We start from the raw sequence: 114,690 nt of genomic DNA on the forward strand, positions 1-114,690 counted from the left end.
CCGTATTTTCTTTTTCAGCTGTTTGTGATGCCGCTTCAGGCCTGTCTGATCGGCATCGGTCATGTGAAAACGGCGTTTTATCATAATGTATGGAGCAGCATTGTGGGTCTTTCGATGATGTATGTGCTTGGTTCTATGCCGAATCTGCAAATGCTCGGCATTATACTTGGCATGAATACCGGCATGATTCTTCTGACAAGTTTACATTACGCGACGATCTGCAAAGACCTCGGTGTCTCCGTGTTCCTGACCGGCGGCGGAAGAACAGCACCCCGGATCGAGAGCTGAAAAGACTGATACATTTCAGTAAGGAGGGGCAAGCTATCCGAAACGCGTGAAAGGAAGATCTTATGCATAAAAACCGTCTTATTGCATGCGCAGTCCTTTTGATTGCTGCCGCTCTCTGGATGCCTGAAGCAAAAGCCTCATCAGAAAAACAGGCAGTTCCCGCCGTGTTTCTGATGAAGACGATTGAAGGAGACGAGATATCGGTCCCGAATAAAGGGCAGAAAACCATTTTGCATTTTTGGACATCGTGGTGTCCGCCGTGTAAAAAAGAACTGCCGCAGTTTCAAACGTATTATGAACAGCATCAATCCGATGATGTAAGTCTTGTAACGGTAAATCTCATGAATGCTGAGCAAAACAAAGAGGCCGTTCAAAACTTTGTCAATCAGCACCATCTCACATTCCCGGTCGTTCTTGACTCTAAGGGCGAGCTTATGAAGGAATACGGGATCATGACGATTCCCACGTCATTTCTGCTGAATGAAAAAGGAGAAATCGAAAAAAAGATCATCGGTCCGATGACCGCTTCACAATTAAAAGAATGGTCTGAGAAATAAAAAGGAGCGGGAGGATTACCTCCCGCTCCTTTTTTTCATATCATGAACAGCTGAAGGGATTATAATGATAATTATTATCAAAAAGAAATTAAAACAATTATAATTGAAATCTTTCGCCGGCGTGCTATAATAAAGAAAAACACCGCGATAGTACTGTGAAAATGCTGCCTGTAAGGCGGCAGTTTTGCTTTTATCAGGGAAATGAAGATGATTTGCGTTCTCAATTAGAGAGGAGAATTCATAATGAATGAACAAGTGGTGACTCAAACCCATTCACAACAGCAGACTCAAGAAGAGCGGTCCGGAAAAAAGTGGCTCCAGCATGCGGAACTCATTGCGGCTCTCGTATCGGGCGCCCTTATTCTTGCGGCCTGGTTTTTCACCGAAGCAAAAGGCCTGTCCGTTACTTTGTATATCCTGGCCTTTGTGATCGGCGGATTTGCAAAAGCGAAAGAAGGAATTGAAGATACGCTGGAGACGAAGGCTTTAAATGTTGAACTTCTGATGATTTTTGCGGCTGTCGGCTCTGCCCTTATCGGGTATTGGGCGGAAGGCGCTGTTCTTATCTTTATTTTTTCGTTAAGCGGCGCGCTGGAAACGTATACGATGAATAAAAGCAGCCATGATTTAACCTCCTTGATGAAACTGGAACCGGAGGAAGCGACCCTGCTTAAAGACGGACAGGAAAAGCGGGTGCCGGCCGCTGAACTCAAGATCGGCGACATGATCGTCATTAAGCCGGGCGAACGCGTAGCGGCAGACGGGATCATCGAGTCAGGCGCGACGAGTCTTGATGAATCGGCGTTGACGGGTGAATCGATGCCGGCGGAAAAAACAGCCGGAGATTCTGTGTTTACAGGAACGGTAAACGGAAACGGTTCTTTAACGGTCCGAGTTACGAAAACAAATGAGCAGTCTCTATTCAGAAAAATCATCCGGCTGGTAGAATCTGCTCAAAACAGCGTGTCACCGGCTCAGGCATTTATTGAGCGTTTCGAAAGTGTCTATGTAAAAGGCGTGCTTTTAGCCGTGGCTTTGCTTTTATTCGTTCCTCATTTTGCTTTAGGCTGGAGCTGGAGTGAAACCTTTTACCGGGCGATGGTGTTTATGGTGGTCGCCTCCCCGTGCGCTCTTGTCGCTTCCATTATGCCCGCTGCGCTTTCTCTTATTTCAAATGGAGCCCGCAACGGATTATTGGTTAAAGGAAGTGTGTTTTTAGAGCAGCTGGGAAGCGTCCGGATGATTGCTTTTGACAAAACCGGCACGGTCACAAAGGGACAGCCGGAAGTTGCTGCATTCCAAGCGGCGGAACATGTGAATGAGGATGAGGATGAGGTCATGCAAGCGGTGTATGCCATTGAAAAGCAATCAAGCCACCCGCTCGCAAAGGCGATAGCTGCATTTGCCGAAAGCCGGGGCGCTGTGCCTGCAGGCCATACATCGATTGACGAGACGTCCGGATTCGGTGTTCAGGCCGATATAGAAGGCGCTAAATGGATGATCGGAAAAGCTGGATTTGCAGGGAAAGAGGATGCAGACGCTTTTTTGAAAACATCGGGAAATGAGTTAAAAGATAAAGGCTGTACGCTGGTTTTTGTTAAGAAAGATGACAGGATAGCGGGCTGTTTTGCGTTAAAGGATCAAATCCGGCCAGAAGCAAAAGCCGTAATGGCTGAGCTTGAATCACTCGGGATTAAAACGGCCATGCTTACCGGAGATCAGCCTGAAACAGCGGCTGCCATCGCAAAAGAGGCTGGCATGACGACGGTTGTTGCCGATTGTCTGCCTGACCAAAAGGCAGAGGAAGTGAAGAAACTGAAAGAAACGTACGGCACAATCGCCATGGTCGGAGACGGCATTAATGACGCGCCCGCTCTGAAAACCGCTGACGTCGGTATTGCGATGGGAGGGGGAACGGACGTGGCTTTAGAGACGGCTGACTTGGTTCTGATGAAAAATGATCTTCATAAGCTTGTGAAAATGTGCAGGCTCTCACGGAAAATGAACCGGATTATTAAGCAGAACATCGTTTTTTCGCTCTCGGTCATCTGCCTGTTGATCTGCGCCAACTTCCTGCAGGTGATGGAACTGCCGTTTGGCGTTATCGGGCATGAAGGAAGCACGATTCTGGTCATACTGAACGGACTCAGGTTATTAAAATAAACAAAACAGCCGCACATCGGGCGGCTGTTTTTTTAAATGTTCGTTCACAGCATAAACGCCGGAAAACTGATAGAATGAATAAAGAGCCACTTTGGTAAGGAGGAAAAACAAAAAATGAACAGATTACAACGTGTTTCAGATTGGCTGAAAAAAGAAGGACACGATGCGGCGTTTATACATACAAAGGAAAACGTATTTTATTTAACTGATTTTTATACGGATCCGCATGAGCGGTTAATGGGATTGTTCCTGTTTCAAGAACAGGAGCCGTTTTTCGTCTGCCCGGGAATGGAAGCCGGACAAGCCCGCAGCGCCGGGTGGGAGTATGAAATTATCGGCTACGGCGATCACGAAGACCCGTGGGAGCTGATCAAAGCCGAGCTTACAAAACGAAATGTGCGCCTTGATTCCATCGCGGTTGAAAAGGATTCGATCTCGCTTTCACGTTCAGAACAACTCAAACATGCTTCAGGGGGCGCCGCGTTCGCTTCGGCAGAAGAAACGCTCAACCAATTCCGTCTCGTAAAAGATGAGAAAGAAATCAGCATTCTCAGGGAAGCGGCAAAACTTGCGGATTTCGGAGTTGAAGTCGGTGTCGCAGCGCTTAAAGAGGGCGTGAGTGAAACTGAAGTGCTGGCGCAGATTGAGTTTGAGCTGAAGAAAAAAGGCGTGCAGGGCATGTCGTTTTCAACGATGGTGCTGTTCGGAGAAAAATCAGGCCAGCCTCATGGCAATCCGGGTACAGACCGTCTGAAAAAAGGCGATTTCGTTCTGTTTGACCTGGGTGTTATTCTTGACGGCTACTGCTCAGACATTACGAGAACATTCGCATACCAATCAATCAGCCCGAAACAGGAAGAGATTTACGAAACGGTGCTTAAAGCTGAAAAGGCGGCGCTTCAATTAAGCAAACCCGGTGTGAGAATCGGCGATCTTGATTTAAAAGCCCGCGGCATTATTGAAAAAGCCGGATACGGAGACTATTTCCCCCACCGCCTCGGCCACGGACTCGGGATTTCGGTTCATGAATATCCATCAATGAGCAGCGCGAACGACACGCTCCTCAAAGAAGGTATGGTGTACACGATAGAACCGGGGATTTACGTGCCGGATGTAGGCGGCGTGCGCATTGAAGACGATGTGTTTGTCACAAAAGACGGCGCCGAAGCATTAACGCAATATCCGAAAGAATTAATGATCCTGAAATAGAAAGCTTTGTGATAAAAAAGGACGGTTCTGGAACGCAGCGTCCTTTTTTATCAACTTGTTAAATGAAAAAGTCATCAAAATGCTGAAATGGTTTGATATCATGCTTTTCCCGCAGCGGCCGCATAGCAAGATAACTGCCGCCGAGTATGGCCAGACACAAACCGATTAAGCAAAGAATCCCCATCACTGTTATTCTCCTTTCAAATGAATAGGCTGTATTTGTTTTTAGCTTACTGTATGAAACGCATTCCAGATCAAGGAAAAAAAGAAAGGGGGGACGCCATGGCTACGATCAGAGACATTGCCGGCGCTGCCGGGGTTTCTGTTACAACAGTATCAAGAGTATTAAACGATCATCCTTATGTAAGCGAAGACAAAAGAGAAAGAGTGAAAAAAGCGGTACAATCGCTCGGCTATACGCGCAACATCCATGCCGTGCATTTATCCAAAGGCTTTTCCGATATGATCGGCGTTGTGCTGCCGTCGGTGAATCTTCCGTATTTTGCAGACCTTGTCGCCGGTATTGCCGAGGCTGCCGAAGCGTCAGGCGTGCATCTTTCTTTATACCAGACGGATTATCAGCAGCAAAGAGAACGCTTTGCTTTATCGCAATTACAGGAGCGCCAGGTGGACGGCCTCATTATCTGCTCCAAAGCAATTTCCGATGAGCAGCTGCTTACCGTGAAAGAACCCATTATTCTCTGCCAGCACACTGATGCCACTGAGCTGTCCTCAATCAGTAATCCGCATGGGGAAGCATTTCGGCACGGCCTGGATTATCTGATAGAAAAGGGACACCGAAAAATAGCGATCAGCCTGGCCAGAAAAAAGGAAAAAACAGTCAAGTCCGCATTGCCGCATACAAAGAGGCGCTGAAGAAGATCGGCCGGCCTTACAGGGAAGAGCTGGTTGTGGAAAAGGCGCTGACGCTGCTTGACGGGAAAGCCCTTTTTCACAGATGGAAGAGCTGGGATGACAAACCGACTGCGCTGTTTGCGGCGAATGATCAAGTATCCGCCGGTCTTTACCTTGAAGCCAAGGCAAACGGGACGCGCATTCCGGAAGAGCTGGCGATTTTGAGCATCGACAATCATGATATCAGCAAGATGTTAGGTATTTCCACAATAGATATACAAACGAAAGAAATGGGAAAGCAGGCTTTTCACATGCTTAAGAATCGGATCAGCGGCGGGCCTCCGGCAAGGAAGATTCTTGATTACCGTCTTATTGAACGATCAACCGTCTAAAAAAAGAATTGACGCACTTTCTGTTCGTTTTGTACGATATGAGGTATTGAATGACAAAGGAGCTGAGGATCATGAAGGGGTCCTTTACAGTTGAGAAGGTATTAAATAACAATGTGCTGATCGCAACACATGATAGATACAGTGAGGTCGTCTTGATCGGAAAAGGAATCGGCTTTGGAAAAAAACAAGCGGATGTCATTGAAGATAAAGGGTATGACAAGATGTTCATCTTAAAGGATGAAAAAGAACAAAAACAATTTAAAAAGCTCCTCGGTTATGTGGACGAGACACTTGTCGACATCTCCAATGACGTCATTTATCATATCAGGAACCGAACAAGCCAACCGTTAAATGAACATATCCATATTGCGCTGACGGATCATATCGCCTTTGCGGTAAAGCGGCTGCAGCAGGGCTTTGACATTAAAAACCCTTTTCTTATGGAAACCGAAACGCTTTATCCGGAAGAATTTCAGATTGCCCGTGAAGTCGTCGGCATAATTAATGAAAAGACTGGAATCTGCCTTCCGGAAGGGGAGATCGGCTTTATCGCTCTTCATATCCACTCCGCCCTGACGAATCGGTCCCTTTCAGAGGTCAACCAGCATTCGCAGCTGATGTCCCGGCTCGTTCAGGTGATAGAGGAATCTTTCCAAATGAAAGTCAATAAAGAAAGCGTCCACTATTTGCGGCTGATCCGGCATATCAGATTTACCATAGATAGGATTAACCGGGAAGAGCAGACAAAAGAACCAGAAAAGTTAATGTTATTATTGAAAAATGAATACCCGCTATGCTACAATACTGCTTGGAAACTGATAAAAATCTTACAGCAAATGCTGAAAAAACCAGTTCATGAGGCGGAAGCGGTTTATCTCACGCTTCATCTGTACCGATTAACCAATAAAATTTCATAATTTCAGTTGAGACCTTTAAAAACGTGTCACTGATTCGATCAGGCATGAGTGATTGAGGGTAAAAAACGGGAAGAACGGCCCCGTTATTTTGCACACCCTTTTTTACTCATGCTTTTTGTTGTGTAAAAGGGCAAATGTAAACGGTTAAACTGAAGACTTGCGCCTGTGAATTCGTTGTCATGAATTTTCGCTGTAAGGTCACACTAGCTAACAGGGGAGGTACATTCTTTATGTTTAAAGCATTATTCGGCGTTCTCCAAAAAATCGGCCGTGCTCTTATGCTTCCGGTTGCGATTTTACCGGCTGCGGGGATCTTGCTTGCGTTAGGGAATGCCATGCAGAACAAAGATATGATCCAAGTCATGCATTTCTTAAGCAATGATAACGTTCAGCTTGTGGCGAACGTTATGGAAAGCGCCGGCCAAATCGTATTTGACAACCTGCCGCTTCTTTTTGCAGTAGGGGTTGCGATCGGTCTTGCGAACGGAGACGGCGTTGCCGGAATCGCGGCCATTATCGGATACTTGGTCATGAACGTATCCATGAGCGCCGTGCTTATGGCAAACGGCAGCATTCCATCTGACAAAATTGAACGCGCTAAGTTTTTTGCGGAAAACCATCCGGCCTATATTAACATGCTGGGGATACCCACTTTGGCGACGGGCGTGTTCGGCGGTATTATCGTCGGGGTTCTGGCCGCGTTATTGTTCAACAAGTTTTATAAAATTGAACTTCCGCAGTACCTCGGATTCTTTGCGGGTAAGCGGTTCGTTCCGATTATCACATCAATTTCCGCATTAATTCTCGGTCTTATTATGTTAGTAATCTGGCCTCCGATCCAGCATGGTCTGAATTCCTTCTCAACGGGACTTGTGGAAGCGAATCCAACCTTGGCGGCCTTTATTTTCGGAATGATTGAACGGTCATTGATTCCGTTCGGTCTTCATCACATTTTCTACTCGCCGTTCTGGTATGAATTTTTCAGTTATAAAGATGCCGCTGGAGACATTATCCGCGGAGATCAGCGGATTTTCATGGCTCAGATTAAAGACGGCGTACAGCTGACGGCAGGTACATTTATGACGGGGAAATATCCGTTTATGATGTTCGGCCTTCCGGCGGCAGCGCTTGCAATCTATCATGAAGCGAAGCCTGAAAAGAAAAAACTTGTAGCCGGAATCATGGGTTCTGCCGCTCTGACAAGCTTCTTAACGGGAATCACCGAGCCGCTTGAATTCTCATTCTTGTTTGTGGCTCCTATCCTGTTTGCGATTCACTGCGTATTCGCGGGGCTTTCCTTTATGGTCATGCAGCTGCTGCATGTAAAAATCGGTATGACCTTCTCAGGGGGTCTGATTGACTACTTCCTGTTCGGAATTCTGCCTAACCGGACGGCTTGGTGGCTTGTCATTCCGGTCGGCTTAGGATTAGCCCTCATTTACTACTTCGGTTTCCGGTTTGCGATCAGGAAGTTCAACTTGAAAACGCCGGGCCGTGAAGAAGAAGCTGCAGATGAAGGGGCAGGCGCATCAGGCGAAGCCGGCGACCTTCCTTATGAAATCCTTCAGGCGATGGGTGATCAGCAAAACATTAAACACCTTGATGCTTGTATCACGAGACTTCGTGTGACGGTCAACGACCAGAAGAAAGTGGATAAGGCCCGCCTGAAACAGCTTGGCGCATCAGGCGTCCTTGAAGTCGGAAACAACATTCAGGCCATTTTCGGCCCGCGCTCTGACGGTTTAAAAACTCAGATGCAGGATATCATCGCTGGACGCACGCCGCGCCCTGAACCGAAAGTATCCGCACAAGAAGAAGTCAGCCAGCAGGTTGAAGAGGTTATCGCGGATCCGCTCCAAAACGAGCAGGGTGAAGAAGTGTTCGTTTCTCCGATTACCGGCGAAATCCATCCGATTACGGATGTGCCTGACCAGGTGTTCTCAGGGAAAATGATGGGTGACGGTTTTGCGATTCTTCCGGAAGAAGGAATCGTCGTATCGCCTGTCCGCGGAAAAGTGCTGAATGTTTTCCCGACAAAACATGCGATCGGCCTCCAGTCTGACGGCGGAAGAGAGATTCTGATTCATTTCGGAATCGATACAGTCAGCCTGAAAGGTGAAGGATTCACTTCTTTTGTTTCTGAGGGTGACCGGGTTGAACCGGGGCAAAAGCTGCTTGAAGTTGATCTTGAGGCGGTTAAACCTCATGTTCCTTCATTAATGACACCGATTGTCTTTACAAATCTTGCTGAGGGTGAAACGATTTCCCTTTCGGCCGAAGGTACTGTAAAACGGGAACAAAAAGATATTGTGAAAATCGGAAAATAAGCATATAAATACGCCGTGCTTGTCAGATGACAAGTACGGCTGTATGATATAATATTGTGTAGTAAAATAGCTTTAATTTAAAGGAGAATGATAATCATGGCACAAAAAACATTTAAAGTAACAGCAGATTCCGGAATCCACGCTCGTCCTGCGACAGTTCTTGTACAGACTGCAAGCAAATATGATGCTGACGTAAACTTAGAATATAACGGCAAAACAGTAAACCTTAAGTCTATCATGGGCGTTATGTCTCTAGGTATCGCTAAAGGCGCTGAAATCACAATTTCCGCTGCAGGCGCTGACGAAAACGACGCTCTTAACGCTTTAGAAGAAACAATGAAAAGCGAAGGACTCGGCGAGTAATGCAAGAATTAAAAGGAATAGGCGCTTCAGCCGGAATTGCGATTGCAAAAGCATACCGGCTTGAAGAGCCGGACTTAACGGTTGAAAAGAAAAACATTGCTGATGCTGCGGCTGAAGTAAGCCGTTTTGATGAAGCGATTGTACGTTCTAAAGAAGAGCTTGAGAAAATTAAAGAGCATGCTTTAAAAGAACTGGGACAAGACAAAGCTGATATTTTCTCCGCGCACCTTTTGGTTCTGAGTGATCCTGAGCTGTTAAACCCGGTAAAGGAAAAAATCAGCACAGATTCAGTTAATGCGGAATTCGCTTTAAAAGAAACGGCTTCCATGTTCGTGACCATGTTTGAATCAATGGATAACGAATACATGAAAGAGCGTGCGGCGGATATCCGTGACGTAACAAAACGTGTGACAGGGCACCTGCTGGGCGTGGAAATTCCGAACCCGAGCATGATCTCAGAAGAGGTTGTCATCGTGGCTGAAGATTTGACACCGTCTGATACGGCGCAATTAAACCGCCAGTTTGTAAAAGGTTTTACAACTGATATCGGCGGACGCACTTCACACTCCGCAATCATGGCCCGTTCGCTTGAAATCCCGGCTGTTGTCGGAACAAAAGCGGCTACAGGCACAATTGAAAACGGTGTTACGGTGATCGTAGACGGCATCGATGGTGATGTGATCATCGATCCTTCCAGTGAAACATTAAAGAAATATGAAGAAAAGCACAGTGCCTACCTGGCGCAAAAAGCTGAATGGGCTAAGCTCGTCAATGAACCGACTGTTTCAAAAGACGGCCATCATGTAGAGCTTGCCGCAAACATCGGCACCCCTGATGATGTAAAAGGCGTTCTTGAAAACGGCGGAGAAGCTGTAGGGCTTTACCGTACGGAATTCCTTTACATGGGACGCGACCAGCTTCCGACAGAAGACGAGCAATTCGACGCTTATAAGACGGTTCTTGAGCGTATGGAAGGAAAATCAGTAGTCGTGCGGACATTGGATATCGGCGGCGACAAAGAGCTTCCTTACCTGCAGCTTCCTAAAGAAATGAACCCGTTTTTGGGCTACAGAGCTATCCGCCTTTGCCTTGAAGAACAAGAAATCTTCAGAACTCAGCTGCGTGCGCTGCTTCGTGCAAGTACATACGGAAACTTAAAAATCATGTTCCCGATGATTGCGACAGTAAACGAGTTTAAACAGGCGAAAGCGATTCTTCTTGAAGAAAAAGAAAAACTCGTCAAAGCCGGCGTAACGGTTTCTGACGATATTGAAGTCGGTATGATGGTAGAGATTCCGTCTACAGCCGTTATCGCAGATCAGTTTGCCACAGAAGTTGACTTCTTCAGTATCGGAACAAATGACTTGATCCAATACACAATGGCTGCTGACCGCATGAACGAGCGCGTGGCTTATCTGTATCAGCCATACAATCCGGCGATTCTCCGTCTTATTACGCTTGTCATTGAAGCCGCTCACAAAGAGGGCAAATGGGTCGGCATGTGCGGAGAAATGGCAGGAGACGAAATTGCGATTCCGATTCTTCTCGGCTTAGGCTTAGATGAGTTCTCAATGAGCGCTACATCCATCCTTCCGGCAAGAACGCAGATCAGCAAGCTTTCTAAAAAAGAAGCTGAATCATTCAAAGAAACAATCTTGTCTATGAGCACGACTGAAGAGGTTGTCGCATTCGTTAAAGAAACTTTCAATAAGTAATACAACAGCCAGACGGTGTAAGCCGTCTGGTTTTTTTCATATTCGGAAAAAAGGGGGGAACAATAACTTTCAACAGGAGGGATTATCATGACAAAATCATTTGGAGCGGGGGATACGGTCTACGTCATTTACCGTAATCCGCATGCCGCCAATGTTGCCCATATTAAAGAGGCGGAGATCGTTCATCACCCATACCATGAGGGGGAACTGTCTCTTTTTTTACACGAAACCTATCATCCGCTGGCCGAAGATGATGCGGTCTTTTCGACATATGAAGAAGCGGAAGCGCTTTACAGCGAGCTTTTTGAAGAAGATCGGCACCGCTGATCAAAGGAAATGTTTACAACGCATATTCACTCTCTTTTAAACGGAAAGTAACAACATGAGACTATATAAAGGGAGTGTCTGTCTATGCTGAAGCCGTTTGTTCCCCAGCTTGTTTATATTGAACCGCGAGCGCTCGAATACCCGTTAGGACAAGAGCTGAAACATAAGTTTGAAAACATGGGGCTTGAAATCAGAGAAACGACCTCGCATAATCAAGTCCGGAATATTCCGGGGAAAAATCATTTGCAGCAATACCGGAACGCGAAATCAACCTTGGTGATCGGCGTCCGGAAAACATTGAAATTCGATTCTTCAAAGCCATCCGCCGAATATGCTATTCCGTTTGCGACGGGCTGTATGGGGCATTGCCACTATTGCTATCTGCAGACGACGATGGGGTCAAAGCCTTACATCCGGACATATGTCAATGTGGAAGAGATTCTGGATCAGGCTGATGAGTATATGAAAGAACGGGCTCCGGAATTTACAAGATTTGAAGCCTCTTGTACGTCTGATATCGTCGGAATTGATCATTTGACACATACATTAAAAAGAGCCATTGAGCATTTCGGACAAAGCGAATTGGGAAAGCTCAGATTCGTGACCAAATTTCATCATGTCGATCACTTGCTTGATGCGAAGCATAACGGAAAGACAAGATTCAGATTCAGCATCAATGCGGATTATGTCATTAAAAACTTTGAACCGGGAACTTCTCCGCTCGACAAACGGATTGAAGCCGCCGTCAAAGTCGCTAAAGCGGGCTATCCCCTCGGTTTCATCGTGGCGCCCATTTATATTCATGATGGCTGGGAGGAAGGCTATAAGGAACTGTTTGAGAAGCTGGATGCGGCACTTGATGAAGATGTTCGGCATGACATTACATTTGAACTGATCCAGCATCGTTTTACAAAACCGGCCAAACGGGTGATCGAGAAGAACTATCCGAAAACAAAGCTTGAGCTGGATGAAGAAAAGCGAAGGTACAAATGGGGACGTTACGGAATCGGCAAATATATATACCAAAAGGACGAAGAACATGCCTTAAGGGAAACGCTCGAGTCTTATATCGAAACCTATTTTCCGAAAGCGAAAATCGAATATTTTACGTAAGGCGGAGCTGTCGGCATGACGGCTCTTTTTTTGCTGCGCCAAATGACGGAAATTTTTGATATTTATTTCAAGGTTTATTCATTTTCTTGGCCGAAAGACCGATATAACTCTCAGGAGGGGATGGTTATGTTTAAAAAAATGCATATCAAAATTGCTGTGTTTGTATCGGCAATGCTTATCGTAACGGTTGTTTTTTTAACGGTATCTTCATATTTGACATTAAAGCCGATGATGACGGATGAAGCAAAACGCACGACAGAAAATGTCACCAATTCACTCGGTCAGAACATTGAGCTTCAGCTGAAAAATGATGAGACTGTATTATTGAGATTAGCAGGCGGTGAATTGTCCCGCACATTTTTGACAGATGGGAATAAAGAAACCGCGCGGCTCTTTAACGATGAGTTAAAGCAGATCGGGCAGAATGACAAATATGTCGCGCTTGCATACGTCGGAACCGCAGACAAACAAATGTTTACATATCCGAAGGCTGACTTTGCCAAAGACTATGATCCGACAAATAGAACGTGGTATAAAATGGCGGCCGAAAAACCCGATAAGGTTGTCTGGACTGAGCCTTATAAAGATGCTGTGACAGGGGATATGATCGTGACGGCTTCAAAAGCCATTCAAAACAGCGGAACTGTCATCGGGGTGGCGAGCTTAGATTTGAAGCTGTCATCCATTCAGAGCATGGTCAATCAGCAAAAGGTTCCGTATAAAGGATTTGCGTTTTTAGCGGATGAAAACGGTTCTCTTCTGGCGCATCCGTCAAAACAGGGGAAAAATATTTCGGAAGATCAGGCGTTAAAAGACATCAGCTCAGACAAAGAAGGCATCAAAGAGCTGCAAGGGAATATGGTCGTCTATCAAACGATAAAAGAAACAGGATGGAAGGTCGGAACGCAGTTTGAAAAAGATCAGCTAATGGGAGTAGCCGACAAAATGAATACAGTGAGTATTTTTATGTCACTGATCGCTCTTGTGATTACGATCGGGCTCAGCTATTTCCTTGCGAAAACGATAACCGGGCCGATTCAGCAGCTGATCGCCAAAACAAATTCGGTCTCAGCGGGAGATTTAACCGTCCGTGCCCAGACTAAATCAAAAGATGAAGTAGGCGAATTAACAAAAGACTTTAACCAAATGGTTGAAAATATGAAAGAAATGGTCGAACAGGTCAAGACTTCTTCAGAAAAAGTGTCCGATACATCTGACCAATTAACCGTCATTTCACAAGAGACAAATGAAACGAGCGGACAAATCGCAAAAGCGATAGAGGAAGTCGCCGCCGGAGCGACTGAGCAAGCGTCAGAGGTTGAGACGATCAATGAAAAATCTGAAAATCTCTCAGTCAAAATAAGAGGAATCGCCGATCGCGCGGGCAGCATAAAACAACTCTCAAAATCTTCAGAGGACGCCAGCTACAAAGGCCTGGATGCGCTCGGCCAGCTGCTGATGAAGTCAAATGAAGCCAATTCAGAAACGAAAAAAGTAGAGGCCATGCTGACTGACCTGGAAAACCAAACGAAAAACATAGAGGAAGTCGTAACGGCAATATCCGCCATTTCGGACCAGACGAATCTCTTGGCGCTGAATGCGAGTATTGAAGCCGCAAGAGCGGGAGAAAGCGGACGGGGTTTTGCCGTCGTCGCTGAAGAAGTCCGCAAGCTTGCTGAACAATCAGCTCTTTCCTCCGGCCATATCAGTGAGACGGTCCGGCTGATTCAATCAGAGACGAAAGAAGCGTCGCACGCAATGATCGAGGCAAGCAGAATGAATGATGAACAAAACAGCGCCATTCATGAAACGGGAGAAGTGCTCAATCTGATTACGACGGAAATGCAGTCTCTCGTTCAAGGAATAGATCATATTTACAATGACATTCAAAAAATGAGTGAAGAACAAGCCGCGATCCAAGAAGCGATTCAAAGCATCTCCGCCATTTCTCAAGAATCAGCGGCAGCCGCGGAAGAAGTGAATGCCTCAACTGATGAACAGCTCGTTACGCTTGAAAAAGTGAAGCAATCGACCGACATGTTAAAGAGCGCGAGCGAAGATCTGATCAGCGCCATTTCTAAATTCACCTTGTAACGCGGACTCTATCAGCCTGTCATATGGTAATATAGACATGAAATCGTATATATGAATCGCAGCAGGGGAGGAAAGCGCAGTGAACAAAACAGTCGGATTTATCGGTTTAGGTGTCATGGGAAACAGTATGGCATCGCACATTTTAGAAGCGGGCTATCCCGTTTTAGTCTACACGCGTACGAAACAAAAAGCGGAAGAGATTCTGAATAAGGGAGCGGTCTGGCAGGAGACGGTCAAAGACCTTTCAGAGAAAGCTGACATCATTATTACCATGGTCGGCTATCCGAGTGATGTCGAAGAAATCTATCTCGGTGAAAACGGCATTCTCCGTCATGCAAAAGAAGGGGCGTTTGTCATTGACATGACGACATCAAAACCGTCTCTGGCGAAGAAGATTGCGGAGAAAGCCAAAGAAAAATCGATTCACGCCCTGGATGCACCCGTTTCCGGCGGTGACATCGGCGCCCAAAACGGAACGCTTGCCATTATGGCCGGAGGAGAAAAAGAAGCGTTTGAAGCATGTCTGCCGCTTTTCTCCGTAATGGGGGAAAATATTCAGTATCAAGGGCCGGCAGGGAGCGGCCAGCATACGAAAATGTGTAACCAGATCGCGATTGCAGCGGGAATGGTCGGAGTGGCTGAAGCGATGGCTTACGCTGAAAAATCCGGTCTGAACCCGGAACAAGTGCTGAAAAGCATTACAACCGGAGCTGCCGGAAGCTGGTCATTGTCCAACCTCGCTCCCCGTATGCTGAAAGGCGATTTTGCACCAGGATTCTACGTGAAACACTTTATTAAAGATATGGGAATTGCTCTTGAAGAAGCGGAGCTCATGGGAGAAGAAATGCCCGGATTGGCGCTGGCCAAATCATTATACGACAAGCTTTCCGCGCAAGGAGAAGAAAACAGCGGAACTCAAAGTATTTATAAGCTTTGGGTGAAATAAAAAAGATTGCCCGAACGCGACTATTTTATGGATGCTGAGGAAGCGAATACTTACAGTATTGTTGGTAGTGTTTTGTAAACAATGATCTGCAAACCTTGTATTCTTAGGGCCTTAATGAAGACAGGAACTTGGCAGGATAATGTATTAATGTGTATCCGTTTATAATATTCTACTGTTTGGAAAATCCCCCTCGTTTGTTTGATGCAGACTGTCTATTATAAATCAAAAGGGGGATTTCCGAATAATTATAAGGATTAATACAACTTTCCAACAGTAGGATGTTTCATGTTTGATTCAACTATGAAATTCGAGTAACCCAAATGTACATAGCAATAAATCGAGTGATTCCCGCAATTAAAACCTAATAATTTGGCATCCGAAATTGAAATTCTATAGATTAGCCTTCTAGCAAAACTGAAAAATAAAAGAGGATGTATCGTAAAAATTCAAGAGATTTACGAAAACATCCTCGATTCAGAGATTTCATCATTACATGTTGTTTTTTGAGAATTCCAGATGAAATCAACGTTAAACCCATTTGTTAATAATATGAATTTTAATGCTGTACAGTAATATAGTGTTTCAGTTCTCCTCTATGGGTTTGATTTCCCCAAGTCAATGCTACCACCACATCATACTTGCCTGCTGGAATATTTTTTGTCAAAAAGCTCACTTTAAAACTGCGAATATTACGGCCATTAACATATATGTCTTTGACTACATCTCTTTTTTTATTGACAAGAAGAACATTAACACCCCTGTTTACCTCAGCATATCTTGTAGACACAGTACCTGTTACGACAATAGAAGTAGCGTGTTTTGAGTAAGTATTAGCATCTGTTTGGAATTTAATTGCTCCTTTTGAAGTCATGGCTAACGCTTCTGAACTGTTTGAGAAAATCCCGAATGTCAATAGAGCAACTGTGAATAGTGTCATTACAATTTTTTTCAATTTAAACTTCCTCTCTCCATTCATTTAGAAACCCATTCAATATATTACTAAATTTTGAAAAAATATTCAATGGAAAATAGGTAAATTCTACTTTTTATTATAAAAAAGTATTACTAAAGAAGTAAAGGCTAGCAAAACCATTTTAATCCTCACGTTTATGATTTTACAAAAAAGCTCCCGGCACCTCTGTGCCGGGAGCTTCAAATGTTTATAAATTTATAAAGTGTTAGGCCCTTTTTTCGCCGTCTCAGCCACTTTTTCGACAGACAAAAGATTGCCCCGCGGGGCAATCTTTTTTGTTTATTTTCCGATGAATTGCTGTGTCCAGATGTTTCCTGATTCTACATAACCGACACCGATTTGAGTGAACTCAGGGTTCAGGATGTTCTTTCTGTGGCCTTCACTGTTCATCCAAGCTTTGACGACAGCTTCAGGAGTCGGCTGCCCTTTGGCGATATTTTCACCGGCAGTTTTATAAGTGATTCCGAAAGACTTCATCATATCGAAAGGTGAACCGTAAGTAGGGCTTTGGTGATCGAAATAGTTTTTGTCTTTCATATCTTGTGATTTTGCGTGAGCTGATTTGCTTAATTTTTCATCAATCTGCAGAGGTTTTAAGCCTTGCTTTTGTCTCTCTGCGTTTGTCAATTCAACGACTTTCTTTTCATACGCACTGACAGATGAAGGAGTTTTCTCGCTGCTGTTGTTTGTGTTATCTGTCTGTTTTGCATTGTCAGCCGTCTGGTTTTGATCGGCTTTCGGTTTTTCAGCAGCTGCCGGAGCTTTTGCAGGTGTTTCTTTTTGAACGTCTTTAACTGTCATATCAGAATGCTTTGCGTGTTTTTGCAGCTGCTGTTTCAGTTCTTTCTCATTTTTAAAGCTCAGCTGTTTCGCGCTCTTTTTCATATGTAGTTTTTCAACAGCCTCTTGAGGAGTCAGATGCTGTACGGTGTTTCCTTTTTTCACAGTAACGACGTGCTGGCATGACAGCTCTTTGGCAGATGCCTGCTGAATGCTTCCGAATGTAATTAAACTGACTGCCGCAGCGGCAGATAAGAGAAATGCTTTCTTCATAAGTTTATAGCCTCCCAGAGAAGTTGTTTTTTTCTACATGAAAAATCTTATCACAGCTTTTTTGTCATAATGCAGGCATTCATTTCCTTTGACAACAATCTCTTGTCATAATTGTAATTGAGCATAGAAAAATGGCTTTATATCAGGAGAAACGATCTGTATTTATATTTTAAAATCCGTTACATTACTTCAAGTTATTTGAAGTGTTAGATATTTTTTAAGATAATTTGATCTTGACAGTTTTTTTTACCCGTTTTCGCTGTAACAACTTTTACAAAAATGTTACAATTAAAATCTGTTTATGTAAATATATTGAATGATTTGAGAGGTGTAACAGAAAGTGGCTGAAGTCGCGCGTGAACCAAAGAAAAAAACGAAACGTTACAGAGCGCTGAGAATGAATCTCTATTTTTTAGTTGTTTTCCTTCTCTTTACGGCACTGATTTTTAAACTCGGCATCGTCCAGATTGTCGAAGGGGATAAACACCGCCAGGATGCGGAGAAGGCAAATGCAAAAACCGCCTATTACCCAACACCGCGGGGAAAGATGTATGACAGGCAGAACAGAGTGGCGGTTGATAACCAGGCTGTGCCTGAAATTGTATACGTTTCTACCTCGAAAACCTCGGCAAAGGACAAATTGAAAACGGCAAAAAATCTCGCCGCACTGATCCATATTGATACTGAATTTATGAAGGATCGAAATATCATTGATTACTGGCTTGCCGCACATCCGAAGAAGGCGGAAAAGCTTATGAAGGATTCAGAAAACAGCCTGAAATCCCAAGAAGTGTACAAACGCCAGATTGAACGCGTCCCGAAGCAGGAGATTGATGCGATTAAAAAAGATAAAAAAGAGCTGCAAATCGCGGCGATTTATACGCGTTTTTCAAGCGGCAACGCCTATCAGCCGCAAGTCGTCAAATCAATGGACCCGAATAAGCTGAACGGAAACGGAAACAGCGGTTCACTGCTTGACGAACATGAAAACAACAAACAGAAACCGAAAAGCGACCTGACATATGAAGAAGTTTCCGTCGTATCCGAGCACCTGAAAGAGCTCCCCGGCATTGACGTGATTAATGACTGGACGCGGAAATATCCGTACGACAAAACGCTGTACTCTCTGTTCGGCGGTGTGACGACACCGGAACAGGGATTGTTGGGCGAACGGAAAGATTATTATGTCACAAGAGGTTACTCACTGAATGACCGGGTGGGAAAAAGCTACATTGAATATCAGTATGAAGACTATTTAAACGCACATAAAGAAAAAGTAGAGTATGTGGAAAACAGCAAAGGTGAAGTCGTCAGCCAAAAGCCCGTCAATGAAGGCAGCAGAGGCTACGATCTGCAGCTCTCGCTCGATATGGAATTACAGTCGAAAGTCGAAAAAGTCATTGAAAATGAGCTGAGAAGAAGCCGCGCCGCCGGCAACTATATGGTTGACAGAGGATTTGCCGTCATGATGGATCCGAACAACGGGGATATTCTCTCAATGGCGGGGAAACGCATTGATCTCGAAACAAATAAAACACAGGATTTTGCGATCGGGGCATTTACGACCCAATATGAGATGGGCTCCTCTGTTAAAGGAGCTACTGTTCTTGCGGGTTACCAAAGCGGCCTCCCGCATTATAAAACGTTTGTCGATGCACCGCTTGTATTTAAAGGCAAAACGAGAAAACAATCGTGGACACAAATGGGGACCATTACTGAGCTGACCGCGCTGCAAAGAAGTTCAAACGTATATATGTTTCATGTGGCCATGCATATAGCCGGCATTACCTACGTCCCGCACGGCACGCTGCCTGCCGGATTAGACGATATTAAAAAAATGCGCAACTACTACGCCCAATTCGGCCTGGGTGTGAAAACCGGGATTGATCTTCCTCAGGAATCAGCGGGAATGCAGTCAAATCCGCAATTGGTCGGGGGATTGCTGCTGGATTTTGCGATCGGACAGTTTGATACATATACGCCGCTTCAAATGGCTCAATATATTTCGGCCATCGCAAACGGCGGATATCGCGTCCAGCCGCGGATCGTCACAAGCATTCATGAACCGGACAGCAAAAACAAGCTTGGGAAAGCGATTGAACAGCGCGATATTAAAGTTTTGAACAAAGTAAATAACAGCCCGAGCGATTTTGATCAAGTTCATAAAGGAATGAAATTGGTCACAAGCTCACCTCAAGGAACGGCTTATTCAACATTTCAAGGTTCCGGCGCTGATGTTTCCGGAAAAACGGGAACCGCGCAGACGCGCTATTACGGCACGAACAAAAACTGGTGGGGGAAAGAAACGTATAACCTGACTTTTGTCGGCTATTACCCGTCAGAACATCCACGAGTGGCATTCAGCGTCGTCGTTCCGTCTGTTCGGGATGATAAAGATCATATCAGTAAAAACATTGCCAAAGGAGCAGTTGACGCTTACAAAGAGCTTGAAAAGAAATACAATAAAAAATAACAAATGAAAGGGCGGCCGAACATATCGTGCGCCCTTTCTTTCATTCAGGAAAATTGACGTTCACAATAAGAATAGAAGGAGAATGCTCATTTTTTAGCGAATCAATCTAGTGGAAATTCTTTTAATATCAGCCCGTGACCAGCCTGCAGTGTGAGTAAAATGCAAAGGAGGGATTCTGTGGAACAGGATACTCAGCATGTCAAACAGCTTCAATCGAAAACCGATCTTCATGCCGTTTTGACGTCTAACGGGCGTATTATGTATATTTCTGCAAACTGCAAATCGTATTTCAGTTATTCCCAGGAAGAAATGATCGGATCGTTTCTCAAAACGTTCCTGCATGAGGAAGATCAATTTTTGGTTGAAAGTTACTTCTACAATGAGCATCATTTAATGCCTTGCACCTTTCGCCTTATTAAAAAAGATCATACCATTGTTTGGCTTGAAGCAGGTGTGGAAATTGTCACACCGCAAATGGAGGGGACAGATCGGGAAATTATCCTTAAAATCAAGGTGCTTGAGGAGAAGACACCGTGCAGGTCTTATATGTATGAACAAAAGAAGCAAAAGGCGGAACAACAGTCAGCAGAAGCGGCTGGAAACGGCGAATTTGAGCGTCTTGTTGAAACGCTGCCGAATCCTCTATACGTCAGTATCAACGGCACAATCGCCTACGCCAATAACGCGATGCTTGCCATGCTGGGAGCCGACAGCAAAGATGAGGTGATCGGCAGACGCTCTTATGAGTTTATCGAAGAAGAGTATCATGACATTGTGAAAAACCGAATTGTGCGGATGCAAAAAGGGATGGAAGTCGGAATGATTGAACAGACGTGGAGAAGGCTTGACGGCACGCCCATTCATTTAGAAGTGAAGGCGGCGCCGACGACATATAAAAATCAGCGGGCGGAATTACTGCTTCTGATTGATATTTCTTCACGGAAAAAATTCCAGACGATTCTTCAAAAAAGCAGAGAGCGTTATCAGCTCCTCATTCAGAATTCAATTGATACGATCGCCGTGATTCACAATGACAAATGGGTATTCATGAATGAGTCGGGCATTTCGCTGTTTGAAGCCGAAACCTATGAAGATTTAATCGGTAAAAACATCTATGATCAGCTTCATCCCTGTGATCATGACGACGTGAAACAGCGGATTCAACATATTATCGACCGAAAGACCGAGTCCGAAATCATTAAACAATCGTGGTTTACTTTTAAAAACCGGCTGATCTACACGGAAATGGTCTGCATTCCGACGACGTTTTTCGGAGAAACGGCCGTGCAGGTCATTCTGCGTGACATTTCTGAGCGGAAGCAGACGGAGGAATTAATGCTGAAGTCGGAAAAGCTGTCTATCGCAGGGCAGCTGGCGGCGGGAATCGCTCACGAAATCCGCAACCCGCTGACGGCGATCAAAGGATTTTTACAGCTCATGAAGCCGACGATGGAAGAAAACGAACATTATTTTGACATTGTGTTTTCTGAACTGAGCAGAATCGAATTAATTTTAAGTGAACTTTTAATGCTTGCCAAACCTCAGCATAACGCAGTGAAAGAGCGTGTAAACTTAAAGAAAATTATAAGTGAGGTAACCGCTCTTTTAGAGACGCAGGCAAATCTTAAAGGGATTTTCATCAAGACGGATTACGAACGGGACAGCATGTTTATTAACGGTGATCAAAATCAGCTGAAGCAGGTGTTTATCAATCTGATAAAAAATGCTGTTGAGTCGATGCCCGATGGAGGAACAGTCCACATTCTCATGACAGAAGATGAGTATTCCGTCAATGTGACGATCAAAGACGAGGGTGACGGGATACCGGAAAACGTGCTGAAACGGATAGGCGAACCGTTTCTGACAACGAAAGAAAAAGGAACCGGCCTGGGGCTGATGGTCACATTCAACCTTATTAAAAACCATCAGGGATCCATCCAAGTAGACAGCAAACCGGATAAAGGCACTGCTTTTCACATTACATTCCCGAAACAATAAAAAACAACGGCGTAACGCCGTTGTTTAAATAGTCTGCATGGATTCTCTCGTTTTTAAAATAAATGCTTCCAGCCGGTCCAAACCTTCTCTCAATGTATCCAGTGAATATGCGAATGACAGCCTCACATACCCTTCACCCAACTTTGAAAACGAGCTGCCGGGCACTAGAGCCACACCTGCATCCTCTAAAAGAGCCATACTAAAATCAAACGATGACATTCCGAATGACTTAATGGAAGGGAAGATATAAAATGCGCCTGACGGTTTTACGACGTCAAGCCCCATTGACACAAGACGGTCATATACATAATCAAGCCGCTTTTTATACTGTTCTCTCATAATAAGCGCATCATCAACGCCGTTTGTCACCGCTTCAAGCGCCGCTTTCTGGGAGATCGAGGACGCGCATGTCACACTGTACTGGTGAACTTTTAAGATGTGCTTGGCAATGTCTTTCGGTGCGAAAATGAAACCGATTCTCCAGCCCGTCATGCTGTGTGATTTTGACAGCCCGTTGATCACGATCGTCTGGTCTCTCAAAAAAGACGCGATTGAGTAATGCGGTCTGTCATAGGTTAATTCGCTGTAAATCTCATCCGACAGTACAAAAACATTTCTGCCTTTCAGCACGGCCGCGATGTTTTTCAGCTCTTCTTCTGACAATGTCACTCCGGTCGGATTTGACGGATAAGGAAGAATGACGCATTTTGTTTTAGGCGTCAGCGATTCTTCAATGAGCCGCGCCGTCAGCTTAAATCCGTGTGTCGTCGTATCCACATGAACGGGAACGGCGCCGGACATGCGGATAATCGGTTCATAGCCGGGATAAATCGGTCCGGGCAGAATGACTTCATCGCCGGGAGATAAAATCGTCCGCAAAGACGCGTCAATCGCTTGGCTCGCCCCGGTTGTGACGATGATTTCCGTTTCGGCTTCATAATTCAGATCCGCTTTTTTCTTCATATAAAGCTGTACGGCCTGTCTCAGCTCAAGACCGCCCGCATTCGGAGTATACGCCGTAGCGTTCTCGTCGATTGCTTTTTTGGCCGCCGCTTTGACATGGTGCGGCGTGAAGAAATCCGGCTGGCCGATCGTAAGCGAAATCACATTATCATGCTGAGCTACAAGATTTGAGAATTTGCGAATTCCTGAAATTTCAATTTCTTTTACATTCGGATTAAGCAAATGTTCCATAATTCATCACCTTATACTATATATTGAGTTTATCCTATTTTACCACTAGCTGAGCATTTGTCATCTATTTAAGTGAACTATCCCGAGTATATGTCCGATATGTGAAAACATACCTTCTTTCAGAAAAAAATAAGACAACCAGCTGAAATGATTGTCTTCATTGTATCATGATCTATCTATTGTGATATGTGGCGAATGTCATTAATACCCGTATTCAAAGCTGATGTTTTCCCGCCATACGATATACGGAGCGGGCTTATCGGAACACTCATTCGCTTCTTTTTTCATTTGCAGGTAAGCCGTTTTGCTGATATCTTCTAACACCGTCATTTGATCTTGGTCGAATATGACTACTGTACCCATTTATTACACCCTTCTTCCTGAAAAATCCTTGACTATTTTACCACTCGATGTCAAAAAGTCAATGGGATATCGGAAAAAAGAATCTTTTTATAAAGAGTTCATGGCCAGTTGGCCTGAATACATTCACTTTTTCCGTTTACAGCCGATATAAACAGTACAATACTGAATGCGGATAGCGAGGGATTGAATTGTCTTTACAACAATACGATATTTTATTGGATTCAGGCACAAATGAACTAGAAATCGTCAAATTTGAAGTAGGCGTCAATACATTTGGCATAAATGTGATGAAAGTCCGGGAAATCATTCAGCCGGTTGATGTCACATCTGTGCCCCAGTCTCACAAAGACGTAGAAGGGATGATTAAGCTGAGAGGCGAAATTCTTCCCGTCATCAGCCTGTATACCTTTTTCGGTGTTGATGCCGAAGGGGCAAAAGACGATAAATATATCGTGACGGAATTCAATAAGCGGAAAATCGTCTTTCACGTCGGTTCCGTATCACAGATCCACAGGGTGTCCTGGGAGGCGATTGAAAAGCCGACTTCACTGAATCAGGGTATGGAGCGGCACTTAACGGGTATCATTAAACTGGAAGACACGATGATCTTTTTACCTGATTATGAAAAGATCATTTACGACATTGAATCGGCATCCGGAGTTGAGACTTACCATGTCCATCAGGAAGGATTTGATGAAAGGCGGGCGGGTAAAAAACTAATTATCGTAGAAGATTCGCCGCTTCTTATGCGCCTTTTGACGGATGAACTGACTGAAGCGGGGTACAGTGAAATCGTTACGTTTGAAAATGGAAAAGAAGCGTATGATTATGTCGTGGAATTGACGGATAAAGGAGCAAATCTGTCAGACCATATTGACATGATCATCAGTGACATTGAGATGCCGAAAATGGACGGGCACCGTTTGACGAAGCTCCTTAAGGATAACCCGCAAAGCTCTGACGTGCCGATTATGATCTTTTCGTCCCTGATTACGGATGACCTGCGCCACCGGGGCGAAGTCGTCGGAGCGGATGAACAGATCAGCAAGCCTGAAATCAGCGAGTTAATTAAAAAAGTGGATACGTACGTGATTGAATAGAAAAAAGCCGATGCGTCATGCATCGGCTTTTTTGCGGCGGAATTAAAAATAACTCTCACCAAGTTTTTTAAACACGGGTTTATGATAAGCGGGCTGCTGCCTGTTGGCGGCCAGCGGTTTTTCCTTTAAGCCCACATATTTTTGCAATAAGTTTTTCGCTTTTGTCAAAGACATTTGTGCTTTAGGATTGCGGTACGATTGATTTAACGTACCTAAATGCGGAAGATGCTGGAAGTCTTCTTTTGTTGGAGGCATGTGAAAATAGTAGTCTCCGATAGAGATAAGTACGTCTGACTGCTGTTGGCTAAACCTGGGATTATTTGAAAAGTGAAGCCCTATTTTTTTCCCTTTGCCTTCTTTCACAAGCTTTTGTAATGCCCGTTTTTTCAGCAGATAAAGGTATTTAGGGTTGGGGGCGGTTTTTGCATGGCGGTTCACAGTATAAACAGCTTTTGAAAGATTCTCGATGGTTGGCTGCAGCTCTTTCGAATAAGCGTGGTCGTCCATTATTTCTCTCCTTTGCATTGATCAAGTTCATATATAGATTATACTTTTTTAGCGTTGAAATGCAAATATTGAATATAAAAATACGCCTTTTTCTGATGAAAAGGGCGCATTTTTTTCCTTTATTAGACAGGATTCGCATTTTTTTCAGAATCAGCTTTTAATGATTGCTGCACATCGATTTCCGCCGCCTCGGCGCTGTACTTCGGAAGGGCGATAAAATAGAACAAAAATACCGCCAAAATCACGATTCCCATGCCGTAATAAAGGTAATCAATATTGGCAACGAATTTCGGAAATAACAGGGCGACAAGTCCGAGTGTAATCGATTGGGCAAACATCATAAAGGGATCCTGCCAGCCGCTGACCCGGCCCATTATTTTCGGATGAACGATTTTCGGCATCCAGCCGCCGATGGCGATATTGACAGGGCCGATACACATGCCGAGGACAAAAGCCGCCGCATAATAAATCCACAGCTGATCCGTATAGCCGAGGACAAAAATGAGCAGTCCGGCAGCCAAAATCGGAAGCGACATCAAATGATGCGGTTTGACTTTTTTCGCGATCATCGTTCCGATTACACTTCCGGCAAGCAAACCGACGCCGAGTGCGACGGTGAAGATAGAAGTGTGTGATTCGTAATGATCGGGCGCAAGTCCGTATTTCATCGTAAACATCGGAAGTACGGCAAAGCCGCCGTTGACAAATCCAAAAATAAAAAAGCCAAAAATAAGAGAAGCAAGCAATTTGTTTTTAATAATATATACGATCCCTTCTTTAAAATCAGCGACCGAGTCTTTCAGAAACGAATCTCCCCATTTAAAAGGGCCGTTCGGCTGACGGGCTTCTATCGGAATGCGGCAGGCGCGGATCAGAAAGCCTGACACAATAAAGCTGACAAAATCAAGGATAATGGCTCCGTGCACACCGATCGTTTTATACATAAACGCACCCATACCGACGCCGAATACCATAAAGATGCTGAACAGAATCTGGTTAAGCCCCGCTGCTTTCGCATAATGCTCCTTAGGCAGAATAGCTTGTACAAGGCTGGCTTCCGCCGGGAAAAAGAACTTGGTCACGGCGCTTCTGATGAACAAAATACAGAACACGAGAGGAATATTCCCGCTGTATAATGCCGCAAACAATACGATCGTCAGTCCCGCCCTGATCCAGTCACAATTTTCTGCGACCTTTTTCCTGTCGAGCCGGTCAGCTGCAACACCGACAATCAGAAATACGAAAACTGTCGGCAGCGAATACATCAGCTCTGCCAAAGTCGTGTATGCCGGCTGGTTGGCAAAGCGATCCAGCAAGTAAAAAGCGAAAGCCATATTACCTACAGTCGTTCCCATTTGAGAAGCGAGTGCTGCGAAAAATAAACGGACAAAATTGCGATTTTTAAATATATCCATAAACACGCTCCTTACCCTAAAGGTCCCACTGTAATATATTATCATCAGCTCGTTCCATAAACAAATGAGATCTTTCTATCTGATAATCGTCACCCTTGTTCCATTAGGGACGGTAGCGGCAAGTTCAGTGACGTCCTGATTATACATGCGGATGCATCCTTTTGATACCGCTTTGCCGATGGAGGAAGGATTATTTGTGCCGTGAATGCCGTAATGGAGCTTAGAGAGGCTGAGCCAATAAGCGCCGAACGGACCTCCGGGCTTAGGCTGGCGATTCACGATGTAAAATTCCCCGGTCGGTGTGGTCGTCAATATTTTTCCGACTGCGATCGGATACGTACGGATGAGCCTGCCAAGGCGGTATAACTCAAGTTTCTTCGCTCCGATATACACGACAATGGAATAGGGAATAGTGGATGGGTCGGGAAGATTCGGTATGATAATATGCTGTCCCGCATAAATGACCGATTGGATTGAGGGGTTTGCCTGAAGGAGAGCGGCCGTGCTTATTCTGAAGTCTTGCGCAATGCTTGAGATGGTTTCTCCTTGTTTCACTTGATAGGTCAGCAGTTTCATCACCCTCCTTTTTGTTCTTTTCCATATACATATTAAGGAGGGGCTGTTTGTGCATCGGGATAAAAGTCTTATTTTTGTACGGTTTTCAATGTGAACAGCGTGATTTCCGGTCTTGCTAAAAATCGATACGGCAGTCTTGTCGTACCGAGCCCGCGATTGACATAAATGGTTGTGTCATGCAGTGTATACATGCCGTCGGTATACGTTTTTCCGTAAGGGGGCGTAATGAGAGGCCCGAAAAACGGAAGCTGCACCTGACCGCCGTGAGTATGTCCCGACAGCTGCAGGTTTACGGGATGTCCGCCGATTTTGAGTGCGGCATCCGGCTCGTGAACGAGTAAAATGGAAAACGCATCTTCGGAAAGACGGGATAGAGTGCCTGCATAATCTGGCTTTCCGAGCATTAAATCATCCAAAGCCGCAAGTTCAATCCGGCTTCCATCTGCCAGCTGCACCTGGCGAAAGCCGTTGCGAAGCACTTGAAAATCAGCCGCTTCCATCAGCGCCTTGTACGTGTTCGTGCCGTAGCCTCCGTGGTCATGGTTCCCGTATACACAAAGTTTGCCGAAAGGAGCTTCAAGCCTTTGCAGCACGGCGAGCGCATGCTGATAATCATGATATAAATGCGGCTTATCAATTAAATCTCCTGTAAAGATAAGCAGATCAGGCTTCAGCTGATTGATCTTTTCCGCTGTTTTATTCAAGTCTTTGGCTGTAAACACGTCACTGAGATGCGTATCGCTGAATTGAACGATTTTAAAATTGTCAAAGCCGCGTGGAATCAGGCGGCTGGTGATTGTATGCCGGGTGATTTCAATCATACGCGGTTCAATATACCGGGCATAGCCGTAGCCTCCGCAAGCCGTCGCAAGAGCCGCGCCAAAAATGCCGAATCCTCTTTTTAAAAATGTTCTTCTCGTCATTTTCTCCATATGTAAAACCAACCTTTGTAAGAGTTTTTCTATTATATCATCAGCTTGGCCGGAAAATCCCTTCTCAGCATGTAATGACGGGCAGAGACATCTGTGATAGAATTATGAATGATTATTCATTCAATAAAAGGGGTGGGGTTGTTATGGATAAGAAAGCGGTAATCATTACAGGCGGTTCAAGCGGCATGGGAAAAGCAATGGCGAAAAAACAGGCTGAACTGGGATGGCACGTCATGGTGACGGGGAGAAACCAGGAAGCACTTGAGGAAACTAGAAAAGAAATTGAGACCTTTGAGGGACAGGTCGCCTGTTTTCAAATGGATGTCCGTTCAGAATCCGCCGCTTCAGACATGATGACAGAAGCGGTAAAGGTCTTTGGCCGGCTTGATGCGCTGATTAACAATGCGGCCGGTAATTTTATTTGCCCGGCAGAAAAGCTGACGCCCAACGGATGGAAAGCGGTTATTGAGATTGTTTTAAACGGCACTTTTTTTTGCAGCCAAGCCGCGGCAAGGTATTGGATCGAGCAAAAGCAGAAGGGTGTCATATTGAATATGGCCGCTACATACGCATGGGGAGCGGGAGCAGGGGTCGTTCATTCCGCTGCAGCCAAAGCGGGGGTATTGTCACTGACAAGAACGCTGGCCGTTGAATGGGGGAGCAAATACGGCATCCGCACAAACGCGATAGCCCCAGGCCCGATTGAACGAACAGGCGGTGCGGAGAAGCTGTTTGAATCGGAAAAAGCGGTGTCCCGCACTATGAACAGTGTCCCGCTTGGCCGGCTGGGCACACCGGAAGAAATCGCCGCGTTGGCAGCGTTTTTGCTTTCCGATGAAGCGTCCTACATAAACGGGGATTGTATCACAATGGACGGCGGGCAGTGGCTGAATCCTTATCCGTTTTAATTTTTCGTATGTATATTGACTATTTTGCAAAACAAGCGAACGTCAAAGCCGGCCGTTCGCTTTTTTTATTTTCTATTCAAAATTATGATATAATTTTGGAAGATTAAGGGGCGATTAATTGAAGAAATTATTTAAATGGTTCGTTGTACTATTTTTAAGCAGTTTAGTTATCATCTTTAATATTTGGTACTTTATGATTTGTGCTTTTACTCCAGAGTATTATCAAAATACCCATCTTACATCTGATGAAATAATCAGATTTGAAAAGCTATATCACATCGATTTTCCTGATGAAACGAAATTTATTAAAGCCAGGGAGTATTTGAGCGGGCTCGGAGGCGATACATCGGCTGTATTATATGTGTCTCTCCCGACCAAGCTGGCGGAAACAAATTTATCTGATTATACGTATATGCCAATAAATCATACTGATCATGCCGGTTCAATGTATGGAGTTGACGTTTCCAAGAGTGTTGGCGGGTTCACAACCCTTACATTTGGCACGTTAGATAAAAAAGGAACTTTCTTTCAGTTGAAACATGATGATGATTGGGTGTTTAACAGTACCGATTGGAGTCATTACTTTTGGACAGCTGCCGGTTATAATGCTCTTATATTTATACTTTTATTTGTGATTGTGAAACAAATGAACAACGTCCTTAATGAATCGGTCTAAAGAGTGACCTTAAAAATGTCCCCCTTTTACTTTAAGCTGCTGCCATACTGCCTCCTTTTCCCCTAATCTAAACATTTGTGGTGCTGATATAATTGTGTATAATCAGACAAAGATAGAGAAGCAGGTGATAACATGTTGGACCCACTTGATATACTGACGAATATTGATGATGTCATTCCGTATTACCAAGCGATTTTTAACGCTGAGGAACAAAGAGTCGTAGGCTACGAAGTGCTTGGCCGGATTTTGGCAGATGCGGAGATTGAGAGCCTAGGGCCGTTTTTCTTAGATTCCGGCATTCCGGAAGAATATAAGCTTGAGGTCGATGACAGAGTCATCAGGCAGGCGCTGGAGAGGTTTAAAGAAGCTGATCGTGATCTGTTGATTTTTATCAATCAGGATGCGAATGTATTAATGCTTGACCACGGCGAAAGCTTTCTTGAGCTTTTGAAAGAATACGAAGAGCAGGGCATTGAATTGAACCGTATTGTGCTTGAGATCACCGAGCACAATTTCGAAGGCGACATTGAACAGCTGTACCATATGCTTGCCTACTATCGTACATATGGCATTAAAATCGCGGTGGACAATATAGGTAAGGAGAGCAGCAACCTGGACAGAATCGCGCTCCTTTCACCGGACCTTCTGAAAATAGATTTGCAGGCGCTGAAGGTATCTCAGCCGTCACCATCCTATGAGCATGTGCTGTACAGCATTTCATTGCTGGCGAGAAAAATCGGCGCCGCGCTGCTGTATGAAGATATAGAAGCTGATTTCCAGCTCCAGTACGCATGGAGAAACGGAGGCCGATTTTTTCAAGGCTATTATCTGCAGGCGCCGAGCGGCGATTTTATAGACCGCAGCCTGTTAAAAGCACGCTTGAAAACAGAGTTTCAGCAATTTATCACGAGAGAAAAAAAGAAGCTGGAGACAGTATACGAACACTCTGAGAATTTTTATAAGCGGGTCAATCAGGCAGTTTCTGAGCTGAAGAAAACCCATCAGGCGGATGATGAGTTTATTAAGAAACTGGCGGAAAACCTGACGGACTGCTGCTTCAGAATTTATATGTGTGATGAAGAAGGCTATCAGCTGACGGGAAATGTGTTCAAGCAATCAGGCGAATGGCTTTATCAGCCTGAATACATGGAGAAAAACTGGAGCTGGCGTCCGTACTTTCTAGAAAACATCATGAAGATGCGTAATTCAAGAAAAGGCTTTTTCAGTGACCTGTACAGTGATATTGAAACGGGTGAGATGATCAGAACCTTTTCATACCCGATGGATGACAATATGTATTTATTTATCGATCTGCCTTACTCTTATTTATATGAACAGGACGGATTACTATAAAGCGGCTGCTGTAAGCCGCTTTTTTTATAAATGTGAAAAAGTTTAAAAAAACGATTGACAATGATACTGATAATCATTATCATTTAGTTATAGAGAGAAGTTACTCTCTGTTCCCCAACCCCTCTATCAGATCAAGATCCGAAAAAGCTTGGCGCTACCCCCGCCAAGTTTTTTTATGCCTTCCAGCGCATAAAAAGGCTTCTTCTCACATACATCTGACAATGGCGGCTTAAAAAGCGAAAAATCATTTATAAAAGGTGTATGACATTCCGAAAAAAGCTTCAAACTATTCGAAAACACAGTTTTCCCGTTTATTTTCTTATTGAAAATCCAGCGGGAAAATGCCATCCCGGTCTACTTTATGGTATGATGCTCTGTAGAACTTGTATTATAATAAATACTTGTTGATTTGAAGTTGTTTTTTGAAAGGAGTCTTTTTTTAGAATGTCACAATTAATGGGTATCATCACACGGCTGCAAAGTCTGCAAGAAACAGCCGAAGCGGCTAATGAGCCGATGCAGCGTTACTTCGAAGTAAATGGTGAGAAAATATGCAGTGTTAAATATTTTGAAAAGAATCAAACGTTTGAGCTGACGGTTTTCCAAAAAGGTGAAAAACCTAACACATATCCGTTTGATAACATTGACATGATTTCTATTGAAATTTTTGAGCTCCTTCAGTAATCTGGTTTGATTTTTCAGGCTGACCAAGCTTCCCGTCTTCCGCAAGCGGAGCTTTATTAAATCATGCAAAGGAACCGTGCTCGTTCGTTTGGTTGTAGATTTTGGAAAGAGGAGTGTCCGTACATGGCTGATTCTTTTCTGTTTTATAATCTTTCTGAGGCACAGATGACCTTTCAAGACGTGATGGAGCGGCTGAAACGCTTTGTCAATAAAGACCCCCGATCAGCATACGTGCTGTCTGTGGGGACTGATTCACAAGTTTACCGCGACTTCACGAAGTTTATTACGGCTATACACTTGCACCGTACAGGCAAGGGAGCTTGGGGCTGTTTGAAAAATCACGATCTCGCCAGACCGATACATAGCCTTCGTGAAAAAATTTCGCTGGAAACCGCATTCAGCCAGGAGATGGCTGCGCATATCCTCGACGGACGTTTCATGGAAATTACTGATTTGCTCCTGCCTTTCGCTGATGAAGGAGCGGATCTTACATTTGAAGTGCACTTAGATATCGGCCAAAAAGGGCTGACAAAAGAATTGATACAAGAAATGACCGGCCGTATTACCTCGATGGGCATTGAAGCGAAAATCAAGCCCGATTCCTGCACAGCATTCAGTTATGCCAATCGTTACACAAAATAATATGTCATACAGAATCCGCAAATTGTCGAATTATGCGGTTGACGATTTTTTTCTGTTTACTTATCCTAGCGGTAGAGCTGAAAGCAAATATCACCTTGCTTTCAGAGGTATTCAGTTAAAAATAGGGGGCCTGATTACGTATGAGTCTTATCGGTGAACGATTTACGGAAGAAGAACAAAAACTTCTGCTGAATATCCTGATCAATCATGAATATGCCATTGAGCTTTTGACCAGCGAAATCAACGATATAGAAGCAGGGTCAAAAAGCGTTGATGGAACCACTTATAAAAAACTCGTAACGCTTTATGACCGTTTCCGGAACGAAAATTAATCAGCGGCCTATAAATTGATACTCGATTGCAAAGAGTATCTTTTTTATTGACGGAAACTTTTCGACAAAAAATGATAATGTTTATATTATTGCGATATAGGGAATACATGGTTTGATGAAAAATGTAAAGGGGTCGAAGTGACATGATTAGCTTACAATCAGATCAGCTTCTTGATGCAACAGTCGGACAATTTATGATCGAGGCGGATAAAGTGGCGCACGTACAAGTCGGAAACAACCTTGAGCATGCTCTTTTAGTGCTGACGAAAACCGGCTATACCGCTATTCCAGTCCTTGACGCTTCGTACCGTCTGCACGGTTTGATCGGCACAAATATGATTATGAACAGCATTTTCGGACTTGAGCGGATTGAGTTTGAGAAGCTGGATCAAATTACGGTTGAGGAGGTCATGCTGAAAGACATTCCCCGTCTTCACATCAATGATCCGATTATCAAAGGGTTCAGCATGGTCATTAACAACGGCTTTGTCTGCGTTGAAAATGATGAAGGCGTCTTTGAAGGCATCTTTACGAGAAGAGTCGTATTAAAGCAGCTGAGCAGTCATATCAGGTCATTGAATAAGTAGGCTCGCACGATCAGCCTATTTGTTCTTTGCATGCCAGAAAAAGAAAACGTATACATATTGGTCGCACTTGCTTCGGCAGCCTTTAATTTATTAGAATGGTAGATAAGAAATATGAGAAGGCATTGAAAAGGAGGACGACATGCAGCTTCAAGAGCTTCATATGCTCGTAGTTTTAGCTGAGGAATTAAACATGAGGAAGGCTGCCGAACGGTTATTCGTGTCACAGCCGGCTCTGTCCCAGCGATTGCAGACCATTGAAAAAGCCTGGGGAACAAAGATCTTTCTAAGATCTCAAAAAGGACTCACGGTAACGCCGGCAGGAGAAAAAATCATACAATTTGCAAATGATGTCACGGACCGGCAAGAGAGAATAAGAGAAAATATTGATGAACTTGAAGGGGAAATTCACGGCACATTGAAGCTTGCCGTCGCCTCCATTATCGGGCAGCACTGGCTTCCGAAAGTGTTAAAAACATATGTGGAGCGTTATCCGAATGCAAAGGTTTCCCTCATTACAGGATGGAGCAGCGAAATGCTGAAAAGTCTGTATGAAGATCAGGTACATATCGGCATCATCCGGGGAAACCCGGAATGGAAAGGCCGAAAAGAATATCTAATGACCGATCATTTATATTTGGTCGATACGGAAATTTCCTGCATTGATGATATAGCCCATACCGACCGGCCGTTTATCCAGTTCAAAAGTGACAGTACATATTTTCAGGAAATTCAGCATTGGTGGCATCAAAAATTCAAAACCTCGCCGAAACAGACGATCCTCGTCGATCAGATTGAAACGTGCAAGCAGATGGCGCTGCACGGAATCGGTTATGCCATTTTGCCGTCAGTCACCTTAGATGAGGAAGACAAAGTAAATAAAATGCCCCTGCTTGATGCAAAGGATCATCCGATCGGCCGCGACACATGGCTGCTCGGTTATGAGCCGGCATTTGAATTAAAACAGGTGCAGGCTTTCGTTTCTGTCATCAAAGATATGCTGAAGCAGGAGAGCCCTTTTTAGAAAGACAGCAATAGGCTGTCTTTTTTTATTTTTTATTGACAATGAAAATCATTATCATTTAAAGTAATGTATATGTTATTGAAAATCATTATCAATTACGGGGTGAGCATATGCAGAAAGCATTAATCATATACGCAAGCATGTCGGGGAATACGGAGGATATTGCCGGCATTATAAAAGAAACACTGAGCGAACATCAGATTGCAATTGACTGTCTTGACATGGATGAGGCAGATGCGGATTGTCTCGAAGCATATGATTATGTTTTTGTCGGCACATACACATGGGGAGATGGTGATCTTCCTTACGAAGCGGAAGATTTTTATGAAGATATTCTGCACCGTCAGCTCAACGGACTGAAAACGGCTTGTTTCGGTTCAGGCGATCACGCCTATCCGAAGTTTTGCGAAGCGGTTACGCTGTTTTGCGATGCGTTTGAACAGGCCGGAGCCAATTTATATCCGGAAACGCTGAAAATCGAATTGGCGCCTGAGACGGCTGAGGATCAGGAATGCTGCAAAGAATTTGTCCGCGGTTTTCTTGCATGGGCCGCTCACCAAGGAGACCGGTGCCATGTTTCATAAAGGCGCGACGGCTGTCATGGCATCAGTGTCTTCAGGCTTTTTTGTCGCAGTAAAAGGCGAAGGCATTTTTCATTTTTCTGCAGAAGAAGGCTGGAAAAGGCTGTACCGGATGAAAAGCAAGATTCATGTGCTGACCTACATCGGGCCTTACATATTCGCGGCGGGGGAAAAAGGCGCCGTCCTCAGATCGGCCGATCAGGGAAAGACCTGGACGGCATCCCGATTTCCGACCAGCGCCTCCGTATGGGCCGTTGCCGGGCGGAATGACGGTTTTGTCTGTGCGCACGGCACGCACTGCCTCTACTTATCTGATGATTTCGGCGTCACTTGGCATGTGGCTAAGCCCTTTTCACATTTAAAGGAGCCGCCTGTCATTCGCTCGCTTTGTTTGCACGGTCAGACGATTTATATCGGCACCCGGATTCATATGAATTATGGCGGCATTTGGGAGTATGATCCGACAGAAGGCCGCATCCGGCGTATAAGCCGTGAAAGACAGCGCATGACGGCTTCCATGCTTATGTACAAGAAGGACTGGCTCATTGCCGCAAAGGGTGCGGCAAAGGGAGAACGGGGCGAGGTTGCCGTCCGAAACGTGCGGACGGACGAGGCGTTTGCCATTTCAGCCGCGCCTGCCGTACGGGAAAAATCATTTCTCGACGTTTCTGAGGATGACGGTATTATTTATGTCACTTCGGCACAGGACGAAAACGGATTTTCGCGCATTTACCAAGCTGATTTCGCCGCCGGAGAATTAAAATGGTTTGATACGATCCGCGGTCACGGATGGCGGGTGGCCAATCAGAAAGAAAGCTTTTTTTGCGCGGGCCTTTACGAATGTAAGTTTGTCAGACCGTATGAGGCGGCCCGGCTCGCACATTAGTTTCTATACATAAAGGAGAGACGGAGATGGGGAAAGTATTGCTTGTTTATGCGACAATGTCAGGAAACACCGAGGCAATGGCGGATTTGATTGAAAAAGGGCTGATCGAAGCACAAGCATCGGTTGACAGATATGAAGCGATGGATATCCATGCCGAACTTTTTAATGATTACGAGTATATTTTATTAGGCACATATACGTGGGGAGACGGGGATCTTCCTGATGAAATGCTCGATATCGCTGAAGATATGGAAAACCTGGAGTTTGCAGGGAAAACATTTGCTCTGTTCGGTTCCGGAGATACGTCCTACGCGTTTTTTTGCGGAGCGGTTGACGAATTAGAAAAAGTGATCACGGCCCGGGGAGGACGGGTGGTGCTGCCACCGGTCAAAATTGAAAACAACCCTGAAGGCAGCGAGGAAGAAGAGCTCAGGGAATTCGGAAGACAGTTTGCCGCACTGTGCAGACAGCCGGCAGAATAAAGGCTTGTTCCTTTTTTTCTTGTTTTTGCATCCTTCCTTTGTTACAGTAATGAGGTAGAAAATCAGAGGAGGACAATACATATGAAAATGATGGATGCAAATGAAATTATTTCATTTATTCAAAATAGTACAAAATCAACGCCTGTAAAAGTGTATGTAAAAGGCGATCTTGAGGGAATCAGCTTTGGCGATTCCGCTAAAACATTCCTGAACGGCCAATCCGGCGTTGTTTTTGGCGAATGGGCTGACATTAAAGCGGCAATTGAAGAAAACAAAGACAAAATTGAGGATTACGTCATTGAAAATGACCGCCGCAACTCTGCGATTCCGATGCTTGACTTGAAAGATGTAAAAGCGCGCATCGAGCCTGGCGCTATTATCCGCGACCAAGTCGAAATCGGCGACAATGCCGTTATCATGATGGGGGCGTCCATTAATATCGGTTCAGTCATCGGCGAAGGCACAATGATTGATATGAACGTTGTGCTCGGAGGACGCGCGACTGTCGGAAAAAACTGTCACATCGGAGCGGGTTCTGTATTAGCGGGTGTTATTGAGCCGCCAAGCGCTAAGCCTGTTGTCGTAGAAGATGACGTTGTGATCGGAGCAAATGCGGTTGTGCTTGAAGGCGTAACAATCGGAAAAGGCGCGGTTGTCGCTGCGGGAGCTATCGTAGTAAATGACGTTGAGCCATATACCGTTGTAGCAGGAACACCAGCGAAAAAAATCAAAGATATCGATGAAAAAACAAAAGGCAAAACAGAAATCAAACAGGAATTACGCCAGCTGTAAGGAATGGTTTGATAGAATGGGCGTGGATGATAAAATCCACGCCTTATTCTTATCTTAAGGAGGAATACATATGGAAAAAGAGCGGCTCATAGCGATCCGGAGAGATCTGCACCGCATCCCGGAAATCGGCTTTCAGGAATATAAAACACAGCAGTACCTGCTGAATATATTGAAACAATATCCAGAAGAACGAATTGAAATCGAAACGTGGAGAACCGGTATCTTTGTCAAAGTCAACGGCACGGCTCCGGAAAAAATGCTCGCCTACAGAGCAGATATAGACGCTTTGTCGATTGAAGAACAGACGGGGCTTCCATTTGCATCTGAACATCCCGGTTTTATGCACGCGTGCGGCCACGATATGCACATGACCATTGCGCTCGGCATTATTGATCACTTTGTCCATCACCCGGTCAAGCATGATCTGCTCTTTTTATTCCAGCCGGCTGAAGAAGGACCGGGCGGAGCGGAACCGATGCTTGAAAGCGATGTGCTGAAAAAATGGACGCCGGATTTGATCACGGCTCTCCATATAGCACCTGAACTGCCGGTCGGCACAATCTCCACCAAAAGCGGATTGCTCTTTGCCAATACGAGCGAGCTTGTCATCGACCTTGAGGGGAAAGGCGGACATGCGGCATATCCGCATACAGCAGACGACATGGTCGTCGCCGCAAGCACGCTTGTCACGCAGCTGCAGACGGTCATATCCAGAAATACGGACCCGCTTGACAGCGCGGTAATTACCGTCGGAACGATTACCGGAGGCACGGCGCAAAATATTATCGCAGAGCGTGCTCATCTGGAAGGAACGATCCGGACGCTTTCTGAAGAATCAATGCATATGGTGAAAAAGCGGATTGAAGAACTCGTCAAAGGAATTGAAATCGGCTTCCGCTGTAAAGGAAAGGTCACGTACCCGTCCGTTTATCATCAAGTTTATAATACAAGCGGCCTGACCGAAGAATTTATGCAATTTGTCAGTGATCATCGTCTTGCAGAAGTGAAGACGGCGAAAGAAGCGATGACCGGAGAAGATTTCGGGTATATGCTGAAAAAATATCCCGGCTTCATGTTCTGGCTCGGTGCCGATTCTTCCCACGGGCTTCATCACGCAAAGCTGAATCCGGATGAAGCTGCGATGGAAACCGCAGTAAATGTCATGGTCGGATATTTTTCGGAGTATGCCAATTAAATCCGAAAAGAAGAATAATCTAACAAAAATTGAGCATTCTACGTAACGGAGGTGTTCAATATGACGAAAAAAATTGGAATTGAACAATCTTTATCGGATGTAGAACAGGCGTTAAAACAAAAGGGATATGAAGTAGTGATGATGAAGACTCCTGAGGATGCGAAGGATTGTGACTGCTGTGTCGTAACCGGGCTTGACAGCAATGTCCAAGGCATTGCCGATACGTCAACTCAGGCTCCCGTCATTACGGCTTCCGGAATGACAGCTGACGAAATCTGCAGCGAAGTAGACAAAAAATTTCATTAAAAAGAAAAAACCGAAGCTTACGCTTCGGTTTTTCTATTCGGCAGAAGAGGCGCTTTTCAACCGGTCGAGCGCGATTTTCATTTCTCTCCGCAGCACGCGTTCAACCCGCCATTGCTCCATATTTTCTGTTTTGGCGATGATTCTGATGACCATTTCTGATGTGCTTAAATCCTGAACCCCGATGACGTCCGGTCCTTCCTTAATCTGCGGAAGCTCAAGGGCTGCTTTGTCACAGGCGTTTTGCAGGACTTGAATGGTTTCATCAAGATTTTTTTCAAGCGGCACCTTAATATCGACAAGCGCCTGCATCGTTCCGCGAGAATGGTTGCTCACATTTGTGATCCCCCGGTTGGGAAGATAGTGAAGCGTGCCGTCAAAGCTCCGGATTTGCGTCGTACGCAGACCGACCTGCTCGACAATGCCGCTGTAGCTGGCAACCGTAATATAATCACCAACATCGATCTGTTTTTCCAAAAGGATAAAAAATCCGGTGACAATGTCACTGACAAGTCCCTGAGCGCCAAAGCCGACTGCAAGACCGACCACGCCGGCGCCTGCTATGAGAGCGCTCGGATTGTAGTGAAATAAATCCAATATCATGACGATAAAAACGAAAATCAGTATGTATCCGTACACATTCAGCGCGAGACTCCGCAAAGTATAAGCGCGGCCCGTAGAAAGGTTATTTTGCTGCTCGAATTTCTGGAACAGATGTTTAATCAGCTTTTTGCCTGCCGTTCTGAAAATAAAATACGCTAAAATAATAAGTGCCAGCTTTATGATGAAAATCCCCGCAGAAGTGATGAGCCCGGCCCAATCAAAGTGTTTTAAATCAATCATAGTGATGTCTTCCTTTCAAGTCTATTGCAGAAAAAGCTAAAAGTTTTTTACCCGTTTTACAATAGGATAAACCTTTTAATAGAAATCAGTTTTTTACAGTTATGATTTATTCTATTGAACGGTTTCAATCTCATTATTTTCGTGAAGATACTAACTAAAGAATCTCCGCTCTCATTTTAACATGTCGGTTCAGCCAAATCATTTACTTTGGAGGGAAAACAGCCGGATGTTGCCCGAGCGAAATGAGAGTGCGGACGAAAGATCACAAATCTTTTTCATAAGGAGGGACATCAGATGAAATTACATCAGCAAATGCCTGAATTGACAGGCGCCAAAGCCTGGATTAACGGAGAAGTCACGAAGGAACAGCTGATCGGTGAAAAGCCGGCATTGATTCACTTCTGGTCCGTCAGCTGCGGCATGTGTAAAGAAGCGATGCCTGAGGTGAACGGGCTTCGTAATAAATATAAAGATCAGCTGAAAGTGGCAGCCGTTCATATGCCCCGTTCCGAAGATGATCTTGACCTTGAGAAAATCAAGGAAACAGCGGCTGAACACGATATCTCTCAGCCGATTTACGTGGACAGCGATCATACGCTGACTGAAGCATTTGAGAATCAATATGTGCCGGCTTATTACGTTTTTGATAAAACCGGACAGCTTCGTCATTTTCAAGCGGGAGGAGCCGGGATGACAATGCTTGAAAAACGCGTCAGCCGCGTACTTTCAGAAATGGAGCAGGCTTCTGAATAATTGGGACAATCTCCGTCGGACTATTGTCTCGGTTCTGCAAACCCTTTGCCGTTAGGTAATAGGGTTTTTTTGTGCTTATTGGATAAAAAATTCCAAAATGACATGTGTGATTGTTGAGCTGGAGTGAAAACGAAAATGAAGAAAAACGGGAGAAAACACGCTGTATCGCATGTTTTCTCCATATCTTTAGCTTTTACATATTATAGTCGAAAATTGTAGATATTACGCTAATTTTCATTAAACAAGTAATTTCAAGTTATATTTTGAAGGGTTTGAATAAAATGGAACATCGCCCAGAATCCCCTATATGACGAGGGTTTTTGTATAGAAAGTACCATTTTCAGAAAATAAGCAATTTTTCATAGAGTAAATAAAATAGTAAAATGCTAAAATAATAGTTGATAAAATTACTTTTGTAATCTAATATCTAAATAAAAGCGTTTAAATTTTTGACAGGGGGTTTTACACATGTTTAATGAAAGAGAAGCGCTGCGCTTACGTTTAGAACAATTGAACGAGGCAGAGGTAAAAGTCATTCGTGAATATCAAATAGAACGAGATAAAATATATGCAAAACTGAGAGAATTAGACAATACGGGCAGCCTGTCCGATACAAAAAAAGAGTTTCGTCCGGAGAAAAAAAGTGACTCTCTCCCAGTGCTTGCAGAGCTTGCGGCACAGGAAATGAGAAGCTACCAAAAGCCGCAGACACAGCCTCAATCCTCCCAGCCGCAAATGCAGTCTATTACGTCCCTTCCCGCCGGCATTCCGGATGGTTCTACAAGAAGAAGAAGAGGGACGGCAAGACCGGGTTCAAAAGCGGCAAAACTGCGCGAAGCAGCCATTAAAACTTTGAAGCGCCACAATGCAGCAATCAAAAGTTCGGAGCTGCAAAAGGAAATTGAGAAGGAAAGCGGCCTTGAAATTCCTAATATGACAACGTTTATGCAAAGTTTAATTAAAATGTATCCGGAAGTGAAAAAACCATACCGCGGCCAATATATTCTTGAGGGAGAAATTTCTCAGGAAACAGAAGAAACGGCAAATGATACGGCTGCTGAATAAAACAGTAAAAAACTGCTTGCGTTACTCAAGCAGTTTTTTTGTGCTGTCCCGCGTATCTTTTAACGCCTTTTTTTCAAGCTTGACGACATATTTCTGGAACGGTTTTTCTTCATCAGCCCGTTCTTTCACCGCGTCCAGCTTTTCTTCAAACGACTGATCACGGGACTCTGATTGTGCAAACTGTTTTTGCAGGGAGATGACTTGTTCGGTGACCGCTTTAAGCAAGTCTTCTGCCTGAACAGTCCCGGCCGCAGCAGAAGGAAGTTCCAGCTCTTTTTCTGCCGGTTCCGCCGTCCGGCTGTCAATATCAGCAAAATGACCGGCAATCCAAGCATCACTTTCGTCCAGCTGCCTTTTGTACGAGAGAATGGTTTCTTGAAATAACTTTTCTTTCGTTTTTTCTATTTCTACAAGCCGTTCTTTTGTTTCTAGTATTCGATCTCTCATATGATTAATTTCTATTTTAATATGTTTGAGCTGGTATTCTTTTTCTGTCATTTGTGTTTGCAGCCGGATATTTTCTTCTGCAGCAGCCTGAAAACGCCGTTTCGTATCTTCGTGGGAAGTCTGTTCGGTTTCCATGGCGGTCTCAAGTGAGCGGATGCGGGTATGTAAGTTTTTATTTTCTTCTTCAATTTTTACATTCGTAAGATGGAGACGGTGTTTTTCTTCCATCTCATTTTTCCGCCGAAACGTTTCCTTCTGCAGCAGTTCTTGCAGAATGACGATTTTATCGAGCAGCCCGGCCCTGATTTCATGCAGAGACCGTTCCGTGTTACTTGTCTGTTTGTGTTTTTGAGCCATTGCTTCCAGTTCATCAGTAAGCTTGTGAAGCCGCTCTTTAATATTAGCGTTTTCCTCTTGAAGCTTATTGTTTTTTTGATGAAAGTAGCTTGCTTCAAACTCCGAAATCAGTTTTCTGCATCTCGAAAGTTCAGACTTCAAATAAAGGTTCTCTTGAGAAGTGTCGTGGAAAAACGGACCTGATATTTTCATAAGAACCATCTCCCTCATGATGTTAACACTACAATATGGAATAGGACAGACGGCTATTCCTCTTAATTAAACTGACAAGCACTGTAATATTGTATTTCGGCTGAGGCGTTTGCTATGCTTTTATATAGAATGGGGAGAGATGACATGAAACGGGTGAATGTAATATTAGCAGGGGGAGCTTCCCGAAGGTTCGGGGAACCGAAAGCTTTTGCAAAGTGGAAGGGCGGCATGTTTTATGAGCAGGCGAAAAAAGCCTTCGGCTGCGGAGAGACGGTGATTATCAGCCGCCCTGAACATATAAAAAAGTTCTTAGCAAACAAAGAGAGACATGTTTTCTCCGATGTGCCGCAGTTTCGGGGAATGGGGCCGCTGGCCGGCATATATACGGCAATGAAACAAACGGAAGGCGAAACATACACGGTCATATCCTGTGACACGCCGCTCGTGACAAGAAAGACGATGGCAACGCTTGAAATGAAGCTGACCGGAAATGTGGACGCTGTCATTCCGCTTTGTGAAAACAGAGAGCAGCCTCTCTTGGCTGTTTATCATAAACGGGTGCAAGAGGTGCTTTTTGATCAGCTGGCACAAAACAAGCTGAAAATGGCAGACACGCTGAAACATCTGTCTGTCTGTTATGTGCAGGCTGAAGACATTGGCGCCGGGCCGGAAGAGTTCGTCAATATCAACACCCGGGATGATTACGCCAGACTTTTGGCGCTTATCGAGTCTTCACATCAGGACTGATTGTGAGGAAACATGGTATGATGGAAATAAAAATGCAAGGGGACAACACAGATGGAAGAGCGCTATTCGCGGCAGACAAGATTTAAGCCGATAGGGGAAAAAGGGCAGAAGGCGCTGGCAGACAGCAGTGTCCTGATTGTCGGGGCCGGGGCCCTCGGAACAGCCGCAGCAGAGGGGCTGGCAAGAGCCGGAGCAGGCCGTATGGCGATTATTGACCGGGATTATGTGGAATGGAGCAATTTACAAAGACAGCAGCTGTATACAGAAGAAGACGCGAGACAGCGCCTGCCGAAAGCCGTGGCGGCAAAGACGCGTCTTTTGGCGATAAACAGTGACATACATATAGATGCTTATGCGGCCGAAGGTACGGCGGAAACGCTCGAACCGCTGATCGAACAAGCGGATTGCATCGTGGATGCGACAGATAATTTTGAAACGAGAATGGTCATCAATGATCTGGCTCTGAAAACGAAAACGCCTTGGATTTACGGTGCCTGTGTCAGCAGTCAGGGGATGTGTATGACGATTATCCCGGGGGTTACGCCGTGTTTATCCTGTCTGTTTGAGCAAATACCCGTGGGCGGAGCGACATGTGATACAGCAGGGATTATACCTCCGGCGGTTCATATCGTCTCTGCTTATCAGCAGGCTGAGGCGCTGAAATTGCTGACAGGTAACCATGAAGCGGTAAATCGGCGCTTTTTTACGTTTGATGTGTGGAATAACACCAATATGAGCGTAAATGTGGATCAGACCAAACGGGATCATTGCCCTTCCTGCGGCGCGGAGCCTGTATACCCGTACCTGCAGCCTGAAAACAGGCCAAAAGCAAGCGTGCTGTGCGGAAGAGACACCGTTCAAATCAGATCGGAAGCGTTAAAGAGGCTGGACAAAGAAGAGCTCGTCAAACGTCTGAAGCAGATCGGCAAAGTCGAAGCAAATGAATTTCTGCTGCACATGGCGTACGAGCGCTTTAGGATCGTTATTTTTCAAGACGGACGGGCTCTGATTCACGGTACAAACGACATCAAAGAAGCAAATTCAGTTCTGGCCAGAGTGATCGGACTGTAGTAAGGGGAGGTATTGCTATGCTTGAAAAAAGAACGCCGATTCAGGTGGGCGAAGCAGTCCGCCGGGTGAGCCGATATAAAAAACAGGGGGATACCGAATGGGTGGCGCTAGAGGACAGCCTTCACCGCTATTTGGCGGAAGATGTTAAGGCAGACCATGATGTGCCTGCCTTTGACCGTTCTCCGTATGACGGTTTTGCCATCAGGGCGTGCGATTCAAAGACGGCTTCCCGTGATAATGCCGTCACGTTTGAAGTCATTGACCATATCGGAGCCGGCGCCGTGTCAGAAAAAGAGCTCGGACCGTATGAAGCGGTCCGTATTATGACAGGGGCGCAGATTCCAAAAGGCGCGGATGCCGTAGTGATGCTTGAGCTGACAAAAACGCACTCTGAAAACGGCACGGATTACATGTCGGTAAAACGCCCTTTCCATGCGGGTGATAATATTTCATACCAAGGAGAAGATGCGAAAAAGGGCAGCTCGCTTTTAAAAAAAGGAACGAAAATCACGCCGGGCGTCACCGCTCTTTTGGCAACCTTCGGCTACGCTTCTGTTCCTGTGGTGAGAAAGCCGGTGGTCGGAATTATCGCCACGGGAACCGAACTTCTTCATGTAAGCGATCCGCTTGAACCGGGGAAAATCCGCAACAGCAACGCGGCCATGGTGTATGCCCAGATCGTTGAAGCGGGTGCAGTGCCGCTGAACTTAGGCAAAATTTCCGATGATTTTGATGACAGTTATGCGGCGGTGAAGGAAGCCATGAAAAAAACCGATTTTCTGATCACGACCGGCGGTGTGTCAGTCGGTGATTTTGATTTTCTTCCTGACATTTATGCTAAGCTTGGAGCGGAAGTTTTATTTAACAAAGTGGCAATGCGCCCGGGGAGTGTGACAACTGTCGCACGGGCTGATGACATGCTGCTGTTCGGCCTTTCAGGCAATCCGTCGGCATGTTACGTCGGTTTCACTCTGTTTGTCAAACCGATGATTCAGTCTTGGCTTCTGAATGAAAAACCTCACGCCGGATGGGCGGAAGCCGTGTTAACAAACGACTTTCCGAAGCCGAATCCGTTTGCGAGATTTGTGAGGGCGTTTGTTTATCATAAGGACGGAAAGATGATGGCGTCACCGGTCGGTCTCGACAAATCAAGCTCAGTCACATCTCTTGCCGAAGCAAACGCGTTTATCCTTCTGCCGGGAGGAACGAGAGGATATGAAGCGGGACGGACGGTTCACGTGCTTCTCATCCGCGATGAGAATGGAAGTGAGTGGCCGTGGTCAATTCTTTCCCGATCGTCCAGATCGTAGGGTTTCAAAACAGCGGTAAAACAACGTTTATCGAACGTATACTGAGAGCGGCGCCGAAAGAATGCACGGTTGGATGTTTAAAGCATCACGGACATGGCGGAGAGCCGGAACCTTTTTCTGACGGAAAGGATTCAGAGCGCTTATCAAAAGCCGGTGCCGCGGTTACGGCAGTAGAAGGGGACGGGGTCTTGCAGCTGACGGCGCGAAAAAAATGGGATCTGGCTGGTTTGATCGGCCTGTATGAATATTTGGGAATCGACTGTCTTCTCATTGAGGGTTTTAAACATGCGCCGCATCCGAAAATCATTATAATTAAAAGCAGCGAAGATTGGCAAAAGCTGAAGCATTTGGAGCGCGTGCTCGCGGTTGTCAGCAGAAGTACGGAGCATATGCCTGCAGATGCGGGCATACCCGTATTCCATGCGGATGATCCGGCTGCCATTATGTTTGTGCTTTCGCAGCTGAAAGGGGGATCTGCATAAATGGAACGTTTTCAAATTACAAGGGAACCTATCATTGCGGAAAATATCGTAAAAAAAGTTGAAAAGCGCGAAGCCGGGGCCATCACAACGTTTATCGGCACGGTCAGAGAGTGGACTGCCGGACGGCGGACGGTGCGTCTTGAATATGAAGCATATGAACCGATGGCTGTTCAAATGCTTTCTCAAATCGGCGATGAAATCAGCGCGAAATGGGAGGGAGCCGAAGCTGCGATCACTCACCGCGTCGGCGTCCTTGATATCGGAGAAGCAGCGGTCGTAATCGCCGTGTCTTCTCCGCACAGAAAGGCGGCATATGAGGCGAATGAATATGCCATTGAACGGATAAAACAGATTGTTCCGATTTGGAAAAAAGAGATCTGGGAAGACGGCGAAGAATGGATAGGCGATCAGCTGGAAACGACGCCTTATCCGAACGGAAAACCGGATTTAAATAAAGGGGAATCACGATGATTAAAGTACTTTTGTTTGCCGGACTTGCGGAGCAGGCGGGAACGCCGGTCATTGAACTTGACGAAAAGGAGGCGGCAGCGTCTGCTGTAAAAACGCTGTTAAAAGAACGATACGGCCTTCAGACGATAGACAATGCCATGATCGCAATCAATGAAACTTACGTAAAAGATAACAGCATCGTAACAGAAGGCGATACCATTGCCTTTATCCCGCCTGTAAGCGGAGGGTGAATAAAAGCCGGATGTGCATCATTGCCATCCGGCTTTTTTGCACAGTACGCCGATAACATCGGCAAGAAAGGCTGAATTCCAGGGGGAGACCAAATGGAATTTAAAGGGGATTTTTAATTGTGCGGTTTTCTTTACATACACAGGCTTAAAACGGCGTCACACAAGATTTTTAGCCTGCTTTCATATCAGTCCGGCGCTGGTTGTTTTTTACATAATTATGGAACGTACATTTAAGATTTTGTGTTACAATTTAGCATAAATACGCAAACGGCAAAAAAATTGAAACTTTTATAAGCCGGATGCGTACGTATAAACAGAATAATACATAGGAGGCATCAGCAATATGGAACCAAATCTGGAAAAAAACAATACGGCAGTAACGGAAAAGCCGTCAATTTTCGGCGTCATTACAAGTCCAGTTGTGCAGTTTAAAAGACTAAGAGAACACCCGGTCATCGGCCTTCCTCTCCTGATTGTCATCATTCTCGTTGCGGCGGGGAGTATTTTGCGCGGGCTCGGAATGAATTATGAAGAACTGCTGACCAGCTCATCTCTTGACGGATTGACCGATGATCAGATTGAAATGACCAAAACCATCGCGAAATTCGGCTCGATTTTCGGCTCGATTTTCGGAGGCATTATCGCTCTCTTTATCGTGCCGCTTATTTATTGGCTGTGCGTCAAAATTTCAGGCGGCGTGACAACTTATAAAAAAATGCTCTCACTCGGCCTCTTTACTGCATTTATTACTAACATCGGCTTAGTCATTAACGGACTTGTCATTTATTTTGCCGGTGCGGGCTCACTGTACCCTGTCACATCTTTGGCGAGTGTCATACCGGCCGGAGACGGCGTATCGGTCTTTTTAAGCGCGATCGATATTTTCAGCATCTGGAGCTATATTCTGCTCGCTTTAGGTCTGCGCTATACCGGCGGCATTTCTAAAAAAGCAGGCTGGATTTCCGCAATTGTCCTGTTTGTTATTATGCTTTTGGTATCGGCAGTCGGAGGACTGTTAAATTCAGTGGCAGCAGGTGTATAACATGAAAAAACTTTGGATCGGAATCGGCATCGCAGTCATTGTAGCAGTATTCATCAGTATCAATATTTATAAGTCGGCCGCTCCCGCGGGCGGCAGCGCCGGGGAAAAAGTCGATACCGGGACTATGGAAAAAAGAGAAATCTCATCTGCGGTCATGGTTCCGGGAACACTTAAATTCTCCAAAGAACAGTATGTTTTTTATGAAGCGGATAAAGGAACCCTTGATAAAGTAAAAGTAAAAGAAGGCGACAAAGTAAAAAAGGGATCGTCGCTAGTCACTTATACAAACGAACAGCTCAACCTTGATAAAGAGCAAAATGAGTTGACAGAACAATCAAAACGGCTGCAAATGGAACAAATTCAAGAAAAACTACAAGCCTTAAACAGTAAAGAAACAGATCTGGCAAAACAAGCGGGAGAAGCGGAAGCCAAAAAACAAATTGAATCCGAACGGACTGATCTGCAGCTACAGCAAAAAACGGCTGAAATTGAATTAAAGCAATCTGACCTGCAAAAGCAATCTCTTGAAAACCAGGTGGCGAACCTCAATGTCAAGAGTGAGATGGACGGGACGGTTATCTCGGTAAATCAAGAAGCCGCTTCTAAGAAATCGGATATTCAAGAACCGGTAATACATATAGGCGATCCGGAACACCTGATCGTTGCTGGCAATTTGTCTGAATACGACACACTGAAAGTGAAAAAGGGACAAAGCGTTACTATTACCTCAGACGCCATCCCGGATAAAACATGGAAGGGAAGGGTGACGGCTGTCGGTCTCGTTCCGGAACAAAAGTCAGGAGCTGCTTCTGGTGAAAGTACGGAACAAGCCGTGCAGTATCCGTTTCAGGTCAAGCTGATCGGAAAGCTTCCGGAGGGCAAACCGGGGTTTAAACTCATTATGAACATTGAAACCGACAAGCGGAAAGCCGATACGCTGCCGTCCTCCGCAGTCAAAAAAGACGGAGATGAGCACTGGGTCTTTACGGTAAAAGACGGGAAGGCCAAACGCGTGAAAGTCAAAGTGGGCGACACCTCGAATCAGTTAACGGAGATAAAAGAGGGACTTTCAAAGAATGATAAAGTCATTCTGAATCCGGCTGACGGTTTGACTGACGGAACGGATGTGAAAGCATAGATGATTCAGCTTTCAAAGGTGAAAAAAAGCTATCAGATCGGCAAGGAAACGTTTGATGTCCTCCGTTCAATCGACCTGACGATTGAAGAAGGGGAATATGTATCCATTATGGGACCGTCGGGATCAGGTAAATCTACGATTATGAATATCATCGGCTGTCTGGACAGACCGACATCAGGCAGTTACAGACTTGCAGGAGAAGATGTATCTTCATGCACGGAAAAAGAGCTTGCGGCGGTCCGGAACAAATCAATCGGATTTGTCTTTCAGCAATTTCAGCTGCTGCCGCGATTGAATGCAAGAAAAAATGTCGAACTTCCCATGATTTACGCAGGTATCGGCAAAAAAGAGCGTGAGGAACGGGCGGAATATGCGCTGGAAAAAGTCGGCTTAGCGGACCGGATGCTTCACATGCCGAATGAGCTGTCCGGCGGCCAAAAGCAGCGTGTCGCGATTGCAAGAGCCATCGTTAACGAGCCGAAGCTTATCTTGGCTGATGAACCGACCGGCGCGCTGGATACGAAAACAAGCATTTCCATTATGGAGCAGTTCACAGAGCTTAATGCAGAGGGCGTGACCGTGGTGCTTGTCACACATGAGCCTGAAGTGGCAGATTGTACAAACAGAGTGATTTTCGTCCGTGACGGCAGTATCGTTTCCCGCGATTCTGAGCAGAGGAGAGTGGGGGAATGAGCCTGTTAGAAAATCTCCGGATGGCTCTCAGTTCCGTCAGAGCTCACAAGATGAGATCGATTCTGACGATGCTCGGCATCATTATCGGCGTCGGTTCAGTAATCGTTGTTGTGGCTGTCGGCCAGGGCGGAGAGCAAATGCTGAAGCAATCCATCAGCGGGCCGGGCAATACAATTGAATTGTATTATCTGCCGAGCGATGAAGAATTAACAGCCAATCCGAACGCTTTGCAGCAAGCGAGTTTTACAGAAGAAGATATTAATGGATTAAAAGGAGTGGAGGGCGTAAAGCAGGTTGTCGCTTCCGCTGTAAAATCAATGACGGCCCGTTATCATGAAGAAGAAACGGACATTACGCTGAATGGCATTAACAGCGGCTACACGGACGTAAAAAAGCTGGACGTTCAGGATGGGCGGACATTTACGGATAACGATTTCCTTTCCGGGAAAAGAGCGGGCATCATCTCGAAAAAAATGGCTGAAAAGCTGTTCGGGAAAACATCTCCGCTCGGAAAAATCGTCTGGGCCGGCGGACAGCCCGTAGAAGTAATCGGTGTATTAAAAGAAGAGAGCGGATTTTTATCACTAGGGCTCAGTGAAATGTATGTTCCGTTCAACATGCTGAAAACGTCTTTCGGCACAAATGACTACAGCAACGTTTCGATTCAGACGGAATCCGCTGACCAAATCAAAATAACTGGAAAAGAAGCGGCCCGCCTCTTAAATGACAATCACGGCACAAAAGAGGCCTACCAAGTCATGAATATGGAAGAAATCGCCGCGGGCATCGGTCAGGTCACGACCGTCATGACGACAATCATCGGTTCGATCGCCGGTATTTCTCTCGTCGTCGGCGGAATCGGGGTCATGAATATTATGCTCGTATCGGTAACGGAACGGACAAGAGAAATCGGCATCCGCAAATCGCTCGGTGCCACGAGAGGACAGATTCTGACACAATTCTTAATTGAATCCGTTGTGCTTACTTTAATCGGCGGCTTAATCGGAATCGGTCTCGGCTACGGGGGAGCATCACTCGTTTCCCTTATCGCGGGCTGGCCGTCGCTCGTTTCCTGGCAGGTGGTTTGTATCGGCGTGCTGTTCAGTATGCTGATCGGTGTCATCTTCGGTATGCTGCCGGCCAACAAAGCATCCCGCTTAGATCCGATTGAAGCGTTACGGTATGAATAGTGAAACCTCCCCATGCAGTCCGCATGGGGTTTTTTCTGTGTTTTAAAGATTGAATGAATATAATAGACTTTTTTCATTTATGATAAAAAGAAATGTCATACAATTGTCCCCCTTTTTGTCGAATTTACAGTTTACAAACCCTATGTACATACGTTAATATGAACAAATGTGAAAGATTTTGATAGTTATTGAATGAATTTGAGTGATTTTAGTTGCTCGAAGTAAAAAAAGCGTTTACAATAATCTTGTAGGTGAAATGAATACGTTTTCAAAGGAGGCGGAATATGCTCACTCCTGAAAGGTATCAGCTGATCCTTGATCAGATTGAAAAGCGTGACGTGGTAAAGATTCAAGAGCTGATAAGCATGACAAACGCTTCTGAATCAACAATCAGAAGGGATTTATCAACGCTTGAAGAGCGCGGGTTTTTAAAGCGCGTTCACGGCGGGGCATCTAAGCTTTCCAACAGCCGGCAAGAACCCGATATGCTTGAAAAATCCTCCAAAAACCTTCAAGATAAGCTGAAGATTGCAGAAAAAGCGGCATCTTTATTAGAAGAAGGTGACTGTATTTATCTTGATGCGGGAACAACTGCATTGCATATGATTGATTTTATAGATCAAACAAAGGACATTGTGGTTGTCACAAACGGAGTTATGCATATCGACGCTTTAATAAGGAAAGGGATCCCCTTTTATCTTCTCGGAGGATATGTGAAGCATCGAACAGGTGCGATGATCGGCGGCGCCTCATTATCGGCGGTCAGCCAGTACCGGTTTGACAAAAGCTTTCTCGGAGTGAACGGCGTGCACATTGAAGCCGGTTTTACAACACCCGATCCGGATGAGGCTCTTCTGAAGACAAAGGCTGTGAGACAGGCGAAAAACGCGTATGTTTTAGCCGACCCTTCCAAATTCGGCGAGATTTCTTTCGCAGCGTTCGCCGCTTTGGGCGATGCCGTTATCATTACCACTGAATCTGAAGAACTTGCATTCGATAATTACCAAGAAAAAACTGTCGTAAAGGTAGTGAAATCATGATTTACACTGTAACCCTCAATCCGTCTGTTGACTATATCGTTCACGTTGAAGATTTTGCCGTAGGCGGTTTAAACCGTTCCAGCTATGACACGAAGTACCCCGGCGGGAAAGGCATTAATGTTTCGAGATTACTGAAAAGACACCATGTGCCGTCAAAAGCATTGGGGTTTGTCGGCGGATTTACCGGAAATTATATCACGTCATTTTTGCAGCAGGAAGGTCTGGAAACAGCTTTTTCTGAGGTGGATGAAGACACGCGTATAAATGTAAAACTGAAAACGGGCGATGAAACGGAAATTAACGGTCAGGGCCCGACGATTTCAGACGAAGTGTTCAGTGCCTTTTTAGAACAGTTCTCCGCTCTGAAAGAAGGAGACATCGTCGTTTTAGCGGGAAGCATCCCATCTTCTCTTCCGCATAACACGTATGAAAAAATTGCTGAGGCATGCAGAAAGCAGAATGCCCGGGTTGTGGTAGACATCTCTGGTGAAGCGCTTATGAAAGCGACAGAAATGAAACCGTTTTTGATGAAGCCGAACCATCACGAGCTTGGCGAAATGTTCAATACGGTTATTGACTCAGCCGAAGCAGCCGTTCCGTACGGCAAAAAATTAATTGAACAAGGCGCTGAACATGCGATAGTTTCGATGGCTGGCGACGGTGCGCTTTTATTTACGAAAGAGGCGGTTTTCCTCGCTAATGTTCCTAAAGGAAAGCTGGTCAATTCCGTAGGCGCGGGTGATTCCGTTGTTGCGGGATTCCTTGCGGGAATCTCAAAACAGCTGCCTTTGGAAGACGCGTTCCGTTTAGGTGTTGCTTCCGGAAGCGCGACGGCGTTTTCTGAGGAGCTCGGAACTGAAGAGTTTGTACAGCAGCTTCTTCCTGAAGTTAAAGTCACACGTCTATAGAGGAGGAAAGAAAAGTGAAGATAACTGAGCTGTTAACAAGGGATACAATTCATCTCAATATAGAAAGCAAAGAGAAAGAAAACGTTATCGATGAAATGGTGACAGTGCTTGACAAAGCCGGCAGATTAAATGACAGAGAGGCTTACAAAGCAGCCATTTTAAATCGTGAAAGCCAAAGCTCGACGGGAATCGGCGAAGGCATTGCCATTCCTCACGCGAAGACGGCGAGCGTCATTAACCCGGCCATCGCATTCGGACGTTCAAAAGAAGGTGTGGACTATGAATCATTAGACGGTCAGCCGGCACACCTGGTCTTTATGATTGCGGCAACCGAAGGAGCGAACAATACGCACCTTGAAGCATTATCAAGACTTTCAACGCTTCTCATGCGTGAAGAAATCCGCAAACAGCTTCTTGAGGCTGAATCAGAAGATGCGATCATTGACATCATCAATCAGCATGACAAAGATGACGATGAGGAAGAAGAAGAGCAGGAAGAACAGGCAGCGCCGTCAGGAAAGGGCAAAATTCTTGCGGTTACTGCATGTCCGACAGGTATCGCCCATACATTCATGGCTGCTGACGCACTGAAAGAAAAAGCGAAAGAGCTCGGCGTCGACATTAAAGTAGAGACAAACGGCTCAAGCGGAATCAAGCATAAGCTGACGGCTCAGGAAATTGAAGATGCGCCTGCGATTATCGTAGCGGCTGATAAACAGGTTGAAATGGAGCGCTTTAAAGGCAAACATGTTCTTCAAGTGCCCGTAACGGCCGGTATCAGACGTCCTCAAGAACTGATTGAAAAAGCCGTTAATCAAGATGCGCCGATTTACGAAGGCAGCGGCGGAGGATCTGCCTCTTCTAATGAAGACGGCCCGAAACAGAAATCAGGCACAAGCATCGGAAGCACTTTCTATAAACACTTAATGAGCGGTGTCAGCAACATGCTGCCATTTGTCGTCGGCGGCGGAATCCTCGTTGCGATTTCATTCTTCTGGGGAATTCATTCAGCTGAGCCGAAAGATCCGACATACAATACGTTTGCTGCAGCGCTGAACTTTATCGGCGGCGATAATGCGTTAAAACTGATCGTTGCCGTTCTTGCCGGATTCATCGCAATGAGTATTGCGGACCGTCCGGGATTTGCGCCGGGTATGGTCGGCGGATTTATGGCTACGCAGGCGAATGCCGGATTCTTGGGCGGACTGATTGCCGGTTTCTTAGCCGGTTATGTTGTAGTCCTGCTGAAAAAGCTGTTTGTCTTTATTCCTCAGACTCTTGACGGATTAAAACCTGTATTGATTTATCCGCTGCTCGGTATTTTTATCACCGGTGTCCTGATGCAGTTTGTCATTAACACACCTGTAGCAGCGTTTATGAATTTCTTAACAAATTGGCTTGAAAGCCTTGGAACCGGAAACCTTGTCTTAATGGGGATTATTTTAGGCGGTATGATGGCTATCGACATGGGCGGCCCGCTCAATAAAGCGGCGTTCACTTTCGGGATTGCGATGATCGGCGCCGGAAACTATGCCCCGCACGCAGCCATCATGGCGGGCGGAATGGCTCCGCCGCTTGGAATTGCACTGGCGACAACATTCTTTAAACATAAATTCTCTAAACGTGACCGTGAAGCCGGTATTACGTGCTACTTCATGGGAGCTGCTTTCGTTACAGAAGGCGCCATCCCGTTTGCGGCGGCTGATCCGCTTCGCGTCATCCCTGCAGCCGTTATCGGTTCTGCGGTAGCGGGCGGACTGACAGAGTTTTTCCGGGTAACGCTCCCTGCACCGCACGGAGGAATATTCGTTGCATTCATTACGAACCATCCGCTGCTTTACTTAATGAGCATCGTAATCGGAGCGGTTGTAACGGCGGTTATCTTGGGAATCGTCAAAAAACCGGTAGTAGAGAAATAAGCAAAAAGCGTCCTTTACGGGCGCTTTTTTCAATCATATGCGCATAGAAGCGTTATGTATTTTGTGATGAGTTGTGATAAAGTAAAGATAGTACATGAACCGTAACAGTGATCGTCTAGGAGGAACCACGTTGACTGAAGAACAAAAACCTACTTCTGAAAAATCGGTAAAAAGAAAATCCAACACGTATTGGGAATGGGGAAAGGCCATCATTATAGCGGTCGCTCTTGCGCTTTTAATCCGCCATTTCCTGTTTGAACCGTACTTAGTGGAAGGATCATCAATGTACCCGACATTACATGACGGTGAAAGGCTGTTTGTCAACAAAAGCGTCAATTATATCGGAGAAATCGAGCGGGGGGACATCGTCATTATTAACGGCGATACATCGAAAGTCCATTATGTAAAGCGGCTCATCGGAAAACCCGGAGAAACGGTGGAAATGAAAAATGACACGCTTTATATAAACGGCAAAAAAATCGATGAACCGTACCTCGCGAGCAATAAAAAAGAAGCGAAAAAACTGGGAGTCAACCTGACGGGAGATTTCGGCCCCGTAAAGGTTCCGAAAGGCAAATACTTCGTCATGGGCGACAATCGGCTGAACTCAATGGACAGCCGGAACGGACTCGGTTTAATTGCCGAAAAACGGATCGTCGGCACCTCGAAGTTTGTGTTCTTCCCGTTTCATGATATGCGTCAGACAAAATAAAAACGCCGCGCTGCCCGATTCGGACGGCCGGCGTTTTTTATTTGGCAAACGAGGCGGCGATGGCAATGAACATTACCGTGGCCAGCACTGATCCGACAATGGCCAGAACGCTGAAAAAAAGATTCACCTGCTGCTTCTCTTTGCCGCGTTTTTCAAGCATCCGTTTTGAAAAGAGATGCGAAAACGTGTAAATGAGGGCGATTCCGACGTACAAGCCGATGTCACGTGCGGTAAAGCCTGTGACGGCCAGAAAAACCCCGGTAAAGAAAATCATAAGACAATATTCTGTGAGTGTTAAAAGCTTCAACTTGTTCCTCCGTGATGAATATGTATATATATCTATTGTATCACAGGGCTTCGGGTTTGGCGCTTGCGTCTTTTCAAAACCCTTATATTCGCAGGGAAACATTTCTCTTCCCCTTTATTCATGGTATACTTTTATTGATGTTAGACACGATGGAGGATTATAAATGATTGCTGTAAATAATGTGAGCTTGCGTTTTGCGGATCGCAAGTTATTTGAAGATGTCAATATTAAATTTACGCCGGGCAATTGCTACGGATTAATAGGCGCAAACGGTGCCGGAAAATCAACATTCTTGAAAATTTTATCCGGTGAACTGGAGCCTCAGACCGGCGATGTCCATATGAGCCCGGGCGAACGCCTTGCCATCCTGAAGCAGAACCATTTTGAATATGAAGATTACGAAGTTCTGAAAGTCGTCATTATGGGACATAAACGTTTATACGAAGTCATGCAGGAAAAAGACGCGATTTATATGAAACCGGATTTTTCTGATGAAGACGGCATCCGCGCCGCTGAGCTTGAAGGAGAGTTTGCGGAATTAAACGGATGGGAAGCTGAAAGTGAAGCCGCTATTTTGTTAAAGGGTCTGGGCATCTCTGAAGATCTGCATACGAAGAAAATGGCGGACTTAGGCGGTTCAGAAAAGGTGAAAGTGCTTTTGGCACAGGCGCTGTTCGGCAAGCCGGACGTTCTGCTGCTTGATGAACCGACGAACCACTTGGATCTGAAAGCGATTCAGTGGCTGGAAGAGTTTCTGATCAACTTTGAGAACACAGTCATCGTCGTATCCCACGACCGTCACTTTTTAAATAAAGTGTGCACACACATCGCCGATCTTGATTTTAATAAAATTCAAGTGTATGTCGGCAACTATGATTTCTGGTATGAATCCAGCCAGCTTGCATTAAAGCTTTCTCAGGAAGCCAATAAGAAAAAAGAAGAGCAGATTAAACAGCTTCAGGAGTTCGTGGCCAGATTCAGTGCCAACGCCTCTAAATCAAAGCAGGCGACGTCAAGAAAGAAACTCCTTGATAAAATTACGCTTGATGATATCAAACCGTCATCACGCCGTTATCCTTATGTCAATTTCACGCCGGAACGCGAGATCGGAAATGACGTGCTGCGGGTAGAAGGCTTAACGAAAACGATTGACGGCGTTAAGGTGCTTGATAACGTCAGCTTTATTATGAACAGAGAAGACAAAATCGCGTTTACGGGCCGCAATGAGCTTGCCGTTACGACATTGTTCAAAATCATTTCCGGGGAAATGGAAGCTGACAGCGGCACATTCAAATGGGGCGTCACCACTTCTCAGGCGTACTTCCCGAAAGACAACAGCGAATATTTCGACGGCAGCGATGCGAACCTTGTAGACTGGCTCCGCCAATACTCGCCGCATGACCAAAGCGAAAGCTTTCTGCGCGGCTTCTTAGGACGCATGCTGTTCTCTGGGGAAGAAGTCAACAAAAAATCAAACGTTCTTTCCGGAGGAGAAAAAGTGCGCTGCATGCTTTCAAAAGCGATGCTTTCCGGCGCGAACATTTTAATTTTGGATGAACCGACAAACCATTTAGACCTGGAATCCATTACAGCGCTTAACAACGGTTTAATCAGCTTTAAAGGCGCTATGCTGTTTTCATCTCATGACCATCAGTTTGTACAGACAATTGCCAACCGCATCATTGAATTAACGCCTAAAGGCATCGTTGACAAACAAATGTCTTATGACGAATTTCTTGAAAATGCGGATGTGCAGAAAAAGCTTGAGGAGCTATACGCGTAATAAAAAAGCAGAGGAGACTCTGCTTTTTATTTGTGAAAAAAGTTTTCAATCTTCTGACTTCCCGTTACAATAAGGAACATATGAATTGAAAAGAGACGGAGGAATGCATCATGAAGTTTTTAGTTGTCGGAGCAGGGGGAGTGGGCGGTTATATCGGCGCACGTCTTGCAGAGAAGGGAAATGACGTTACGTTTCTCGTCCGTCAGAAGCGGGCGGAACAATTAAAAGAGACGGGATTGACTGTCAAAAGTGCAAATGGTGATGTTTCAATCAAGCCGAAAATAATCATGGCGGGCGAAGAAGGAGAGTTTGACGCCTTTATCATCGCATCAAAAGCGTATTCTTTGCAGGACGTCATTCGGGATGTCAAACCGTTTGTCAAACCTTCGTCGGTCATTATTCCTTTTTTAAACGGGTACAGGCACTATAACGAGCTGTTCGAAGCTTTTTCAAAACGGCAGGTGTTAGGAGGCCTCTGCTTTATTGAGAGCGCCCTTAACGAAAAAGGGGACATTCTTCATACGAGCGCTGCCCACCGCTTTGTGTTCGGTGAATGGAGCGGGGAACGCACAGAACGTATAAATGAGCTGGAAAAAGCGTTTGCGGGTGTGAAAGCGGATGTCATCATCAGCCGGGATATTGAAAAGGATATTTGGAAAAAGTACATGTTCATTGCCGCGCAGGCGGGAGTAACCACTTTGTTTCAACAGCCGGTCGGACCGATTTTAGATACAGAAGGGGGCCGCAATACGGCAAAGCGTCTTTTTTCAGAAATCGGAGCCATTTTCAAGGCTGCGGGCATTCCGAAGGACGCTGACCTTGAAGAAGAGAGTTATCGTACGTTGACAAGCATGTCTTATCACATGAAATCGTCGATGCTGAGAGACATGGAAAATGGCCGGGTGACAGAAGGTGATCATCTACACGGTTTTCTGCTTGAGAAAGCGAAAGGCTTGTCAGTTGATACCCCTGTTTTGGAAACTGTCTTTGCCAACCTGCAAATGTATGAAGCAAAATAAAAAAGGAGGCCGAAGCGCCTCCTTTTTTATTAAAATGCCCAGTTTCCGTTTCTGAAGATCGGTTCTCTTTTGCCGTCAGCTGTAATTCCGTCGATATTCATATCTTTGGAGCCGACCATGAAATCTACGTGCGTAATGCTTTCATTTAAGCCCTCTTTAACAAGCTCTTCCCGTGTCATTTGTTTGCCGCCTTCGATATTAAAGGCATACGCGCTGCCGATCGCCAAGTGGTTTGATGCATTTTCATCATACAGTGTGTTGTAAAATAAAATATTCGATGTTGAAATCGGTGAATCGTACGGCACTAAGGCCACTTCTCCGAGATAATGCGAGCCTTCATCGGTTTCGACAATGCCTTTTAAAATCTCCTCGCCTTTTTCAGCTTTCACATCAACGATGCGGCCGTTTTCAAAGGTAAGTGTAAAGTTATCAATAATGTTGCCGCCGTAGCTCAGCGGTTTCGTGCTGGAAACTGTGCCGTTCACCCCGTCACGCTGCGGAAGAGTGAAAACCTCTTCTGTCGGCATGTTGGCCATGAATTCGTGCCCGCTCTCATTAACGCTTCCCGCGCCTGCCCATACATGTTTTTTCGGCAATTCAATGGTTAAGTCAGTTCCTTCAGCTTGATAATGCAGGGCGCTGTAATGTTTTTTGTTCAGGTGTTCCACTTTCTCATGAAGGTTTTGATCATGTTTTTTCCATGCTTCCACAGGATTTTCTTCATTTACGCGGGTCGTTTTGAAAATTTCTTCCCATAAAAGCTGAACGGCTGTTTCTTCCGGTTGATCCGGGAACACTTTTTTCGCCCAGCCTGTTGAAGCGGCTCCGATCACCGTCCAGCTGACCTTATCTGATTGAATATATTGTCTGTATGTATGCAATGCTTTTCCGGCGGCTTTTTGGAACGCTGCAATCCGTTTCCCGTCAGTGCCTTTTAACAGGTCGGGGTCGGATGAGACGACAGAAATAAACGCAGCTCCTTTTTTCGCGAGCTCTTCTTTGCCTTTCGCTTCCCATTCAGGATATTCTTCAAACGCTTCAAACGGAGCCATTTCGTATTTTAATCTGGACAATTCATCGTCCTGCCAATTTACGGTGACGTTTTTTGCGCCTTTTTCATACGAATGTTTAGCCAGCAGTCTGACAAGTTCCCGGACATCGGTTGAGGCATTGATTACGACATGCTGTCCTTTTTGGACATTGACGCCGACTTCCACCGCCAGCCGAGCATATGTATTTAACTTTTCAGTAAACGAACTCATCGTTCATTCCTCCTCATCGGTTTTTCTCATCATATCAAATATCGCCTCATAAAGAAAAGAAAGGAGCGTAAATGAAAAAGACACAGCCTTTGCTGCGTCTTTACGGATGATTCAGTTTTACGGTGCTGCCGGCCGGAGAATGGGGCATATTGGCCAGCGAAATGCTCATACCCCCCAAAATAATTCCGCTTAAAATGACAGCTACCGCTACGCGTCTTCCCACATCTCTAAGCATATGCTTCCTCCTTAATGTTTCTCCAGTTCTCACAATATGAGCCGGCCGGAGAAAAAAGAAGCACAATCTTATTATTTAATCGCTTTTTGCAGCTTGTCGATGACGTCTAACGAACGCCCCGTGCCGATAGCCACTGATTCAAGCGGATTTGCGGCCAAATGAACGGGAACGACGATTTCTTCTGTCAGCCATTCTTTCATCCCGTTTAAAAGCGAGCCCCCGCCGGTTAACACGACGCCGCGGTCAACAATGTCCCCGCTGAGTTCCGGCGGACAATCTTCAAGAGTCGCTCTGATGGCTTCAAGAATATGTAGGAGCGATTCACGCATCGCGTGCTGAATTTCATTTGACTGCAGTCTGATCGTCTTCGGCAGACCGGTTACGAGGTCACGACCGCGGATTTCCATCGTTTCCGGCACATGTTCAATCAATGCAAAACCGATTTCCATTTTCACTTGTTCTGCCGTACGTTCTCCGATCAGCAGGTTGTATTTTTTTCTGACGAACGAAGCGATATCTTCATCAAGCTGGTCGCCGCCGATTCTGATAGAGTGGCAGGACACGACGCCTCCGAATGAGATGATGGCGACTTCAGTCGTACCGCCTCCGATATCCACGACGACGTTTGCGACCGGCTCGTCAACCGGCAGGTCGGCTCCGATTGCAGCTGCTACGGGTTCTTCAATTAAGTGAACGTTTTTTGCTCCGCAGTTTTTGACAGCGTCACTGATGGCTCGGCGTTCAACGGCTGTTGATCCTGAAGGTGTGCAGACGACGACATTCGGTTTGCGGAAGGTCATCCCGATTTTTTTTCCGGCTTTTTTCATAATGTGTTTTAATAAGTCAGTTGTCATATCATAATCAGCAATGACGCCGTCTTTCATCGGCCGTACGGCGACGATTTTCCCCGGGGTCTTTCCGATCATGTTTTTGGCATCTGTTCCGATGGCAAGCACCGCTTTCGTTGTTGTATCTACAGCGACAACGGAAGGCTCGTTTAAAATAATTCCTTTATTTTTACTGTAAACAAGTATATTAGCGGTTCCTAAGTCGATTCCGATCTCAGTTGATTGAAACATATTTTCACCCAATCCCTATCCTGATTTAATTGATTCTACATTTAAAGTTTCTGAGAAAAACCACGATTTTTGGGGGTTTCCGCCGGGAATGAAATGTTTTTGTAAAAAAGGAGGGAAAGTCTGTATCCCGTATTTCAAAAAGGCTTTCTTCTGTAAAAAAACATTCATTACCGGATGCGGAGAAACTTTTGCTCCGTTACTTTCGTCTACGTTTATGAAGGATTTTCCTTGGACATATATAAGAGACATTAAAGGAAGTAGGGGATTTCTATGAAATCAATTGGTGTAGTAAGAAAAGTAGACGAACTAGGGCGTATTGTCATGCCGATTGAATTGAGAAGAGCATTGGATATCGCTATTAAAGATAGTATTGAATTTTTTGTTGACGGAGACAAAATTGTCTTGAAAAAATACAAACCGCACGGCATTTGCTTAATGACCGGAGAAATTACTCCCGACAATCAGGAATACGGCAACGGTAAAATCATCTTAAGCCCTGAAGGAGCGAAAATGCTGCTTGAGGAAATCGAGGAAGCGTTAAAAGATAAATCATAATGATAAAAAGGGCGGAGCGTCATTCCGCCCTTTTATTATGAACTTGTGCAAAAACTCACGGTAAAATCAAGTAAACCTGCTCAAATAATTGGGAATAGTTATCATTTTTTAGTCAATAATGCGGTCAACAATGTTACAATATATGTAGAAATGCTAGCGGCAGGTGGGACTATGGGAAAATATCAAGCGCGTATCATTTCATTAATCTTGGCAATGATTTTTATTATGTTTTGGGATTATTTATTTTATATAATTGAACGGAATCCGATTAACTGGCCTGTTGATATCACTTTTACCACTGTCACGTTAATCAGCGTCTGGCTGCTGGCTTATTATGTAGATCATAAAAAGCAGCTGCTGGCGGAGCTGAAGGACAGCGAGCAGAAAGCAAAGGCGCTTTCAGATGAGAAAAACCGGATCATGGACAATCTGCAGGAAATTGTTTTTCAGACGGATTCACAAGGGAATATTACATATTTGAATCAAGCTTGGACGGCGATTACGGGCTATTCCATCAGCGAATGTATGGGCACGATGTATAATGATTATTTTATAAAAGAGAAACATATCATTGATTATATTATCTCCCAAATTAAGCAGCAGTCTCCGTCAGGAATGTTCACGGCTAAATATATTAAAAAAGACGGCACTATCTTTTGGGGAGAAGTTCATTATAAGCTGTATTATGACCGCAGACAGAAATTTGTCGGAAGCCTGGGGACGATGTCTGATATCAGTGAACGGAAAAAAGCGGTTGATGAGCTTCTGGAAACGAACGAACGGCTCGCCATGCAATCTCAAAAGCTGGCTATCGCCGGTGAACTTGCGGCAGGAATCGCCCACGAAGTAAGAAATCCTTTAACATCAGTCAGCGGCTTTCTCCAGCTGATGAAAGCTCAGTATCCGGAACGAACGGATTATTTCGATATTATTTTTTCGGAAATTAAAAGGATAGATCTTGTGCTGGGAGAGCTGCTTCTGCTCGCCAAGCCGCAGACCGTGACGTTTACCGTCCATCATCTCAACCATATTTTAAGGCAGGTGGCGACGCTTCTTGACACAAACGCGGTGCTGTCAAACACTGTGATTGAGAAGGATTTCAGGCAGACTGAGTCCTGTATGGTCAACGGTGACGAAAACCAGCTGAAACAGGTATTTATCAATATTATTAAAAATGCGATTGAGGCGATGCCTGACGGCGGGAATATTCATATTTACACAAAACGGGATGAAGAATACGCGGTGATCAGCATACAGGATGAAGGAAACGGCATGTCGAAAGAAAAGCTTAAAAACATCGGGAAACCGTTTTTCTCGACAAAAGATCAGGGAACAGGCCTCGGTCTTCCGATTTGTTTACGAATTCTCAAGGAGCATAATGGTAAACTTAACATTAAGAGCAAAAATGGAGAAGGCAGTACGTTTCAGGTATTTCTGCCATTAGAAGCGGCTGCTGTCCAAAAGGAGGAAAACTAACTTGCTTCTTTTTGTATACGGTTTGTTACGGAAGCGTGAAGAAAATCATGAGCTGCTGAAAGGCGCTCCGTGTGTGTGCGAGCAGGCCGCGATAAACGGCGTGCTGTACAAAACAGAAAAAGGTCAGCCCGCGGCGTCTTTAGCAGAAACAGCTTTTGTATACGGAGAATTGTATGAAACAGATCATCAGATGATCCGTAAGCTGGATGCGCATTATGCCGATTTTGACCGGGAGGAAGTTGCCGTGACGACGGATCTCGGGAATAAAACCGCCTTCGCATATGTCGTAAAGCCTGAGCAGTGTGCTTCATTCAGCCGGATCAAAAGCGGAGACTGGAAAGAATATCGTTTTATGAAAAGGGAGGATGACAGCCCGGTTTATTATTTCGCTTACGGTTCATGTATGGATAATGCCCGTTTTAAACAGGCGGGGGTCGATCACTTTTTCGCCGAGCCGGTCGGAGGGGCGGTTGCTGAAGGGTATTCGACGAGATTCACGTTAAGGCGTCCTGACGGTTCCAGAGCCGATCTTGTTGAAGACGGCGGCCGTACTGAAGGCGTGCTGTACAAGCTCCCGTTTGAAGCGGCAACCTATCTGTATAAACGGGAAGGTGTTGATAGCCATACATATCGTCCCGCGTTCATAGAAGTGAATGCCGGCGGCCGTATATACAGGGGCTGCCTGACGTTTCTTGTGCTTGATAAAGCTGAGGAAATTGCGCCTCCGGGTCACTATCAGGAAGAAATCGAACGCGGAGCAGACTTGTATTTATCGCCCGCCTTTTCAGAAAAGCTCAAACGCCATATGAACTCATTGCCGAAAATGTGATACTATTCCTATTAGAGATATTGTTTAAAGGAGTACTGTTATGAGAAAAGAGTTTGCCGTTATCGGTCTCGGACGCTTCGGCGGGAGTATTTGCAAAGCATTAAGTGAAGAAGGCCTTGAGGTCATGGCGATGGATATTGATGAAGATAAAGTAAATGAATATGCCAAAATCGCATCACACGCCGTCATCGGCGATTCAACCGATGAATCGGTGCTGAAAAATCTGGGGCTGCGCAATTTTGACCACGTCATTGTGGCAATCGGTGAAAATATACAGGCGAGCATTTTAACGACGCTGATCTTAAAGGAACTCGGCGTGAACACGATCACGGTCAAAGCGCAAAACGACTATCATGAAAAAGTGCTTGCGAAAATCGGGGCCGACCACATCGTCCACCCTGAACGTGACATGGCAAAACGCATCGCCCACAACATCGTATCAAATAATGTGCTTGATTATTTAGAGCTGTCTGACGAACACAGCATCGTGGAGATCGTAGCCAACAGCAGGCTTGCGGGCAACACACTGCTTGATCTGGACATACGCGCGAAGTACGGTATTAACATCGTGGCCATCAAGAGAGAAAAAGAAGTAATCGTATCTCCGCTGGCGACTGAAATGATCCAAAAAGACGATATTCTCATCGTTATCGGCTCTCTTACGGACATTTCCCGATTTGAAAAAAGAGTGCTTCATACAAAGTGAAAAGCCGTCCATAAAAGGACGGTCTTTTTTATATGTCAGAATAGAAAGACATTTATCGTGTAAGCGGTATATTCTGCAGTTTTTATTGACTATGATCAGGCGATCCGATAGCATATTGTACCATATAAAGAAAAAGAGGAGGCCTCATTTTGAACAAAGAAACACTGGCTGAACGGCTGAATGCATCGGCCGGCCGACAAAAAGCCGATACCGTCATTAAAAACGGAAAAATCATGGATGTATTTAACCAGGAATGGATTTCTGCAGATATCGCCATTACGGACGGAGTGATCGTCGGGTTGGGTGAGTATGAAGGGGAAGAAGTCATTGATGCAGAAGGCCAAATGATCGTTCCGGGCTTTATTGACGGACATGTTCATATCGAGTCCTCTATGGTTACTCCGATTGAATTTGCAAAAGCAGTCCTCCCTCACGGAGTGACGACTGTCATTACTGATCCTCACGAAATCGCGAACGTTTCGGGGGCAAAAGGCATTTCATTTATGATAGAGCAGGCGAAAAAAGCGCCGCTGAACATCCGTTTCATGCTTCCTTCCTGTGTTCCCGCCGCAAGCTTTGAACGCTCGGGAGCCGTATTAAAAGCCAAAGATTTAAAACCTTTTTATCAGGAAAAAGAGGTGCTGGGACTGGCGGAAGTAATGGACTACGTGTCTGTTGCCGAAGGTGAAGAGGATATGCTTCAGAAACTGCTTGATGCCAAGCTTCACGGAAAACGGATTGACGGGCATTTAGCCGGACTGTCTTCAGATATCATCAATATATACAGAACCGCGTTAGTGTCAAATGATCATGAAGTGACGACAAAAGAAGAGGCGCTGGACAGAATCAGGCGGGGAATGTATGTCATGCTGCGCGAAGGATCGGTGGCCAAAAATACGCTCAATGTGCTGCCGGCGGTGAACGAAAAAAATGCGCGCCGCTTCTTCTTTTGTACGGATGATAAACATGTGGACGATCTGCTTTCAGAAGGAAGTGTGAACCACCAAGTCAAAATGGCAATAAAAGCGGGACTTGATCCATTCCTTGCGTATCAGCTCGCCAGCTTAAATGCGGCCGAGTGCTACGGCCTTGAAACAAAAGGCGCGGTGGCACCGGGTTTTGATGCAGATCTCTTGTTTATTTCGGATTTGCGGGAGGCTTCCGTCACAAAGACCTTGGTCGCCGGCCGGACCGTTGCGGAAAACGGCTGCCCGGTTTATGAGCAGTCCGCCGGCTCTTATTCTCCGGATCAGGCGCTGTTGGATACAGTACGGCTGAAAGCGCCGCTGACTGAATCAGATTTTCATATGCCGATTCAAGAGGGCAGTCTAATGAATGTAATCGAAATCATACCAAATCATTTAGAGACGAGGAAAAAAGAAGTCTCTGCACCGTCTGCCGGCACATTTTGTCCTGATACAGTAAATGATTTATTAAAAATCGCCGTCGCTGAACGCCACAGCGGAGAAAAAATGATAGGTCTCGGGATTGTACAAGGGTTCGGGTTAAAAGAAGGCGCCATTGCCACAACCATTTCTCACGATTCCCACAACATCATCGCTGTCGGTACAAACGATTCCGATTTGGCAAAAGCAATCAACAGACTGCGTAACACCGGAGGAGGGCTGACAGCCGTGAAAAACGGAGAATTGCTTCACTCTGTCCCGCTTCCGATTGCCGGGCTTTTGTCTGATAAGTCTGCGGAATGGGTGAATGACAGCCTGGGCGTGCTTCATGAAAAGCTTCCTCTGCTCGGATTCACCGGTAATTTCAATCCGTTTCTTACATTATCGTTTTTAGCGCTTCCGGTGATACCGGATATTAAAATGACGGCAGCCGGTCTGTTTGATGTCAAAGCCTTTCAGCATATTCCGCTGCAATAAAAAAAACTGCACTCATCACGAGTGCAGTTTTTTTAGACCTCCATAATGATCGGAAGGATCATCGGACGGCGTTTTGTTTTTTCATATAGGAACGGAGCAAGCGTGTCGGTAATTTCGTTTTTAATTTCGGACCACTGCGTTGTTTTCCGATCCATTACTTTCTCAAGATGGTTCGAAATGAGCTGCTGTGCATCGTTGATTAAATCACCGGATTCTCTCATGTATACAAAACCTCTTGAAATTAAATCAGGTCCTGCCGATACTTTAAAGTCGTCCATGTTGATGCTGACAACAACGATAACAAGGCCTTCTTCTGAAAGAATGCGGCGGTCGCGGAGCACGATATTGCCGATGTCACCGATTCCGCTTCCGTCAATGTACACGGAACCGGACGGGATTTTGCCTGCCACAGCTGCTTCTTCGCCTTTGAGCGCCAGCACTTCGCCATTGTCCATAATAAAGCAGTTTTCTTCAGGAATGCCGCAATCAGTCGCGAGTTTGACGTGCATTTTCTGCATTCTGTATTCCCCGTGAATCGGCATGAAGAACTTCGGTTTAATCAGGCGGAGCATTAATTTTTGTTCTTCCTGTCCGCCGTGTCCGGATGTATGGATGTCATTCAGCGAACCGTGAATGACTTCTGCGCCCGCACGGTACAACTGGTTGATGGTGCGGCTTACGCTGATTGTGTTTCCGGGAATCGGAGAAGAAGAAAAGACAACCGTATCTCCGGGATTAATGGATATCTGACGGTGCGTGCCGTTAGCGATGCGTGATAGCGCCGCCATCGGTTCACCCTGGCTGCCCGTACATAAAATCGTTACTTTATTGGCAGGTATACGGTTGATTTCGTTATGCTCAATAAACGTATTTTTAGGGCAGCTGATGTAACCGAGAGTCTGTCCGATCTCAATAGCCGATTCCATACTGCGTCCGAATACGGCAACTTTTCTGCCGTTTAAAACGGCAGCTTCAATCACTTGCTGAAGACGGTGAATGTTCGAAGCGAATGTCGCAAATATAATTCTGCCGTCCACTTTTCGGAAAATATCGTGAATGCTTTCGCCTACACGGCGTTCTGACATGGTGAAATCGGGAACCTCACTGTTCGTGCTGTCAGAAAGCAGGCACAAAACGCCTTCTTTCCCGATTTCGGCCATCTTTGTCAAGTTTGCCGGTTCGCCTACCGGTGTGAAATCGAACTTAAAGTCTCCGGTATGTACGATATTGCCCGGCGGTGTTTTGACGACGATTCCGTATGAATCCGGAATGCTGTGTGTCGTTCTGAAGAAGGATACAGACGTCTTCCGGAACTTAACGATGTCGTCTTCACCGATGATGTTTAATTTTGTCTGTCTTAACAGTCCGTGCTCTTCAAGTTTATTCCGAAGTAAGCCGATCGCGAGTTTACCGCCGTAAACGGGAATATTTACTTGTCTGAGCAGGTACGGAATACCGCCGATATGGTCTTCGTGACCGTGGGTGATAAACAGACCTTTAATTTTGTCTTCGTTTTTTACTAAATACGTGTAATCGGGGATTACGTAATCAATGCCGAGAAGTTCATCTTCAGGAAACTTAATCCCCGCATCAATCAGTACAATCTCATCCTGAAACTGCACCCCGTACGTATTTTTCCCGATCTCGCCCAATCCGCCGAGGGCAAAAACGGCAGTCTGGTCATTTTTTACAAATTTCATTCCGCTCATAACTCCAATACTTTAAAATTTTCGCTCTGCTTCTCATATTCTAAAAAAGCACCGTCCACAGGCTGAACAAATTCAATGTTGTATTTCTTATCTTTCAGTTTTGTTCTGACGTCCCGTTCTGAAACGCCCTCAATGTAAAGTGAATCTGTATTTTCCCGTACAGGTACTTCGTCAGCCTTCTCTTGATAAAATACCTTATAAATCATCCAAATCTCTCCTTAAATGCCGTATGTTAGACTCGCTTATTCTATTATATTCGAAAACGGATTATAAGGAAAGTCTCGAGCAAAAAAGGGACTTTCAAAAACCGAAAGATCCCTTCTACGCGATGACTTTTTTCCGGAGCATTCCGCCCCACTGTCTTCTGAGTTTCTTCCGTAACCGGCGCAGCATCATATACCTCCTTTAAAGCCCTTTATAGCAGTAGTATGCGGCAAAAACGGATTTGTTTTCGTGGGTAAAATTGGAATTTCATCAAGGCTGTTTGCCGGAAGAAAAACTTTCTGTATGATGATATTGAACAAGACACGACTGATAAACGGGATAAAGGAGAAATTGACATGAAACCAAAACTGATCTTTTTTGATATTGACGGCACGATCTATGATCATGATAAACATATCCCCGATAGCGCAAGAAACGCCGTGGCGGCGCTTCAAGAGGCCGGCCATCACGTTTTTATCGCCAGCGGGCGGTCTCCGTTTATGGTAAAACCGATTCTGGAAGAGCTGGAGATTGAATCATTTATTTCATACAACGGCCAATATGTCGTGTTTGAAGGCGATGTGATTTATAAAAATCCGCTGCCGGAAGATGCGGTCGCGCGTTTATTAAAGCAGGCGGCAGAAGGGGGGCACCCCGTCGTATTCATGGCGGAAGACACGATGAAAACGACCGTTCCTGGACATCCGCACGTCTCGGAAGGAATCGGCAGTCTGAAAGCGCCTTATCCCGAAGTTGATGAAACATTTTATAAAGGAAAAGATATTTATCAGCTGCTTTTATTCTGCCGCGGACATGAAGAAAAAGCATACGCCGCTTTTCCGGAGTTTGATTATGTCCGCTGGCATGAACTGTCAACGGATGTGCTTCCAAAGGGCGGTTCAAAAGCGGAAGGCATTAAAAGAGTGCTTGAGCGCCTTCCGTACAGCATAAGCGACACTTATGCCTTCGGCGACGGACTAAATGATCTTGAGATGATCCGTTTTGTCGGCACCGGGGTGGCGATGGGAAATGCAGTTCCGGAATTAAAGGCTGCCGCTGATTTCGTCACAAAGCCGGTGGATGAAGAGGGAATCAGCTGGGCTGTCAAAGAACTGGGGCTTTTGAAATGAAGAAAACCGGCACTTAAAGAAGTGCCGGTTCTTTTTAACGGTCAATAGCAATGGCGTTTTCAGGTTCTTTTAACGGATTTTCCTGATCGATATGATCGTAAAACATCACACCGTTCAAATGGTCGATCTCATGCTGGAACACGATGGCCGGAAAACCTTTGAGGCGGATGTCAATCTGTTCCCCTTCAAGCGTCGTCGCCTTTACTCGGATGCGTGCGTAGCGCGGCACATAGCCGGGAATGGGTTCGTCTACTGACAGGCAGCCTTCTCCGCTCGTCAAGTAGCTTTTTTCCACTGAGTGGCTGACGATTTTAGGGTTGAAAAGGGCATAGCTGTATAAAGTGCCTTTCGCATCTTCAGCATGAACGGCGATCATCCGTTTTTTTACGTTTATTTGAGGAGCGGCAAGACCGACTCCGGGACGAAGGTTGTATTTCTCGGCTAATTCAGGATTTTGGCTGTTTTTCACAAACTCAATCATATCAGCAAGTTGCTGTTTTTCTTCGTCAGAAGCGGGAAGCCGGACCTCTTCAGCGATCTCTCTGAGCACGGGATGTCCGTCGCGGACAATATTTTCCATAGTAATCAAGAAACTTCACTCCTAAAGCTTAATATGTAAATTATAGCGAACTTCCTTATCGCGGCGCAACGAAACAATTGGCCGGCCATAGCAGGCCGGCCGATGTTCATGGTGTATAAGGTCAGCAGCCGCAGCCTAAATAAGCGGCACCGACGATGATTAATAAGATAAACAATACGACGATTAATGCGAATGTGCGGCCGTAACCGCCTCCGCAGCCGTATCCGTATCCGCCATAACCGTATCCGCCGCAACAACCGCCGCCAAATCCGCCGCCAAATCCATATCCGTACATAAAAAAACCTCCTCTTTTAATTACGCTGACCCTTTTCAGCAGGGCCGGCGTCTACTATAAACTATGTAAAAGCCAAAAAGATGTATGGTCATCCGCCCTGTTTTCTCAATTTTTTACGCAAGTACGCTCTGGCGAAGCTATAAATGTCTTTGCCCAAAAATTCCGGGAATACCAATTACAGCTCAGCTATTGTCAAAAGGCGTTCTGGCTTCTATAGTGGAAATTGTCAAGATTGGGGGATTTTAAGTGAATATGTTACAAAAAAAGATGCTGGCGGGAATCGGAGCGCTCGCCGCCGCAAGTATGCTGCTTGCAGGCTGCGGGGAGAAAGACCCGGTTGAAACAATTCATGATTCGATGGAAAAAGCCGTACAGGCGGAAAAACCGTTTCAAAAAGAGCAGAAAACATTAGAAAAATTAGAGAAAAAGGAAGATGAGCTGTATAACGAAGTCATTCAGCTGAATATGAATGATTACGAAAAAATCGTCTCACTTTCGGATGAGGCCCTTAAAAACGCGGAACAGCGCAAGCAGCATCTGAAAACGGAAAAAGACAGCATGGACAGTTCGAAAAAAGAATTTGAAACCGTCACACAAACAGCCGGATCGATTAAAGACCGGTCCATTAAGAAAAAGGCGCAAGCAGCAGCCTCACATATGGAAAAACGCTATGATTTATACGGCGGACTCTATAAAGACTATATGAAAGCCATTCAATATGATAAAGAATTGTACAGCGCCATTAAGAAAAAAGACCTGACTGCAGAAGACCTCGACAAGAAGATCGGCAAAGTGAACGATTCCTACAAAAAGGTATTAAAGCGGGGCGGAGCGTTTAACAAGCAGACAAAAGAGTATAATCAGGCCAGAGAAGAGCTGTATAAAGAGGCCGGCTTTCATGTCAATGAAAGCTGAAAGCGATGAAAGGTGCCGGATGCCCGGCCCTTTTTTTATGCGGAAAAAAGGATTCTGAATTCTATTGTAGTACAGCAGGTGTATGTATACTAGTACAGTTTTGGCTGATGAACAGCTTGTCCCGCCGGAAAAATATAAAGCGAATACATTTATTTAAAATCAACATTTAAAACGATTGACGGGTCTTCTTTATTTAGTGTAAACTTATCCATGTTAAGCGGTGTTGTATCAGTCTTTTACAACTCCGAAATAATACAGTTCAGATCAGATAGTGATGATCCTACATAAAGGTTTCGGCAAACTGGGGATAGGCTAAATATATACGACTTGCTGCTAATACTTTAGGGTATCCTAAGTTTGTATGTATACAGGAATGCACGTCTAATGACTGTTTAAAAGAAAGGAAGAGGTGACTTTAGTATGGCTGCAAAAACGAAAAAAACAATCGTTGACAGTAAGAAGCAATTTGATGCCATTAAGAAGCAGTTCGAAACGTTCCAAATTTTAAATGAAAAGGGAGAAGTCGTGAATGAAGCGGCGATGCCTGATTTAACAGATGATCAATTAAAAGAGCTTATGCGCCGCATGGTATACACACGCGTGCTTGATCAGCGCTCTATCTCATTAAACCGTCAGGGACGTCTCGGTTTCTACGCTCCTACTGCCGGCCAGGAAGCTTCACAAATCGCAACGCATTTCGCGCTTGAAAAAGAAGATTTCGTTCTTCCGGGCTACCGCGATGTGCCTCAATTAATCTGGCACGGTCTGCCGCTTTACCAAGCGTTCTTATTCTCCCGCGGACACTTCCGCGGAAACCAAATGCCAGATGATGTGAACGCCCTTTCTCCGCAAATCATTATCGGTGCTCAATACATCCAAACTGCCGGTGTAGCGCTCGGTCTTAAAAAACGGGGTAAAAAAGCCGTAGCTATCACATACACAGGTGACGGCGGTGCCTCTCAAGGGGACTTCTACGAAGGAATCAACTTTGCCGGAGCTTACAAAGCGCCAGCGATCTTCGTAGTGCAAAATAACCGCTATGCGATTTCAACTCCTGTTGAAAAACAATCAGCGGCTCAAACAATCGCTCAAAAAGCGGCCGCAGCAGGTATTGTCGGCGTTCAGGTTGACGGTATGGATGCCCTTGCGGTGTACGCTGCAACTGCTGAAGCGCGCGAACGCGCAATTAACGGCGAAGGCCCGACACTGATCGAAACACTTACGTTCCGTTACGGTCCGCATACAATGGCCGGTGACGATCCGACTAAATACCGCACGAAAGAAATCGAAAACGAATGGGAGCAGAAAGATCCGCTCGTCCGTTTCCGCGCTTTCCTTGAAAACAAAGGCCTGTGGTCTGAAGAAGAAGAAAGCAAAGTAATTGAGGCTGCAAAAGAAGAAATTAAGCAGGCCATCAAAAAAGCAGATGCTGAACCGAAGCAAAAAGTGACTGATTTAATCAAAATCATGCACGAAGAATTGCCTTACAACCTAAAAGAGCAATTAGAAACTTATACACAGAAGGAGTCGAAGTAAGCCATGGCGCAAATGACAATGATTCAAGCAATCACGGATGCGTTACGCACAGAACTGAAAAATGACGAAAATGTCTTAGTTTTCGGAGAAGACGTTGGTGTTAACGGCGGCGTATTCCGTGCGACTGAAGGATTGCAAAAAGAATTCGGTGAAGACCGTGTATTTGATACGCCGCTTGCTGAATCCGGTATCGGCGGTCTCGCTCTTGGTTTAGGGTTAAACGGTTTCCGTCCGGTTATGGAAATCCAATTCTTCGGATTCGTATATGAGGTAATGGATTCAGTTTCAGGCCAAATGGCCCGTATGCGCTACCGTTCAGGCGGCCGCTGGAGTTCTCCGGTGACAATCCGTTCTCCATTCGGCGGCGGGGTTCACACTCCTGAACTTCACGCTGACAGCTTAGAAGGCCTTGTGGCTCAGCAGCCGGGTATTAAAGTTGTTATTCCGTCTACTCCGTATGACGCAAAAGGACTTTTAATTTCTGCAATCCGTGACAACGACCCAGTCGTTTTCTTAGAACATATGAAACTTTACCGTTCTTTCCGTCAGGAAGTTCCTGAGGAAGAATACACAATTGAGCTTGGAAAAGCTGACGTGAAACGCGAAGGTGCTGACCTTTCTATCATCACATACGGCGCAATGGTTCATGAGTCGCTTAAAGCTGCTGAAGAGCTTGAAAAAGAAGGCGTTTCTGCTGAAGTTATCGACCTTCGCACTGTAAGCCCGCTTGATATCGATACGATTATCGCCTCTGTTGAAAAAACAGGCCGCGCAATTGTCGTGCAAGAGGCTCAAAAACAAGCAGGTGTCGGCGCCAACGTTGTAGCTGAAATCAATGACCGCGCGATCCTGAGCCTGGAAGCTCCGGTACTGCGTGTCGCAGCGCCTGATACAGTATTTCCTTTCTCGCAAGCTGAGAGCGTATGGCTTCCAAACCATAAAGACGTTCTTGAAACTGCGAAAAAAGTTCTTGAATTTTAATCAGGCTTCATAACAGGAGGGAAAGACACACGTTCTTTTCCTCTATTATAAACCTGTTTTTAAAGGTTCAATGCTTGCGTATGCATAACTAAAATTTGCTTAATCAACTAGGAGGTCGAAAACTGTGGCATTTGAATTTAAACTTCCGGATATCGGGGAAGGTATCCACGAAGGCGAAATCGTAAAATGGTTTGTTAAGCCAAACGACGAGGTAGAAGAAGACGATGTACTGGCTGAAGTGCAAAATGATAAAGCAGTGGTAGAAATTCCTTCACCTGTTAAAGGAAAAGTATTAGAATTAAAAGTTGAAGAGGGAACGGTTGCAACTGTTGGACAAACGATTATTACGTTTGACGCACCTGGTTACGAAGATCTTCAATTTAAAGGAAGCGACGAATCCGGCGATGCGAAAACTGAAGCGCAAGTTCAGTCTTCCGCTGAGGCAGGACAGGACGTAGCGAAAGAAGAACGCGCAGCAGAGCCTGCAAAAGAAACTGGCGCAGGACAGCAGGACCAAGCGGAAGCTGATCCGAACAAACGCGTGATCGCTATGCCTTCTGTACGCAAATATGCACGTGAAAAAGGCATTGATATCCGCAAAGTAACAGGTTCAGGAAATAACGGACGTGTTGTAAAAGAAGATATCGACAGCTTTGTAAACGGCGGAGCTCAAGAAGCGGCACCGCAAGAAACAGCGGCGCCTCAGGAAACGGCTAAACCTGCAGCGGCTCAGGCTCCTGAAGGCGAGTTCCCTGAAACACGCGAAAAAATGAGCGGTATCCGTAAAGCGATTGCTAAAGCAATGGTGAACTCTAAGCATACTGCACCGCACGTAACTCTTATGGATGAAGTTGACGTAACAAATCTTGTTGCTCACCGCAAACAGTTCAAACAAGTTGCTGCTGATCAAGGCATCAAGCTGACTTACCTGCCTTACGTCGTAAAAGCCTTAACATCCGCTCTGAAAAAATTCCCTGTTTTAAACACATCTATTGATGATAAAACAGATGAAGTGATCCAAAAACATTACTTCAACATCGGAATTGCAGCGGATACTGAAAAAGGCCTGCTTGTGCCGGTAGTGAAAAATGCCGACCGTAAAGCCGTTTTCGAAATCTCTGATGAAATTAACAGCCTTGCTACAAAAGCGCGTGAAGGCAAGCTTGCACCTGCGGAAATGAAAGGCGCTTCTTGCACAATCACAAATATCGGTTCTGCCGGAGGCCAATGGTTCACACCGGTTATCAACCACCCAGAGGTTGCGATTCTCGGTATCGGCCGCATCGCTGAAAAGGCGATCGTCCGCGACGGTGAAATTGTAGCTGCTCCTGTCTTAGCTCTTTCTCTCAGCTTTGACCACCGTATGATTGACGGAGCAACTGCACAAAATGCGTTAAACCACATCAAGCGTTTACTGAACGATCCACAACTTATTTTAATGGAGGCGTAATGTTATGGTAGTAGGAGATTTCCCTATTGAAACAGATACTCTTGTGATTGGTGCGGGACCTGGCGGCTATGTAGCTGCCATCCGCGCTGCTCAGCTTGGACAAAAAGTCACAGTCGTTGAAAAAGCAACTCTTGGAGGCGTTTGTCTGAACGTCGGCTGTATTCCTTCAAAAGCGCTTATCAATGCAGGCCATCGTTACGAGAATGCAAAACACTCAGATGACATGGGAATCACTGCTGAGAACGTAAAAGTTGACTTTACAAAAGTCCAAGAATGGAAAGCTTCTGTTGTAAATAAGCTTACCGGCGGTGTTGCAGGTCTTTTAAAAGGAAATAAAGTGGACGTTGTAAAAGGCGAAGCTTATTTCGTAGACAGCAACTCTGTACGTGTAATGGATGAGAACTCTGCGCAAACATACACATTTAAAAACGCGATCATTGCTACCGGTTCTCGCCCTATCGAATTGCCAAACTTCAAATATAGCGAACGTGTCCTGAACTCTACAGGCGCACTGGCGCTTAAAGAAATTCCGAAAAAACTCGTTGTTATCGGCGGCGGATATATCGGTACCGAGCTTGGAACAGCGTATGCAAACTTCGGAACTGAATTGGTGATTTTAGAAGGCGGAGATGAAATTCTTCCGGGCTTCGAAAAACAAATGAGTTCTCTCGTTACCCGCAGACTGAAGAAAAAAGGCAACGTTGAAATCCATACAAGCGCTATGGCTAAAGGCGTTGAAGAAAGACCTGACGGCGTAACAGTTACGTTCGAAGTAAAAGGCGAAGAAAAAACGGTTGATGCTGATTACGTATTAATCACTGTCGGACGCCGTCCGAACACTGATGAGCTCGGCCTTGAGCAAGTCGGTATCGAAATGACTGACCGCGGTGTCATTAAAACGGACAAGCAGTGCCGCACAAACGTACCGAACATTTACGCAATCGGTGACATCATTGACGGCCCTCCATTGGCTCACAAAGCGTCTTACGAAGGTAAAATCGCTGCGGAAGCTATTGCGGGAGAACCTGCTGAAATCGATTACCTCGGTATTCCGGCGGTTGTATTCTCTGAGCCTGAACTGGCTTCTGTCGGTTACACTGAAGCACAGGCGAAAGAAGAAGGCATTGAAGTCGTTGCTGCTAAGTTCCCGTTTGCTGCAAACGGACGCGCGCTGTCTCTTAACGAAACTGACGGCTTCATGAAGCTGATCACTCGTAAAGAAGACGGTCTTGTGATCGGTGCGCAAATTGCCGGCGCGAGCGCTTCTGACATGATTTCTGAATTGAGCCTGGCGATCGAAGGCGGAATGACTGCTGAAGATATCGCAATGACAATTCACGCTCACCCGACATTGGGCGAAATCACAATGGAAGCTGCCGAAGTGGCAATCGGAAGCCCGATCCATATCGTAAAATAATCATTGCAAGAAAATGAACAGCCCCCGCTTTTAAAAGCGGGGGCTGTTTTTATTGTGCAAGCACATGCTGCATAGGCTTGATAATATCCTCTTTTTTCTTTACCGCGCCTTCAATCTTCATGACGACATGCCGGTGATTGACTACCATCAGTGCCGGGAATGTGTTGATTTCTTCTTCCCAGCCCTTTCTGTTGCCATATACTTTCATTTGATCAACATGATGGGGATATTTCTTTTCTAAATCAAGAATCGCATCGTAGTAAGGCACTTCTTTATCTATATGATTTTCATCGGAAAAAAACAAGATTTGAGTGTGATGAATGCTGTCGATCCGGTTATTTTTGAATGGACTGACAGTAGAAACCGAACAGCTTGACAGAACGAACAGCATCAAAAAAAAGGGAATCACCGTACGGTAGCGCATCTATCTTACTCCTCTGTTTTAGATAATATATTGGTTCATCCATTTATAAGGACTATATCAAGTGTATCACGAGAGGTGAAAAACCTAAGGCTTGTTACTTAATTGTTATATAATTGAAACCGTTTTTAATGAAGAAATAATACGTGTGACAACTTGTGAAGCCGATGTGTAAAAAAGGCACATTATTTTTCGTGAGAGCGCTGTTTTTTCGTTATACTGTGGGCAAAACCATATCAGGAGGGATTGTCATGTATAAAGCCGCTGCCGCCGTCATATGGATGTGCTTGCTCGTCGGCTGCCAATCAACTGAAAAAACGCAAACAAATAAACAACCCCATTCTCAAGATGCGGTCAATCATGCTAAACAGGAAAACACTCATACAAAAGAGGAAAAACGGAAAAAACAGAAGGCAGAGCCCCGTTACTATATCAATCCGAAAACCTTTGCCGTGGAAAAACTGGATGACCAGAAAGACAAAAAACCGATTGCATTGTTAACGATAGATGATGCACCCGATCAGCATGCCGCTGAGATTGCGGACAAACTGCATGATCTCCATGCGTCAGCGATCTTTTTTGTGAACGGCCAATTTTTGAAAAAAGATGAAAATAAGAAAGCGCTTCAGCATATTCATGAGTTAGGCTTTATGATCGGAAATCATACAATGACTCATCAAAATTTAAAAGACCTTTCCGAACAAAAACAACGGGAAGAAATCATCGGCGTCAATAAAGCCGTTGAAAAGATAACCGGGGAGAAACCGGCGTTTTTCAGGGCGCCTTTCGGAAGCAATACGGACTACAGTGACAAACTTATAAAACAAGAAGGTATGGTGAAAATGAACTGGACCTTCGGCTACGATTGGGATCAGAAATATCAATCCAAAAAAGCGCTTACCGATATCACGCTGAGCAGCCCTTATCTGCGGGACGGCGCCAACATATTGATGCATGACCGGAAGTGGACGGCCGAAGCCATGCCGGACATTGTAAAAGGATTGCGTAATAAAGGATATACCGTGATTGATCCTCGGGCTATAAAAAGACCATAAAAAATAAATGTGTTATACAATTTATCGGTTGACATATTAAATGTGACATAATAATATAATAACAACAAGTAAGAATTAAGCGTTTTCAAATTCTGAGAAATGGGGAATGAGAGATGGGTACGATTGTTTGCCAAGACTGTAACGAAGCGATTCATTACTTTGAGGATGAGAAGGTAACGACGTTATACGGAACATGCTGCGGACAATGCCGGTGTCATCTTGAAGAAGAGTAAAAAGTGTAAAAAAGCCCGAAACGAAATCGTTTCGGGCTTCTTTATGTTTATTGGATGGCTTTTTGTTCTTTGATGACTCTGATCATTTCAAGCGTTGCGTCTTCCGGACCCTGCACCGGAAGGCCGGCGTCCAGGTTTTTGAAAATGTAGCTGATGTTTTCTTCAGTAATGATTTCGCCCGGAATAAAGATCGGAATTCCCGGCGGATACACCATGACAAACTCTGCAATGATCCGTCCCGCGGATTCTTTTAACGGAATGACTTCCGTATTTGCATAAAACGCGTCTCTTGGCGTCATCGCTAACAGAGGAATTTCAGGAAGCAGAACTTCCGTTTGCTGATGAGCATATTCATTGGCAGCCGCCTGCTTTGAAATGTCTGTAAGCGCGTTTACGAGGCGGTCGGCATCTCCTGCTCTGTCTCCGGGAGTGAAAATACATAATATGTTATACAAATCGGACAGCTCGACTTCGATATTATATGATTCGCGCAGCCATTTTTCAATGTCATGCCCGGTCAGGCCGAGGTTTTTGACCGAAATGATTAATTTAGTCGGATCATAACTGAAGGCGGCTTTAGATCCTGTGATTTCTTCGCCGACACAGCGAATGCCTTCAATTTGATTGAGGCGTTCCCGTGTCTGATTCGCCAGCAGAATCGTATCTTCAAGAAGGCCGCGGCCTTCTGTAGCGAGCCGCTTTCTTGCGACATCAAGTGAAGCGAGAAGCAGATAGGATGTTGACGTTGTCGTCAGCATGCTTAAAATCGACTGCACTCTTTCTTTGGACACAAGGCCTTCTCTCACATTTAAAATGGAGCTCTGCGTCAGAGAGCCGCCTAATTTGTGCACGCTTGTGGCTGCCATATCAGCGCCCGCCTGCATGGCTGACAAAGGAAGCTTATCATGAAAATGAATATGCACGCCGTGCGCTTCATCGACAAGAACAGGCACATCGAAAGAATGCGCGAGCTTGACGATGCTGTTCAGGTCAGCCGCCACACCGAAATACGTCGGATTGATGACAAGCAGACCTTTTGCGTCAGGGTGCTCAGTCAAAGCCCGCTCGGCAGACTCAAGCGTGATGCCGTGAGAAATCCCGAGCTCATCGTCAATTTCTGGGTGTATAAAAATCGGCACCGCTCCGGAAAATACAATGGCCGTCATAATGGATTTATGAACGTTTCTTGGGATGATGATTTTATCTCCGGGTCCGCATACGGCCATGACCATCGTCATAATGGCGCCGCTCGTCCCTTGTACGGAAAAGAAGGTGTGGTCTGCGCCGAATGCTTCTGCGGCCAGGTCCTGCGCTTCTTTAATGATGCCCTTTGGCGCATGTAAATCATCCAAAGGTTCAATATTAATTAAATCTATGCTTAACGCGTTTTCTCCGATAAATTGTCTGAATTCCGGATCCATTCCCGCGCCTTTTTTATGGCCCGGAATGTGGAATTGGACAGGCTGTCTGTCCGCGTGCTTTTTCAGTCCGCTGTACAGGGGTGTTTCATGTTGCGGCAATTGTTTTCCCACCTTTATCATAATACCTACGGATTAGTTTGTATTACATTCAGTATGATTACCCGTTTTTTAAACGTAAAACAAATGAATTATATTATGAACTTGAAAGAAAGTAAAGAACAATTTATGATCTATGGAAGATGCTTATTTTGAGCATGATTATAAAGGAGTGAAGACATTTGGAATATCAATATCCGATGAATGAAGACTGGACGACAGAGGAGGCCGTGGATGTCATTGCGTTTTTTCAGCAGGTGGAAAACGCCTATGAAAAAGGAACTGACCGCAACAGACTTTTGGATGCGTACCGCCGCTTTAAAGAAATCGTTCCCGGAAAGGCGGAGGAAAAGAAAATCTGCAGCCAATTTGAAGCGGACAGCAGCTATTCCCCGTATCGGACTGTGAAAGAGGCGAAACAATCAGATCAAGCGGTTATCAAAATGTAAACAAAGCGAGCCGGAAACCGGCCCGCTTTTTTATGTTATGAGACTTTCTGAGTCAGTGTGTATAAAAAGGAAAGCTTCTTAAAAGTATCTTCAATGGTTTGCAGGAATTCATTGTTGTTCATGTTGATCACGTCTTCTTTTTGCAGCTGAATGCCGCATAAAAGCTCTGCTTTTTTTACGGTCTGCAGACGTTCAAATAATGTTTTCAGCTGTTCCCGATCCATCTCCGACTGCTTGTACGCTCCTGGCTTCGTGTGATCCGGCGACCATACAAAATGACCGGGAATCTGTTTTGTGATTTCATCCTGCTTCGCTTCCAGCAATCTGCCGTATTCCTCTTTTATCGGAGACTCATAAATGATGGCAAACCATACAAACATGTGAGTGTCCCATAGTCCGATCTGAAAGTGGGGGAGCTTCTTATAGCCGCGTTTGCTGTTTGCAAAGGCAACCCAGCTGTCAGCCGGCGGGTTGACAGATCTTCTCGCGTGCTTTGCGACATGCGGGAACATTTCATCTCCGGTCAATGCCGACAATGTCGGTGCGAAATGTTCTCCTAAAAGAGTCAGCTTCGGACGCACTTGTTCTTTTAACACCTCCATGCGCGGATCTAATCCTTCTATTGTAAATGTGTCAAAGTCCTCTTTTGTAAAACGCATCTGAGTCATCTTTTTCCTCCTTATCGTAAGTATTCATATTTTACCACAGCCCCTGCCGGCCGCAAAAACATTGAGAACGTTTGAGCGGAGAGGAGTGGTGGTAAAAAATGAATAGGTAAACACACAATTTTAAGAATGTTGTTACAGCCGAATATAAGTTTCCATAGGATATAAGAAGTATCATTAATAATGAATTGGAAAATGGGATGCTTTTTTAACAAATGATCTCTGGAAGGGGCGAAAGACAATGAGGCAAGTGGTGAAGGAAGGATTCAGGGAGGAAAAAAATAACCGTGTAGCTGTCTGGAGACTAGAGGTTGATTATGAATTGGCAACCCTTTATGAGGCCATGCAAAAAGAGAATGAAGATCAAATCGATCTCAGTAAAAGAAAACTGGAACGTCTCAGAAAAGAATGGATTCGTCTTAACGGATAAAGAATAGTAAAAACGAACCGCAGGAAATGGTTCGTTTTTACGTGAGAAGGCATTTTTTTCATTTTCCTTGCTTTTTAATCGTTTTTATCAGTATGCTATAGAGTAAGCTATACATAGAAAAGAGGTACACGGTATGACAAATTGGACGGAAATTGATGATATCGCAAAACAATGGGTAAAAGAAGCCGGAACGAGAATCAGACAATCCATGCAGGAAAGCTTGACGATTGAAACAAAATCAAATCCGAATGATTTAGTCACAAATATGGATAAAGAGACGGAACGCTTTTTCATTGACCGTATACAGGGAACTTTTCCCGGGCACCGCATCCTCGGCGAAGAAGGGCAGGGAGATAAACTCCGCTCCCTTGACGGAATCGTCTGGATCATTGATCCGATTGACGGGACGATGAATTTTGTCCATCAAAAGCGGCATTTCGCAATCTCCATCGGTATTTTTGAAGACGGAAAAGGCAAAATCGGCTTAATTTATGATGTGATGCAGGACGAGCTGTATCATGCATTCAGCGGAAAAGGGGCATATCTGAACGACACGCCGCTTGCTCCTTTAAAAGAGGTTTCCATTGAAGAATCGATTATTGCAATCAATGCCACATGGGTCACGGAAAACAGAAGAATCGACCCGAGTATTTTGGCGCCGCTCGTAAAACGGGTAAGAGGAACGCGTTCCTACGGCTCGGCGGCACTTGAACTGGCCAGTGTTGCGGCCGGCCGCATTGACGCATACATCACAATGAGGCTCGCGCCGTGGGATTACGCTGCCGGCTGCGTGCTGCTGAACGAAGTCGGCGGCATTTACACGACAACAGACGGCGAACCGTTTACGTTTTTAGATAACCACAGCGTGCTTGCGGGGAATCCGGCGATACATAAAATCATCTTTGACGACTATTTACATGCTGACAGATAGGGAGTTTGAAGAAGAAGATCTGGAATTTCTGGAGCAGCTGGCGGCGGCACACCCGGTGTGGAGAGCCGAAGAATTCGGAACAAAAAATGCGGCGGAGTTTATGCTTGCATACTCCATGTACAATGGGACGTGGCTCGTATGGGAGCTTGACGGCGCTCCTGCCGCCGTCAGCTTTCACTTAGAATGGGCGCCCTCAAACGGAAAACCGTGGCTCGGGACTGTGGCCGTCGCTCCAGAGGCAAAAGAGAAAGGCATCGGTCGGGCGGTCATTGAAGAGATTGCCGGCCGGCTGAGAGCGGAGCATAAAGCGATGTTTGCAGCCGTTCCCCTGGACAGGCAGGAATGGGTGCTGTTTTTAAGCCAATGCGGTTTTGAACAGCTGAAGCTTGAAAAAGACGATCGGGAAAAGACATATATGATCATGGTGAAGCCGTTGTGAAATGTATCAGAGATAAAAAAGAGACCGGACATCCGGTCTCTTTTCTAGTTTACAAGCCGACTGAATTCCAGGCCGCTTCTACGCTTGCAGCATCCTGAGAGCCGTAAAGGTCCCGTGCTGATTGAATCAAAGCTGCTTTTGCATCTTTAAAGGTTGATGACGGAGTGAGGTATACCGTCAGGGCGCGATAGTAAATCTGCTCCGCTTTGTTCACGCCGATTTTTGTAATCGTATTGTAAGCGGCTTTGTTCGGAATTCCGCTGTTTGTATGCACACCGCCGTAGTCGCCGGCATCAGTGTTCGGAAGGTTTTTGTAATTTTTGTAGTTGTCAGGCTGTCCGTATTTTGTCGGATTTGATAAGCTGCGGAGAGCCGGCTGGCTGACCGTAATATCTTCACCGATATCCCAGTCCTCAGTATCGTTGAAGTACCCGAATACATCAGAGAAGGATTCATTTAAAGCGCCCGGCTGATTTTCATAGTTCAGGTTGGCTGTTTCCTGTGTAACGCCGTGTGTCATTTCATGGGCCGTTACATCCATTGAGCCGGAAAGAGGCGAGAAGAATGAACCGTCACCGTCTCCGTAAATCATTTGGTCGCCGATCCAGGCCGCGTTATTGTATCTGCTGCCGTAATGAACGGAGGATACGATCTTGCCGCCTCTATTGTCGTAGCTGTTGCGTTTAAACTTCTGATAGAAATAATCATACACTTTGCCGAGGTTGTAATGCGCATCAACGGCAGCGCGCTGAGAAGAAGTTGTAAACTGGTTTGTGGTGCTGGATACGAGTGTGCCCGGCAGGTTATACTCGCGGTTTTGCAGATCGTACGTAATAATTTGTGTTCCGGTAGGTTTAGAAAGATCGCGCAGCACATATTTGCCGCTTTCAGAAGAAATATTTAATGAGACCGTTTTTCCTTTAAGAGTCGTACCTGTTCCGGTTGCAGCCGCATGTTCCACTTTGTTTTGCTTTTTCAGGATTTTCCCAGTTTCTGCATCAACGGTTACTTCCCAGTTTGCAGGTTCCGGTTCGATATAGCGGATCGTTACATCATAGGCGAGGCGGTATTTTCCGTCTTTTGTAGCTGCTGCTTTGAGCTCGGCTTTATTTTTGTTTGCGACGTTTCCGTTAGAAACGGCTTCAGGTGACTTGCCGATTGCTTTAAAAGCATGGTCCAGCGCCTGATTTGCAGATAATTTTTTGCTGTTTGCCGTTTTGGCAGAAGCATCGTTGTTTAATTCACCGTTAATCGCATAGACGTTGTTGGATTTATCAACGTGAATAATGACTTGAGAGTCTTTCACAGGCACACCGTTTACGACAGGCACATAACGGAAGTGTTTATAGCCGAGATCATCGGTCGTTTGGTCAATCAGCTTCAGCCTTTCAGAAGGATTGCCTTTAAAGACTTTGCCGTTTTGTTTCAAATATTGCTTGATTGCTTTGTCACTGACAGAAGGCAATTCAGATTGCACCAAAGAATGCTTCGGCACAAAATTTGTCATGTTTTCTTTAAGCTGAGGATTCTCAGCGGCCTGAACACCCGGCAGACTGATCGTTAAACCTATAAAAGAAGCGGCGACAGCAACAGACAATTTCTTACCTAAACCCACAATAAATCCCCCTTTTTGAAAATAATGAAAACTTATATTGTTATAATAAACCAGCAATCTCTCATTCTGCAATATAAAACTAGACTCCGCAGCTGAATTGATAGAATCGTCCCGTACAGGCTCCTGGGAGGCGGTGTCAGGGGATAAGCCGAGAGGCACGTGTCGGAATAGACATGAGTCGAATGACGCGATTTCTTCTGAAAAAAATGACAGATGAAGACGGGAAAAATGATAGGGGAAAAATGTTAGGTTCCTTAAAACTTTTTTTAATGCCGGTTGTCTAAACGGGTGAGGCCTTAATAAACGTAAAGGATTGTTACAGATGTCAGAGATTTTCAGTCATTTTATTCAGCATTTCGACAGATATTTCATTTTGAGCAGACAGAGTGTGTTGATCATCCAGTGGTCGGCCGTCTGCCTTGCTGTTTTATACGGGCTGACTTTCCATCCGAAAATCAGCCCTGAAAGAGTTTGGTTTTATGGCGGGATCATGCTTCGGGCCGTATTATTGGCGGGCATAACGATTGAATTGGTTCATCAGGTGCAGAGCACTCACTTTAGCGCGCACTATTTGACAACGGAAGAAAGAGAGCTTCTTCCGATCGTTCATCTCTTAATGTACGGATATGTGCTGCTTACCGCGTTTCACTATATGCTGATGCCGCAGGAGCAGAGGGGAAAGGGCATGTTTTATACGTTTGATCTCACTGTGGTGACACTGCCCGTCATTCAGCTGATCTTCAGTTTTTTTGCTTTCTGGAACAGCAATCGTGACACAATGGCTGCAGAGGATATCGTCTCCTCGCTTTGTTCCGTTGCGGTTGTTTTACTCCTTCTGATTTCTATGAATGTTTTATTTTTTAAAATGTATTGGAAACCGAGGCCGGTTTTTATCGGCGTGTTTTATGCAGCGGTCATCGGGCTATTGGTGTGGGTGCTCTCTCCGTCCTCGGCCGGGGTATCAAAAGATTACGGCAGGCTTCTCCCGTTTACGGTGTATTTAGCAATGGCGGGTTTTCTGATGACCCATCACTTATTTCATCGGTCAGACAGGATCAGACGGCGGACGAAAAGCTTTCTTGCGGCGGCCGCTGCCGCTGGTTTTATTGTCTTTTTGAATCCGGTGTACAACGCAGGGGATGCCGCATTTGCGATTTCAAAACCGATAGCTGAAGATTCTGTTGATTATGTGGGCGAACATATTACTTCAGACCAGGCGGAACGGATCCTTACGTCATTTTTTCCGGCTAGGAATCCGATTTATTTGACAGAAACCAATCAGGATCTCCATTACTTTTACCGCTTTAAAACGGAAGATTATGAAGCGGAAGTGGACGAGGTTTCCCGAATGATCACAAATTATCAATATCTAAAAAAACCGCAAGGACGCACTTTAACAGAAGAAGAGTACCGGAAAAAGTCGCTGGATTTCTTGTCGGCGCACGGCCGAAAACTAAAAACACAAGGCATTCAGACAACAGTGAGAAAAGAAGACGGACAGTTTGTCGTGGAGATCGCGCCGAAAAGACAAGGGAAGCATCACGAACAAACGGGTGCTGTATTTTACTGGGAAAAAGAAACGATCATGGGTTTTTCAGAAGACCCGTCTATTTATCAGCTTCAGTCGCTGCCGCAGGTGCACATGAAGGAAAAAGACATATTGAAAGCATCAAAAGCCGTCTTTCATACGCTTCAAATGCCTGGTCAGACATTTGAAATCACAAATACAGATATCAACAGCCTGATCGGCAGCAGTGTGACCGTAACAGCGAATAACGGGGCGGAGCTGGTATTTGATGCCGAATCCGGGCGCCTTGTGAAAATCAGAATCTCATCAGGCAGCACCGTTTTGACAAAAAAAGAACTTCAGAAGAGGCTTTTTACATTGCTGGGCGCGGATACTTCAAAGTTTAAGCAAATTGACAAATCGGAAGACGGTCTCGTTTTTGAAAACCTTGAAGGAACATCCGTTTTTACGCTCCGAAATGAAGAAGGCATGATAGAGGCCTCATCCTGCGGACAGGTAAGCGCCAAAACATTCCCGCATACATACAGAGACGGGGAAACAGCCTTCAAAAGAGTGGCGGGGGCATATAACGGCATCATTTATAAAAAGCGGGTGAAGCCTGTCAAAGCGGTGAAAGACGGCGTAACATATAACGCATGGCTCGTTATTATTCAGCCGTTCGGTTCAAACCGCCATGACGCATATGTAGTAAACGCGGATACTTACGAGGCGGTGAACCTTTATGAACAATAAAGAAAGAAAGGCTGTCTTCTTCGATTTATACGACCTGTATAAGGAAGGGGAACTTGAAGGCGGCACGCTTCAATGGATGAAAGAACATGAACCGGAATTCGGAGCAGAGGCGGAAAACAGAAAAAGACAGAATGAACATGATATGAAGCCGCCGCCGGGCGACATCCGCCAAATTAAATATATGAAATGCCTGACGTATGGACTGTATGGTTTCTTCATTGTGCTCTCAATCTGGATGACAGTGTGGTTTTATTTTTAAATGAAAAACAAGATGTCAATTGAACAGTTGTACCGTGAACATTATCAAGATATTATGTATTACCTTTACAGACGCACACATCACGCTGAGACCGCTAAAGATCTCGCTCAGGATACATTTATGAAAGCATTTAACGGGCTTGAGTCATTTAAGGGGCACTCGTCTATCCGCACGTGGCTCTATGCAATTGCCCACCATACCTTCATCAATTGGTACAGACGGGACAGAAAATACCAATTTTCAGATATCACCTTGAATGAAGGGCTTCAGCAAACAACATATGAACTGCCGGAGCATTACGTTGACCGGACAGACACAAAGAACGCGCTGGCCGGGCAGATTCAGCGTCTGAAAAATGATCAGCAGACCGTTTTAATTTTAAGGGAATTTCAAGAGCTGTCATACGAAGAGATTGCTGATATTTTGGGTTGGAGCCTGCCGAAGGTGAAGAGCACCTTATACAGGGCGAGAATGCAGCTGAAACAGCACTTGGCGGAAAAAAGGAAGGACGGACACATATGACTTGCTGTTTAGTGAGAGATTTACTCCCTTTATATATTGAAGGCGATTGTGAAACAGAAACAGAGCGGTATATTTCCCGCCATCTTGATACATGCGGTGAGTGCAAAAGGGTATATCATATGATGAAGGAGCCGCTTGACTTTGGCGAAGCTGAGATGAAGGCGCCAGACGGTTATGAAGACGAGGAGAGGCGGTTTCAGGAAAGATATTACGGGAGGCTGCTGACAAATGCCGCCTGTATGTTCGGAGCTGTATTTCTCATCATGCTTGCGCTTAAACTGCTGAATTAAAAAAACGCCCGGCTGGATGACCGGGCGTTTTTTTCGTTTACTCAGCCGGGTGAAAGGCTGTATAAATGCCTTCAAGTAATTCCTGCGGCAGTGAATTAAAGAATCCAGCACACAGCTTCGCTTCTTTTTTACCTGCACCTGCTTTTTCAGCAAGCTCCTGATCAAACGTATACACGCCGTTTTCTTCAACCAGCGCAGATTGAAGAATATGAAGACTCTGGGAGAAAGCGGTGAACAGCTGATCAACGATAAGAGCTTCTTTTTCCGTAAAGCCGAGCTCCACTGCTTTTTCTTTATTAAATGTATATTCGCCGTCCGTTTTCTCGATACATTGGGAAAGGACCGTTAAAAATTCCGTTGAGCTGTCCCACAGCTTTTGAATGGTCTGTGCGGCTTCTTTATCTAATCCCAATTCAACCGCTTTTTCACCGTCAAAATAATAGACGCCGTCTTTTTCGTAAATGGATTGGCGGATGATGTCTAAAAGCTTTGCCGCATCTCCCGGTGTTTTCTCGGCAAAAGCCTGCAAGACAGGCGATTCATTTGCCTGAATTGTTTTTGCACTGGCAGACTCAAGCGGACTGAATGCAAGCAAGGCGGCTGAAGCAGTTGCAGCGGCAGTTACAGCGGTTTTCTTCAAAAAAGATGTTTTCATTTTGTTCTCTCCTTGTCATGTGTATTTGCTTACAGCCACAAGTATAAAAATCCAGTGATGGAATTGAAATAGGAAGTTTGGTATTTTCTTCATAACAATACCGGACTAATTCCGGCTGCCTTTTCTGAGGGACTCTGCTGTTGTCACTAGAATGCATACTGCTGTTTCCGGCTTCCTGACTAGGCGGCGGGGGAGATAAGCCTTACATCCCACCGGTTTTGAGGATGCAAAAAAGCCTGAATTTTTCATTCAGGCTTCATACAATATTGTGCTTTTCATGTTTACGGAATTTTGCAAAGGGTCATGCTTTTAATCAAGCAGTCCCTGTTCGCGCATTTTTTTCTTTACAGTGAAACCGCTTCCCATCATGGCGATAACGAGAACAATGCTTCCGATGACACCCCATGCGCTTTTCTCAGCGATTGATACGCCGATCAGCATCATGCTGAAGACTGCTGCGAATGCAAATAATAATAAGAGCCAATTCAATTTTTTCATATTTCCATCCCCTTTAACGTCATACTTTCAGTTTACAGAAAAACGTGACGCTTTTAAAGAGGATGTGTGGTATAATATGAAAGTTATCTAATTTTTTTAGGAGATGAAAATGTGAAACTTCGAAACGATCTTCGCAATATCGCGATTATTGCCCACGTTGACCATGGGAAAACGACTTTGGTAGACCAATTGCTTCACCAAGCCGGAACCTTCCGTGCCAACGAAAATATTGCCGAACGCGCAATGGATTCAAACGATCTTGAACGTGAACGCGGTATTACAATTCTCGCGAAAAATACTGCGATTAACTATAAAGATACACGCATTAATATTTTGGACACTCCGGGACACGCCGACTTCGGCGGAGAGGTTGAACGGATTATGAAAATGGTTGACGGCGTATTGCTTGTCGTTGACGCATATGAAGGCTGCATGCCGCAAACCCGTTTCGTCCTGAAGAAAGCCCTTGAGCAGAACTTAAATCCGGTTGTCGTCGTAAACAAAATCGACCGTGATTTCGCCCGCCCGGAAGAAGTTATCGATGAAGTGCTTGATCTGTTCATCGAGCTGGATGCAAACGAAGAACAGCTTGAGTTCCCTGTCGTCTACGCTTCTGCGATTAACGGAACGGCAAGTCTTGATCCGAAAAAGCAGGACGAAAACATGGAATCACTGTATGAAACGATTCTTGAACATGTCCCTGCGCCGGTTGATAACGCCGAAGAGCCTCTTCAATTCCAAGTGGCGCTTCTTGATTACAATGACTATGTCGGCCGTATCGGTATCGGACGCGTTTTCCGCGGCACGATGAAAGTCGGCCAGCAGGTTTCATTGATGAAACTTGACGGAACGGTCAAATCATTCCGTGTAACGAAAATCTTCGGTTTCCAAGGATTGAAACGCGTGGAAATTGAAGAAGCGAGAGCGGGAGACCTCGTTGCCGTTTCCGGTATGGAAGACATCAACGTCGGTGAAACGGTTTGTCCGGCTGACCACCATGAGCCGCTGCCGGTTCTGCGTATTGATGAGCCTACGCTTCAAATGACATTTGTCGTAAACAACAGCCCGTTTGCAGGCCGTGAAGGCAAATATGTCACAGCCCGTAAAATTGAAGAGCGTCTGAACGCACAGCTTCAAACAGACGTCAGTCTTCGTGTCGAACCGACGGCATCGCCTGACGCATGGGTTGTTTCAGGACGCGGTGAGCTTCACCTGTCTATTTTAATTGAAAACATGCGCCGCGAAGGCTATGAGCTTCAAGTGTCTAAACCTGAAGTTATCATTAAGGAAATCGACGGCGTAAGCTGCGAGCCTGTTGAGCGCGTGCAGATTGACGTGCCTGAAGAGCATACCGGTTCTGTTATGGAATCAATGGGTGCGAGAAAAGGCGAAATGCTCGATATGATTAATAACGGAAACGGCCAGGTCCGCCTGATCTTTACCGTACCTTCACGCGGGCTCATCGGCTATTCTACTGAGTTTCTGTCACTGACACGCGGTTTCGGTATCCTGAACCACACGTTTGACAGCTATCAGCCGATGCAAAAAGGCCAAGTCGGAGGCCGCCGTCAGGGTGTGCTCGTTTCCATGGAAAATGGAAAAGCGACATCTTACGGAATTCAAGGTATTGAAGACCGCGGCGTGATCTTCGTTGAGCCGGGCACAGAAGTATATGAAGGCATGATTGTCGGCGAACATAACCGTGACAATGACCTTGTCGTCAATGTCAGCAAAATGAAACAGCAGACAAACGTCCGTTCCGCAACGAAGGATCAAACGACTACGATTAAGAAAGCGCGCATTATGTCGCTTGAAGAATCACTCGAGTACTTAAACGATGATGAATACTGTGAAGTAACACCGGAATCCATCCGTTTAAGAAAGAAAATCCTGAACAAAAACGAACGTGAAAAAGCGGCGAAAAAGAAAAAAACAGCAGGAATGTCTTAATCACTTGCAGAATTTGAAAAGATAGAACCCGAACGGAAAAGGGGAGGGGATCTTTTTGAATGAAGTAAGTGAACGGCTGTCGTTCTTTGCTGCGCTTTACCAAGTGGATGAGCATCCGCTGACGGGAATGTGGCTGTTATACGGAACGATCGTCGTGCTCTCGGTGATTGTATTTAAACTCGGCTTTGCCAAAAGGCTGCCGGTTTTAAAGGCTGCGGCAGTTTATCTCTTTCTCGTGCTCGGCTGCACCGTGCTGACTTTTTTCGGTGTGTTTCTGCCGGTCGGAGAAGGGCTTGTTGTCGCCGCCTTGATTTTGATCATTTACAAAATCCGTCTGCATCAGTCCAAAAAAAGCCAGTCAGCTAAACCGCAATAAAAAAATGACCCTGCCTTTCGGCGGGTCATTTTTTTATTGGTTTATTTTTTCACTTTATCTTTTTTCGTTTTTTGCCCTGGATGAAAGGAGAAATGTCCGGTATTCAGCCGCGCCTCTGTTTTGACTTTGATTCGGTCATGGCACTCCTGGCACATATATGTATGAATCGGACGGTTGCGGAGGCGTTTGGCTGTCAGTGTTTCATCATCAATTTGTTCAATTTTGTCGCAAATGGAACATTTAACTCTCATTGATTTTTCACCTCTTTCACTATGACAAGCATTATATCATGGATGACCCGCCTGCCAAAGGGAAAGAAAGCAGCGCCCTTCCTTTGTAGCGGGCGCTGCTTTTTACCGGCGGTTATTCATGTGATGATCCGATTGATCATTCTGCTCGTTTTGCAGCTTGTTCTGATCTCTTTGATTCAGCTGGTCATCATTCGATTTAGTCGGTGATTCTTTTTCATTGTCGGTCACATCATTCGGAACTTCCGGCATGACACGTCCGACGATTGCGGCGAGTTCGTCCAAAATGCCTGAAACCGGACGTCCGGCCTTAATATCGCTGCCCATGCCTCTCAGGCGGGAGACTGTATCAGGATCAGCGACGACAACGGCATTGGCGCCGTAAGGATCGTTTTTTAATGCTTGGGCAACGGTGTATTTAATGCTTTCCACTTTGCTCCGTTCTAAATTGTCATCCACATCGATTCCGACGACTGAGTATCGCCCGAGTACGACCGCGGTGGCGTCTGTAATGCCTGGGATTTTTTCAGTCACTTCGACTAGATGCTTTGCAATATCTGTCCGGCCGGGATTCGCAGCTGTTTCAGGAGCTGTATCACTCACATGAATCGGTTTTGCTCCGCCCTGATCGGTTGATTCGTTTTGGATATTGCTGCGTCCGCGGCTATCCTGTACAGCTGTGCAGCCGGTCAGAATAAATAAAGCTTGTATGATAATGAAAAGAATTCGCACGTCAGATTCCCTCCTTAATGCTTTCATTTCTTTTATTGTTGAATTAACCTTCTATCTTTATTCACCAAATCATATATTTTAGCAGGCATCCCCGTTTTTCACGAAAAGAGAAGCACACGCTGGGCTTTGATCCTTATTTTTCAGGAGGCTGAGACTTGAGTAAAATTTATGTGTTAGATACGAATGTACTTTTGCAGGATCCTAACGCCATTTTTTCTTTTGAAGAAAACGAAGTTGTCATCCCCGCCGTCGTGCTGGAAGAGGTCGATTCAAAAAAGCGGTATATGGACGAGGTCGGGAGGAATGCGAGGCACGTATCTAAGCTGATAGACGGGCTCAGGGAGAAAGGAAGGCTGCACGAAAAGGTTCCGCTTGAAAGCGGAGGAACGCTCAGAATTGAACTGAACCACCGGTCATTTCATCAGCTTCAGGAAATTTTTATCGAAAAAACGAATGATAACCGCATTTTGGCGGTGGCAAAAAATTTAAGTCTTGAGGAGGAAACGAAAGAAAACGGCCGCCCCGTCATTCTGGTCAGCAAGGATGTGCTGGTCAGGGTAAAGGCGGATGCCATCGGGCTTTTGGCGGAGGATTTTTTAAACGACAGAGTCGTTGACCATGATGAGATATACAGTGGGTACAAAGATATATTTATGAATAAAGAGCGGTTTGACTCGTTTTATAAAAACAAACAAATTTCAGTCAAGGAGCTTCAGCAGCATCAGGTTTATCCGAATCAATTTGTGCTGATGAAAGATGAATTAGGAGGATCTTCTTCTGCGGTCGGCATGACAGATAAGAAAGGGGAGACCGTAAAAAGACTCGTCTTTGATGATGAGCACGTATGGGGCATCAGGCCGAAAAACGTCCAGCAGACAATGGCGCTTGAACTCCTGCTGAGAGAAGATATCCCGCTTGTCACCCTGATCGGAAAAGCGGGAACGGGAAAAACCTTGCTAGCTCTCGCAGCGGGGCTTCTGCAGACTGAGGATCTCGGTATTTATAAAAAACTGATCGTCGCACGTCCCATCGTCCCGGTGGGCAAGGATATCGGATATTTGCCGGGGGAAAAAGAGGAGAAGCTCAAGCCGTGGATGCAGCCGATCTTTGATAATCTTGAATTTTTGTTCAATGCGAAAAAGCCGGGTGAACTTGAAGCGATTTTAGCGGGCATCGGATCAATTCAGGTCGAGGCGCTGACATACATTCGGGGAAGAAGCATTCCGGATCAGTTTATTATTATCGATGAGGCTCAGAATTTGACGAGGCACGAAGTCAAGACGCTTTTGACACGGGTGGGAGAAGGCAGCAAAATTGTCCTGATGGGCGACCCGGAGCAAATAGATCACCCATATTTAGACAGTTTAAATAACGGACTTGCTTATGTCGTAGAGCGGTTTAAAGGACAAACCGTCTCCGGCAGCGTGAAGCTTATGAAAGGCGAAAGATCCGGCCTTGCACAGCTTGCGGCCGATTTGTTATAGAACTTCGATTTCTGTGACGCCTGTTATCGGTTTTTCAAAGTTTCCGTTCACGTAAAAATGGACCGGACCGCCGTCTTGAAGAGGCTTCCCTGACTCACAGAAATGGGCGGTTGCGTCCATCGCCTTTTCAAGCGGCACCTCGGTTCTTTCAGATCCTGAAATAAATACGCAAAGGACAGCGCTTTCTTTCGGCTCGGCATTTGCTAAGACAGCACCGAGCTTCATGGCGAAGCTGCCGTTCATTAATCTTTCTTTTTCAAAACGTTTTTCGCTTTTTAAAGTCGGCGGCGAAATGCGCCCTTCTCTGATCACCCGTTCCGGATCGAGTGTATGCTCCTTAGTTTCTGCCGAGCCGTCTGAGTGAACGGGCTGATTGTTTTCAAACGGAAACTTGCGGTCATCGAAAATCCAGACACTCGGATCAATTGTAATCGGGTATGTAACATTGCCTTTAACTTGAATAACGCTCATGGTGAAGCCCCCCTTTACTTAAAGTATAAAAGTTTTCGCATGAATTGTCACTTTGCGTCGCAAATTAGACGTAACGAACGGCAGCAAAGTGAGGGGATCGAAATGGTATGCCGGCATTACCAGGAGCTGGACGCACTCGTTCAAGAAGCGAAAAAAAAGACCGGAGAAGGCAAAGTGGCAGACTATATTCCGGCTTTGGCAGAATCGGGGCAAGACAGTCTTTCAGTCACGATTTATCATGCGGAAAATACATGTCTGACGGCAGGAGACGCCGACCGGACATTTACGCTGCAGAGCATTTCGAAGGTGCTTTCTCTGGCGCTCGTCCTGATGGATTACGGAAAGGAAAAGATATTCAGCTGCGTAGGGCAGGAGCCGACCGGCGACCCGTTTAATTCCATTGTGAAGCTTGAGACGGTGAACCCGGGCAAGCCTTTAAATCCGATGATTAATGCGGGCGCTCTCGTCGTTACAAGTTTTATTAAAGGGCATACGCCGAAAGACCGTCTGGATTATCTGCTCGGATTTATCAGAAAGCTTGCGAATAATCAGGAAATTACATATTGCAGACATGTCGCAGAATCAGAATTCAGTTCCTCCATGATCAACCGGGCAATGTGTTATTACATGAAGCAGTATGACATTTTTAAAGGCGATGTTGAAGAGGTCATGGATTTGTATACAAAGCAGTGCGCGATTAAGATGAGCAGTCTGGATTTAGCCAAAATCGGCTGCGTATTCGCACTTGACGGCAAGCATCCGGAGACCGGGGAACAGGTCATTAAAAAAGATGTGGCGAGAATCTGCAAGACGTTTATGGTGACATGCGGCATGTACAATGCGAGCGGGGAATTCGCGATCAAGGTCGGCATTCCCGCCAAAAGCGGGGTTTCGGGAGGAATCATGGGCATTTCGCCATACAATTTCGGAATCGGTATATTCGGCCCGGCGCTTGATGAAAAAGGCAACAGCATCGCGGGTGTGAAGCTTTTGGAAATCATGTCTGAGAAATACAGGCTGAGTATTTTTTGAAACACTTTTTATCATGACATCTGCTTAAATCCTCTTGCAATTTCACCTGATACCCTTTATGATAAATAGAAGAATTAGGTACTCGCCTGGGGAACGGAGGGATACTTTTGGCTTCAGAGATTATAGTTGACCATCAGCAGAAAGCATTCGAACTGTTGAAGTCAGATGCTGAGAAGATTTTGAAGCTGATCCGAGTACAAATGGATAACTTAACGATGCCTCAATGTCCTCTGTACGAAGAGGTCTTGGATACTCAGATGTTCGGACTGTCGAGGGAAATCGATTTTGCTGTCCGCCTGGGATTAGTTGATGAAAACGACGGAAAAGAGCTGCTGGACAGACTTGAAAGAGAACTGTCTGCACTGCATGACGCGTTTACAGGAAAATAAATGATCAAACTCAAACTATTCAACGGTTTGGGTTTTTTTATAACCGTAAACCGTTTTTTTGCATCTTCTTTTTGTGAGACGGTCTATTAATCTGCATTTCATCCGAAAAACTATAAAGAAACTGCGTAAATTGTTTATGAATTATAGTAAAATATAATACGCAATAGGTATTAAACGTAAGCTTTAAGCAGGAAAGAGGATGTTATGTTTAAAAGAATGTTAAAATCTTACGATTATTCATTGATAAGCGCTATTATTCTGCTGTGCAGTTTCGGATTGGTAATGGTATACAGTTCAAGTATGATTACCGCCGTTATGCGTTACGGGGTGAGCAGCGACTATTTTTTTAAACGGCAGCTGTTCGCCGTCATTGCAGGGCTCGTGCTGTTTATCATCGCGGCCGTTTTCCCGTACAAAGTGCTCGCCCATCAAAAGGTCCAGAAAATATTACTGCTTGCGTCAGTGGCTGCGCTTTGCGCGCTGTTTGTTTTCGGACATGTTGCCGGAAACGCGCAAAGCTGGTTTAAAATCGGCGGAATGGCCATTCAGCCGGGGGAATTTGTCAAGCTGACCCTGATTCTGTATCTTGCCGCGGTGTACGCGAAAAAACAAAGCTATATCGATCAGCTTTTGACAGGAGTTGCTCCGCCGGTGATCGTCACCGTAGTCATTTGTGCGCTTATCGCCATTCAGCCTGACTTCGGAACGGCGATGATTATCGGTCTGATCGCGTTTTGCGTCATTATGTGTTCGGGATTCAGCGGAAAGACGCTGCTCAGGCTGGTGATCATGGCGGGAATCGTATTACTTCTTGTCAGCCCGATCATTTATTTGAAATGGGACGATATTTTAACGCCCGGGCGCATGAGCCGGTTTGAAAGCCTTGAAAATCCGTTTAAATATGCCGGCACATCAGGCCTGCAGATTATAAATTCGTATTATGCGATCGGCTCAGGCGGTTTTTTCGGCCTCGGTCTCGGAGAAAGCATTCAAAAATATGGATATCTGCCGGAATCGCATACAGACTTTATCATGGCGGTTATTTCAGAGGAGCTCGGCATTTTCGGCGTCCTGTTCGTCATTGTGCTGCTTGCTTTTGTTGTGTTAAAAGGTTTTTATATTGCGAGAAAATGTGAAGATCCGTTCGGCAGTCTCCTGGCAATCGGGATATCCAGTATGATTGCGATTCAGACCTTCATCAATCTCGGCGGTGTCAGCGGTTTAATTCCGATTACGGGTGTTCCGCTGCCGTTTATCAGCTACGGAGGCTCATCCATGTTTTTATTATTGACGAGCGCCGGTATATTGGTGAACGTCAGTATGCATGTCAAGTACTCAGAAAAGAAGAAAAAGAGGGAACCCGTTCCGTCTAAGGGGATAAAAAGACGGCAGACGGAAAAATCTGTGTATCTGTAAAAAACAAGTGTATACACAGGACGGATATTCCTTTATTATAAACTACATATTTATTAGGCCAAGGGGGAGAGAAATTTGTCACAACAATCCATCCAAAAAGTGTTAGTAGCAAACAGGGGAGAAATTGCGATCCGGATTTTCCGGGCGTGCACAGAATTGAACATCAGAACGGTAGCCGTTTATTCAAAAGAAGATTCGGGTTCCTACCACCGCTATAAAGCGGATGAAGCCTATCTTGTCGGAGAAGGCAAAAAACCGATAGACGCGTATCTTGATATTGAAGGGATTATTGGGATTGCGAAAAGAAACGGTGTTGACGCCATCCATCCGGGTTACGGATTTCTGTCTGAAAATATCCAATTTGCGAGACGCTGTGAAGAAGAGGGCATTGTATTTATCGGACCGACGTCAGCGCATTTGGATATGTTCGGAGATAAGGTCAAGGCCAGAGAACAGGCAGAAAAAGCCGGCATCCCTGTTATCCCGGGGAGTGACGGGCCTGCTGAAACATTAAAAGATGTCGAACAATTCGCAAAAGTTCACGGGTATCCGTTTATTATTAAAGCGTCGCTCGGAGGCGGCGGCCGGGGGATGAGAATCGTCAGAAGCGAGGGCGAATTGATAGATTCGTTTGAGCGGGCCAAATCAGAAGCGAAAGCCGCATTCGGTAACGACGAAGTGTATGTTGAAAAACTGATCGAAAATCCTAAGCATATTGAAGTTCAGGTGATCGGAGATAAAGAAGGCAATGTCGTCCATCTGTATGAGCGGGACTGTTCAGTTCAGAGACGCCATCAAAAGGTCATTGAGGTGGCGCCGAGTGTATCCTTACAGCCTGAATTAAGGGACGAGATCTGTGAAGCGGCTGTCGCCCTTGCGAAAAATGTCGGCTATATCAACGCGGGAACCGTGGAATTTCTCGTAGCGGACGGTGAGTTTTACTTTATTGAAGTGAATCCTCGCGTACAAGTGGAGCATACGATTACGGAAATGATTACGGGGGTTGATATCGTTCAGACGCAGATTCTCGTTGCGCAGGGCCACGGACTCCACAGCCGTGCCGTCAATATTCCTCAGCAAAAAGACATTTTTACAATCGGGTATGCGATACAATCACGTGTGACCACTGAAGATCCGCTGAATGACTTTATGCCTGACACGGGTAAAATTATGGCTTACCGCTCAGGCGGCGGCTTCGGCGTCCGCCTTGATACAGGGAACAGCTTCCAGGGCGCGATTATCACGCCTTATTACGATTCACTGCTCGTCAAACTGTCGACATGGGCGCTGACGTTTGAGCAGGCATCGGCAAAAATGGTCCGCAACCTGCAGGAATTCAGAATCAGAGGCATTAAGACCAATATCCCGTTTCTTGAAAACGTGGCAAAGCATGAAAAATTCCTGACCGGGCAATATGATACATCGTTTATCGACACAACGCCCGAACTGTTTGTTTTTCCTAAACAGAAGGACCGCGGAACAAAAATGCTTTCTTACATCGGCAATGTAACAGTAAACGGTTTTCCGGGAATCGGGAAAAAAGAAAAACCTGCGTTTGATAAGCCTCAGGCCATTACGTTAGGTATCGGAGAAAAGCCGGTAAACGGCACGAAACAGATTCTCGATGAAAGAGGCGCTGAAGGGCTTGCTGACTGGGTGAAAGAGCAAAAGTCCGTACTCCTGACCGATACAACGTTCAGGGATGCCCACCAGTCTCTGCTTGCGACAAGAATCAGAACAAATGATTTGAAAAAAATCGCGAACCCCACGGCTGTCCTGTGGCCAGAACTGTTCAGCCTTGAAATGTGGGGAGGCGCGACATTTGATGTAGCGTACCGTTTCTTAAAAGAAAATCCTTGGAAACGCCTTGAAGATCTCCGCAAGGAAGTGCCGAACACATTGTTCCAGATGCTGCTTCGTTCATCAAATGCCGTCGGTTATACCAACTATCCGGACAATGTCATCCAAAAATTTGTCCGGCAGTCAGCAGAGTCAGGTATTGATGTATTCCGAATCTTTGACAGCCTGAACTGGGTGAAAGGGATGACGCTGGCCATCGATGCCGTCCGTGAAACCGGAAAAGTGGCGGAGGCTGCGATTTGTTATACGGGAGATATTCTTGATAAGAGCCGGACGAAATATGATTTGAAATATTATCTTTCCATGGCGAAAGAGCTTGAGGCGTCTGGTGCGCACATTCTTGGCATTAAAGACATGGCCGGTCTTTTGAAACCGCAAGCCGCATACGAACTGGTCTCCGCGCTGAAGGAAACGATTGATATTCCCGTTCATCTTCACACGCATGATACGAGCGGCAACGGCGTCTTTCTCTATGCCAAAGCTGTTGAAGCGGGTGTGGATATCGTGGATGTCGCCGTCAGCTCAATGGCGGGGCTGACTTCACAGCCGAGCGCAAGCGGATTTTACCATGCGCTTGAAGGGAACAGCCGCCGTCCAGAAATGGATGTCCGGCAGGTTGAAAGACTGTCACAATACTGGGAATCCGTCCGTCAATATTACAGTGAGTTTGAAAGCGGGATGAAGGCTCCGCACACTGAGATTTATAATCACGAAATGCCGGGCGGGCAGTACAGCAATTTGCAGCAGCAGGCAAAAGGCGTCGGCCTGGGTGACCGCTGGAATGAGGTGAAAGAGATGTACAGCGTCGTCAACCGCATGTTCGGCGACGTCGTTAAAGTAACACCTTCTTCCAAAGTCGTCGGAGATATGGCGCTTTACATGGTGCAAAACAATTTAACAGAACAAGATGTTTATGATAAAGGCGAAACGCTTGATTTTCCGGATTCTGTCGTTGAGCTTTTTAAAGGGCAGATCGGCCAGCCGCACGGCGGATTTCCGGAAAAACTGCAAAAGCTCGTGCTGAAAGGGCAGACGCCGATTACGGTAAGACCCGGTGAGCTGCTCGAACCGGTATCTTTCGAAGGCATTAAAGAAGAATGGAAAGAAACACATCAGATGGAATTGAGTGACCAGGACGCAATCGCATATGCGCTTTATCCGAAGGTTTTCACTGAATATGTACAAACAGCTGAACGCTTCGGTGATATTTCCGTATTAGACACACCGACTTTCTTCTACGGCATGACGCTCGGTGAAGAAATCGAGGTGGAAATCGAGCGCGGAAAAACGCTGATCGTGAAGCTTGTATCTATCGGTGAACCGCAGCCGGACGCGACACGGGTCGTTTATTTCGAATTGAACGGTCAGCCGCGTGAGGTAGTCATTAAAGATGAAAGCATTAAATCGTCCGTACAGGAAAAATTAAAAGCCGATCGGACAAACCCAAGCCACATTGCGGCATCAATGCCGGGAACCGTTATTAAATTGTTAACTGAAACCGGCGCGAAGGTGAACAAAGGCGATCATCTGATGATTAATGAAGCGATGAAAATGGAGACGACGGTGCAGGCACCGTTCTCCGGGACGATTCAGCAGATCCATGTGAAAAACGGGGAGCCGATTCAGACAGGCGATTTACTGATCGAGATTGAAAAAGCGTAAAAGAATGAACATTAAAAAACCTGATCCATGTGCGATCAGGTTTTTTGTATGTAAAAAGACCGAAGCTCTTATGCTTCGGCCTTTTCATGCGCCTCAAATGTTCCGCTGTTTTGATTCATAACGGAAGCGGGCGATTAATAATAAGAAATAGCATAGGACACCGAACAGCCCGGCAATAAAGAGTGAATGGGCAAGTGCAAAACCGGTGGCCATTTCTGAATAAACAACCATGATTCCGGAGAGCGCCTGTAATAAAACAAAGACAAGAGCCGCCGTCCAGCCACCAAGAATCTGTTTTTGGTCTTTGTAGGAGCGCACCGCATGCACGAAGGCGATAAGGACCCATACGAACAGAAGCAGCGCTGCCGTTCTGTGGCCCATCTGCACCCACTCCTGAAATTGGGACGGAAGCCCGTGGTTCAGCCTGCTGCAAAGCGGAACATCAGGACAGGCAAGGCTTGATTGTGTATGGCGCACATAAGCCCCCGTATAAACGACGATATACGTGTAAATCGAAAGGCCGATCATATGAAACTGCATTTTCCTGCCGATTCTGAGCGGCTTGACGAGCTTTTTGTCTGATTTATCCGCTTCAAATATGAGCAGCGTCAAAATCAGAACAGAAGCGAAAGAAATGAGCGATATGCCGAAATGTAGCGCCATAACGAGCGCATTTGATCCGAAAACAACCGCTAATGCGCCGAGAAGCGCCTGTAAAAATAAAAAGATAATGGACATAATGGCGAGAAAGGTTGTTTCACGGAAAACAGGCGTGACTTTTCTCCATGCCCAAAACGCGAGACTCAGCACGAGAACGATTGAGACACCGCTTGCGAGTCTGTGGCTCCATTCAATGATAGAAGCGGCATTAAGCTCCGGGAAAAAGCGGCCGTGGCAAAGCGGCCACTGTCTTCCGCATCCGAGACCCGACCCTGTTTTTGTGACAAGAGCGCCGCCGATCAGCACGACGAGCATGACGAATGTCGTCAGCACACTGAGTGCTTTTAAAGCTTTATTCATTTTACATTCACCTTCTTAACAAACTGGACAAAATGATATACGTACCAAGTGTAAGCGAATATGTGTTTTGTGGCAATTCTCAATTCTGTTTGTTCACAAAAATATAATAGAATCAGGACTTCTTAGATAATGGGGTTGATTATTCCAGATGGGTCTGATAGAAATAAAGTAACCGCTTTATTATGCAATCGGCGGATGTGGTAAAATTCATAAAACGTTCACAAATAAATTCCTGTTTCTCGTTTAATATTTAAGAGGATGTTTTTTTACAGGTCATTATCTTGTATGATAGAGTTGCAGGTCTTAAAAAACCTGCTTTAGGTTTGTAAGGGAGGTTTACGTTATGGCTAATTCCAGAATTTTAAACGATACAGCTATAGACGGACAGATTGAAGAGACGACGGCATGGAAGGATTTCCTTTCGCTTATTAAAATAGGAATCGTCAATTCGAATTTAATTACGACTTTTACCGGCATGTGGCTTGCGTTACATATATCCGGTCTGAGTTTTTTAGGCAATTTAAACACCGTGCTTCTTACATTAATAGGATCTTCACTGATCATCGCCGGTTCTTGTGCGGTTAATAACTATTATGACCGTGATATTGATCATTTAATGGAACGCACGAAAGTAAGACCGACGGTTACCGGAAAGATTCAGCCGAATCAAGCGCTGTGGTCAGGAATTTTACTCATTGCTTTAGGACTTATCATGCTTTTAATGACCACCGTAATGGCGGCAGTCATCGGTTTTATCGGGGTGTTTACGTACGTTGTTCTTTATACAATGTGGACGAAACGCCGCTATACGATTAATACGGTTGTCGGAAGTGTATCGGGCGCCGTTCCGCCGTTAATCGGCTGGACAGCGGTTGAAGGGCACATCGGTGTTGTCGCATGGGTATTATTCATGATTTTATTCATCTGGCAGATTCCGCACTTTTTAGCGCTTGCGATTAAGAAGACGGAAGATTACAGAGCAGCGAACATTCCGATGCTTCCGGTAGTGCACGGCTTTGAGGTGACGAAAAGACAGATTATCGTCTGGATCGCATGCCTGCTGCCGCTTCCGTTTTTCCTCGGCAGTCTCGGTCTTCCGCTCGTCATTCTCGGCACTCTGCTGAATGTCGGATGGCTTGTTCTCGGACTGATGGGTTTCCGTATGAAAAACATTATGAAGTGGGCAACTCTTATGTTTGTCTATTCGCTTAATTACATGACCATTTATTTCGTAGCAATGGTGGTCTTCACGCTGTTTTAATTGAATAATGAGCTTGTTTGATCGCCAAAACAAACAATGACAACTAGTAAACGCCGCCTTGACCTTTTGTTTAATCAGGCGGCTTTGCTTTTATACATAGATGGAATTTTAAGTAAAAAATCTCATATTTTAAGAAATGAGGAAATGAAGTATTTCAGCTGGAAGCAGATTTACTGCTCGTGCATTTTGTACTGATTCAAAAAAGGGGTTGGGTGAAATGTTAAAGCGTTGGCGTCTTTTATCATTATTAGCCTTAGTGCCGCTTTTATTGAGCGGCTGTGGAAAACCGTTTCTGTCCACACTCAAGCCTGCCGGCGAAGTGGCTGATAAACAGTATGATCTGACGGTGCTCAGCACACTTATCATGGTTGTCGTCGTTGCGGTCGTAGCAGTTATTTTCTTTTACGTCATTGTGAGATTCAGACGGTCGCGTGTAGGGGAAGACACGATACCGAAACAGGTGGAGGGGAACCGTTTTTTAGAAATCACCTGGACCGTTATTCCGATCCTGCTTCTGATTATTCTTGTCATCCCGGTTGTCATCCAGACACTGGCGCTGGCGGATACGTCGCCGATGGATAAGAAAAACCGTAAAGCAGAGGATGCGCTCGTGATTAATGTAAGGGCGAATTTATACTGGTGGGAATTCGAGTATCCTGATTACGGGTTTGTGACCAGTCAGGAGCTGATCGTTCCCACAGATGAACGCGTTTATTTCAAGCTGAAGTCCTCAGATGTGAAACACTCTTTCTGGATTCCGTCAGCCGGGGGAAAAATTGATACGAATACGGATAACGACAATACTTTCTTTCTGACCTTCGATTCTAAACGCAGCAAAGAAGCGGGCAAATATTTCTTCGGGAAATGCGCGGAGCTGTGCGGACCTTCACATGCGCTGATGGATTTCAAAGTGAAACCGCTGCCGTCAAAAGAATTTAAACAATGGACGAAAGCGATGAAAAATTATAAGCATACAACAGATTCCGATTTAGCCGCGCAAGGAGAAGAGCTGTTTAAGGAAAAAAACTGCCTGAGCTGCCATGCGGTTGAGCCTAATGATAAACGGGCTGAAGCAGCAAGAACGGCTCCGAACCTGGCTACCTTCGGCGAACGTGTCAAAGTGGCCGGCATTAAGGATGCGAATAAAGAGAACATAAAAGCTTGGCTGAAAGATCCGGACAGCATTAAACCGGGCAATAAGATGACAGGCACTTATCCGAAGCTTTCGGACTCTGAAACGGATGCGCTGTATGAATATTTAAAAGGGCTGAAAGCGGAGAACAAGTGAGGACAGGGAGATATCAGGGGGGAGGTCGCAAATGATGAATACGCTTACAGGGCAGCAAAGAAAAGGCTCTATGCTTTGGGACTATTTGACGACGGTTGACCATAAGAAAATCGCGATTTTATATATGATCGCCGGGGGATTTTTCTTCGTCGTCGGCGGACTTGAGGCCATGCTTATCAGGATTCAGCTCTTGAGACCGGGAAACGATTTTGTGAATGCGCAGCAGTTTAATGAAATTATGACGATGCACGGCACGACAATGATCTTCCTGGCGGCAATGCCGCTGTTATTCGGGCTGATGAACGCGGTTGTGCCGCTTCAGATCGGGGCGCGTGACGTATCATTTCCGTTTCTGAATGCGCTTGGGTTCTGGCTGTTTTTCTTCGGGGGAATCTTCTTGAATCTGAGCTGGTTTTTAGGAGGCGCTCCAGATGCAGGCTGGACGGCGTATGCGTCGCTTGCGCTGAATTCGAAAGGGCACGGCGTTGACTTTTTCGTGCTCGGCCTGCAGATATCAGGCTTAGGGACGCTGATTGCGGGGATCAACTTTCTGGCAACCATTATTAATATGAGGGCGCCAGGTTTGACGTATATGAGACTGCCGCTGTTTACGTGGACGACATTTGTGGCGTCGGCACTCATTTTATTCGCATTTCCTCCGCTCACCGTCGGTTTAGCGCTGATGATGCTGGATCGTCTGTTCGGGACGAATTTCTTTAACCCTGAATTGGGCGGAAATACGATTATCTGGGAGCACTTGTTTTGGATTTTCGGGCATCCGGAAGTATACATTTTAATTCTTCCCGCTTTCGGGATTTTTTCAGAAATCATTCCTGTGTTTGCGAGAAAGCGTCTGTTTGGTTATTCCTCTATGGTTTTTGCGATCGTGCTGATCGGCTTTCTCGGATTCATGGTATGGGTTCACCACATGTTTACGACTGGACTCGGACCGATTGCCAATGCAATATTTGCGGTTGCAACGATGGCGATTGCGGTGCCTACGGGCATTAAGATTTTCAACTGGCTTTTGACGATTTGGGGAGGAAACGTTAAATTCACGACGCCTATGCTGTATGCCGTCGCCTTTATTCCGTCTTTCGTGCTCGGAGGTGTGACGGGTGTCATGCTGGCGGCCGCAGCGGCAGATTATCAGTTCCATGATACGTATTTTGTCGTAGCGCATTTCCACTACGTCATCATCGGCGGCGTTGTGTTCGGCATCCTGGCGGGCGTGCATTTCTGGTGGCCGAAAATGTTCGGGAAGGTGCTTCATGAAACGATGGGGAAAATTTCCTTTGTCTTGTTTTTTATCGGGTTTCATCTTACCTTCTTCATTCAGCATTTCCTCGGCTTAATGGGAATGCCGCGGCGCGTTTACACATATCTGCCCGGCCAGGGGCTTGATACCGGCAATCTGATCAGTTCAATCGGCGCGTTTTTCATGGCGGGCGCGGCTGTATTGCTCGTCGTCAATATTATTTATACTTCTGTAAAAGGGAAATACGTCGGGAATGACCCATGGCTGGACGGACGTACGCTCGAATGGGCGGTCTCTTCGCCGCCGCCTGAATATAATTTTAAACAGCTTCCGTTTGTGCGGGGACTTGATCCGCTGTGGATTGAAAAGCAGGCTGGAAATGAAGGGATGTCGCCTGCAGAGCCTGTAGAGGACATTCATATGCCGAACGGCTCCATCATGCCGTTTATCATGTCCTTCGGGCTGTTTGTCGCAGCGTTCGGGTTTTTATACCACTCTGACTATTCATGGGGGCTTCCGGCTATCTTTATAGGCCTCGGCATCACATTCTTTACCATGCTGCTTCGGTCCTTGGTCGATGATTACGGCTATCATATTCACAAAGAAGATCTGCCGAATGATGATAAAGGGGTGAAGGCGTAATGCAGCTACAGGAAAAAATGACGGCTGAAACCTTTCCGGCTTCTCCTGAAAAAGCAACGCTTGAAGGGAAAAATAAGTTTTTAGGATTTTGGCTGTTTCTCGGCGGGGAAACGGTTCTGTTCGCCTCGCTTTTTGCGACATTCCTCGCTTTGCGGGAATCTAAAGCGGGCGGGCCGTCAACGGCTGACATGTTCGAGCTGCCGATCGTGTTTATCGCCACGATGCTTCTGTTAACGAGCAGCTTAACGAGTGTGTATGCAATGTATCATATGAAAAATTTCTCCTTTAAAAAAATGCAGGTGTGGCTTTTGATTACCGTTTTATTGGGAGCCGGATTTTTAGGGGTGGAAATTTATGAATTTAAGCATTACACTCATGAGTTCGGCTTTACCATTACTAGCTCTGCGCTCGGCTCGGCGTTTTACACGCTGGTCGGCACACACGGAGCACACGTGGCGTTCGGGTTATTATGGATCAGCGCACTGATGATCCGGAATGCTAAAAGAGGGCTCAGCCTTTATAATGCGCCGAAATATTATGTGGCCAGTCTATATTGGCATTTCATTGATGTCGTGTGGGTCTTTATCTTTACCGTTGTATATTTGATGGGGATGGTGGGATAACGATGGACGATAACAAAAACAGAGGGACTGTCAGTACGGATCTCGAATATCGGAAAAAGAAAAATGCCGAGGAGATGAAATATCAGGTCATATCCTTCGGTTTGATGATCGGCCTTACGCTTGTCGCGTTTTTGACGGTGGCTGCAGACGGCATTGCCGGATGGTTTACGATGCCGTTTCTTATCCTGCTTGCGGTCATCCAGGTCATCTTTCAGCTGTTTTACTTTATGCATATGAGCCAGAAAGGGCATGAAGCGCCGTCACTATTTCTGTATTCGGGAATATTTGTCGCGTTTATCACCGTGCTTGCATTTGTCACGATTATTTGGTGGTAATCGGGGCGGCGGGGAGTGAGAGATTTGATTAATTTGGAAATGTTCGGGTTTCGCGCCATGTGGAGCCCGTATCTGTTTTGTATAACTGCCGTGATAACAGGTGTTTACTTTTACTGGTGCAGCCGGCATAAAGGACGTGTGTCCGCTAAAGAGAAGGTGCTGTTTGTGCTTTCCGCGCTGTTTTTTTACACGGCTGCGGGAAGTCCGGTTGACTTATTGGGCCACGTGATGTTCAGCGCTCATATGGTGCAGATGGCGGTTCTGTTTTTAGTCGTGCCGCCGCTCTTGATTTCCGGAATTCCCGGCTGGGCATGGAAAAAACTGATTTTCCGTCCTGTCGTAAAGCGGCTGTTTTCATTTTTTTCACAGCCGCTTATCGCTTTGCTGCTGTTTAACGGCATTTTTTCACTGTATCACATTCCGTTTATATTTGATTTCGTCAAAACGGATTCGCTGTATCACGCGCTGATGAACGGACTCATCTTTGTAACGGCGTTTTTTATGTGGTGGCCGCTTGTGCATCAGGTGGACGGTCTGCCCCGGCTCAGCGGTTTAATGAAGCTTGGGTACATTATGGCGGACGGGATTCTGTTAACGCCGGCGTGTGCGCTCATTATGTTCAGCGGGGCGCCCATGTATGCCACGTACACAGATCCGGCGGCTTGGGCCGAGGCTATGAAGCTTTGTGTCCCTTTAGACTTGGCGGAGAAGATCCCTTTATCCGGTCCGGAGATATTTAACACGCTTCCTCCTCTGGAAGATCAGCAGCTCGGGGCAGTACTGATGAAAATCATACAAGAGATTGTTTACGGAACATATTTGGCTGTCGTCTTTTTTCAGTGGGTCAGAACGGAACGGGAAAAAGATACGCTCTCAGAGCCGCCGTATATCGAGCATACCGTCTCATAAAAAAAGTACAGCATATTCTGCTGTACTTTTTTATTACATTTGCACTGTTTTTAAAGACTCTGCCAATTCAAGCAGTAATGCCTTGCTTTTTGCGACGACATGTTCCGGAAATTCTTCATCGCTGCCGTATTCTACGCCGTGCGGATAATAATGCTTTCCTAAAAGAGGGGCCTTCAGCTGAATCACGGCACGGCTGCCGCCTACATCGCCCTCTTTTGCCGTTCCTTGAATCCGCAGATAAAATGTCCCCTCAGCAGCTGAAAACTTTTTGTCGTAAGTCACTCTTTCATAATCCCATTGTCCGGCCAGAATGAGCCCTTTGCTTTCCATCAGATCATTCAAGCGGCTGAGCTCCGCAGTTACCCCTTCAAGACCGCTGTTTTCAAACTTCAAACCTTCCCCCTCCTTTTAAAATTTACCTTTCCTGACAATCATAGTATGAAAGCGTTACACATTCAATGATTCATACGGTGAAAGTATGCAAAAAGAAAAATTTGACGACAATAGTAGCAGAAAAAAGGAGGAATTCCGCAATGACAAAGATCAATAAGCTCATGACGTCAGACTTGCAATATTGTACAGTATTAGATAATGTATATGAAGCTGCGGTGAAGATGAAAGACGCGGATGTCGGCGCTATTCCGATAGTGGATGAGGACGGAGCGACCCTTGTCGGGATCGTGACAGACAGAGATCTCGTATTACGGGGAATTGCTTCTAAAAAGCCGAACTCTCAAAAAATAACCGACGCAATGACAGAGCGGGTTATCAGTGCAGAAGAAGACGCTTCTGTGGAAGAAGTGCTCCATATGATGGCTGAACATCAGCTCAGAAGAATCCCCGTCACAAGGGATAAAAAACTGGTCGGCATTGTCACGCTCGGCGACCTTTCCTTGGCTGAGCAATCAAATGAGCAAGCAGGCCGGGCGCTGTCTGACATTTCTGAAGACGAAGGGCCGGAAGGGTTTATCCATTAAACATAAATGACGGACGCTGCAAATAGGCTGTACTGTATAAGAAAAACAATAATAGAACGGTTTGATTTCATGGGGGTGAGAGGTTGAAAAATATCGCCAGGGCTCTCGTTATCCTTTTGCTTATTTACGGAGCGTATGTTCTGTTTATACAATATGGATCGGCTCCTCAGAAAAAAACGAATCAGGAGGAGCCTCAGGTTTCCAATGAGGAGGCGAGCGGAAAACGGCTGAAAATACCGTCATCCGGACTGCTTTCTCTCATGGGGAAATCTGCTGCCGATGTGAAAAAGAAACTCGGGGAACCGTCCCGGAAAGATCCTTCTGCTTATGATTATGAATGGTGGGTGTACAACCAGGGGAAAGACCAATATGTACAAGTCGGTATTCTGAATGATAAAGCCGTGACTTTATACGCTTCAGGAAGCGGCATCAACGCAAAACCGTTTAAGATCGGCGAATCGACGGGCGAAGTCTTTAAAACGACGCAGGTTGCTCCGTTTGTCAATGTGACGGATAAGGGTAACACGTACCGGTTTGAGTTTTCTGAAGAAGATATCAATACCCGTCCCACTGTTAAGATCGGCGGTATGTATGTTCAGCTGTACATGGACAAATTTGACGGGAATCTGTCAAGCATCAGGGCATTTGATGCGGAAACGCTAGTAAAACAAAGGCCGTACGAGGTTATGTACAGAGGAAGACTCACAGAACCCGAGCCTGTTTCCGATAAAAAATGGGACAGCATTGAACGGGCGAGCGAACAGCAGATTCTCGATATTACAAATGTCATCCGCGTGAAACACGGACTTGCAAGGCTGAAATGGGACGAAGGCGCTGCAAAAGTGGCATTCGGCCACAGCCAGGACATGAAGGACAACAAGTATTTCTCCCATGTCTCAAAGAAATACGGGACTTTGAAGGACCGCTTGGAAAAAGGCGATGTGAAATACCGTGAGGCCGGTGAAAATATTGCATACAACTATGTGGACGGTCCGGCGGCAGTGGAAGGCTGGCTGAACAGCGAAGGACACAGAAAAGCGCTGTTAAGCCCTGATTACACACACCTCGGGGTCGGCGTGGACCGGAAATATTATACGCAAAACTTCATTAAGCCTTGGCAGTAAAAACCGCAGAGGGGCGCAGCCCCCCGCGGTTTTTTTATGTTTTTTCGCGAGCGGGCTCCTGCCGGGAAAAATTATTTTTGCATATACCTGCTTTTTTTCGCAATTTAGGCGAACATTAAGGCGCCTGAACCGATACATTATAGCAGGCAAAACTTTTCAGAGGGGGTGAGAATTGTGGCGAATCAGCAATCACGGCAATCAATCGATGATTTTAAACAATTCGTAAAAAAGCATCCCAAACTGATCCAAAATGTTCGCAAGGAACAAAGAAGCTGGCAGGAAGTCTATGAAAATTGGGTTCTCCTCGGCGAGGACGATTCGATGTGGGACCCATTTAAAGATGAGGCCGTTCAGTCTGCTCCTGAAGCGGAAACCAAACAGGAACCAGCTGAAAAGAACGATTTCGTTTCAAAAATGGTCACTGCCGTCAAAAAAATGGATATCAACCAAATGAATGAGCAGATCAATAAAATGAGCCAGTCTATTTCATCATTGCAAAGCCTTTTAAGCCAATTTTCGAGCAGCGATACGAAGCAGCCCCGGCAAGGCTCCGGACAACATCCTTTTTCGTTCAGGAAGGATTAAAGAAGGGGATCGTGTATGCGAAAAGAGGTTCAGGAATTCATATCTGCAGATGAGGACCGGAAACGGTTTATACGGCAGCGCCCCGTCTGGTACCGAAGACTCGCGAGAAAGCCGGACGATCTCAATTCATTTCAGCTGGACATGATGAATTTTTATGAAAAAACGATACCGCACCGGGTAAGCCAATTCTCAAACGGGATTCAGATGGCGCAGATGATGATGCAGATGGTTCACGCCATGCGTTCGCAGGATTAAAAAAGCATTTAAACGCCGCATTTTCCAATTGGCAGGTTTCGTGGTAAACTAACAACTGGAGGTGCGTATTAATGTATGCAACAATTGAGTCCGTCCGGCTTCAAAGTGAAGCGGAGCAGCTTGCCGGCATGATTCTGCAGTCTGAGACGGCTGAAAATTACCGTGATTGTTACAAGCGTCTCCATGAAGATGAAGAGGCAGGGCGGATTATTCGTTCTTTTTTGAGCATTAAAGAGCAGTATGAGGATGTGCAGCGCTTTGGCAAATATCATCCTGATTATAGAGAAATTTCCCGCAAAATGAGAGAGTTGAAGCGGGAGCTGGATTTAAATGATAAGGTGGCCGAATTCAAAAAAGCGGAGACTGAGCTTCAGTCGCTGCTTGACGAGATCAGCATCGAACTCGGCACGGCCGTTTCGGAGCATGTAAAAGTTCCGACGGGGAATCCTTATTTTGACGGCCTGTCATCCTGCGGCGGCGGCTGCGGTTCCGGCGGCGGCTGCGGATGCAAAGTTTCCTGACGAGACGGCCGTCTCGTCTTTTACATAAAATGAACAGAGAGTCAGGCGGGTGATCATGATGGAAAGCAAGCGCCAAGGCATAATCGTATATCTGCATTCTTTAAAACACAGTAAAATGCTGAGAAAATTCGGCAACGTTCATTATGTTTCCAAGCGGCTGAAATACGCAGTGCTGTATTGCGATATGGGCCAAATCGAAAAAACGATGGAAAGGATTTCTTCTTATTCATATGTGAAGAAAGTAGAGCCTTCATATAAGCCCTTTTTAAAGCTGGAATTTGAATCAAAGCTTGATAAAGCGAAAGAGTACGATTATAAGATCGGCATATAAAAAAATCCCCGCAGAAACCTGCGGGGTCCTTCTATTCCTTAACAAGTTAAGGAGAAGGCAAAGGGAGAGGAGAAACCGGAGGAAGAACTTATGGGGAAACGTAAGTCTTCTCCGCGGTTGGCAACAACATCATTTATTGATGCTGTTACACCGTAGTTTTGACAAGAATGTGAGCATGTATACACGATTTCACGCTCATTGTTTGAAAGAATGCTTTATGATAAGATAGGGATTGTTTTTGTACATAACGGCTCAGCCGATGCGAAACATCAAAGTTTTCAGAAAAAGTGGTGTGAAATATGAGAGTAATTTCCGGTTCAAGAAAAGGACGAGCCTTAAAGGCTGTGCCGGGCACATCAACAAGGCCGACGACGGATAAAGTAAAAGAGTCTATTTTTAATATGATCGGCCCGTATTTTGACGGAGGAACGGGGCTGGATTTGTTTGCGGGGAGCGGCGGTCTCGGAATTGAAGCGCTGTCGCGCGGATTTGACCGCTGTATCTTTGTGGATCGTGATTTCAAAGCCATCCAAACGGTAAAAGCGAATTTAAAAGCGCTGGATCTGCTGTCTTCAACGGAAGTATACCGCAATGATGCAGAGCGGGCCCTCTATGCCGCGGCGAAACGGGAAAAAGGTTTTGACGGAATTTTCTTAGATCCCCCGTATAAGGAACAAAAGCTGAAAGCGCTTATCGAAATGATTGATGAAGAGAACATGCTGAATGAAGGCGGTTTTGTCGTAGCCGAGCATGATAAAGCGGTTGCGCTTCCTGAAGCCGTCGGCGCGCTTACTGTAACAAGAAGGGAAATTTACGGGCTTACAGGAGTGACGATATACCGAAATAGGGGGTAATGATGTGGCAAGTATAGCTGTATGTCCCGGAAGTTTTGATCCCGTCACCTACGGACACATGGACATTATCAGGCGGGGAGCAAACGTGTTTGAGCATGTGTACGTATGCGTGCTTAATAATTCTTCCAAGCAGCCGCTGTTTACAGTCGAAGAACGCTGTGAGCTATTGCGGGAAGTGACAAAAGACATACCGAATATTACGGTCGAGACGTCAGGGGGACTGTTGATCGACTACGCGAAAAAAAAGCAGGCGAATGCGATTATCAGGGGACTCAGAGCTGTTTCTGACTTCGAATATGAGATGCAGGGAACCTCTGTCAACCGCGTGCTTGACGAGTCAATAGAAACCTTTTTTATGATGACGAACAATCAGTACTCTTTTTTAAGTTCAAGCATTGTAAAAGAGGTCGCAAAATATAACGGGCCTGTTTCAGAGTTTGTTCCTCCGGAAGTCGAACAGGCGCTGCAGCAGAAATTTAAAGGATGAGAAGCGCGTTTGGCGTCTCATCCTTTTTTTATCCGTGCTGACAGCCTGTAACAATAAATCAGTGCGTATACGGTGAGGGCAGCCAGGGTTACGGCGGGGCCGGATTCAACAAGTGTGTTCCATCCGCTGACGGCAGCCGAGGCCGCGCCCTGATCGCGGAGCGGAAGGAATACGGACTGGTAAGGTTCGTCCAATGCAAGATAAAGCGGCTTCCATAATAAAAGAATAAAAAGGGCGGCATAAATGCCTTGAAGGAGACGCGAAACAAAAAACGGTTTAAAGCGGATGTCTGTTTCCGATAAAATGCCGGCCACTTGGGCCTGTACGGAAAGGCCGCTGAAACCGAGAATAAAACTCACAATCATCGCTTTCGGCAACAAGGCGGCATCCGCTTCACTGACCAGCTTGCTCCCAAGCGTAATCTCAAACATTCCGCTGATAAGAGGAATGTCCAGACTTACGGGAAGATGGAAGAGCGAAAGAAGCGCGTTCGTAAATACAGAAAGCACATCCATGACTTGTACGATTGATAATAACCGGCTGAAAACTGAAAACAATATAATAAAACCGCCCACCATCAGCAAGGTTTGTACAGAAGACGTGACGGCGTCGCTTAAAATTTTTCCGAGCGGCCGCTTCTCCGAAAGCCGCGCTTTGTGCAGCGCCAGAAATGCTTCTTTCAGTGAAGGAAGAGCGAGCGTCTTTTTACCGGTATACGCCGTTTCTTCTTTCCGTCCGTATGAACGCATCGTCAGGCCGACGGCGATGTTTCCGAGATAGTGAGCCGATGCTAAAAGAATGCCGAGAGAGGCGTTATGAAAAAAGCCGACCGCCACAGCCGCGAATATAAATAACGGATTGGATGAATTGGTAAAAGAGACGAGTCGTTCAGCCTCCACTCTGGAGATCTGTTTCTCCTGGCGCAGCCGTGCAGTCAGTTTCGCGCCGGCCGGATTTCCTGAAGCCATGCCCATAGCCAGTACAAATCCGCCGACCCCAGGCACTCTGAAAATGGGGCGCATAAAGGGTTCGAGTAAAAGGCCGACAAACCTGACAATACCGAATCCGATTAAAAGCTCAGATAAAATAAAAAACGGAAGCAGCGAAGGAAAAACTACCTCCCACCACATGGAAAGACCGGTTTTGGAGGCTTCGAATGAGGCCTGCGGGTGTGAAATAACCGTCGCCGTCAAAAAAATAAAAAACAATGAAATCAAAAATGTATGAAACTTAGACAAGTTCATTCTTACCTCCCCGATGCTAAAATTGCACACTGACATTTATATCATGATAAAATATAGAACAGACCTTAAGGACGGCCGGGCAAGTACCTATTTGTCATCCTGTACTAATATACGAGCATAGGGGTTCAATTTAGACCATAGAATTCATGTATAGGATGTCTATAGGGGGTTCGTCGCGTTGGCCAAACCTACAATCGGGTTAGCGTTAGGTTCGGGAGGGGCAAGAGGCATTGCCCACCTCGGAGTGTTATCCAGTTTACATAAGCATCAGATTCCAATTGATATGATTGCCGGCAGCAGCATGGGAGCGTTAGTCGGAAGCTTTTATGCGGCCGGGCATGACGTGGCCACGATGAAAAAAGTCGCCAAAGCATTTAAGCGGCGGCTGTATGCGGATTATACGATGCCGCGTCTCGGATTTTTGAAAGGGGACCGCATCAGGCAGCTCGTACATGCGTATACGTACGGCAAGCCGATAGAAGAACTGCGTATCCCGCTCGGCATCGTGGCATGCGACCTCCAGACCGGAGAAAAACTCGTTTTTACAAAAGGCTCCGTATCCGAAGCCGTCCGCGCGAGCATCAGCATACCCGGCGTTTTCGTCCCGCAAAAAATGAACGGACGTATGTTAGTCGATGGCGCGGTGGTTGACAGAATCCCGGTTTCCGCCGTAAAAGATATGGGTGCTGATATCGTCATCGCCTCTGACGTATCCCGGGTGAAAAAAACGGAAAAAGCGGCACATATTTTTGATGTAATCATGCAAAGTATGGATATACTGCAAAATGAATTGGTCCGTCACCAGACCATTGCCGCAGACGTCATGATCCGCCCTTCTCTTGAATCATTCAGTTCAAGCTCTTT

At 45.6% G+C, this 114,690-nt stretch carries 120 protein-coding genes and 2 pseudogenes (2 of these 122 only partly in view); 91 read left to right on the plus strand and 31 right to left on the minus strand.

The annotated features are described in order from the left end of the window. From AD710_RS14665 to AD710_RS14680, 4 genes are all read left to right on the plus strand, one after another. Window positions 1–288, plus strand: the 3' portion of a protein-coding gene (locus AD710_RS14665; RefSeq protein ID WP_016936329.1) for a polysaccharide biosynthesis protein. The gene continues 1,053 nt to the left of window position 1, outside the view; the window shows 288 of its 1,341 coding nt (coding positions 1,054–1,341); the start codon falls outside the window, past its left edge; its stop codon occupies window positions 286–288. Between the two features lie 62 nt (window positions 289–350). Continuing rightward, window positions 351–845: an endospore biogenesis thiol-disulfide oxidoreductase StoA gene (gene stoA, locus AD710_RS14670; RefSeq protein ID WP_049628377.1), complete on the plus strand. Its 495-nt coding sequence runs from the start codon at window positions 351–353 to the stop codon at window positions 843–845. A 243-nt stretch (window positions 846–1,088) separates the two neighbouring features. Then, the gene (locus AD710_RS14675; protein WP_049628378.1) at window positions 1,089–3,008 is read left to right on the plus strand and encodes a heavy metal translocating P-type ATPase; all 1,920 of its coding nucleotides are present in this window, start codon (window positions 1,089–1,091) and stop codon (window positions 3,006–3,008) included. Between the two features lie 114 nt (window positions 3,009–3,122). Next, a complete protein-coding gene (locus AD710_RS14680) occupies window positions 3,123–4,217 on the plus strand; it encodes a M24 family metallopeptidase (protein WP_049628379.1) in 1,095 nt (364 codons plus the stop codon). Between the two features lie 58 nt (window positions 4,218–4,275). Here the strand turns inward: AD710_RS14680 and AD710_RS20235 are convergent, their stop codons facing one another. Further along, window positions 4,276–4,401 carry a hypothetical protein gene (locus tag AD710_RS20235; RefSeq protein ID WP_016936325.1) on the minus strand — a complete coding sequence of 42 codons (126 nt, stop codon included), beginning with the start codon at window positions 4,399–4,401 and terminating at the stop codon, window positions 4,276–4,278. Between the two features lie 98 nt (window positions 4,402–4,499). Here AD710_RS20235 and AD710_RS14685 point away from each other — a divergent pair. From AD710_RS14685 to AD710_RS14725, 9 genes and pseudogenes are all read left to right on the plus strand, one after another. After that, window positions 4,500–5,464, plus strand: a pseudogene (locus tag AD710_RS14685) (LacI family DNA-binding transcriptional regulator). Between the two features lie 50 nt (window positions 5,465–5,514). Next, window positions 5,515–6,381, plus strand: coding sequence for a glucose PTS transporter transcription antiterminator GlcT (gene glcT, locus AD710_RS14690; RefSeq protein WP_156187177.1), 867 nt, complete (start codon window positions 5,515–5,517; stop codon window positions 6,379–6,381). A 230-nt stretch (window positions 6,382–6,611) separates the two neighbouring features. Next, on the plus strand, window positions 6,612–8,708 hold the full coding sequence (gene ptsG / locus AD710_RS14695; protein WP_016936322.1) for a glucose-specific PTS transporter subunit IIBC: 2,097 nt from the start codon (window positions 6,612–6,614) through the stop codon (window positions 8,706–8,708). Window positions 8,709–8,804: 96 nt separating this feature from the next. Continuing rightward, window positions 8,805–9,071: a phosphocarrier protein HPr gene (locus AD710_RS14700; protein WP_010334034.1), complete on the plus strand. Its 267-nt coding sequence runs from the start codon at window positions 8,805–8,807 to the stop codon at window positions 9,069–9,071. Next, complete coding sequence (ptsP, locus tag AD710_RS14705) at window positions 9,071–10,786, plus strand: phosphoenolpyruvate--protein phosphotransferase (RefSeq protein WP_013352056.1); 1,716 nt, start codon at window positions 9,071–9,073, stop codon at window positions 10,784–10,786. The genes AD710_RS14700 and ptsP overlap by 1 nt, the downstream gene beginning before the upstream one ends. Before the next feature lie 87 nt (window positions 10,787–10,873). Continuing rightward, window positions 10,874–11,113, plus strand: a complete 240-nt coding sequence (locus tag AD710_RS14710; RefSeq protein WP_047475280.1) for a splAB operon transcriptional regulator SplA — start codon at window positions 10,874–10,876, stop codon at window positions 11,111–11,113. 84 nt (window positions 11,114–11,197) lie between these two features. After that, window positions 11,198–12,226, plus strand: a complete 1,029-nt coding sequence (splB, locus tag AD710_RS14715; RefSeq protein ID WP_049628380.1) for a spore photoproduct lyase — start codon at window positions 11,198–11,200, stop codon at window positions 12,224–12,226. A gap of 126 nt (window positions 12,227–12,352) precedes the next feature. After that, complete coding sequence (locus AD710_RS14720; protein WP_049628827.1) at window positions 12,353–14,320, plus strand: methyl-accepting chemotaxis protein; 1,968 nt, start codon at window positions 12,353–12,355, stop codon at window positions 14,318–14,320. A 79-nt stretch (window positions 14,321–14,399) separates the two neighbouring features. After that, window positions 14,400–15,266 carry an NAD(P)-dependent oxidoreductase gene (locus AD710_RS14725; RefSeq protein WP_045926895.1) on the plus strand — a complete coding sequence of 289 codons (867 nt, stop codon included), beginning with the start codon at window positions 14,400–14,402 and terminating at the stop codon, window positions 15,264–15,266. Between the two features lie 556 nt (window positions 15,267–15,822). Here AD710_RS14725 and AD710_RS14730 read toward each other — a convergent pair. Next, window positions 15,823–16,218 carry a hypothetical protein gene (locus AD710_RS14730; protein WP_049628381.1) on the minus strand — a complete coding sequence of 132 codons (396 nt, stop codon included), beginning with the start codon at window positions 16,216–16,218 and terminating at the stop codon, window positions 15,823–15,825. A 300-nt stretch (window positions 16,219–16,518) separates the two neighbouring features. Next, on the minus strand, window positions 16,519–17,292 hold the full coding sequence (locus AD710_RS14735) for a CAP domain-containing protein (protein WP_049628382.1): 774 nt from the start codon (window positions 17,290–17,292) through the stop codon (window positions 16,519–16,521). A 340-nt stretch (window positions 17,293–17,632) separates the two neighbouring features. On the opposite strand from AD710_RS14735, the gene AD710_RS14740 reads away from it, so the two are divergent. Then, window positions 17,633–19,765 carry a peptidoglycan D,D-transpeptidase FtsI family protein gene (locus AD710_RS14740; protein WP_049628383.1) on the plus strand — a complete coding sequence of 711 codons (2,133 nt, stop codon included), beginning with the start codon at window positions 17,633–17,635 and terminating at the stop codon, window positions 19,763–19,765. Window positions 19,766–19,942: 177 nt separating this feature from the next. Next, on the plus strand, window positions 19,943–21,763 hold the full coding sequence (locus AD710_RS14745; protein WP_049628384.1) for a PAS domain-containing protein: 1,821 nt from the start codon (window positions 19,943–19,945) through the stop codon (window positions 21,761–21,763). Here the strand turns inward: AD710_RS14745 and AD710_RS14750 are convergent. Beyond that, a pseudogene (locus AD710_RS14750) lies at window positions 21,744–22,957 on the minus strand (aminotransferase A). The gene AD710_RS14745 and the pseudogene AD710_RS14750 sit on opposite strands and share 20 nt — an antisense overlap. Before the next feature lie 201 nt (window positions 22,958–23,158). Next, window positions 23,159–23,320: a hypothetical protein gene (locus AD710_RS19905; protein ID WP_099744299.1), complete on the minus strand. Its 162-nt coding sequence runs from the start codon at window positions 23,318–23,320 to the stop codon at window positions 23,159–23,161. A 188-nt stretch (window positions 23,321–23,508) separates the two neighbouring features. Between AD710_RS19905 and cheV the strand changes: the two genes are divergently transcribed. Next, on the plus strand, window positions 23,509–24,420 hold the full coding sequence (gene cheV, locus AD710_RS14755; protein ID WP_049628385.1) for a chemotaxis protein CheV: 912 nt from the start codon (window positions 23,509–23,511) through the stop codon (window positions 24,418–24,420). A 42-nt stretch (window positions 24,421–24,462) separates the two neighbouring features. Here the strand turns inward: cheV and AD710_RS14760 are convergent, their stop codons facing one another. The 4 genes from AD710_RS14760 to AD710_RS14775 all read right to left on the minus strand — a co-directional run bounded on the left by AD710_RS14760 (window position 24,463) and on the right by AD710_RS14775 (window position 27,850). Further along, window positions 24,463–24,927, minus strand: a complete 465-nt coding sequence (locus tag AD710_RS14760) for a YkyB family protein (RefSeq protein ID WP_013352067.1) — start codon at window positions 24,925–24,927, stop codon at window positions 24,463–24,465. Between the two features lie 122 nt (window positions 24,928–25,049). After that, window positions 25,050–26,342, minus strand: a complete 1,293-nt coding sequence (locus AD710_RS14765) for an MFS transporter (protein ID WP_049628386.1) — start codon at window positions 26,340–26,342, stop codon at window positions 25,050–25,052. 75 nt (window positions 26,343–26,417) lie between these two features. After that, window positions 26,418–26,912, minus strand: coding sequence for a L,D-transpeptidase family protein (locus tag AD710_RS14770; RefSeq protein WP_095240832.1), 495 nt, complete (start codon window positions 26,910–26,912; stop codon window positions 26,418–26,420). Window positions 26,913–26,986: 74 nt separating this feature from the next. Next, on the minus strand, window positions 26,987–27,850 hold the full coding sequence (locus AD710_RS14775; RefSeq protein ID WP_049628387.1) for a metallophosphoesterase: 864 nt from the start codon (window positions 27,848–27,850) through the stop codon (window positions 26,987–26,989). Between the two features lie 143 nt (window positions 27,851–27,993). On the opposite strand from AD710_RS14775, the gene fadH reads away from it, so the two are divergent. From fadH to AD710_RS14850, 14 genes are all read left to right on the plus strand, one after another. Further along, the gene (gene fadH / locus AD710_RS14780; protein WP_049628388.1) at window positions 27,994–28,758 is read left to right on the plus strand and encodes a 2,4-dienoyl-CoA reductase; all 765 of its coding nucleotides are present in this window, start codon (window positions 27,994–27,996) and stop codon (window positions 28,756–28,758) included. A gap of 118 nt (window positions 28,759–28,876) precedes the next feature. After that, window positions 28,877–29,434: a hypothetical protein gene (locus AD710_RS14785; RefSeq protein ID WP_049628389.1), complete on the plus strand. Its 558-nt coding sequence runs from the start codon at window positions 28,877–28,879 to the stop codon at window positions 29,432–29,434. Window positions 29,435–29,566: 132 nt separating this feature from the next. Further along, complete coding sequence (locus tag AD710_RS14790) at window positions 29,567–30,787, plus strand: EAL domain-containing protein (RefSeq protein WP_007409615.1); 1,221 nt, start codon at window positions 29,567–29,569, stop codon at window positions 30,785–30,787. A gap of 444 nt (window positions 30,788–31,231) precedes the next feature. Beyond that, window positions 31,232–31,471 carry a YkuJ family protein gene (locus AD710_RS14800; RefSeq protein ID WP_003154613.1) on the plus strand — a complete coding sequence of 80 codons (240 nt, stop codon included), beginning with the start codon at window positions 31,232–31,234 and terminating at the stop codon, window positions 31,469–31,471. Between the two features lie 123 nt (window positions 31,472–31,594). Then, window positions 31,595–32,113: a ribonuclease H-like YkuK family protein gene (locus AD710_RS14805; RefSeq protein WP_016936302.1), complete on the plus strand. Its 519-nt coding sequence runs from the start codon at window positions 31,595–31,597 to the stop codon at window positions 32,111–32,113. 140 nt (window positions 32,114–32,253) lie between these two features. Next, entirely contained in the window at window positions 32,254–32,445 is a 192-nt protein-coding gene (gene abbA, locus AD710_RS14810) for an antirepressor AbbA (protein ID WP_013352076.1), read from the plus strand. A gap of 143 nt (window positions 32,446–32,588) precedes the next feature. Then, entirely contained in the window at window positions 32,589–33,032 is a 444-nt protein-coding gene (gene cbpB, locus AD710_RS14815) for a cyclic-di-AMP-binding protein CbpB (RefSeq protein ID WP_003154608.1), read from the plus strand. A gap of 139 nt (window positions 33,033–33,171) precedes the next feature. Beyond that, window positions 33,172–34,053, plus strand: a complete 882-nt coding sequence (gene ccpC / locus AD710_RS14820; RefSeq protein WP_049628390.1) for a transcriptional regulator CcpC — start codon at window positions 33,172–33,174, stop codon at window positions 34,051–34,053. 110 nt (window positions 34,054–34,163) lie between these two features. Beyond that, the gene (locus tag AD710_RS14825; RefSeq protein ID WP_049628391.1) at window positions 34,164–34,637 is read left to right on the plus strand and encodes a flavodoxin; all 474 of its coding nucleotides are present in this window, start codon (window positions 34,164–34,166) and stop codon (window positions 34,635–34,637) included. Then, the gene (locus AD710_RS14830) at window positions 34,627–35,520 is read left to right on the plus strand and encodes a WD40/YVTN/BNR-like repeat-containing protein (RefSeq protein WP_049628392.1); all 894 of its coding nucleotides are present in this window, start codon (window positions 34,627–34,629) and stop codon (window positions 35,518–35,520) included. Before AD710_RS14825 ends, AD710_RS14830 begins: the two co-directional genes overlap by 11 nt. 26 nt (window positions 35,521–35,546) lie before the next feature. After that, entirely contained in the window at window positions 35,547–36,002 is a 456-nt protein-coding gene (locus AD710_RS14835) for a flavodoxin (RefSeq protein WP_016936298.1), read from the plus strand. An 81-nt stretch (window positions 36,003–36,083) separates the two neighbouring features. Continuing rightward, entirely contained in the window at window positions 36,084–36,794 is a 711-nt protein-coding gene (gene dapD, locus AD710_RS14840) for a 2,3,4,5-tetrahydropyridine-2,6-dicarboxylate N-acetyltransferase (RefSeq protein ID WP_016936297.1), read from the plus strand. A gap of 70 nt (window positions 36,795–36,864) precedes the next feature. After that, the gene (locus AD710_RS14845; protein ID WP_049628393.1) at window positions 36,865–37,989 is read left to right on the plus strand and encodes an N-acetyldiaminopimelate deacetylase; all 1,125 of its coding nucleotides are present in this window, start codon (window positions 36,865–36,867) and stop codon (window positions 37,987–37,989) included. Window positions 37,990–38,049: 60 nt separating this feature from the next. Next, entirely contained in the window at window positions 38,050–38,295 is a 246-nt protein-coding gene (locus AD710_RS14850; RefSeq protein WP_049628394.1) for a YkuS family protein, read from the plus strand. A gap of 33 nt (window positions 38,296–38,328) precedes the next feature. Here the strand turns inward: AD710_RS14850 and AD710_RS14855 are convergent, their stop codons facing one another. Beyond that, window positions 38,329–39,135, minus strand: a complete 807-nt coding sequence (locus AD710_RS14855; RefSeq protein WP_049628395.1) for a mechanosensitive ion channel family protein — start codon at window positions 39,133–39,135, stop codon at window positions 38,329–38,331. Between the two features lie 294 nt (window positions 39,136–39,429). On the opposite strand from AD710_RS14855, the gene AD710_RS14860 reads away from it, so the two are divergent. After that, a complete protein-coding gene (locus tag AD710_RS14860) occupies window positions 39,430–39,888 on the plus strand; it encodes a redoxin domain-containing protein (protein ID WP_049628396.1) in 459 nt (152 codons plus the stop codon). Window positions 39,889–40,356: 468 nt separating this feature from the next. Then, window positions 40,357–40,953: a transcriptional regulator Rok gene (rok, locus tag AD710_RS14865; RefSeq protein WP_047475244.1), complete on the plus strand. Its 597-nt coding sequence runs from the start codon at window positions 40,357–40,359 to the stop codon at window positions 40,951–40,953. 21 nt (window positions 40,954–40,974) lie between these two features. Here rok and AD710_RS14870 read toward each other — a convergent pair whose 3' ends face one another. Further along, window positions 40,975–41,949, minus strand: a complete 975-nt coding sequence (locus AD710_RS14870; RefSeq protein ID WP_049628397.1) for a coiled-coil domain-containing protein — start codon at window positions 41,947–41,949, stop codon at window positions 40,975–40,977. Between the two features lie 144 nt (window positions 41,950–42,093). Between AD710_RS14870 and mobA the strand changes: the two genes are divergently transcribed. The 14 genes from mobA (at window position 42,094) to lepB (ending at window position 54,902) form a co-directional block, all read left to right on the plus strand. Then, a complete protein-coding gene (gene mobA / locus AD710_RS14875) occupies window positions 42,094–42,696 on the plus strand; it encodes a molybdenum cofactor guanylyltransferase (RefSeq protein WP_049628398.1) in 603 nt (200 codons plus the stop codon). Between the two features lie 51 nt (window positions 42,697–42,747). Continuing rightward, window positions 42,748–43,767 carry a molybdopterin-synthase adenylyltransferase MoeB gene (locus AD710_RS14880; RefSeq protein ID WP_049628399.1) on the plus strand — a complete coding sequence of 340 codons (1,020 nt, stop codon included), beginning with the start codon at window positions 42,748–42,750 and terminating at the stop codon, window positions 43,765–43,767. Between the two features lie 17 nt (window positions 43,768–43,784). Further along, the gene (locus tag AD710_RS14885) at window positions 43,785–45,077 is read left to right on the plus strand and encodes a molybdopterin molybdotransferase MoeA (RefSeq protein ID WP_049628400.1); all 1,293 of its coding nucleotides are present in this window, start codon (window positions 43,785–43,787) and stop codon (window positions 45,075–45,077) included. Further along, window positions 45,038–45,559: a molybdopterin-guanine dinucleotide biosynthesis protein B gene (gene mobB / locus AD710_RS14890; RefSeq protein WP_049628401.1), complete on the plus strand. Its 522-nt coding sequence runs from the start codon at window positions 45,038–45,040 to the stop codon at window positions 45,557–45,559. Before AD710_RS14885 ends, mobB begins: the two co-directional genes overlap by 40 nt. Further along, window positions 45,560–46,030 (plus strand): molybdenum cofactor biosynthesis protein MoaE, encoded by a 471-nt coding sequence (locus tag AD710_RS14895; RefSeq protein ID WP_045926916.1) that lies wholly within the window; start codon window positions 45,560–45,562, stop codon window positions 46,028–46,030. Next, window positions 46,027–46,260, plus strand: a complete 234-nt coding sequence (gene moaD, locus AD710_RS14900; RefSeq protein ID WP_015417377.1) for a molybdopterin converting factor subunit 1 — start codon at window positions 46,027–46,029, stop codon at window positions 46,258–46,260. Before AD710_RS14895 ends, moaD begins: the two co-directional genes overlap by 4 nt. Before the next feature lie 343 nt (window positions 46,261–46,603). Then, complete coding sequence (locus AD710_RS14905; RefSeq protein WP_047475231.1) at window positions 46,604–47,302, plus strand: YknW family membrane protein; 699 nt, start codon at window positions 46,604–46,606, stop codon at window positions 47,300–47,302. A gap of 1 nt (window position 47,303) precedes the next feature. After that, window positions 47,304–48,440: an efflux RND transporter periplasmic adaptor subunit gene (locus AD710_RS14910; protein WP_045926919.1), complete on the plus strand. Its 1,137-nt coding sequence runs from the start codon at window positions 47,304–47,306 to the stop codon at window positions 48,438–48,440. Then, entirely contained in the window at window positions 48,441–49,133 is a 693-nt protein-coding gene (locus AD710_RS14915) for an ABC transporter ATP-binding protein (protein ID WP_049628402.1), read from the plus strand. Next, a complete protein-coding gene (locus AD710_RS14920) occupies window positions 49,130–50,323 on the plus strand; it encodes an ABC transporter permease (RefSeq protein WP_049628403.1) in 1,194 nt (397 codons plus the stop codon). The genes AD710_RS14915 and AD710_RS14920 overlap by 4 nt, the downstream gene beginning before the upstream one ends. Window positions 50,324–50,607: 284 nt before the next feature. Beyond that, complete coding sequence (locus tag AD710_RS14925) at window positions 50,608–51,363, plus strand: DeoR/GlpR family DNA-binding transcription regulator (protein WP_016936280.1); 756 nt, start codon at window positions 50,608–50,610, stop codon at window positions 51,361–51,363. After that, on the plus strand, window positions 51,360–52,271 hold the full coding sequence (gene pfkB, locus AD710_RS14930; protein WP_016936279.1) for a 1-phosphofructokinase: 912 nt from the start codon (window positions 51,360–51,362) through the stop codon (window positions 52,269–52,271). Before AD710_RS14925 ends, pfkB begins: the two co-directional genes overlap by 4 nt. 14 nt (window positions 52,272–52,285) lie before the next feature. After that, window positions 52,286–54,190 carry a PTS fructose transporter subunit IIABC gene (locus tag AD710_RS14935; RefSeq protein WP_045926923.1) on the plus strand — a complete coding sequence of 635 codons (1,905 nt, stop codon included), beginning with the start codon at window positions 52,286–52,288 and terminating at the stop codon, window positions 54,188–54,190. A 94-nt stretch (window positions 54,191–54,284) separates the two neighbouring features. Then, the gene (gene lepB, locus AD710_RS14940; RefSeq protein ID WP_395940959.1) at window positions 54,285–54,902 is read left to right on the plus strand and encodes a signal peptidase I; all 618 of its coding nucleotides are present in this window, start codon (window positions 54,285–54,287) and stop codon (window positions 54,900–54,902) included. Between the two features lie 37 nt (window positions 54,903–54,939). Here lepB and AD710_RS14945 read toward each other — a convergent pair whose 3' ends face one another. Next, window positions 54,940–55,209, minus strand: a complete 270-nt coding sequence (locus tag AD710_RS14945) for a hypothetical protein (protein WP_015239771.1) — start codon at window positions 55,207–55,209, stop codon at window positions 54,940–54,942. Window positions 55,210–55,372: 163 nt separating this feature from the next. Between AD710_RS14945 and AD710_RS14950 the strand changes: the two genes are divergently transcribed. Together AD710_RS14950 and AD710_RS14955 are read left to right on the plus strand one after the other, a co-directional pair. Then, the gene (locus AD710_RS14950) at window positions 55,373–56,992 is read left to right on the plus strand and encodes an ABC-F family ATP-binding cassette domain-containing protein (protein WP_016936276.1); all 1,620 of its coding nucleotides are present in this window, start codon (window positions 55,373–55,375) and stop codon (window positions 56,990–56,992) included. 110 nt (window positions 56,993–57,102) lie between these two features. Next, entirely contained in the window at window positions 57,103–58,011 is a 909-nt protein-coding gene (locus AD710_RS14955) for a ketopantoate reductase family protein (RefSeq protein ID WP_049628404.1), read from the plus strand. A gap of 29 nt (window positions 58,012–58,040) precedes the next feature. On the opposite strand, the gene AD710_RS14960 is transcribed toward AD710_RS14955, so the two are convergent. From AD710_RS14960 to mreBH, 3 genes are all read right to left on the minus strand, one after another. After that, entirely contained in the window at window positions 58,041–59,273 is a 1,233-nt protein-coding gene (locus tag AD710_RS14960) for an aminopeptidase (RefSeq protein WP_049628405.1), read from the minus strand. A 100-nt stretch (window positions 59,274–59,373) separates the two neighbouring features. Next, window positions 59,374–59,508: a protein YkpC gene (locus AD710_RS19655; protein ID WP_016936273.1), complete on the minus strand. Its 135-nt coding sequence runs from the start codon at window positions 59,506–59,508 to the stop codon at window positions 59,374–59,376. Between the two features lie 71 nt (window positions 59,509–59,579). Then, the gene (mreBH, locus tag AD710_RS14965) at window positions 59,580–60,587 is read right to left on the minus strand and encodes a cell shape-determining protein MreBH (RefSeq protein WP_029575211.1); all 1,008 of its coding nucleotides are present in this window, start codon (window positions 60,585–60,587) and stop codon (window positions 59,580–59,582) included. 270 nt (window positions 60,588–60,857) lie between these two features. Between mreBH and AD710_RS14970 the strand changes: the two genes are divergently transcribed. The 5 genes from AD710_RS14970 (at window position 60,858) to ade (ending at window position 66,036) form a co-directional block, all read left to right on the plus strand. Further along, complete coding sequence (locus AD710_RS14970; RefSeq protein ID WP_013352109.1) at window positions 60,858–61,142, plus strand: transcriptional regulator AbhA; 285 nt, start codon at window positions 60,858–60,860, stop codon at window positions 61,140–61,142. A 171-nt stretch (window positions 61,143–61,313) separates the two neighbouring features. Then, on the plus strand, window positions 61,314–62,618 hold the full coding sequence (locus AD710_RS14975; RefSeq protein ID WP_049628406.1) for an ATP-binding protein: 1,305 nt from the start codon (window positions 61,314–61,316) through the stop codon (window positions 62,616–62,618). Window position 62,619: 1 nt separating this feature from the next. Then, complete coding sequence (locus AD710_RS14980) at window positions 62,620–63,447, plus strand: gamma-glutamylcyclotransferase family protein (protein WP_016936270.1); 828 nt, start codon at window positions 62,620–62,622, stop codon at window positions 63,445–63,447. A gap of 40 nt (window positions 63,448–63,487) precedes the next feature. Then, window positions 63,488–64,153 (plus strand): Ktr system potassium transporter KtrC, encoded by a 666-nt coding sequence (gene ktrC / locus AD710_RS14985; protein ID WP_016936269.1) that lies wholly within the window; start codon window positions 63,488–63,490, stop codon window positions 64,151–64,153. Between the two features lie 149 nt (window positions 64,154–64,302). Continuing rightward, a complete protein-coding gene (gene ade / locus AD710_RS14990; protein ID WP_049628407.1) occupies window positions 64,303–66,036 on the plus strand; it encodes an adenine deaminase in 1,734 nt (577 codons plus the stop codon). Between the two features lie 32 nt (window positions 66,037–66,068). Here the strand turns inward: ade and rnjA are convergent, their stop codons facing one another. Together rnjA and AD710_RS15000 are read right to left on the minus strand one after the other, a co-directional pair. Beyond that, the gene (rnjA, locus tag AD710_RS14995) at window positions 66,069–67,736 is read right to left on the minus strand and encodes a ribonuclease J1 (RefSeq protein WP_029575210.1); all 1,668 of its coding nucleotides are present in this window, start codon (window positions 67,734–67,736) and stop codon (window positions 66,069–66,071) included. Window positions 67,737–67,741: 5 nt separating this feature from the next. After that, the gene (locus AD710_RS15000; RefSeq protein WP_045926930.1) at window positions 67,742–67,951 is read right to left on the minus strand and encodes a DNA-dependent RNA polymerase subunit epsilon; all 210 of its coding nucleotides are present in this window, start codon (window positions 67,949–67,951) and stop codon (window positions 67,742–67,744) included. Window positions 67,952–68,305: 354 nt separating this feature from the next. Here AD710_RS15000 and AD710_RS15005 point away from each other — a divergent pair, with 354 nt between their 5' ends. Beyond that, window positions 68,306–69,079: a Cof-type HAD-IIB family hydrolase gene (locus tag AD710_RS15005; protein WP_049628408.1), complete on the plus strand. Its 774-nt coding sequence runs from the start codon at window positions 68,306–68,308 to the stop codon at window positions 69,077–69,079. 34 nt (window positions 69,080–69,113) lie between these two features. Here AD710_RS15005 and def read toward each other — a convergent pair whose 3' ends face one another. Together def and AD710_RS15015 are read right to left on the minus strand one after the other, a co-directional pair. After that, window positions 69,114–69,668, minus strand: coding sequence for a peptide deformylase (gene def, locus AD710_RS15010; protein ID WP_016936264.1), 555 nt, complete (start codon window positions 69,666–69,668; stop codon window positions 69,114–69,116). A 112-nt stretch (window positions 69,669–69,780) separates the two neighbouring features. After that, a complete protein-coding gene (locus AD710_RS15015; protein WP_003154542.1) occupies window positions 69,781–69,954 on the minus strand; it encodes a YjcZ family sporulation protein in 174 nt (57 codons plus the stop codon). Between the two features lie 246 nt (window positions 69,955–70,200). Between AD710_RS15015 and AD710_RS15020 the strand changes: the two genes are divergently transcribed. The 5 genes from AD710_RS15020 to lpdA all read left to right on the plus strand — a co-directional run bounded on the left by AD710_RS15020 (window position 70,201) and on the right by lpdA (window position 76,253). Beyond that, window positions 70,201–70,869: a YkyA family protein gene (locus tag AD710_RS15020; protein WP_016936263.1), complete on the plus strand. Its 669-nt coding sequence runs from the start codon at window positions 70,201–70,203 to the stop codon at window positions 70,867–70,869. Between the two features lie 420 nt (window positions 70,870–71,289). Continuing rightward, on the plus strand, window positions 71,290–72,405 hold the full coding sequence (gene pdhA / locus AD710_RS15025; RefSeq protein WP_013352119.1) for a pyruvate dehydrogenase (acetyl-transferring) E1 component subunit alpha: 1,116 nt from the start codon (window positions 71,290–71,292) through the stop codon (window positions 72,403–72,405). Window positions 72,406–72,408: 3 nt separating this feature from the next. Further along, window positions 72,409–73,386: a pyruvate dehydrogenase complex E1 component subunit beta gene (gene pdhB, locus AD710_RS15030; protein ID WP_016936262.1), complete on the plus strand. Its 978-nt coding sequence runs from the start codon at window positions 72,409–72,411 to the stop codon at window positions 73,384–73,386. Between the two features lie 124 nt (window positions 73,387–73,510). Then, window positions 73,511–74,836 (plus strand): pyruvate dehydrogenase complex dihydrolipoyllysine-residue acetyltransferase, encoded by a 1,326-nt coding sequence (gene pdhC / locus AD710_RS15035; protein ID WP_016936261.1) that lies wholly within the window; start codon window positions 73,511–73,513, stop codon window positions 74,834–74,836. 4 nt (window positions 74,837–74,840) lie between these two features. Beyond that, window positions 74,841–76,253, plus strand: coding sequence for a dihydrolipoyl dehydrogenase (gene lpdA / locus AD710_RS15040; RefSeq protein WP_045926934.1), 1,413 nt, complete (start codon window positions 74,841–74,843; stop codon window positions 76,251–76,253). Window positions 76,254–76,302: 49 nt separating this feature from the next. Here the strand turns inward: lpdA and AD710_RS15045 are convergent, their stop codons facing one another. After that, a complete protein-coding gene (locus AD710_RS15045) occupies window positions 76,303–76,677 on the minus strand; it encodes a hypothetical protein (RefSeq protein WP_045926935.1) in 375 nt (124 codons plus the stop codon). 248 nt (window positions 76,678–76,925) lie between these two features. Here AD710_RS15045 and AD710_RS15050 point away from each other — a divergent pair, with 248 nt between their 5' ends. Next, a complete protein-coding gene (locus tag AD710_RS15050) occupies window positions 76,926–77,729 on the plus strand; it encodes a polysaccharide deacetylase family protein (RefSeq protein ID WP_049628409.1) in 804 nt (267 codons plus the stop codon). A 113-nt stretch (window positions 77,730–77,842) separates the two neighbouring features. Then, window positions 77,843–77,962, plus strand: coding sequence for a GapA-binding peptide SR1P (locus AD710_RS19315; protein WP_076982563.1), 120 nt, complete (start codon window positions 77,843–77,845; stop codon window positions 77,960–77,962). A gap of 47 nt (window positions 77,963–78,009) precedes the next feature. Here the strand turns inward: AD710_RS19315 and AD710_RS15055 are convergent, their stop codons facing one another. Next, window positions 78,010–79,482 (minus strand): aminotransferase class I/II-fold pyridoxal phosphate-dependent enzyme, encoded by a 1,473-nt coding sequence (locus tag AD710_RS15055; protein ID WP_047475193.1) that lies wholly within the window; start codon window positions 79,480–79,482, stop codon window positions 78,010–78,012. A 179-nt stretch (window positions 79,483–79,661) separates the two neighbouring features. Between AD710_RS15055 and AD710_RS15060 the strand changes: the two genes are divergently transcribed. Next, window positions 79,662–79,928, plus strand: coding sequence for a UPF0223 family protein (locus tag AD710_RS15060; RefSeq protein WP_016936256.1), 267 nt, complete (start codon window positions 79,662–79,664; stop codon window positions 79,926–79,928). 35 nt (window positions 79,929–79,963) lie between these two features. Here AD710_RS15060 and AD710_RS15065 read toward each other — a convergent pair whose 3' ends face one another. Then, on the minus strand, window positions 79,964–80,596 hold the full coding sequence (locus tag AD710_RS15065) for a DUF1054 domain-containing protein (RefSeq protein WP_047475190.1): 633 nt from the start codon (window positions 80,594–80,596) through the stop codon (window positions 79,964–79,966). 238 nt (window positions 80,597–80,834) lie between these two features. Here AD710_RS15065 and AD710_RS15070 point away from each other — a divergent pair, with 238 nt between their 5' ends. The 3 genes from AD710_RS15070 to AD710_RS15080 all read left to right on the plus strand — a co-directional run bounded on the left by AD710_RS15070 (window position 80,835) and on the right by AD710_RS15080 (window position 82,393). Then, a complete protein-coding gene (locus AD710_RS15070) occupies window positions 80,835–81,023 on the plus strand; it encodes a hypothetical protein (RefSeq protein WP_003154513.1) in 189 nt (62 codons plus the stop codon). 133 nt (window positions 81,024–81,156) lie between these two features. Beyond that, window positions 81,157–81,954 carry an inositol-1-monophosphatase gene (gene suhB, locus AD710_RS15075; RefSeq protein ID WP_016936254.1) on the plus strand — a complete coding sequence of 266 codons (798 nt, stop codon included), beginning with the start codon at window positions 81,157–81,159 and terminating at the stop codon, window positions 81,952–81,954. Then, window positions 81,941–82,393, plus strand: a complete 453-nt coding sequence (locus AD710_RS15080; protein ID WP_016936253.1) for a GNAT family N-acetyltransferase — start codon at window positions 81,941–81,943, stop codon at window positions 82,391–82,393. Before suhB ends, AD710_RS15080 begins: the two co-directional genes overlap by 14 nt. Before the next feature lie 49 nt (window positions 82,394–82,442). On the opposite strand, the gene AD710_RS15085 is transcribed toward AD710_RS15080, so the two are convergent. Continuing rightward, complete coding sequence (locus tag AD710_RS15085; RefSeq protein WP_016936252.1) at window positions 82,443–84,008, minus strand: M4 family metallopeptidase; 1,566 nt, start codon at window positions 84,006–84,008, stop codon at window positions 82,443–82,445. A gap of 322 nt (window positions 84,009–84,330) precedes the next feature. Here AD710_RS15085 and AD710_RS15090 point away from each other — a divergent pair, with 322 nt between their 5' ends. Genes AD710_RS15090 through AD710_RS15105 form a run of 4 tightly spaced genes read left to right on the plus strand, consistent with a single transcriptional unit; the run spans window position 84,331 to window position 87,339 of the window. Then, window positions 84,331–86,268, plus strand: coding sequence for a hypothetical protein (locus tag AD710_RS15090; RefSeq protein ID WP_049628410.1), 1,938 nt, complete (start codon window positions 84,331–84,333; stop codon window positions 86,266–86,268). After that, window positions 86,258–86,527, plus strand: coding sequence for a hypothetical protein (locus AD710_RS15095; RefSeq protein ID WP_016936249.1), 270 nt, complete (start codon window positions 86,258–86,260; stop codon window positions 86,525–86,527). The genes AD710_RS15090 and AD710_RS15095 overlap by 11 nt, the downstream gene beginning before the upstream one ends. Next, window positions 86,528–87,049: a sigma-70 family RNA polymerase sigma factor gene (locus AD710_RS15100; RefSeq protein ID WP_049628411.1), complete on the plus strand. Its 522-nt coding sequence runs from the start codon at window positions 86,528–86,530 to the stop codon at window positions 87,047–87,049. Beyond that, window positions 87,046–87,339: an anti-sigma factor family protein gene (locus tag AD710_RS15105; protein ID WP_045927171.1), complete on the plus strand. Its 294-nt coding sequence runs from the start codon at window positions 87,046–87,048 to the stop codon at window positions 87,337–87,339. The genes AD710_RS15100 and AD710_RS15105 overlap by 4 nt, the downstream gene beginning before the upstream one ends. Before the next feature lie 37 nt (window positions 87,340–87,376). Here the strand turns inward: AD710_RS15105 and AD710_RS15110 are convergent, their stop codons facing one another. Together AD710_RS15110 and AD710_RS15115 are read right to left on the minus strand one after the other, a co-directional pair. After that, window positions 87,377–87,994: a hypothetical protein gene (locus tag AD710_RS15110; protein WP_049628412.1), complete on the minus strand. Its 618-nt coding sequence runs from the start codon at window positions 87,992–87,994 to the stop codon at window positions 87,377–87,379. 309 nt (window positions 87,995–88,303) lie between these two features. Then, window positions 88,304–88,492 (minus strand): YlaF family protein, encoded by a 189-nt coding sequence (locus AD710_RS15115; RefSeq protein ID WP_016936245.1) that lies wholly within the window; start codon window positions 88,490–88,492, stop codon window positions 88,304–88,306. Between the two features lie 111 nt (window positions 88,493–88,603). On the opposite strand from AD710_RS15115, the gene typA reads away from it, so the two are divergent. Together typA and AD710_RS15125 are read left to right on the plus strand one after the other, a co-directional pair. Then, complete coding sequence (gene typA / locus AD710_RS15120) at window positions 88,604–90,442, plus strand: translational GTPase TypA (protein ID WP_016936244.1); 1,839 nt, start codon at window positions 88,604–88,606, stop codon at window positions 90,440–90,442. Between the two features lie 55 nt (window positions 90,443–90,497). After that, a complete protein-coding gene (locus AD710_RS15125; protein WP_015239793.1) occupies window positions 90,498–90,818 on the plus strand; it encodes a YlaH-like family protein in 321 nt (106 codons plus the stop codon). Window positions 90,819–90,859: 41 nt separating this feature from the next. Here the strand turns inward: AD710_RS15125 and AD710_RS15130 are convergent, their stop codons facing one another. Then, window positions 90,860–91,069, minus strand: a complete 210-nt coding sequence (locus AD710_RS15130) for a YlaI family protein (RefSeq protein ID WP_016936243.1) — start codon at window positions 91,067–91,069, stop codon at window positions 90,860–90,862. Window positions 91,070–91,171: 102 nt separating this feature from the next. Beyond that, the gene (locus tag AD710_RS15135; RefSeq protein WP_016936242.1) at window positions 91,172–91,798 is read right to left on the minus strand and encodes a YhcN/YlaJ family sporulation lipoprotein; all 627 of its coding nucleotides are present in this window, start codon (window positions 91,796–91,798) and stop codon (window positions 91,172–91,174) included. Window positions 91,799–91,953: 155 nt separating this feature from the next. Here AD710_RS15135 and AD710_RS15140 point away from each other — a divergent pair, with 155 nt between their 5' ends. Further along, window positions 91,954–93,282: a PhoH family protein gene (locus AD710_RS15140; RefSeq protein ID WP_045927174.1), complete on the plus strand. Its 1,329-nt coding sequence runs from the start codon at window positions 91,954–91,956 to the stop codon at window positions 93,280–93,282. On the opposite strand, the gene AD710_RS15145 is transcribed toward AD710_RS15140, so the two are convergent. Next, window positions 93,277–93,753 (minus strand): hypothetical protein, encoded by a 477-nt coding sequence (locus AD710_RS15145; protein WP_049628413.1) that lies wholly within the window; start codon window positions 93,751–93,753, stop codon window positions 93,277–93,279. The genes AD710_RS15140 and AD710_RS15145 overlap by 6 nt on opposite strands. A 102-nt stretch (window positions 93,754–93,855) precedes the next feature. On the opposite strand from AD710_RS15145, the gene glsA reads away from it, so the two are divergent. The 4 genes from glsA to pyc all read left to right on the plus strand — a co-directional run bounded on the left by glsA (window position 93,856) and on the right by pyc (window position 100,112). Continuing rightward, window positions 93,856–94,785 carry a glutaminase A gene (gene glsA, locus AD710_RS15150; protein WP_049628414.1) on the plus strand — a complete coding sequence of 310 codons (930 nt, stop codon included), beginning with the start codon at window positions 93,856–93,858 and terminating at the stop codon, window positions 94,783–94,785. Between the two features lie 107 nt (window positions 94,786–94,892). Beyond that, a complete protein-coding gene (locus AD710_RS15155) occupies window positions 94,893–95,174 on the plus strand; it encodes an Fpa/YlaN family protein (protein ID WP_016936238.1) in 282 nt (93 codons plus the stop codon). Window positions 95,175–95,378: 204 nt separating this feature from the next. Continuing rightward, the gene (locus AD710_RS15160; protein WP_049628415.1) at window positions 95,379–96,590 is read left to right on the plus strand and encodes an FtsW/RodA/SpoVE family cell cycle protein; all 1,212 of its coding nucleotides are present in this window, start codon (window positions 95,379–95,381) and stop codon (window positions 96,588–96,590) included. 75 nt (window positions 96,591–96,665) lie between these two features. Beyond that, window positions 96,666–100,112, plus strand: coding sequence for a pyruvate carboxylase (pyc, locus tag AD710_RS15165; protein ID WP_049628416.1), 3,447 nt, complete (start codon window positions 96,666–96,668; stop codon window positions 100,110–100,112). 93 nt (window positions 100,113–100,205) lie between these two features. On the opposite strand, the gene ctaA is transcribed toward pyc, so the two are convergent. Continuing rightward, window positions 100,206–101,132 carry a heme A synthase CtaA gene (gene ctaA / locus AD710_RS15170; RefSeq protein WP_049628417.1) on the minus strand — a complete coding sequence of 309 codons (927 nt, stop codon included), beginning with the start codon at window positions 101,130–101,132 and terminating at the stop codon, window positions 100,206–100,208. A gap of 343 nt (window positions 101,133–101,475) precedes the next feature. Here ctaA and cyoE point away from each other — a divergent pair, with 343 nt between their 5' ends. The 6 genes from cyoE to ctaG all read left to right on the plus strand — a co-directional run bounded on the left by cyoE (window position 101,476) and on the right by ctaG (window position 107,448). Next, a complete protein-coding gene (gene cyoE / locus AD710_RS15175) occupies window positions 101,476–102,393 on the plus strand; it encodes a heme o synthase (RefSeq protein ID WP_049628418.1) in 918 nt (305 codons plus the stop codon). A gap of 217 nt (window positions 102,394–102,610) precedes the next feature. Beyond that, window positions 102,611–103,681 (plus strand): cytochrome c oxidase subunit II, encoded by a 1,071-nt coding sequence (gene coxB, locus AD710_RS15180; protein ID WP_016936233.1) that lies wholly within the window; start codon window positions 102,611–102,613, stop codon window positions 103,679–103,681. A gap of 31 nt (window positions 103,682–103,712) precedes the next feature. Beyond that, window positions 103,713–105,581 carry a cytochrome c oxidase subunit I gene (ctaD, locus tag AD710_RS15185; RefSeq protein WP_049628419.1) on the plus strand — a complete coding sequence of 623 codons (1,869 nt, stop codon included), beginning with the start codon at window positions 103,713–103,715 and terminating at the stop codon, window positions 105,579–105,581. After that, entirely contained in the window at window positions 105,581–106,204 is a 624-nt protein-coding gene (gene ctaE / locus AD710_RS15190) for a cytochrome c oxidase subunit III (RefSeq protein WP_013352146.1), read from the plus strand. Before ctaD ends, ctaE begins: the two co-directional genes overlap by 1 nt. Window positions 106,205–106,206: 2 nt before the next feature. Next, complete coding sequence (gene ctaF / locus AD710_RS15195; RefSeq protein WP_007409686.1) at window positions 106,207–106,539, plus strand: cytochrome c oxidase subunit IVB; 333 nt, start codon at window positions 106,207–106,209, stop codon at window positions 106,537–106,539. A 24-nt stretch (window positions 106,540–106,563) separates the two neighbouring features. After that, complete coding sequence (gene ctaG, locus AD710_RS15200) at window positions 106,564–107,448, plus strand: cytochrome c oxidase assembly factor CtaG (protein WP_156187178.1); 885 nt, start codon at window positions 106,564–106,566, stop codon at window positions 107,446–107,448. A gap of 33 nt (window positions 107,449–107,481) precedes the next feature. Here ctaG and AD710_RS15205 read toward each other — a convergent pair whose 3' ends face one another. Beyond that, on the minus strand, window positions 107,482–107,841 hold the full coding sequence (locus AD710_RS15205; protein ID WP_047475167.1) for a YugN family protein: 360 nt from the start codon (window positions 107,839–107,841) through the stop codon (window positions 107,482–107,484). A 140-nt stretch (window positions 107,842–107,981) separates the two neighbouring features. Between AD710_RS15205 and AD710_RS15210 the strand changes: the two genes are divergently transcribed. The 8 genes from AD710_RS15210 to coaD all read left to right on the plus strand — a co-directional run bounded on the left by AD710_RS15210 (window position 107,982) and on the right by coaD (window position 112,582). Next, on the plus strand, window positions 107,982–108,425 hold the full coding sequence (locus AD710_RS15210) for a CBS domain-containing protein (RefSeq protein WP_016936229.1): 444 nt from the start codon (window positions 107,982–107,984) through the stop codon (window positions 108,423–108,425). Between the two features lie 83 nt (window positions 108,426–108,508). Continuing rightward, window positions 108,509–109,549: a CAP domain-containing protein gene (locus AD710_RS15215; protein WP_016936228.1), complete on the plus strand. Its 1,041-nt coding sequence runs from the start codon at window positions 108,509–108,511 to the stop codon at window positions 109,547–109,549. Window positions 109,550–109,723: 174 nt separating this feature from the next. Then, on the plus strand, window positions 109,724–110,134 hold the full coding sequence (locus AD710_RS15220) for a YlbD family protein (protein ID WP_016936227.1): 411 nt from the start codon (window positions 109,724–109,726) through the stop codon (window positions 110,132–110,134). Between the two features lie 15 nt (window positions 110,135–110,149). Next, window positions 110,150–110,389, plus strand: a complete 240-nt coding sequence (locus tag AD710_RS15225) for a YlbE-like family protein (RefSeq protein WP_049628420.1) — start codon at window positions 110,150–110,152, stop codon at window positions 110,387–110,389. 71 nt (window positions 110,390–110,460) lie between these two features. Next, window positions 110,461–110,910: a regulatory iron-sulfur-containing complex subunit RicF gene (locus tag AD710_RS15230; RefSeq protein WP_016936226.1), complete on the plus strand. Its 450-nt coding sequence runs from the start codon at window positions 110,461–110,463 to the stop codon at window positions 110,908–110,910. Window positions 110,911–110,968: 58 nt separating this feature from the next. After that, window positions 110,969–111,241 (plus strand): YlbG family protein, encoded by a 273-nt coding sequence (locus tag AD710_RS15235; RefSeq protein WP_049628829.1) that lies wholly within the window; start codon window positions 110,969–110,971, stop codon window positions 111,239–111,241. 299 nt (window positions 111,242–111,540) lie between these two features. After that, complete coding sequence (gene rsmD / locus AD710_RS15240) at window positions 111,541–112,095, plus strand: 16S rRNA (guanine(966)-N(2))-methyltransferase RsmD (RefSeq protein WP_047475162.1); 555 nt, start codon at window positions 111,541–111,543, stop codon at window positions 112,093–112,095. 4 nt (window positions 112,096–112,099) lie between these two features. Continuing rightward, complete coding sequence (gene coaD, locus AD710_RS15245; RefSeq protein ID WP_016936222.1) at window positions 112,100–112,582, plus strand: pantetheine-phosphate adenylyltransferase; 483 nt, start codon at window positions 112,100–112,102, stop codon at window positions 112,580–112,582. Window positions 112,583–112,599: 17 nt separating this feature from the next. Here coaD and ylbJ read toward each other — a convergent pair whose 3' ends face one another. Continuing rightward, on the minus strand, window positions 112,600–113,826 hold the full coding sequence (gene ylbJ, locus AD710_RS15250) for a sporulation integral membrane protein YlbJ (protein WP_049628421.1): 1,227 nt from the start codon (window positions 113,824–113,826) through the stop codon (window positions 112,600–112,602). Between the two features lie 178 nt (window positions 113,827–114,004). Here ylbJ and AD710_RS15255 point away from each other — a divergent pair, with 178 nt between their 5' ends. Further along, window positions 114,005–114,690: the 5' portion of a patatin family protein gene (locus tag AD710_RS15255; protein ID WP_014304961.1), read on the plus strand. Its footprint extends 94 nt past the window's final position; only the first 686 of its 780 coding nucleotides appear in the window; it begins with the start codon at window positions 114,005–114,007; its stop codon lies off the right edge, out of view.

The sequence above is a fragment of the Bacillus sp. JFL15 genome, assembly GCF_001184225.1.
Taxonomy (GTDB): domain Bacteria; phylum Bacillota; class Bacilli; order Bacillales; family Bacillaceae; genus Bacillus; species Bacillus siamensis.

What these genes read in the sequence shown, in the direction of transcription:
- lepB (WP_395940959.1), top strand. Translation starts at nt 54,285, where the DNA reads ATGAACCGTAACAGTGATCGTCTAGGAGGAACCACGTTGACTGAAGAA.
- pfkB (WP_016936279.1), top strand. Translation starts at nt 51,360, where the DNA reads ATGATTTACACTGTAACCCTCAATCCGTCTGTTGACTATATCGTTCAC.
- AD710_RS14710 (WP_047475280.1), top strand. Translation starts at nt 10,874, where the DNA reads ATGACAAAATCATTTGGAGCGGGGGATACGGTCTACGTCATTTACCGT.
- AD710_RS15230 (WP_016936226.1), top strand. Translation starts at nt 110,461, where the DNA reads ATGTATGCAACAATTGAGTCCGTCCGGCTTCAAAGTGAAGCGGAGCAG.
- AD710_RS15000 (WP_045926930.1), bottom strand. Translation starts at nt 67,951, where the DNA reads ATGATTTATAAGGTATTTTATCAAGAGAAGGCTGACGAAGTACCTGTA.
- lpdA (WP_045926934.1), top strand. Translation starts at nt 74,841, where the DNA reads ATGGTAGTAGGAGATTTCCCTATTGAAACAGATACTCTTGTGATTGGT.
- mreBH (WP_029575211.1), bottom strand. Translation starts at nt 60,587, where the DNA reads ATGTTTCAATCAACTGAGATCGGAATCGACTTAGGAACCGCTAATATA.
- AD710_RS15045 (WP_045926935.1), bottom strand. Translation starts at nt 76,677, where the DNA reads ATGCGCTACCGTACGGTGATTCCCTTTTTTTTGATGCTGTTCGTTCTG.
- AD710_RS14925 (WP_016936280.1), top strand. Translation starts at nt 50,608, where the DNA reads ATGCTCACTCCTGAAAGGTATCAGCTGATCCTTGATCAGATTGAAAAG.
- AD710_RS14915 (WP_049628402.1), top strand. Translation starts at nt 48,441, where the DNA reads ATGATTCAGCTTTCAAAGGTGAAAAAAAGCTATCAGATCGGCAAGGAA.
- AD710_RS14675 (WP_049628378.1), top strand. Translation starts at nt 1,089, where the DNA reads ATGAATGAACAAGTGGTGACTCAAACCCATTCACAACAGCAGACTCAA.
- AD710_RS14855 (WP_049628395.1), bottom strand. Translation starts at nt 39,135, where the DNA reads ATGATTGATTTAAAACACTTTGATTGGGCCGGGCTCATCACTTCTGCG.
- ctaD (WP_049628419.1), top strand. Translation starts at nt 103,713, where the DNA reads ATGATGAATACGCTTACAGGGCAGCAAAGAAAAGGCTCTATGCTTTGG.
- AD710_RS14790 (WP_007409615.1), top strand. Translation starts at nt 29,567, where the DNA reads ATGTTGGACCCACTTGATATACTGACGAATATTGATGATGTCATTCCG.
- ccpC (WP_049628390.1), top strand. Translation starts at nt 33,172, where the DNA reads ATGCAGCTTCAAGAGCTTCATATGCTCGTAGTTTTAGCTGAGGAATTA.
- AD710_RS14830 (WP_049628392.1), top strand. Translation starts at nt 34,627, where the DNA reads ATGTTTCATAAAGGCGCGACGGCTGTCATGGCATCAGTGTCTTCAGGC.
- splB (WP_049628380.1), top strand. Translation starts at nt 11,198, where the DNA reads ATGCTGAAGCCGTTTGTTCCCCAGCTTGTTTATATTGAACCGCGAGCG.
- AD710_RS14765 (WP_049628386.1), bottom strand. Translation starts at nt 26,342, where the DNA reads ATGGATATATTTAAAAATCGCAATTTTGTCCGTTTATTTTTCGCAGCA.
- abbA (WP_013352076.1), top strand. Translation starts at nt 32,254, where the DNA reads ATGAGTCTTATCGGTGAACGATTTACGGAAGAAGAACAAAAACTTCTG.
- AD710_RS14905 (WP_047475231.1), top strand. Translation starts at nt 46,604, where the DNA reads ATGGAACCAAATCTGGAAAAAAACAATACGGCAGTAACGGAAAAGCCG.
- moaD (WP_015417377.1), top strand. Translation starts at nt 46,027, where the DNA reads ATGATTAAAGTACTTTTGTTTGCCGGACTTGCGGAGCAGGCGGGAACG.
- pdhA (WP_013352119.1), top strand. Translation starts at nt 71,290, where the DNA reads ATGGCTGCAAAAACGAAAAAAACAATCGTTGACAGTAAGAAGCAATTT.
- AD710_RS15235 (WP_049628829.1), top strand. Translation starts at nt 110,969, where the DNA reads ATGGAAAGCAAGCGCCAAGGCATAATCGTATATCTGCATTCTTTAAAA.
- AD710_RS19315 (WP_076982563.1), top strand. Translation starts at nt 77,843, where the DNA reads ATGGGTACGATTGTTTGCCAAGACTGTAACGAAGCGATTCATTACTTT.
- AD710_RS15210 (WP_016936229.1), top strand. Translation starts at nt 107,982, where the DNA reads ATGACAAAGATCAATAAGCTCATGACGTCAGACTTGCAATATTGTACA.
- AD710_RS14910 (WP_045926919.1), top strand. Translation starts at nt 47,304, where the DNA reads ATGAAAAAACTTTGGATCGGAATCGGCATCGCAGTCATTGTAGCAGTA.
- AD710_RS15080 (WP_016936253.1), top strand. Translation starts at nt 81,941, where the DNA reads ATGCTGACAGATAGGGAGTTTGAAGAAGAAGATCTGGAATTTCTGGAG.
- AD710_RS15130 (WP_016936243.1), bottom strand. Translation starts at nt 91,069, where the DNA reads ATGAGAGTTAAATGTTCCATTTGCGACAAAATTGAACAAATTGATGAT.
- cyoE (WP_049628418.1), top strand. Translation starts at nt 101,476, where the DNA reads ATGGCTAATTCCAGAATTTTAAACGATACAGCTATAGACGGACAGATT.
- AD710_RS15100 (WP_049628411.1), top strand. Translation starts at nt 86,528, where the DNA reads ATGAAAAACAAGATGTCAATTGAACAGTTGTACCGTGAACATTATCAA.
- AD710_RS15225 (WP_049628420.1), top strand. Translation starts at nt 110,150, where the DNA reads ATGCGAAAAGAGGTTCAGGAATTCATATCTGCAGATGAGGACCGGAAA.
- dapD (WP_016936297.1), top strand. Translation starts at nt 36,084, where the DNA reads ATGAAAATGATGGATGCAAATGAAATTATTTCATTTATTCAAAATAGT.
- AD710_RS15015 (WP_003154542.1), bottom strand. Translation starts at nt 69,954, where the DNA reads ATGTACGGATATGGATTTGGCGGCGGATTTGGCGGCGGTTGTTGCGGC.
- AD710_RS15145 (WP_049628413.1), bottom strand. Translation starts at nt 93,753, where the DNA reads ATGAGCGTTATTCAAGTTAAAGGCAATGTTACATACCCGATTACAATT.
- AD710_RS14885 (WP_049628400.1), top strand. Translation starts at nt 43,785, where the DNA reads ATGCTTGAAAAAAGAACGCCGATTCAGGTGGGCGAAGCAGTCCGCCGG.
- AD710_RS20235 (WP_016936325.1), bottom strand. Translation starts at nt 4,401, where the DNA reads ATGGGGATTCTTTGCTTAATCGGTTTGTGTCTGGCCATACTCGGCGGC.
- ptsG (WP_016936322.1), top strand. Translation starts at nt 6,612, where the DNA reads ATGTTTAAAGCATTATTCGGCGTTCTCCAAAAAATCGGCCGTGCTCTT.
- AD710_RS14895 (WP_045926916.1), top strand. Translation starts at nt 45,560, where the DNA reads ATGGAACGTTTTCAAATTACAAGGGAACCTATCATTGCGGAAAATATC.
- AD710_RS14955 (WP_049628404.1), top strand. Translation starts at nt 57,103, where the DNA reads ATGAAGTTTTTAGTTGTCGGAGCAGGGGGAGTGGGCGGTTATATCGGC.
- mobA (WP_049628398.1), top strand. Translation starts at nt 42,094, where the DNA reads ATGAAACGGGTGAATGTAATATTAGCAGGGGGAGCTTCCCGAAGGTTC.
- AD710_RS15090 (WP_049628410.1), top strand. Translation starts at nt 84,331, where the DNA reads ATGTCAGAGATTTTCAGTCATTTTATTCAGCATTTCGACAGATATTTC.
- pdhB (WP_016936262.1), top strand. Translation starts at nt 72,409, where the DNA reads ATGGCGCAAATGACAATGATTCAAGCAATCACGGATGCGTTACGCACA.
- AD710_RS14870 (WP_049628397.1), bottom strand. Translation starts at nt 41,949, where the DNA reads ATGAAAATATCAGGTCCGTTTTTCCACGACACTTCTCAAGAGAACCTT.
- ptsP (WP_013352056.1), top strand. Translation starts at nt 9,071, where the DNA reads ATGCAAGAATTAAAAGGAATAGGCGCTTCAGCCGGAATTGCGATTGCA.
- rsmD (WP_047475162.1), top strand. Translation starts at nt 111,541, where the DNA reads ATGAGAGTAATTTCCGGTTCAAGAAAAGGACGAGCCTTAAAGGCTGTG.
- AD710_RS14920 (WP_049628403.1), top strand. Translation starts at nt 49,130, where the DNA reads ATGAGCCTGTTAGAAAATCTCCGGATGGCTCTCAGTTCCGTCAGAGCT.
- AD710_RS14950 (WP_016936276.1), top strand. Translation starts at nt 55,373, where the DNA reads ATGATTGCTGTAAATAATGTGAGCTTGCGTTTTGCGGATCGCAAGTTA.
- ktrC (WP_016936269.1), top strand. Translation starts at nt 63,488, where the DNA reads ATGAGAAAAGAGTTTGCCGTTATCGGTCTCGGACGCTTCGGCGGGAGT.
- AD710_RS14970 (WP_013352109.1), top strand. Translation starts at nt 60,858, where the DNA reads ATGAAATCAATTGGTGTAGTAAGAAAAGTAGACGAACTAGGGCGTATT.
- AD710_RS14720 (WP_049628827.1), top strand. Translation starts at nt 12,353, where the DNA reads ATGTTTAAAAAAATGCATATCAAAATTGCTGTGTTTGTATCGGCAATG.
- AD710_RS15115 (WP_016936245.1), bottom strand. Translation starts at nt 88,492, where the DNA reads ATGAAAAAATTGAATTGGCTCTTATTATTATTTGCATTCGCAGCAGTC.
- AD710_RS14845 (WP_049628393.1), top strand. Translation starts at nt 36,865, where the DNA reads ATGGAAAAAGAGCGGCTCATAGCGATCCGGAGAGATCTGCACCGCATC.
- AD710_RS15095 (WP_016936249.1), top strand. Translation starts at nt 86,258, where the DNA reads ATGAACAATAAAGAAAGAAAGGCTGTCTTCTTCGATTTATACGACCTG.
- glcT (WP_156187177.1), top strand. Translation starts at nt 5,515, where the DNA reads ATGACAAAGGAGCTGAGGATCATGAAGGGGTCCTTTACAGTTGAGAAG.
- AD710_RS14960 (WP_049628405.1), bottom strand. Translation starts at nt 59,273, where the DNA reads ATGAGTTCGTTTACTGAAAAGTTAAATACATATGCTCGGCTGGCGGTG.
- AD710_RS15050 (WP_049628409.1), top strand. Translation starts at nt 76,926, where the DNA reads ATGTATAAAGCCGCTGCCGCCGTCATATGGATGTGCTTGCTCGTCGGC.
- AD710_RS15005 (WP_049628408.1), top strand. Translation starts at nt 68,306, where the DNA reads ATGAAACCAAAACTGATCTTTTTTGATATTGACGGCACGATCTATGAT.
- glsA (WP_049628414.1), top strand. Translation starts at nt 93,856, where the DNA reads ATGGTATGCCGGCATTACCAGGAGCTGGACGCACTCGTTCAAGAAGCG.
- ylbJ (WP_049628421.1), bottom strand. Translation starts at nt 113,826, where the DNA reads ATGAACTTGTCTAAGTTTCATACATTTTTGATTTCATTGTTTTTTATT.
- AD710_RS19905 (WP_099744299.1), bottom strand. Translation starts at nt 23,320, where the DNA reads ATGGGTACAGTAGTCATATTCGACCAAGATCAAATGACGGTGTTAGAA.
- fadH (WP_049628388.1), top strand. Translation starts at nt 27,994, where the DNA reads ATGGATAAGAAAGCGGTAATCATTACAGGCGGTTCAAGCGGCATGGGA.
- stoA (WP_049628377.1), top strand. Translation starts at nt 351, where the DNA reads ATGCATAAAAACCGTCTTATTGCATGCGCAGTCCTTTTGATTGCTGCC.
- AD710_RS15065 (WP_047475190.1), bottom strand. Translation starts at nt 80,596, where the DNA reads ATGACTCAGATGCGTTTTACAAAAGAGGACTTTGACACATTTACAATA.
- ctaA (WP_049628417.1), bottom strand. Translation starts at nt 101,132, where the DNA reads ATGAATAAAGCTTTAAAAGCACTCAGTGTGCTGACGACATTCGTCATG.
- AD710_RS14760 (WP_013352067.1), bottom strand. Translation starts at nt 24,927, where the DNA reads ATGGACGACCACGCTTATTCGAAAGAGCTGCAGCCAACCATCGAGAAT.
- AD710_RS19655 (WP_016936273.1), bottom strand. Translation starts at nt 59,508, where the DNA reads ATGCTTAGAGATGTGGGAAGACGCGTAGCGGTAGCTGTCATTTTAAGC.
- AD710_RS14825 (WP_049628391.1), top strand. Translation starts at nt 34,164, where the DNA reads ATGCAGAAAGCATTAATCATATACGCAAGCATGTCGGGGAATACGGAG.
- AD710_RS14805 (WP_016936302.1), top strand. Translation starts at nt 31,595, where the DNA reads ATGGCTGATTCTTTTCTGTTTTATAATCTTTCTGAGGCACAGATGACC.
- AD710_RS14835 (WP_016936298.1), top strand. Translation starts at nt 35,547, where the DNA reads ATGGGGAAAGTATTGCTTGTTTATGCGACAATGTCAGGAAACACCGAG.
- AD710_RS15160 (WP_049628415.1), top strand. Translation starts at nt 95,379, where the DNA reads ATGTTTAAAAGAATGTTAAAATCTTACGATTATTCATTGATAAGCGCT.
- AD710_RS14850 (WP_049628394.1), top strand. Translation starts at nt 38,050, where the DNA reads ATGACGAAAAAAATTGGAATTGAACAATCTTTATCGGATGTAGAACAG.
- AD710_RS15070 (WP_003154513.1), top strand. Translation starts at nt 80,835, where the DNA reads ATGAGGCAAGTGGTGAAGGAAGGATTCAGGGAGGAAAAAAATAACCGT.
- ctaE (WP_013352146.1), top strand. Translation starts at nt 105,581, where the DNA reads ATGCAGCTACAGGAAAAAATGACGGCTGAAACCTTTCCGGCTTCTCCT.
- rnjA (WP_029575210.1), bottom strand. Translation starts at nt 67,736, where the DNA reads ATGAAATTTGTAAAAAATGACCAGACTGCCGTTTTTGCCCTCGGCGGA.
- AD710_RS14975 (WP_049628406.1), top strand. Translation starts at nt 61,314, where the DNA reads ATGGGAAAATATCAAGCGCGTATCATTTCATTAATCTTGGCAATGATT.
- AD710_RS14775 (WP_049628387.1), bottom strand. Translation starts at nt 27,850, where the DNA reads ATGGAGAAAATGACGAGAAGAACATTTTTAAAAAGAGGATTCGGCATT.
- AD710_RS14700 (WP_010334034.1), top strand. Translation starts at nt 8,805, where the DNA reads ATGGCACAAAAAACATTTAAAGTAACAGCAGATTCCGGAATCCACGCT.
- AD710_RS15110 (WP_049628412.1), bottom strand. Translation starts at nt 87,994, where the DNA reads ATGAAAACATCTTTTTTGAAGAAAACCGCTGTAACTGCCGCTGCAACT.
- ctaF (WP_007409686.1), top strand. Translation starts at nt 106,207, where the DNA reads ATGGACGATAACAAAAACAGAGGGACTGTCAGTACGGATCTCGAATAT.
- AD710_RS14880 (WP_049628399.1), top strand. Translation starts at nt 42,748, where the DNA reads ATGGAAGAGCGCTATTCGCGGCAGACAAGATTTAAGCCGATAGGGGAA.
- suhB (WP_016936254.1), top strand. Translation starts at nt 81,157, where the DNA reads ATGACAAATTGGACGGAAATTGATGATATCGCAAAACAATGGGTAAAA.
- cbpB (WP_003154608.1), top strand. Translation starts at nt 32,589, where the DNA reads ATGATTAGCTTACAATCAGATCAGCTTCTTGATGCAACAGTCGGACAA.
- AD710_RS15105 (WP_045927171.1), top strand. Translation starts at nt 87,046, where the DNA reads ATGACTTGCTGTTTAGTGAGAGATTTACTCCCTTTATATATTGAAGGC.
- AD710_RS14735 (WP_049628382.1), bottom strand. Translation starts at nt 17,292, where the DNA reads ATGAAGAAAGCATTTCTCTTATCTGCCGCTGCGGCAGTCAGTTTAATT.
- coxB (WP_016936233.1), top strand. Translation starts at nt 102,611, where the DNA reads ATGTTAAAGCGTTGGCGTCTTTTATCATTATTAGCCTTAGTGCCGCTT.
- AD710_RS14680 (WP_049628379.1), top strand. Translation starts at nt 3,123, where the DNA reads ATGAACAGATTACAACGTGTTTCAGATTGGCTGAAAAAAGAAGGACAC.
- rok (WP_047475244.1), top strand. Translation starts at nt 40,357, where the DNA reads ATGTTTAATGAAAGAGAAGCGCTGCGCTTACGTTTAGAACAATTGAAC.
- AD710_RS14800 (WP_003154613.1), top strand. Translation starts at nt 31,232, where the DNA reads ATGTCACAATTAATGGGTATCATCACACGGCTGCAAAGTCTGCAAGAA.
- AD710_RS14860 (WP_049628396.1), top strand. Translation starts at nt 39,430, where the DNA reads ATGAAATTACATCAGCAAATGCCTGAATTGACAGGCGCCAAAGCCTGG.